Genomic DNA, 108,423 nt, shown 5'->3' with positions numbered 1-108,423 from the left:
CAAGTACGTCCAGTACGAGGACGACTCGGGCGCACGCCCAGCCGGGCGCCCAACGCCGCGGGCTCATCCGAAAAGATCCGCCGTACAGGCCCTAGAGCTGCGCGGCCGGTTGGCGGACCCCGCGCTTCGCCAGCTCGGCCCGCCAGGCCTCGGCCGGCGCGGGGTCGCCGAGTCGCGGGTTCCACAGTCGCACCACGGTGTCGTCGGTCAGTTCGTGCACCCGGCCCGCCAGGTCCCGCAGCACCCAGTGCTCGGACCGGGCGGGCCGCACGGGCAGTCCCCGCACCGGGCCTGACACGGTGTCGATCTCCCAGACCAGGGTGCAGGTGAGCGGTGCGAGGCCGGGGGCGTCCAGGAAGGCGGCGCGCCAGCGGGCCGCCGTCGTGCCCGGGTCGGTCTCCAGCCGCTCGGCCAACGCGCCCCGGTAGACGTCCAGTTGCCCGCGCAGCTCGGCGAGCCGGGCGCGCAGCGCGGCGTACCGGGCCGGGTACCGCTCGCGGACCTGGGACGGCACCCGGGTCAGCAGCTTTCCGTGCTGGTTGCGGAAGCCCAGCTCCACCGAGCCGGCCGGGTCGTAGGTGAAGACCGCCGTGTACGGGCCCACCGGCACCTTGAGGCCGCTCAGGTCGGCGCCGCCGGGCAGGCCGCGGATCGCGACCAGCTCCTCGCGTGCCTGCCGGGCGGACGTCGGCGAGGTGGCGGCCAGCAGCCGGCGGTGCTGGCCCGCACCCGGCTCCCCGGCCAGCGCTGCCAGGGCGGCCAGGCCGGCGCGGACGAAGTGGGCGGCGCCCGGCCGGAGTTCGTCCGGTGCCTGGCCCGCGTGGCGGCTCAGCGCCCGGCCCAGGTGGTGGATCGCCTTGGCGTCCTCGCTGACCACCGCCACCCAGGCGAGCGTGCCCAGCAGCGCTCCGCCGGGCTCGCTCGGCGGGCCGTCGTGCCGCTCCCTGGCCGGGCAGCCGGTCGGGTCCCCGGATCCGGCGGCCAGCAGCGTCCGCAGCGGCTGCCGGACGGCCGGTTCGAGCTGGACCAACTCCCGGACCCGGCCGAGCCATTCGTAGGCGGGCCGGACGCCGGTCGGGCGCGCGCACAGCTCGAGCAGGCGCACCGCCGGGTCCTCGTAGAGAGTGGCGCCGAGGCCGCAGCGGGCCGCGACCGCGAACGGTTCGTCGACCGGCAGCAGCGGGTCCGGGTCGAAGCGGGTGGGCAGCAGGGCGCGCAGTCGCGCGGCGAAGGCGGCCTGCTCGGGGGTCGGCCGGCTGTCCGGGTCGTGGAAGTCGGTGTGGCAGCCGAACCGTGCCGCGAGCACCGTGCGCAGGTAGGGGTGGAACGGCTCGCGCTCGGCCGGGTCCAACTCCTCGTAGGCGGCCAGCGGCAGTTCCAGGCAGCTCTCGGCAGTCGCCCAGTGCCTGGTCGGGTGCACCGGATCGACGTCCTCCAGTGCCCACCCGAAGAGCTGGTGGACCTCGGCGGCCGACCAGTCGCAGCGGGTGTCGCGCAGCGCGACGGTGGCCGCCCACTCGTAGTCGCCGGCGGTCAGGCCGGGTCGCTCCTGCTGCAGCGCCGTCGCGATCTCGCGGCGGGTGGCGGGCGGCAGGGTGTCGAGCAGCGCGGCGGTCTGCGGCGCGTGCTCGGCGCCGGTGCGCCGCTGCGCCAGCAGGTCGGCCCGGCCCGCCCGGATCAGCGCCCGGCCGAGCGGCCGCGGTCGCAGCGGCGGCCGCCGGCGCGGTCCCCAGAGCCGCGGGAACTCGCTGCCGAGCCGGAGAAGTCGTAGCCAGAGCACCGGTGCACACTCCCGTCGGACGTCCACTCGGACGCAGTACGTCCTATCGCACCGGGGGCCCGTGCGGGACACGGGGGTCCGGGCCGGTGACGAACGGGCCACGGCTGGACGGCGGGTGGCCGAACAGGCACCCACCCGGCTGGCGCGGGGCGGTGGAGCGGTGCTTGGATTTCCGCTACAGCCGCATGGCCTGACAGCACGTCGACGGGGGTTCGTCCATGGGTCGGTGGCACACGTATGCCCGGGGCCGGGGAGTGGGGGCCGCGCTCCTCGCTGCGGCGCTCTGCGCCGGGACGCCGCTCGCGTTCGCGGATCCGGGCCCGGCGGTCTTCACCGTCGCGGCCGACGGCAGCGCGTTGCTGGCGCCGGGCGGCGGCTACCAGGCGCTGAGCATCGCCGTGCTGGCCGGGGACGGGCGCTCGACCCTGGCCGGCGTCCAGCTGACCGTCGACGCGTGGCAGTTGGCCGGGGTGGGCGAGCTGCGGCTGCCCGCGCAGTGCGCCTTCACCGCACCGCTGCGGGCCGACTGCGCGCTGGGCGACCTGGCGAACGGCGGCGGCGTGCTGCAACTGGGGGTGCGGGCGGCGGCCGGTGCGGTGGTCGGGGCGTCCGGCGGCCTGCGCTACACGGTCACGGCCGCGAACGCGCGCGAGAGCGGCGGCGGGAGCGATCGGACCACCGTCACCGTCGGGGACGGCCCCGACCTGTCCGTGGCCCGACTCCCGGCGCTGATCAGCGTCGGCGCCGGCTCCCCGACGCCGATCGGCGCGGCGGTCACCGACCAGGGCGACCGGGACGCGCGCGGGCTGGTGCTCTCCTTCCAGCCGCCGGCCGGCTACGCGCTGCGGGGCGACTACGGCAACTGCTCCTACCCCGTCACCCCGGGCGGGCCGGACGGCTGGGTGCTCTGCCGGTTCGACGACACCGTGCTGCACCCGGGCCAGGTGCTGCGGCCCGCGGTGCCGATCGCGGTCACGGTGCCGGGCGGCGGGGGCGACGCGCCGGCGGGCGGGCTCTTCTCCTACGCCGTGGACGTCACCGGCGGGCCGCTGGACCAGCGGCTCTCGAACGACCTCGGCGGGCACCGGCCCGGCGGCGGCGCGTCGCTCACCCTGGTGCCCGGGTCGGGCGGCGACTTCGGGAGCGCGAGCTCCAGCAGCGTCCTGCAGAGCGTGGAGAGCGGCCTGCTGGTGCCGATCGCGAGCGATGTCAGCGGCTCGGTGGGGGAGACCGTGTCGACGGCTTTCGCCGTGCGCGACACCGGTGACCGGGCGGCACCGGCGGACCCGGGCAGCGCCGGGTTGAACGTCCAACTCCCGGCCGGGGTACGGGTGGTCGCCGCTCCGGTGGCCTGCGCGGTGGTGACCGGGACCGACACCGGGCAGTACCTGTGCCAGGAGAGCAGGGTGCTGCGGCCCGGCGAGTCGGCGGGGTTCACCTTCCAGCTCCAGCTGACCGCGCCGCTGGACCACGCGGCCGGGCACCTGACGCTGCGCGGCGCCACCGGGTCGGCCGACTTCACGGTGACGGCGCTGGCCGTCGCACCCTCGGCGGGACCGACCGGCGGATCGCCCTCGGCCGTGCTCGCCGCGCCGGCGTCGTCGGCCGCCGCCGGGCCGGTCGACGACGCCGGCACCGGCCCCTCGTCCTCGGCCCTCGCACCGCCGCTCCTCTCGTTCCCGCCCACCGACAGCGGCATCTCGCCCGGCCGACTGATACCGGCGGACGCCAGGCCGAGCGCCGGGCGCACCACCGCGACACCGGCGGCGAGCGACCTGGCCGTCACCGGCGGGCGCAGCACGCTGCCGATGGCGCTGGGCGGCGCCGCGGTGGTCGCGGGCGGCATCGCGCTCACGGTGCTGGCCACCCGCCGGCCCCGAGCCGGGAACGGCCCGACCAGGCATCGCCAGGCCCGGTCCGAACCTGGCAAGTGGTAGAGACCTGTTTGAGCGTGGCTTGACCATTGGTGGACGAATTCGGACGTTTGGGCCGGTCGGAGGCACCGTCAGATTGCGGATTGGTACAGACCTGTTGACCGGAAGGGGCGGCAGGACATACGTTCTGCGCCAATCCGCGGAAGCAGGGTCGGGCCGGGTGCGCACCCGCCTCGGCTCAGGTACACCTCCCCCACACGGCGTCCGGAACCCCACTGCCGGGCGTGACTGACTGGAGCGACCATGCCCGAACGCGCCACCGCCACACGGCAGATCGAGCGGCCCCGACCCGCTCGACGGCCCTTCCGCAAGGCGACCGTCCTCGCCACCGCGACCGCGCTGCTCGCCGGTGCGGCCGGCCTCGCGACGCTGTCCGGCGGCTCGGCCTCCGCCGCGAGCGTCAACCTGCTGACCAACGGCGACTTCGAGACCGGCACGCTGGCCGGCTGGACCTGTTCGGGCGGGCTCGGCAGCATCACCAGCACCGCGCCGCACAGCGGCGGTTACGCGCTGGCGGGCGCCGCCTCCGCGTCGGACACCGCGCAGTGCTCGCAGACCGTGACGGTCACGCCGAACACCGCGTACAGCTTCTCCGGTTGGCTCAAGGGCGGTTACGCCTACCTCGGAGTGACCGGCACCGGGACCACCGACACCAGCACCTGGACCTCCAGCGGCAGTTGGGCCGACCTCAACACCAGCTTCAGCACCGGTGCCTCGACCACGTCGGTGACGGTCTGGGTGCACGGCTGGTACGGGCAGGGCACGTACTACGCGGACGACCTGGCGCTGACCGGGCCGAGCAGCGGGACCAGCAGCGCCTCGCCGACCCAGAGCGCTTCCAGCAGCCCGACCCGGAGCGCCAGCCCCTCGCAGAGCGCGTCACCGACCCAGAGCGCCTCGCCCACGCAGAGCGCCAGCCCGTCGCAGAGTGCCTCGCCCACGCAGAGTGCCTCGCCCACCGCCTCCCCGAGCGGCAGCGCCGCGCCCGGCGGCGACGGCCTGGTCAGCACCCCCACCGGTGTGACCGCCGGCGTCAGCAACAACACCGTCACGCTGAACTGGACCGCCGCCACCGACGGCGGCCAGAACGGCAACGTCCCGGCGTACTACGTCTATTCGGGCGGCAACCTGGTCGCCACCTCGATGGGCACCTCGGTCACCGTCAGCTCGCTGCTGCCGAACACCGCCTACACCTTCACCGTCCAGGGCTATGACGTCGCCGGGCACAGCAGCGCCCAGTCCGCCCCGGTCTCCGCGACCACCGGCGCGCTGCCCACCGGCGCGGTGAAGTCGGCCTACTTCTCGCAGTGGGGCATCTACGGCAACCAGTACTACCCGAGCAGCGTGGCGGCGAGCGGTGCGGCCTCCGGCCTGAACGTGATGACCTACGCGTTCGAGAACATCGACCCGACCAACCAGACCTGCTTCGAGACCATCAAGGCCGCCGACACCAACGACAGCAACCCGAACGCGGGTGACGGCGCCGGCGACGCCTTCGCGGACTACCAGAAGTCCTACACCTCGGCCACCAGCGTGGACGGCACCAACGACGCCTGGAGCCAGCCGATCAAGGGCAACTTCAACCAGCTGCGCGAGCTGAAGGCGAAGTACCCGAACCTGCGCTTCACCCTCTCGATCGGCGGCTGGACCTACTCGAAGTTCTTCTCCGACGTGGCAGCCAGCGACGCCTCGCGGAAGAAGTTCGTCTCCTCCTGCATCAACATGTTCATCAAGGGCAACCTGCCCACCGGCGTCTCCGGCGACGCCTCCGGCGGCACCGGCTCGGCCGCGGGCGTCTTCGACGGCATCGACATCGACTGGGAGTACCCGGCCTCGGCCGGCGGCCACACCGGCAACCACTACGCGGCCGCCGACACCGCCGACTACACCGCGCTGCTCGCCGAGTTCCGCAACGAGCTGGACGCCTACGGCAGCAGCGTCGGCAAGCACTTCCTGCTGACCGCCGCGCTGCCGAGCGGCCAGGACAAGATCGCCAACGTTCAGACCGACCAGATCGGCAAGTACCTGGACTACGGCAACATCATGAGCTACGACATGCACGGCGCCTGGGACGCGACCGGTCCCACCAACCTGCAGGACCCGCTCCAGGACAGCCCGAACGACCCGAGCACGCCGATCGCCCCCGGCACCCAGAAGTACACCGTCGACAACGCGGTCAACGCCTTCCTGAACGGCGCCCCCGCGTACGGGATCCCGGGCGGGTTCCCGGCGGCCAAGCTGGTGCTGGGCGTGCCGTTCTACTTCCGCGGCTGGACCGGCGTCCCGGCGGGGAGCAACAGCGGCCTCTACCAGAGCGCCACCGGCCCGTCCGCGGCGCAGGGCACCAGCCAGGCGGCCGGCGTGGCGTTCTGGAAGGAACTGGTGGCCGGCGGCAAGACGGGCGCCGCAGACGTGCACTGGGACCCGACCACGCAGAGTTCGTGGATCTACGACGGCACCAACTTCTTCACCGGTGACACCCCGCAGGCCATCGCGGCCCGCGGCACGTACGCCACCGGCAAGGGGCTGGGCGGAATCTTCGCCTACTCGCTGGAGGCTGACGACCCGTCGGGCACCCTCATCAAGGCGATGACCGGCAGCATGAAGTAGCGGTTCCCGGCGGGACCGGCTCGGCAAGGCCCCCGGCGCGTGCGACTCGGCGCCGGGGGCCTTGCCGCGTACGGTGCGCTGCGGGTTCTACCTGTCATCACCACCTGCTAATCTCAGCCGATTTCAGCGTGGCGCACTGCCGCGGCCAAGACGGGGTAACGAGGAAAAACCATGGCAATTCGCCGGGCCAAGCAGAAGGCTCAGGTCATCGAGAAGCTCTCCCAGGTGGCACCGCCCGGGGAGACGTTCATCGCGTGCGTGCACGTGGAGACCGGCCCGAGCCCGTGGCTCAACGCGGTCTTCGACGAGGTCCCGTTGCTGGGGCTGATCGTCGCGCTGACCCGCCGGTTCTACTTCCTCACCCTCACCAACAGCTCGGTCGTGGTCAACGTCGCGAGCCGCTGGACGAACCGCCCGGGCGACGTGGTCGGGGTCTTCCCGCGCCACGCCTTCCCGGTCAGCCGGGTCAAGCGGGCCACCATCTGGAGCTCGATGTACCTCCAGCTCCCCGGTGACGACAAGCCGCGCCGCCTGAACATCCACCGCTACTGGCGCAACGAGATGGACCAGCTCTCGGCCGCCTTCCCGCCCGGGGCGATGGCGGACGGCTCGATGCCGCCGGCCGTCGCGCAGGGGATGCCGCTGCCCGGTCAGCCGTACCCGCCGCAGGGCCTGCCGCAGGGTCAGCCGTTCCCGCAGCAGCAGCCGTTCCCGCCGCAGGCCGCCCCGCAGCCGTTCCCGCCGCAGCAGCAGCCGATGCCGCCGCAGGCCGCCCCGCAGCCGTTCCCGCCGCAGCAGCAGCCGATGCCGCCGCAGGGTCAGCCGTTCCCGCCGCAGGCCGCCCCGCAGCCGTTCCCGCAGCAGCAGCCGCCGGCACAGGGCCAGCCGCCCTACGGCGGGCAGAACCCGTACGGCGGCCAGCCGGGCCACCCGAGCTACGCGCCGCACCCGGACCAGCCCTGACCGTCGGCCCCGCACCGGCCGTACCCCGCCCACCCCGGCCCACCGGGGCGGGCGGGGTACGGTGGCCGGCGTGAACGATCTCGCCGTCCGCGAGCTGCGGATCCTGGTCGCCGTCGATCGCGCGCGCAGCTTCACCGCCGCCGCCGGAGCGCTGGGCCTGACCCAGTCGGCCGTCTCACACGCCGTCAGCGCGTGCGAGCGCAAGATCGGTGCCGTCCTCTTCGACCGCGGCCGGCACGGCGCCCGCCCCACCCCCGCCGGTGAGCGCGCGGCCGCCCACGCCCGGCGGATCCTGCGGCTGCTCGACGCCCTGCCCGACGAGGCGCGCGGCGCGAGCACCAAGGTGCTGACCGGTCCGTTGCGGATCGCCGCCTTCCGCAGCGCCGCCGTTCACCTGCTGCCCACCGCGCTGACCCGCCTCGCCGCCGTCCACCCGGGTCTGGCCCCCGAGGTGCGGATCGTGCCCGAGATCGGCCCCGGCACCGCCGGCGAGGTCCGGGCGGGGCGTGCCGACCTCGGCATCGCGACCCTCAGCGGCAACCATCCGCTGCCGGACGACGTGGTCGCCGGGGAGCTGTTCGAGGAGCGGTACTCGCTGGTCCACCCGGCCGGTCACCCCGATCCGCGCACCCTGCCGCTGATCGACTGGGCCGAGAACTGCTCCTCCTACGCGCGCGAGTGGTGGGCGCTGCAGGACTGGCTGCCCGCCGCCAGGCTGGACGCGGGCGAGGACAGCGTGGTGCTCTCGATGGTCGCGCGCGGGATGGGCATGGCGATCATGCCGCGGCTCGCCGTGCTGGACGCGCCAGCCACGGTGACGGTCGCCGACCTCGGGCCCGACCGGCCGACCCGGTCGGTCGGGTACGTGACCACGCCGGAGCTGGCCCGCACCCTCGGGGTCCGGGCGCTGATCCGCGAGCTGCGCGGGGCGGCCCTCGCCTCGGCGTCGGCCTGATTGGACTCGCGCTCCCACCTTCGGCTCTACTCGGAAGCCGCCGCCGCTGTTCGAGAGGACCACCGTGCCCGAGTCCACCCCCGCTGCCCTGACCGGCGACTGCGCCAACTGCTTCGGCCTGTGCTGCGTGGCGCTGCCCTTCACGGCCTCGGCGGACTTCGCGGTCACCAAGGACGCCGGCAAGCCCTGCCGCAACCTGGACACCGACTTCCGCTGCGGCATCCACACCCAGCTGCGGCCGAAGGGGTTCAGCGGCTGCACGGTCTACGACTGCTTCGGCGCCGGGCAGCAGGTCTCCCAGCTCACCTACGGCGGCACCAGCTGGCGGCAGGCTCCGGCCACGGCGCGCGAGATGTTCGACGTCTTCCCGCTGATGCGGCAGCTGCACGAGCTGCTCTGGTACCTGAACGAGGCGCTCACCCTGGCCCCCACGGCCGCCTTGCGCACGCTGCTCGCCGAGACCGAGGCCCTCACCACCGGCACGCCCGCCGAGCTGCTCGCCCTCGACGTCGCCGCCCACCGCGGGCGGGTCAACGTCCTCCTGCTGGAGACCAGCGAACGCGTCCGCGCCGGCGTCCCGGGCAAGAAGCGCGACCGCCGCGGCGCCGACCTGATCGGCGCCAAGCTGGCCGGCGCCACCCTGCGGGGCGCCGACCTGCGCGGCGCCTACCTCATCGCCGCCGACCTCAGCCGCGCCGACCTGCGCTGCGCCGACCTGATCGGCGCCGATCTGCGCGACGCCAGGCTGCACGGCGCCGACCTCACCGGCGCCTTCTTCCTCACCCAGCCCCAACTGAACGCCGCAAAGGGTGACGTGACCACCAAGCTCCCGGCGAGGCTGACCCGCCCGGGGCACTGGTAGGCACTGGGCTGTCGCGTCGGACGATCCGGGTCTGTCTGAAGTAGTTCAGATAGACATTCGGCATGGCTGTCCAGACCTTTGCGTACAGTGCCTTCCTGCGCGGCCCCTCCCAGGTGCTGCCCTCGCTCGACGACGCGGACGTGATACTCGAGCGCCGCGACGAGGAGAACCTCGTCCTGATGCGGGTCGAGCGCTTCGAGGCGACCGCATCGGGGCTGCGGATCGCCGCCCGCTCCCTGGCGATCCTGGCCGGCCGGCAGCCGGACCTCGCCGAGGAAGTGCTCGCCGAGGAACTCCCCTGGCTGCACTGGCTCCCGGAGACCGAACGCGGGACTTGTGTCCGAGAGCTGCTCGCCGACCTGGTCGCCGGAGCCGACACCGGCCTCCTGCTGCCCTTCGCCCGCAACCTCGCCTCCTGGCGCGCCACCGCCGAGGTGTGGTCCGACCCGAAGCCGGCCCGTGAACTCCAGGGCCCCTTCCCCGGCGACGGGCCGCAGGTGCACCGGCCGCTGCCGGAGGGCGCGAAGTGACCGACCGCGGTGAGGAGCTCCCGCGACCACGCCCGTGGAGCGTCCGTGCCGTCGACCGCCAGGCGCACCTGGGTTGGCAGCAACTGCTGAAGCAGGTGCCCGAGAACATCGACCGTGCCTGGGTCGCCGTCACGGGAGACCCGCGGCAGGTCGACCAGCGGCAGCACCCGCTGAAGGGAGCGCTCGGCGTGGTCAAGGTCGCCGGCGCGCTTCCGGAGCAGTGGCAGTACGAGGTGACCGGGGGCGGCCGGATCTGGTACGCCATCGACGATGAGCAGCGAACGCTGTGGATCACGCGCGCGGGAAGCGGTCACCCGAAGCAGACCGAGACTCGCGGGCACCGCTGAGCTCGTTCCGGCGGCGCAGAATGTCGGTGTGACAGCTGCGACGGATCATGACGCCCCCACCGCCCAGGCCTGGTCCGCGCTCGGTGGCCCACCGCAGCTGCTCGACGGCGTGACGTACCACCGCGCGCCGGGCGCGCTCCCCGCTCGGCTGCCCGTCCTGCGGCTGGCCCGGGCCACGGTCGGGGTCTGCTCGCTCGCGGCCGCCGAGTTGCTGGCGGTGCGCAACGGCGGTGCGGTGCCGGCGCTGGAGGTGGACGAGGCGGCGGTGGCCACGGCCTTCGTGAGCGAGCGTCAGCTGCGGATCGACGGACGGGCCCTGACCGCCTTCGCCCCGCTCTCCGGCTTCTGGCGCACCGCCGACGGGTGGGTGCGCACGCACGCCAACTACCCGCACCACCGGGAGCGGCTGTTGACCGCGCTCGGCACCACGCCCGAGCGGTTCGGTGCCGAGCTCGCGGGGCGGGCGGCGGTCGAGGTGCAGGAGACGGCGTACGCGGCGGGGGCGCTGGCGGTGGCGGTCCGCGAACCGCGGGCGGGGGACCAGCCGTTGGTGGAACGCGGCTCGAACGGTCCGACCGCCCAGCGGCTCGCCCCCGCCCCGCTCCCCGCCACTGGCGTGCGCGTCCTCGATCTCACCCGGGTGATCGCCGGCCCCGTCGCCACCCGCACCCTCGCGCTGCTCGGCGCGGACGTGCTGCGGATCGACTCCCCGCGCCTGCCCGAGAGCGAGGACGCGCACGCGGACACCGGCTTCGGCAAGCGCTCGGCGCTCCTTGACCTGGACCGCCCTGCCGACCTCGCCGTGCTGCGCGAGCTGATCGCCACCGCCGACGTGGTCGTCACCGGCTACCGCCCCGGCGCGCTGGAACGGTACGGGCTGCTGCCGGACGGCGTGATCGTGGCCCGACTGCGCGCCTGGGACCGGCGGGGGCCGTGGGCGGACCGGCGCGGCTTCGACAGCCTGGTGCAGGCAGGCTGCGGCATCGCCGCCATCGAGGCGAGCCCGGACGGGCACCCCGGCGCGCTCCCCGCGCAGGCGCTCGACCACGGCACCGGCTACCTGCTGGCAGCGGGAGTGCTGCGAGCGCTGACGGAGCGCCAGCAGAGCGGCCGAGCGACCCTGCTGCGCCACTCGCTGGCCGGCACCGCCCAGTGGCTGCTCGGGATGGACCGCGAGACGGCGGACGGCGAGCCGGGCACCCCCACACCCCGGCTCGCCGAGACCCCCTCCCCCTACGGCCTGCTCCGCCACGCCCGCCCCCCGATCGGCTACGCCGGCGCTCCCGCCACCTGGGCGTCCGGTCCGACCCGCTGGGGCAGCGACTACCCTGCCTGGACCACCGGCTCCTGAAGCTCCGTCACCCAGCAGGCCCGGTCCTCGGGGCACTCCAGGTAGAGCTCCCTGGTGTACCCCGTCGACCGCCAGCCGTTGGCGTCGATGGTCGGCTCGTAGTAGGCGATGCCCGGCCCGGCGGGGTCAGCCGGGAGTCCGCCACTCGCCGGCACAGCTCGTCGAAGAGCGGACCGGCCACCGGGCCGATCTGCTCGGGCTGGTAGCCGCCCGCCACCGCGCTCAGCTCGGCGACCCGGACTGCCGCGATCGGCACCACGAGCCCGCAGCCTCGATGTCTCAGCTGAGGCGGGGAGTTGTTACCTTCGATGACGATCTTCATGTGCGGGCTGGACCGTTGCCGGTCAGTGCGAGTCGGCGGGGACGGGCGAGAGCCGGTAGGCGCCCTCATGAGTGACGACACGGCCGGCGGTGGGCGGCGCGAAGTGGGTGCCCAGGACGAGGGTGTCCGTACTGGCGAGCGAACCGAGCAGCCTGCGGCGCGAGGCTTCGGACTGCTCGGGCTCGATGTCGACGCAGGCACCGATGGTGGGGTGGGCGAGCTGGACGGGGTGGTGGATGCAGTCGCCGGTGATCAGTGCCGTCTCTGCGCGGCTGGTCAACTCAAGGGCGATGTGGCCGGGGGTGTGCCCGGGGGTGGGGATCAGTCGCAGGCCCGCGACGACTTCGACACCGTCTGCGGGGACGTCGACGAGGTCGAGCAGTCCCGCCTCCTCCACCGGGATCACGGAGTCGCGGAACATCTGCTCGCGCGCCTCTTCCATGTCGTACCCGGCCCAGAACTCCCGCTCGACGCGCGAGGTGATGTAGCGGGCGTTGGGGAAGGTGGGAACCCAGTCTCCGTCCACCTCGTGCGTGTTCCAGCCGACGTGGTCGGCGTGCAGGTGGGTGAGGATCACCAGGTCGACGGAGTCTGGGGGGAATCCAGCCGCCGTGAGGCGCTGAAGGTAGTCGGTGTTCAGGTTGTGCCAGGCGGGGTTGGCCCGCTCCTTGCCGTTGCCGATGCCGGTGTCCACCAGGGTGCGCAGCCCGCCGACGGTGAACGCGAAGCTGTGGCTGTCGATGTGCAGGACGCCCTCGTCGTCGGCGAAGTGGGGGCGCAGCCAGTCCTGCCCGGCGACGACGTCCGGGGTGGCGTCGGGCAGCAGCCACGGTCCGGTGGCGGGCGGCAGGAGGACCTCGTCGATGCGGTGGACGGTGACGTCGCCCACGGTCCAGCAGGGGATGGCGGTCGGGTCGGTGGTCGGTGGAGTGCTCATGATCGGTTGTTTCCTCTGGTCTCGTTACGGAAGGTCGTTGTGTGCGCTATGGGCTGCCGTGCGTCTCGACATGGCGAGTGCAGCCAGGCCCGCGACGGCGAGCAGGGCGGCGGTTACGGCGTAGGCGTGGGCGGCGGTGTTAAGCCCGTAGTGCTGGGTGGCGGCGCCCGCGGCGATGGCGGGCAGGCTCATGGACAGGTAGCTGAGGACGTAGTAGGCGGCCAGGGTCGCGGCGCGGTCCTGCTCGTCGAGTGAGGCGAGCGTCATGCGCAGCGCCCCTTGGGAGACGGCCCCGAAGGCGACGCCCGCCAGGGCCGCGCCGCCGTAGACGGCGGGCAAGCCGGAGCCGTGCATACCGAGCAGGCTCAGGGCCGCGGACGCAATGACGGCCAGGCTTCCGCCGGCGGCGGCGGCGCGCGGCGCTGTGCACCGCAGTGTCCACACGGTGAGCGTGGCCGCGGCGGTGAGCACGAAGAAGACCATGCCGCCGGCCGCTTGTGAGGCACCGGGGGCCACGAGGTGCACGAGCGCCGGTCCGAGGGAGGAGTAGAAGCCCCCCAGGGCCCAGACGGCGACGACAGCGGTGCCGACCGCCAGCAGGGCGCTGCGCGCCGACGACGGCACCGCGAGGTGAGGGCGCAGCGACCGCAGGGCACCGGCGTGTGCGCGGGCCGTCTCCGCGGTGAACGTGACCGCGATCGCTTGGGCAGCGAAGAGGACCGCCAGCAGGACGTACACGGTGACCGTGGGCGCGGGGGCGAAGCGGACGAGGACGGTGGAGGCCAGGACGCCGGCGGCCATGCCCGCCACCGGGGCGATGCTGTTGGTCAGGGCGGACCGGCCCGGGCGCAGGGGGTCCTGCAGGTCGAGGAGGGCCGCTCCCGCGGCGCTGGTGGCCGCGCCGGTGGCCGCTCCCTGCAGGATCCGGGCGGTGATCAACGCTCCGGCGCCGTCCGCCGAGGCCAGCAGCACCATGGAGGTGGCCTCCAGCAGCAGGGCGCCCACTAGGACGGGGTGCCGCCCGAGGTGGTCGGAGAGCGCACCTGTGATGAGCAGCGCCAGCAGCAGCGTCAGGGAGTAGGCGCTGAAGACCATGGTGATGGTGAGCGCGGACAGGTCCCAGGCGTGTTGGTAGTGGGGGTACAGCGGCGTCGGCGCACTGGATGCCGCGAGGAGGGCCGCCAGGATCGAGGCGTCCAGGACGAAGGACGCCGCGTGCTTGGCGGTCTGGGTGCGGGCTCCCGGGTGGCTGGATTGCGCAGGTGCGCGGGGTGTGACGGTGGGCATGAGATTCCTCGGCGCTAAACGCAATGAGTTTGCTTTAAGCCACCGTAGGCTCTACCGTCGACTAACGCAAACATTTAGCTTTTGGTCGGGGATTGCTCCGCCCCTCCAGCCCTGAGGAGAGAGAAGTCCATGTCCTGCGCTGAACTCACCCCGCCGGAAGCGGCCCGCTGGGCCGCCCGCACCGGGCTCCCGCTGCCGGCCGACCGCCACGCTGCGGTCGCAGCCACCGCCAACCACATCCACTCCGTCGTCGCGGTCCTGCGGGAGCTGGACTTCGGGGACACCCCGCCCGCCCCCGCCTACCGCGCGGAACAGGAGATGCACGATGCAGCCGTATGAACTGTCCCTGAACGCAGCCGCCGAGGCGATCCGGGCTCGGCAGCTATCCCCCGTCGAGCTGGCTGACTCCGTCCTGGAGCGCGTCGAACAGGTGGACCCGCACCTTCAGGCCTACGTCACCGTCACCGCCGAGCACGCCCGCCGGGCCGCGCGCGAAGCCGAGAACGACATCGCGGCCGGCCACTACCGTGGTCCGCTGCACGGCATCCCGATGGGCCTCAAGGACCTGATCGACGTCGCCGGCGCGGCGACGTCGGCCAGCTCCCGTGTCCGAGCCGACCACCGCGCGCAGGCCGACAGCACCGTCGCCGCACGCCTGTCGGCGGCCGGAGCCATCCTGGTCGGCAAGACCCACACCCACGAGTTCGCCTACGGGCTGACCACCCCGCAGACCAACAACGCCTGGGACACCGGCCGGATCGCCGGCGGCTCCAGCGGCGGATCCTCCGTCGCCGTCGCCGCGGGCACCGCCACCTTCACCCTGGGCACCGACACCGGCGGATCGATCCGGGTGCCCGCCGCGCTGAACGGGGTGGTCGGCTTCAAGCCGACGTACGGCCTCGTCTCCCGCCACGGCATCACGTCCCTGTCCTGGTCACTGGACCACGTAGGCCCGATCACCCGCACCGTTGAGGACGCGGCCCTGGTCCTGACGGCGCTGGTCGGACACGACCCCCGCGATCCCGCCTCCCTGCCCGCACCCGGCACGGACTACCGGCCGGTCGCGGACGCGGACCTGACGGGCCTGCGCGTGGGCGTGCCGCGTACCTACTTCTTCGACCACGTCGATGCGGAGGTGGAAGCCGCCGTACGGCGCGCGATCAACCAGCTCCGGACCCTTGGCGCACGCCTCGTCGACGTCGAGATCCCCATGACCCGCTACATCCAAGCCACTCAGTGGGGCCTGATGGTGCCCGAGGCAACCGCTTACCACGAGCGCACCCTGCGCACGGTCCCCGAGCTGTACCAGGCCGACGTCCGCATCCTCCTCGAGGCCGGCGAACTGATGCCCGCCGGGGACTACCTTCGCGCCCAGCGCGCCCGCACCCTCATGCGGCAGGAATGGGCGCGCATGCTGCAGGACGTCGACCTGGTCGCCGCCCCCACCGTCCCGGCAACCGCGGTCAAGGCCGGCCAGGAGACGATCACCTGGGCCGACGGCACGGTCGAGGGTGTCTCCGACGCCTACGTACGCCTTTCATCCCCTGCCAACATCACCGGGTTGCCGTCCCTGTCGGTACCGGTCGGCCACGATGCGGCGGGTCTGCCGATCGGCATGCAGCTGCTCGGGCGACCGCTTGGAGAGAGCGTGCTCATGCGAGTCGGCCACGCCTACGAGCAGACCCAGCCCGCCCGCGAGCTCGCGCGCGCAGCCTGAACGAGTGCTGCCGGCCCGGCCGAACCATTCCATCCGGGCCGAAGGCGCCGCTCCTCGCAGGCATGCACGAGGTGGCGGTGCGTACACGGCTCGTGGCGAGAAGGTCGTCGAACGAGTGGCCGGTTCGTCGCCCGGAGGTTGGGTTCGCTAGACGCAATGATTTTGCTTTAAGGTGGGTTCTATGAGCAGGCAGATGGTGCGCCCTGGTGGGCGCAGCGCCCGGGTCCAGGCGTCGGTCCACGCCGCCGTACACGAACTCGCGTCGGAGGTGGGCCGGGACGCCCTGACGGTGCCGCTGGTCGCCCAGCGTGCGGGTGTGACGCCGTCGACGGTCTACCGCCGCTGGGGGGACCTGCAGGAGCTGTTGTCGGACGTAGCGGTCAAGCGTCTGCGGCCCGATACCGCGCCGGGGGACCACGGTGCCCTGGCATCCGACCTGACGGCCTGGGCCGAGCAGTTCCTCGACGAGATGGCCCATCCCGCCGGTCGCTCCTACATCCGCGATGCCCTGCTCGGCGACCCGGACGGCAGCAACGCCGGCCAGTGCTCGGCCTACGCCGCCGACCAGATCGACTTCATCCTCACCCGAGCAGCTGAACGTGGGGAGAAGACGCCCGACGTCGAGACGGTCATCGACCGCGTCGTCGGGCCCATGATGTACCGCATCCTCTTCCGTCCGGACGGACTCGACGCCGCGTACGCGCGCCGACTCGTGGCGGAGATCCTCGGCTCGACCGGCCCGTGACCAAGGGGTCGCACCGGCGTGCCCCTCTGGCAGTGCCTCCGATGACCCTGACACGGTGTGAGGGTCAAGCGCCGGCGACACTACGCGAAACGGCCTGACCCCGGCAGGTCGGCCGCGCCGCGCCGGGCCTACGCTCCGAGGATGACCGAGATCACCGAGATCACCGAACCGCTGCGCACCGTCCGCACCGAGCGGCTCGAACTGCGGGCCGTCGGCCTCGACGACCTGGAGCCGCTCTTCGCGATCAACTCCGACCCCGAGGTCTGGCGGCACCGGCCGCAGGGGCGGCACACCGAGATCGGGCAGACCCGGGAGTGGATCGAGCGGGCGGTGGAGGGCTGGGCCGACGGGCTCAGCTACTGGACGGTGCGGCTGCGCGGCCCGGGCGGCGCCGGCGGTGAGAGCGACGGCGGCTCGGGTCCGGTGGTCGGCATCGGCGGCGTGCAGACCCAGGTGGCGCGCGCCCACTGGAACCTCTACTACCGGCTGGCGCCCGCCCACCAGGGCAAGGGCTACGCGACCGAGCTGAGCCGGGCGGCGCTCGCCGCCGCCCGGCAGCACACCCCGCAGCTGCCGGTCTTCGCCTGGATCCACCCCGACAACCCCGGATCCCGCTCGGTGGCCGGGCGGCTCGGGCTGATCGACCACGGGCTGCGGCTGGACCCGATCTACCACGACCTGCTCCACCTCTACGCGGACCGCCCGCAGTCCGAGTGGCCGGCCAGGGCCGTCTTCGCGAACAGCTGAGAATCAGTCAGCCGCCGGCGACCCTTCGCCAGTTCACTACGACTTCACCATCGGACAGCTCCTGCCTCCTGTTGCGTTCAGGGCCGCTGTGGCAGCCTGTGGCACGCACGACGGGGGGCACCGCTGTGCTCCCCGGACGGCGATCTACGCGCGTTCCGTCGCGGGCGCGCGATCGCGCCCAGAGAGGGAGCAGGATGCGCAAGAGCAAGGTGCTGGCCCTGTCGCTCGCGGCCGGGCTGGGGCTCGGGATGATGTCCGCGGGAGCGGCGTCCGCCGCGCCCGACCACCATCGCCCCGGCCAGAGCAGCTGCCAGATCTCGTCCGACGGACGCGATGTGCAGCACGTGATCTACCTGCAGTTCGACAACGTGCACTTCAGCCGGGACAACCCCAACGTGCCCTCCGACCTCGAGCAGATGCCCCACCTGCTCGACTTCCTGGAGAGCAACGGCACGGTGGACGACAACCACCACACGCCGCTGATCGCCCACACCGGGGACGACATCCTGACCTCGATCACCGGTCTGTACGGCGACCGGCAGGGCCAGGCGGTCTCCAACTCGTACCGCTACTACAACCCGAACGGCACCACCAACTCGGCCAGCAGCTTCGCCTACTGGACCGACGGCGTGGCCGACTCCTCGGTGCCGACGCCGGGCGACTCCGCGCCCACCATGGTCGGCCAGGACGGCAAGATGGCGCCGGCGCCATGGGCCGCGTACACCAAGGCCGGCTGCGACTTCGGCTCGGTCTCGATGGCCAACACCGTCCTGGAGAACACCAACGTCGACATCAACAAGGTGTTCGGCGCGAACTCCCCGCAGGCCGCCGAGGCGAAGGCCGACCCGGCCAAGGCGCAGGCGGACTACGTCGGCATCGGCATCCACTGCGCGCAGCAGTCGGCGCTCTGCGCCAAGGGCGGCGCCAGCGCCGACCCGCTGCCGGACGAGCCGGGCGGCTACCAGAACTACCAGGCGCTGTTCGGCGCCAAGAGCGTGGACCCGGCGATCAGCGCGAACGGCGTGGTGAAGAGCACCGCGGGCAAGCCGATCACCGACCCGAACGGCAACCCGGGCTTCCCCGGTTTCGACGCGATGACGGCCGACAACTCGCTCGGCTACGTGGCCCAGATGCAGGAGTCCGGCGTCCCGGTCACCTACGGCTACATCTCCGACGCGCACGACCAGCACGGCGCCGGCGCCGGCGCGTTCGGCCCGGGGGACCCCGGCTACACGGCGCAGTTGAAGTCCTATGACACCGCCTTCGCCAACTTCTTCCAGCGGATCCACCAGGACGGCCTCAACGCGGACAACACCCTCTTCGTGGTGACCGCGGACGAGAACGACCACTTCGTGGGCGGCCGGCCCACCCCGGCGAACTGCGACGGGGTCGAGATCCCGTGCAGCTACAGCCAGATCGGCGAGGTCAACGCCAACGCCCGTGGCCTGCTGGCCACCCAGCAGGGCGTCACCACCCCGTTCCAGGTGCACGCGGACTCCGCGCCGAACTTCTACCTGAACGGCAATCCGAGCCCGAACGCCCCGGTCACCCGGCAGTTCGAGCAGGCCTGGTCCAAGGTGACGGCGGTCAACCCGATCACCGGCAAGACCGACACCGTCTCCAACTACCTGGCCGACCAGGCGGAGCAGAAGATCCTGCACATGCAGACCGGTGACCCGCTGCGGACACCGACCTTCACCTCTTTCGCCAACCCGGACTACTACGTCTACGCGGGCGGCAGCAGCTGCGCCACCGCCGCCTCCTGCGTCGCGCTCGGCCCGGCGTACGCCTGGAACCACGGTGACTTCTCGCCGGACATCAACACCACCTGGCTGGGCCTGGTCGGTCCCGGCGTGCGCAACCTCGGAGTGACCGACGCGGTCTGGTCCGACCACACCGACATCCGGCCCACCATGCTGGCGCTGCTCGGACTCTCCGACCCGTACACCCACGACGGGCGGGTGCTGACCGAGTTCCTCAACCGCTGGGCGCTGCCGCACAACCTGGTCAAGGCCGGTCAGGACTACCAGCGGCTGGCCGCGGCCTACAAGCAACTGGACGCGGGTGTCGGCCGGTTCGCCACCGCCACGCTGCAGGCTTCGACCAAGGGCATCGAGTCCACCAGCCCGGGTGACAGCCGGTACCAGGCGAGCAGCGCGAAGCTGGCCGCGCTGGGCGACCAGCGGGACAAGCTGGCCGGGCAGATCGCCCAGTTGCTGGACCAGGTGGCCTTCGGTCACCAGCGGCTCGGCCACGACCAGGCGCGTGACCTGACGGCGCAGGCCGACCGGCTGGTGAAGCAGGCGCAGGCGCTGGCCTCCTGATCAAGCGTCAGATTCAGATCTCCCGCCCCGGGTTCGCCAGGACCCGGGGCGGAAGGTTCGGGGGAGACTGGTGGTGGGCATGACACATGAGCGTCGCCCAGCGGCCGCCCGGGAGTCATCTCGGCGCGAGACCGTCAGGGTCTGCCCGCGCATCCTGGAGGGGGATTGGGCATGCCGAGACCGCCGTCAACCACCGCGCCCGCCGCACGGCTGGGGGAGCGTGCCCTGGCCTGGGCCTTCCTGCTGCCCTCGCTCGCCGTCTTCGCCGTCTTCCTCGGCTACCCGCTCTACCGCACGTTCTACCTGAGTGCCCACGCCAACGACCTCTTCGGCGCCCCCTCGCGCTATGTCGGACTGCGGCACTACACCGATCTCCTCGGCTCCGCCGAGTTCGGCCGCACGCTGGCCACCACCGCCCTGTTCGTCCTGCTCACCGTGGTCCCCGGGGTGATCGGCGCGCTGCTGCTGGTGCTGCTGCTGGAGAGCCGGATCCGGGGGGTGCGGGTGCTCCGCTCGGCCTTCGCGCTGCCCTTCGCCTTCTCGGTGGCGAGCGCCGCGGTGGTCTTCGGCGTCTTCTACAATCCGGCCACCGGCGTGCTCAACGGCCTGCTGTCGCACCTGGGTTCGGGCCCGGTGCCGTGGCTGACCGACCGGCACCACGCGCTGCTCTCGGTGGCCCTGGCCACCATCTGGCTGAACCTCGGCTACAACGTGCTGGTGCTCTCGGCCGGGATCGGCTCGATCGCTCCCGAGATCACCGAGGCGGCCCGGCTGGACGGCGCGAGCGGCTGGCGGCTGGCCCGCTCGGTGACGGTGCCGCTGCTCGGGCCGCACCTCTTCTTCCTGGTGGTGGTCTCCACCATCAACGCGCTGCAGAGCTTCGGCCAGATCAACATCCTGACCCAGGGCGGCCCGGACGGCGCCACCCGCACCCTCGTCTACTCGGTCTACGAGAAGGCCTTCGCCTACGGCTCCAGCGACTTCGGCGCGGCCAGCGCGCAGGCCGTGGTGCTGCTGGTGGTCGTGCTCGCCTGCACCGCCGTGCAGTTCGGGCTGGTCGAGCGGAGGGTGCACTACTCGTGAGGCGAACCCTCGGCCGGCTGGCCGTCCACCTGCTGCTCGCCCTGGCCGCCGGCACCGTGCTCTTCCCGGTCTACTACGCGGTGGTGGGTGCCTTCATGACACCCGCCGACCTGGCCACGTATCCGCCGGCGCTGATCCCGCACCACCTGACGACGGCGAACTTCGGCGCCGCGGCCCGCTCGGTGCCGCTGCTGCGGCAGTACCTCAACTCGGCGGTGGTGGCGGGCGTGATCACCGCCGCCCAGCTGCTCACCTCGATCCTGGCGGCCTACGCGCTGGTCTTCCTGCCGCTGCGCCGGCCGGCGGCCGTGTTCGGGATCTTCCTGGCCACCCTGATGGTGCCGTGGGAGGCCGTGATCATCCCCAACTACCTGACCATCTCGGGGTGGGGGCTCGGCAACACCTACTTCGGGCTGGTCCTGCCCTTCCTGGCCTCCGGCTTCGGCACCTTCATGCTGCGGCAGTCCTTCCGCCAGTTCCCGGCCGAGCTGCGCGACGCCGCCCGGATCGACGGGGCCGGGCACTGGCGGTTCCTGTGGCGGATCCTGGTGCCGCTCAACAAGCCCTCGCTCGCGGCGATCGCCGTCTACGTCTTCCTGTCGGCCTGGAACCAGTACTTCTGGCCGCTGATCATCACCCGCACCGCGCAGATGCAGACCCTGCAGATCGGGCTGAGCAGCCTGCGCGTCGCGGACTCGGCCGCCCCCGGGCTGATCCTGGCCGGCGTGCTGCTCTCGCTGCTGCCGACGCTGGCCCTGGTGGTCTTCGGGCAGCGCTTCATCGTCCGTGGGCTGACCGCGGGCGCGGTCCGCTGAACGATCGTCAGAACGTCCGTCAGAAGGAGAAGCGACGTGCGCAAGCTGCTGGTAGCGACCGTGGTGGCGGGCCTGGCCCTGACCGCGTGCAGTTCCTCGGGCTCGGCCGGCTCCGCTGGCTCCGGGGGCGGCGGCTCGGCCGCGGCGCCGGGGGCGCAGGCCCTCCAGGACGCCAAAGGCGTCACCACGGTGACCTTCTGGCACTCGATGACCGGCCAGAACGCCGCCGTGCTGAACAGCCTGATCGCCGCCTTCAACCAGGCGCACCAGGGCAAGATCGAGGTCACGGCGCTGTTCCAGGGCACCTATGACGACGCGATCGCCAAGTACAAGGCCGCGGTGCAGCAGAAGGCCACCCCCTCGCTGATGCAGGTCTACGACATCGGCACCCGGTTCATGATCGACTCTCAGCAGACCATCCCGACCCAGGCCTTCGCCGACAAGGACGGCTACTCGCTCGCCGACCTCGAACCGGGGATCCGCAACTACTACACGGCCGGCGGCAAACTCGTCTCGATGCCGTTCAACTCCTCGATGCCCCTGCTCTACCTCAACGCGGACGCCTTCAAGGCGGCCGGGCTCGACCCGAGCCGGACGCCCCGGACGCTGGCCGAACTCGCGGACGACGCGCGGAAACTGACCGTCAAGAACGCGAGTGGCCAGACCACCCAGTACGGTTTCGGCGCCGCGATCTACGGCTGGTTCGTCGAGGAGCTGCTCGCCGAGTCCGGCACCCTCTACTGCGACCAGGGCAACGGGCGGGACGGCAAGGCCGGCAAGGTGGTCTACGACGACGCGCAGGGCGCGCAGGTGTTGCAGTGGTGGGCGGACCTGGTCAAGGGTGGCTACGCGGTGGACCTCGGACCGGTCACGGCGGACGCGCAGGCCGCGTTCAAGTCGGGCCGGATCGCGATGAACCTGGAGTCGACCGGCGTGCTGGGCGCCTACACCCAGGCGGCCAAGTTCAGCGTGGCCACCGCGCCCTACCCGAAGATCGACGCGAGCGACCCGGGCGGTCCGGCGATCGGCGGTGCCTCGCTCTGGATCGACGGTCCCGGGCACTCGGCCGCCGAGCAGCGTGCGGCCTGGGAGTTCGTCAAGTTCCTCAGCGACCCGGCGCAGCAGGCCACTTGGCACGCGGGTACCGGCTACTTCCCGGTCAACAGCAAGGCCCTGGCCGAGCCGGCCGACCAGGCCTGGGTGGCGAAGAACCCGCAGTTCCGGACCGCGATCGACGAGTTGAACGCGACCAGGCCGAGCGCGGCCAACGCGGGCTGCCTGCTGGGTGTGATGCCGCAGGCCCGCAAGGGCGTGGAGACGGCGCTGGAGCAGACGATCAGCGGCTCGAAGTCGGCGCAGCAGGCGCTGGCCGACGCGGCGAAGGCGATCCAGCCGGCCATCGACAGCTACAACAGCTCGGTGGGGTGAGGGTGGAGTCGAGCGGGCAGCCGGCTGAACGTTCGGGGTGAATGCGGGGCGCAGCTCGGGAATTCTGCACTGGGAGCCGAACCCTGGGCCCACGCTTGCGAGTTCGTCCGGTATTCTCCGTCGGACTTCCCCGCGGGCCCAGGGATCTCCATGGGCGCGGCTCTTGATGATGAGGTGCGTACGCCCATGCATCGTTCTCTCGCCCTGGCCGCGATCGGCGCGCTGGCCTGCTCGGCCGTGCTGGCCGGAGCCCCCGCCGTGTTCGCGGCGCCCGGCACGCCGGTGACCAGCCCGGTGCCCGCGGTCTCGGCCGGCGCGTCCGGGGCGCGGCAGGTACAGCTCGACCAGGCGGTGCCGGACGCGGTCCGGCCCGGGCTGCGGGTCGAGGGGCTGCCGAACGAGATCACCGCCGGCGGGCAGCCGACCACCTTCAGCGTCGAGCTGACCAACCGCTCGGCCGGTGACCTGGTCTTCTACCCGGCGGTCAAGGTGAACGACCAGGCAGGCAAGCTCGACAACACCACGCTGCTGCTGGACTACCAGAAGAGTCGCCAGGACTGGGCCGAGAGCACCATCCCGACCTTCATGAACGACGTCCGGCTGCTCGGTCCGGTGGACGGGACCGGGGTGCCGGCGCCGAGCGCGCTGATCTTCGTCAAGGCGGGCAAGTCGGTCTCGATCAAGGTGCGGCTCGGGCTGCCGGACGGCAGCCCGACCGGGCCGGCCTTCGCGCAGTTCATCGCGTACTGGTTGCCGGTGGACGCCGCACCCGACCAGCCCGGTGTGCTGTCCGCGAGCACGCCGTCCTACTTCTGCGTGCTGCCGCCCGGGGACGGCCACCCGACCGGCAGCCCGTCGGCGAGCTCCTCGGCCGCCACGGGCTCGCCGAGCCCGAGCGGCAGCCCGTCGGGCAGCTCGACCGGCAGCCCGTCCAGCTCGGCGTCCGCCGGGGGCGGCACCCCGTCCGCCTCGCACTCGTCGCCCTCCTCCTCGTCGGCCGCGTCCTCCGCGTCCTCCTCGTCGGCCTCGGGCAACACGGTCACCCCGTTCCCGGTGCAGTCGCCGCAGGCCGCCGCCGTGCCGATCGCGGCCGCCGGGGTGCAGCAGGCCAAGGCCGTCGAGGCGGCGGACGAGAAGAGCCTGGCCTTCACCGGCGGTGGCGGCGATGCCACGCCGATCGCCGTCGCGGGTGCTTCGGTGCTCGCCGCCGGGGTCGGCACCCTGGTTCTGCTGCGTCGCCGCAGGGGTGGCGCACGGCACGCCTGACCTGCTGAGTCCGTTGAACGGACCCGTCGTGAGCGCCCCCGGACCCGGTCGAGCGGCCGCTCCGGCCGGTTCGGGGCTCGCTGTGGGTGATGTCACAGCCAACGGGCTGTTCCATCTGATCGCATAGGATGTCCGGCCGAGGGGGCCGGTGCGGGGAAGAGGAACAGAGGTGCGCGGAGCGAGCGCGGACAACAGTGCGAGCGACTACGGGTCGGATACCGGCCGAATCGCAAGCCTGCCTGTCCGCAGACACCACGTGCTCCTGGTCGCTTGGACGGTCATCTGGTTCCTGATGGTCGAGCCCAGTGGCGGGTTCTCCTGGCATTACCTGCGCCAGGGCGAGCAACTGCTCTTCAGCGGCGGCGAGGGCGGCGGTCTCGCCCTGTACGCGCACCACCCGGAGCTCCAGATCGGCCCGGTGAGCCTGGCAGCCGCCCGGCTCTTCGCGCCGTTCCCGGCCCACATCGGCCAGGTGCTGGCCGAGGGGACGATGTCCGTCCTCGGCCTGATCATGCTGGTCCTGGTCGGCCGCACCGCCGCCTGGTACTACCGGGGCACCGGCACCAACCACCGTCGGCTCCAGCAGCGGATCCTGATCGCGGGCCTGGCCTTCATCCCGATGTGGGTGGAGGTCTCGGTCCGCTTCGCGCACATGGACGACGTGCTGGCGCTCTTCTTCACCATGCTCGCCGTGCACGCGCTGGTCCGGAACAAACCCGCCGCCGTGGGCATCTACCTGGCGCTGGCGGTGGACTCCAAGCCGTGGGCGATCTCCTTCCTCCCGCTGATCCTGGCGCTGCCCCGGCCGGACTGGAAGCGCTCCTTCCTCTGGTGCGTCGGGCTGATCGCGATCGCCTGGCTGCCGTTCTACCTGAGCAACCTGGGCTCGCTGTCGGCCGCCAAGTTCACCATCCCCAACCAGCCGGCCTCCTCGCTGCGCTGGCTGGGCGTCTCCGACCCGTCCACTCCCTGGTGGGACCGCCCCGCGCAGTTCGCCGTCGGGATGGGCCTGGGCACCCTGGCGGTGCGGCGCGGGCGCTGGCCGGCCGTGGTGCTGGTCGGCGCGAACGCCCGGATCCTGCTGGACCCGAGCGTGTACACGTACTACACGGCCTCGATCCTGCTCGGCACCCTGCTCTGGGACGCGGTCGGCCAGCGCCGCCTGGTGCCCTGGTGGAGCTGGATCGCGCTGGCTTCGCTGTACGGCGGCACGCTGCTGATCCCCTCGGACTCGACCAAGGGCATGATCCGGCTGGCCTTCGTGGTGATCTCCACCGCCTACGTGCTGCTCTGGCCGACCAAGAAGCCGCGCCGGGGCCGTGGCAGTGCCCGCGGCGGCGGGAGCCGGGGCAGCGGTGGGCGCCGGGCCAAGAGCCGGGGCACCATCCCGCGGCAGACCGGCGGCGAGGTCCGTACCCCCGCCACCATGGGTGGCTGAACCGAGCCGTACCCGCGCGGGGTACTGAGGCGACCGACGGCACTGGCGGGATCTTGGCGGTCGTAGTCGTCCGCGCCACTGTCGGTGGCCGGGGCCCGGGGCGGAGGATCTTCCCACAGCCCGGTAATCCCCCACCGCCAAGGAGTCGACGATGACCGCCGCCGCCACGACCACGGCCGCCACCTCGCCCGCCACCTCGCCCGTCACCGAGATCCCGGCCCTCGCGCCGGAGCGCGCCTTCGCCTTCTTCGCCGAGCGCCTCGGCTGCCAGGCCGACCCGGCCGACGTCTGGTACGCGCTGCGCGACGGCAGGCAGGACTTCACCATCGTCGACGTCCGGATCGAGGGCGCCCACCGCAGGACCCACCTGCCCGGCGCGATCAGCCTCCCGCTGGCCGAGATCACCCCCGAGCGGGTCGCCGAGCTGCCCCCGGGCCTGCTGGTGGTCTACTGCTGGGGCCCGGCCTGCAACGGCTCCACCAAAGGCGCGATGAAGCTCGCCGCGCTCGGTCGCGAGGTCAAGGAGATGATCGGCGGCCTGGAGTACTGGATCCGCGAGGGCTGGCCGACCGAGGGCCGCCGCCCCGTCGACCCGAAGACCGCCACCCCCGCCGACCTCGGCCTGGTCTGCTGAGGCCCGGATCCCGAGCCGCGCCCTAGGCCGCCCCGGTGCCGAAGGAGCGCCGGTAGGCGGTCGGCGAGGTGCGCATGGTGCGGCTGAAGTGGTGCCGGTAGGTCGCCGCGCTCTCGAAGCCGACCGCCGCGGCGATCTCCTCCACCCTCCCGTCCAGCGACTCCAGCAGCGGCAGGCTGGCCGCGATGCGCTGGGTGATCACCCAGCGCATCGGGCTGCTCCCGTTGCGCGCGGTGAAGTGCCGCAGGTACGAACGGTCGGACATCCGGGCCGCCCGGGCCAGCAGCGAGACGGTCAGCGGTGAGCCGAGGTGGTCCAGCGCCCACCGCATGCTGCGCGCGATCCCGTCCTCCTGCTCGGCCACCGGCTGGACCGCGGCCTCGATGAACTGCGCCTGCCCGCCGTCCCGGTGCGGCGACACCACGAACCGCCGGGCCACCGTGTTGGCCACCTTGGCGCCGTGGTCGGTGCGCACCAGGTGCAGGCAGAGGTCGATGCCGGCCGCGCTGCCGGCGCTGGTCAGCAGGTCGCCGTGGTCCACGTAGAGCACGTCCGGCTTGACCCGCACCGCCGGGTACCGCTGCTGCAGCAGCTCGGCGTACCGCCAGTGGGTGGTGGCCTCCCGGCCGTCCAACAGCCCGGCGGCGGCCAGCGCGAAGGCACCCGAGCAGATCGAGACGATCCGGGCCCCGCGCTCGTGCGCCGTGCGCACCGCGGCGACCAGCTCCGGTGAGACCTCCCCGCTGAACGCGTTGGCCACCCCGATCACGATCACCGTGTCGGCCGCCGCCAGCTCCGCCAGCCCGTGCCGCGCCGTCAGCGAGAACCCGCCGACCGCCTCGAGCGGCGTCCCGGGCCGGTCCGCGCACACCTTGAGCCCGTACCAGGGCGCGGCCAGCAGCCCCGCCAGCTCGGGCCGGGCCAGCCCGAAGACCTCCACCACCACCCCGAGCTCGAACGGCGCCATCCCGTCGAAGACGTACACCCCCACGGTGTGCACCGGCTCGGGGCGCCGCCCGATCGCCACGTCCACCGGCCGCGATGTCCCTCGCTCGGTCATGGACCCCCCTGTGCACGTGGCGAAACCGCTTGCGAGTGTAGTGCGCGGCCGGCTGACGGAGGATCATCTCCGGGCCCGGCCGAGCGCCGCCGACCGATCGGTGACCGACGCTGCAAGAAGCGGCTCGACCCTGGCGCGCGGCTGACCCGGAGCTGCCGTTTCACCCCGGACCCGGTCGACCCCGGCGAGATACGCGTGGGGCCCGCACCGGTCGGCCGGTGCGGGCCCCACGCAGGTCGTTCCCGGCCGGATCAGCCGCTCAGCGAAGCCATCCAGGCCTCCACCGCGTCCGCCGTGCGCGGCAGCGCGGCGGAGAGGTTCTCGTTGCCGTCGGCGGTCACCAGGATGTCGTCCTCGATCCGCACCCCGATGCCCCGGTACTCCTGCGGCACCGTCAGGTCGTCCTGCTGGAAGTACAGGCCGGGCTCCACGGTCAGGCAGACGCCCGGCTCCAGCAGCGCCTCCACGTAGGACTCGCGGCGTGCGTGGGCGCAGTCGTGCACGTCCAGGCCGAGCATGTGGCCGGTGCCGTGCAGGGTCCAGCGGCGCTGCAGGCCCAGTTCCAGGACCTTCTCGACGTCGTAGAGCGAGGCGTCCAGCAGGCCCCAGGCGAGCAGGTGCTCGGCCAGCACGCGCTGGGCGGCGTCGTGGAAGTCACGGAACCGGGCGCCCGGCTTGACGGCCGCGATGCCGGCCTCCTGGGCCTCGTACACGGCGTCGTAGATCTTGCGCTGCAGCGGCGAGAAGGTCCCGCTGATCGGCAGCGTGCGGGTGACGTCGGCGGTGTAGAGGGTGGTGGTCTCCACGCCGGCGTCCAGCAGCAGCAGTTCGCCGGGGCGGACCTCGCCGTCGTTGCGGACCCAGTGCAGGGTGGTGGCGTGCGGGCCGGCGGCGGCGATCGAGCCGTAGCCGACGTCGTTGCCCTCGACCCGGGCGCGGCGCCAGAAGGTGCCCTCGATCCAGCGCTCGGAGGTGGCCACGGCCTGGCTCAACTCCCGCACCACGTCGGTGAATCCGTTGACCGTGGCGGTGCAGGCGGCGCGCAGCTGTCCGATCTCCCAGTCGTCCTTGACCACCCGCAGGCCGCTGAGGAAGACCCTCAGCTCCTCGTCGCCCTCCTCGGTGCTGGTGACCGCGGCCTCCAGGGTCGCGTCGTAGCCGCGCACGATCCGGGTGGGGACCGAGGCGTCGGCCGCAGCGAGCTCCTCGGCGACCTTGCGCACGTCCCGGGTGGGCAGGCCGAGCAGCTGCGCGGCCTCGGTCAGGCTGTTGCGGCGGCCGACCCAGAGCTCGCCCTGGCCGTCCAGCCAGAACTCGCCGTTCTCCCGGTTGGAGCGCGGCAGCAGGTAGAGGGCCTGGTCGTGGCCGCCCTCGGCACGCGGCTCGAGGACCAGCACGGCGTCCTCGCTCTGGTCGCCGGTCAGGTGCACGTACTCGCTGGCGGCGCGGAAGGAGTACTCGGTGTCGTTGGCGCGGGTCCGCAGGTTGCCGGCCGGGATCACCAGGCGCTGACCGGGGAAGGCGGCCGAGAGCGCGGCGCGCCGGGCGGCGGTCCGGGAGGCCTGCTCGATCGGGGCGAGCCCGCGCAGCTCGGTGTCGGCCCAGCCGGACTTCATCGACTCGGCCAGCTCGTCGGAGACCTCGCCGTACAGGCCGTTCTTCCGACCCTTGATCGGCTGCTCCACCGACTCCTCCTCGGTGCCGGCCCCCTCGGGGTTGTCCGCCGTTGCCGGGGTGCGGTCCTCGGTCACGCTCGTCGCCTCCTCGCAAGTCACTCCGCCCCGGCGTGTCGGATCGCGACACGTGCCGGGCGGCTGTGGCTCCCATGGTACGGATGACCTGCCGCGCCACCCCCCCCGGTGGCTCCGCCCGCCCCGCTACTCGAAGCGCGCCGCGAGCAGCACCAGGTCGTCGGTGGCCTCGCCGGGGCCGTCGGCGCAGCAGTCCAGCAGGTGCGCGCAGAGCCGCTCCGGGTCGTGCCGCACCTCGCGCGGGGCGTCGGCGGCGGCCTTGCGCAGCCGCGCCTGGCCGGCGTGCAGGGTGGCGCCGCAGCGGCGGGCCAGGCCCTCGGTGTAGAGCAGCAGCAGGTCGCCGCGCTCGGCGTTCAGCTCCACGCCGGGGGCCTCCCAGCAGCTGAGCATGCCGAGCGGGGCGGAGAGCGAGGTCTCGACGAAGTTGGCGCCGTAGCGGGTGACCAGCAGCGGCGGGCAGTGGCCCGCGCCGGCCAGGGTGATCCGGCGTTCCACGGGGTCGAGGCAGGCGTAGACGGCGGTGGCGGTGCGAGCCGGCTCGCAGGCCTTGAGCAGCAGCTCCAGGTCGCCGAGCACGGCCACCGGGTCCTCGCCCTCCAGCACGGCGTAGGCGCGCAGCGCGGCCCGCAGCCGGCCCATCGCGCTGGCCGCGCCGGTGGCGGAGGCGGGACCGGCGCCCGGCCCGTCACCGGAGACCGAGCCGACGGTCAGTCCGATCGAGCCGTCCGGCAGCGCGATCGCGTCGTACCAGTCGCTGCCGGACGCGTGCTCCAGGCCGGCCGGCAGCCAGCGGGCGGCCAGTCGCAGCCCGGGCAGGTAGGGCAGGTGGTCGGGCAGCAGGCCGCGGCGCAGTGCCTCGGTGGCCCGTCGGCCGCGCTCGGCGGCCAGCCGGCCGGCCAGCAGCGGGGCCGCGAAGGCGAGGTAGCTGCGGGCCAACTCCTGTTGCAGCTCGGTGGGTTGGCCGGCGGTCGGGTAGAACCAGACGGCGGCGGCGAGCGGGCCGTCCTGTTCGGTGGCGACCGGCAGCGCGAAGCAGGCGCCGAGGCCGAGGTCGGCGGCCACCTCGCGGAACCGGGGGGCCACCTCGGGGACCGTGGCGGTCAGGTCGCGGTGCAGCAGCTGGCGCGGGCGGCCGGTGGTGCGCAGCAGGCCGGCGAACGGGCCGTGGTCGACCGGGACGGTCTCCAACGCGCCGATCGCGCAGTGGTCCAGCGCCAGGCCCACCATCGGGCCGTGGCCCGCGTGGTCCTGCCAGGCGGCTCCGGCCGGGCCGCGAACAGCGGCTGGGCTCAGCGAGTCGGCGGCTGGGGTCGGCCGGTCGGCGGGCGGCCGGCTCTCGCCGCCCTCCCTGGCCACCGGGACGAGCAGCGCGCGGCGGGCGCCGAGCAGGTCGCCGCCGGAGTCGAGCAGGGTGGCCAGCGTGGCGGCCAGTCCGCGGGCCCTGGCCAGCCGCTCGGTGTGCCGGTGCAGCTGCTCCAGCGCCGCGAGCCGTTCCGGGGGCGGCAGTTGGTCCAGCAGGCTGCCCGGCTCGCCGGGCACCTCACCGGCCGGCACGCCGAGCGCGCGGCCGGCCGGTGGGTCGGGCAGCTCGCCGGATGCGTCGCCGGACGATCCGCCCGGCGCCTCGGCGGCCCGGCTGGACTGGGCTCCGGGGACGGCGGGTTGCGGCAGGTCGAGCAGCGTGGCGAGGCTGCCGAGCGAGGGTGGCGGCCCGTCTCCGCCCCCCGGGCTCTCGGCCGGGTCCGACGATCCACCGCTCGTGCCGCCACTCGTGCCGGCCGCGCCGGACGGACGCTTGTCACTCATGTCGCGACTCCCAGCGCTGTGGCCATACCGCACAAAGGCCTGCCAAACCACTCCAATGCCCCACTTCTACACAGGACGTTCTACACAGGACGATCGGGCGTGTCCAGGATCGGGGCCCGTCGGATGGCTGGTTCTACGCCGTGCGTGGACGGCACCGTCAGCGGGCAGAAGCTGTCCAGAGGTTGCCGGACCCTGCCCGGAGCGTAGGGATCCCCCCGCCCGGTAACCGGTCTGACCAGATGTCACTCACTCGTACGGTGGAACCAGAGGCCGCCGAAGGGCGTCCATCTGGTCGCATGAGGGATTCTCGTTCCAGGGACGCACCCGAGGCCTGCCCGGGTCGGCGTCCCGTCGCGCATGACGCCGAGCACATCCTGCGGCTCCCCGGCCGCGCCAGCTGTTCAGCCGGTTCGGTGGCTGCCGAGCAAGTAGCCGTCGAACCAGTCGGTCGTGAGCCGGTCCGCCGGCGGTCCACCCGGTCTTGATCCACCCGGTCGCGGAGAGGAACGAGTGCCCATGCGTGACTCGCGGGAGTTGTCCAGCAGGCACCGCAGGACCCGGCAGGCGCTGCTCCAGGCGGCGCTGACCTGCGCGGAGCGGTGGCGCTGGCCGGTGGTGCCCGGCGCGGTGCTGGTCGAACGGGTCGGCGGCCTGGGGGACCTGGGCGTTCCCGGTGAGCCGGGCCCGGGCGAACCGGTGGCGGGTGAGCCGATGGTGATCTGCTCCTGCGGTGACGCGCGCTGCGCGGTGCCCGCCGCGCACCCGCACGACCAGTCCCTGCTGGCGGCCACCACCGATGCCCGGATGGTGCGTTGGTGGTGGGAGCGGCACAGCCCGCAGGCGCCGGTGATCGTGGCGACCGGCGGGGCGGTGGCGGCGGTCAGCCTGCCGGCGGTGGCGGGCGGGCGGCTGCTGGAGTACCTGGCGGCGCTGCGGCTGCCCACCGGCCCGGTGCTGGCCGGCCCGACCCGTTGGGCGCTGCTCGTCGCGCCGTACTCCTACCCGGAGTTGGCGGAGCTGTTGGTGGACCAGGAGCGGACCCTGTGCTCGGGCGGGGCGCCCGGCGAGGTGCCGAGCTCGGTGCGCTACCACGGGCCCGGCGGCTTCCTGGTGCTGCCGCCCTCGCGGGTCGGCGACGGGGGCACCCCCGGCCGAAGGCTGCGGGAGGGCGCCGGGGTGCGCTGGGTGCGGCGACCGGTACCGGGGCCGGGCGGCGGGGTGTGGCTGCCGCCGGTGGCGAGCCTGCTGGAGGCGCTGGTGGCGGCGGGATCCGCGGCACCGGACGGGAGTCGACTGGCCTACTGACGGCCCACTCGAAGACCTGCTGAGACCCTGTTGGGGCCCTGTTGAGACCCTGTTGAGATCCACTGACAGGCCGTCGGGAACGACACGACGGCCGATATGGAAGATCCGGCCGCTGGCGACGGGGGATGCACCAGCGGCCGGACTGTTTTAGACAGTAACAAGGATTCGCGCCGCCGCCAATTTCCTGACGCGACCCGACCCCGATAATCGGCACTTCCGAGGGTGAATGTGACTGGAGTCACATTCATGTGATCAGAAGCGATCACAATACGCCATGTCCGGTCAGTTCAGGGTGACCTGACGACTCACCAGATTGGCGCGGGCCCGGCGCTCGTCCGCCGTCAGGGGCGCGGTGACGCTCAGCGCGCCGGTCAGCCGCTCGGCGAAGGCCGCGGCCGGCTTCTCGCAGTCGGCCGCCGACATCGCCACCGGCAGGTCCCAGACCGGCACGGTCAGCCCGTGCGCGCGGAACGAGCCGACCAGCCGGGTGCCCTCACCGATCGAGGCCTCGCCGGTGGCGGAGAGCCGGGCCAGCGCGTCCAGCAGCTGCTCCTCGGGCACGGTCATCACCCAGCGCAGGTGGTTCTTGTCCGGCGTGCCGCACCAGTAGGCGCTGTCCACGCTGCCCAGCTTCTCGGTCGGGATCGCCGAGGCGTTGGCCCGCTCCAGCGAGGCGGCGACCTCGCCGGTGGCGGCCTCGGCGTCCTCCAGCCAGAACTCGAAGCCGGTGTGCACGGCCGGGACGAACGGCGCGGTGGGGTCGAGCAGGTCCTGCAGCCGCGGGCCCTCGGCGGCGGCCCGGCGGGTCGGCACCGGGTTGCCCGGCTCGGTGACCAGAGCCTCGGTCAGCGCGTCCGCCAGGTCGCGGCTCAGGTCGCCGGAGGAGGACTGGGTCTGCAGCCCGAGCAGGATCGAGCCGTCCGGACGGCGCAGGGCCGGCCAGGCCAGCGGCAGCACGGTGGCCAGGGTGACCGACGGGACCTCGCCCGACGCGCCGTCGGTCACGCCGGCGGCCAGCGTCAGCGGCACCGTGGCGGCGGGCACCAGCTCGCGCAGCGCCACCCAGTCGGCCTCACCCGGCAGTCCCTCGAACGGGCGGTGCACCAGCTCCTGGACGGCGTGCGCGGCCTGCCGGCCGTGGCAGGCCTTGTAGCGGCGGCCCGAGCCGCACGGGCAGTCCTCGCGGGCGCCGACGGCGGGGACGGTGCCGCCCGGCGCGGCGGTGCGGCTCGGCTGGGACGACTTCTTGGCGGCCTTCTTGGCCATGGTGCGGCTCTCCCGGGAGTGATGGGCACTGTTCTCCGGGGCAGCCTACTGAGATTTCCGGCCCGGCCCGCCGCGGCGCCGGGCCGGTGACGGCAGGCGCGCGTGCGCTCGCGCGCGGAGCACGGAGCACGGACAGGCAGCGCGTGACGAGCCTGCCCGGCGGGTTCCGCCCCGGGTGTCAGGCCGAACGGCGGGCCGGCTCGTCGTCCCAGGCCGCCAGCGCGGCCCAGACCGTCACCTCGCCCGGCGCGTCCCGCACGCCCCACTCCACGGCCAGCTGCCCGACGATGCTCAGGCCGCGCCCGCCCTTGGCGGTGAGCGAGGGGCTGGCCGGCAGCGGCCTGGTGCTGGCGCCGCCGTCCGTGACCTCCAGGGTCAGCAGGCCGTCGCCGTGCACGTGCCAGCGCACCAGCACCCCGCCGGGCTGCTCGGCCGGTCCGGCCGCCTCGCGCACCTCGTGCGCCGGGGCCTGGCGCCGGTGGGCACCGGCGCCGACCAGCAGCGCGTCGAGCGCGGCGGCTTCCTCGACCGCGATGTCGACCTCGATCTCCACCTCGACGTCGGCCGTCCCGGCGGTGGAGTCCGTCCGGTCCGCCGGCTTCGCCGAATCGGTGGGATGCAGCGGGAATTCCTCGGTCGCCCCCCCGGCGAGTTCCAGCAAAGGCGCGAGCGGCCGCGCATAGCGGCAGGAATTGCTGAGCAGTTCGGAAAGGATCAGAACCGCGTCATCGATGACCGTATCGGGCACCTCGCGCGCACCCAGATCACGCCGCAGCCGGCGCCGTGCGGCCCCCACACTGGCTGGGCCGTGCGGCACCGCCATGGTCGATGAAGTCGGCACTTCACGCGCCACCATCAACGCCACCCCCGGACCTCCTTCAGCGTTTGCCGAGGGATGGATGCCCCGAGGTAATGCGCCGGAAACGGGTTGACTCGCTCGTGGTCCGTCAATTGTGAAGTCGCCGATGGTGCCGCAACGCGCTGTGCGCAAAAGGTGATTAACTGCTTACGCTGCGTCAATCGAGGGAGTGGATTCCGTCCGCCGGGGCCCACCACGTCACCCGGTTTCGCGCCCGCGTACGCCAACTCGGCCACCCCGCGCGGGCGGTCAGCGGCCCAGCTGGCTCAGCACGTCCCGGGGCCGGTTGGTGATGATCGCCGACACTCCGAGCTCCAGGCAGAGCGCGACGTCCTCGGGGCGGTCCACCGTCCAGACGTGCACCCGGTGCCCGGCGGCGCGCAGCCTGGTGACCAGTTCCGGCCTGCGGCGGACCAGTTCGATGCCGGGGCCGGCGATCACCGCGCCGGCCGGCAGGCCCGCGCCCGGCCACGCCCGCAGCAGCGCCGGGTGCTCGAAGAGGTACACCCGGGGGAACTCCGGCGCAGCCGTCCGCAGCCGCCCGAGCGCCAGTCCGGAGAAGCTCATCAGCCGCGCGTGCGGCCGGTCGGGGTCGCCCTCGCCGCCCATCGCCCCGCTGATCCCGAACCGGCGCAGCATCCGCACCAGCTCGGCCTCCACCGCGCCCCGGTAGCGCACCGGGTGCTTGGTCTCGATCGCCAGGTCCACCCGCCGGCCGCAGTCGGCGACCAGCTCGAGCAGGCTCTCCAGGGTCAGCACCGACCGCCGCTCGGGGTCCGCCGCCGCGCCGCTCGCGCTCCCGTCCGCCGTCGCGTCGGCGTCCGGCTTCCAGGAGCCGAAGTCGTACGCCTGGAGCTGCGCCAGAGTGCGGGTGGAGACCACCTTGCTGCCGCCGTCCGAGACCCGCGCGATGGTCCGGTCGTGCACGCAGACCAGCTGCCGGTCCCGGGTCAGCCGCACGTCGCACTCGACCGCGTCGGCCCCCTCGGCCAGCGCCCGCCGGTACGCCGCCAGGGTGTGCTCGGGCAGTGCGGCGGAGGAGCCGCGGTGGGCGACCACCTGGACCGCCGGCGCGGTGTGGGCGGGGTCGGCGGTCCAGAGATCGGGAGTCGTCACAGGCTCACCCTAGAACGAGCCGGTGACGCGGACGCGACGACCGCCCGAACACCGGGTTCCGCAGGTCAGCCGGGTCGGGCGGCACGGCTCGACCCGGTCAGGCGGCACGGCTCAGCCGGGTCAGGCCCAGCGTCGCCAGCCCGGCCACCAGGAAGGAGAAGAGCGAGGCCGAGGTCCACTCCTGCGGGGTGAAGTGCAGCCAGCCCTGCAGGTCCGTCCAGAAGTGCGTCCACTTCCCCGCGTTCTGGGTCGGGGCCAGGAACTGGTAGGTGCAGAAGCCCAGCGCCCAGGGCAGCAGCATCAGCGGCCGGGCCGGCGCCTGCTGGGAGAGGTCCCAGCCGTGCCGTCCGCGCCCGAGGAAGTAGTCGGCGGCCAGCACCGCCAGCAGCGGCACGAAGACCGAGCCGATCAGCCCGAGGAAGGCGTAGTACGCGTTGGTGTACGAGGTGATCTGCAGCGCCAGCACCGTCACCAGCACGCCGAGCCCGCCGGTCAGCAGCCGCCGGTCGACCCGCGGGAACAGGTTGTGCACCGACATCGCGGTCGAGTAGACGTTGGCGAACGACTGGTCCGCCTCGCGCAGCACCAGGACCAGCAGGAAGGCCCAGCCGGCCGTCACCCCGGTGAAGGAGTTCAGCAGGTTGTCGGCGTTGCCGTGCGACTGGAGCAGCGCGATCAGGCCGAGCGCGTAGCACCAGACCTGGGCGATGGTGTAGCCCGAGAAGGTCCCCAGGAAGGCGGCGCGCCCGGTGCGCGAGTGCCGGGTGTAGTCGGCGGCCAGCGGCACGAACGAGATCGAGACCGCGATGATCGCGTCGGTCGCACTGAGGAAGCCGGTCCAGTTGCCGGCCCCCGGGTTCGGCCAGCCCTGCCGGCCCAACTGCACGGTGAAGTAGACCATCGCGACGCCCACCGCGATCGCCACGTACTTGCGCAGCGCGGTGATCGAGCCGAGCGGCCAGATGGTCAGCACGGTGGTCAGCGCCCCGGCCAGCACCACGAAGAGCCAGCGCCAGCCCTGGGTGCCGGCCACCGTCTGGGCGCCGCTGGAGATCACGATCAGCTCGTAGACGCCCCAGCCCACGCACTGCAGGATGTTCAGCACGGTCGGCAGGTACGACAGCCGGGTGCCGAAGAGCCCGCGCAGCACGGCCATGGCCGGTGCGCCGGTCCGAGCGCCGATCAGCGAGGCCACGCTCAGCATCGCGGTGCCGATCACGGTGCCGGCCACGATCGCGGTCATCGCCGCGGTGAACGAGAGCTCGCTGCCGGGCTGCCCGAGCACCGTGGCGGCGCTGGTGAACCCGATCAGGCTGATCCCCAGGTTCGCCCAGAGCGCGAACTGGTCCTTGAAGCCGAGGGTGCGCGGCGGCGCGGTGTCCAGCACCAGCGGCGCCTCGGCGCGGCCGCCGTCCGCGGGCCGATCGAGCAGAGCGGTCGAAGCAGGGGAAGGCGAATCAGCCGTCATGGCACAGACTCCCTACGCCGGCATTACCCGGACAGGTTCCGGCGGTCTGCGCTCCCTCGGCCGCACCGGCGTCATCGCCATGGCGTACGGTCGACCAGCGCACTCTCAGCCTGGTGGGTCCAAGCTCCCGCGTGTCGATGTTAAGAAGCGACAGGGTAGCCCGGGGCTCGGCTCACGCCAAGGCGGGACAGCGCACCGTCCGGATCGCGGGACGCCGTCGGGGAGGCCGTCCGGGTGTCGCGAGTAGGGCGAACGGGGGCTGTTCGGTCTGTCTAAGGATTCTTACCAGTTCTTCAGGCGGCCCCTTACGGCAACCAGATCGGGCATAGGAAAAACTAGGGGCCAACGTCCCTGTCAGCTATGGAGGTCGTCCGTGAGCACCGAGCACGAGAGTGGTTCCACCGGTCCGCAGGGGGAGCAGCTCTCCACCGGGCACGGCGAGCCGGGGGGGACTTCGACGGTCGGTGACACTCCGACAGCGAGCGAGCCGACGGCGCAGCTTCCCGTGGTGAGCGACAGCGCGAGCGAGCCCGCGGGCCGCCAGCCGGTGGCGCCGGCCCAGCCGACCCTGGCGCTGCACAAGGTGCCCGCGCCGGAGGAGGCCCCCGCGGCCGCACCCGCCGCCGAGCCCACCGTCATCGACGCGCCGCCGGCCCCGTCCTACCTGGACGCGCCGCCGCCGGTGCTCTCGACCCCCGCGGTCGAGCCGCCCCGCAACCCGTACGCGGCCCCGGCCGCCCCGCCCGTCGCCCCCCTCACCGCTCCCGTGGCGGGCGCAGCGCCGATCACCCCCGGCGGGCCGGCCGCCGCCCCGCAGGGCGAGCCGCACCCGTTCGGTACCGGCACCCCGCACGGCGACAGCTGGTCGGCCCCCCAGCAGGGCTACCCCGCAGGTCCGGACTACACCGCAGGTCAGGACTACTCGGGCGGTGCCGGCTACCCGGGTGGCCCCGGCTACCCCGGCGAGTACCCCGGCGGCTTCGCGCCGGCGCCCGCGCCGCGCAAGAAGGGCAAGGGCAGCCTGGTCGCGCTGATCGCCGCCGTCGCCCTGGTGGCGGGCATCGCGGGCGGCGTGACCGGTGCCGCGCTCAAGGGCGGCAACTCGGGTTCGGCCGTCACCAGCGGCAACAGCCGCAACAGCACCACGACCACCACCGCCGACAACACCGCCGCGATCAACCGGGCCCCCGACTCGGTGGCCGGCATCGCGAACGCGGCGCTGCCGAGCACCGTCACCATCAAGGCCGAGGGCAGCACCGAGTCCGGTACCGGCACCGGGTTCATCTTCGACACCCAGGGCCACATCCTGACCAACAACCACGTGGTCGCCCCGGCGGCCAACGGTGGCAAGCTGACCGTCAAGTTCTCGGACGGCAACAGCTACCCGGCCTCGGTGGTCGGCAAGGCCTCGGGCTACGACCTCGCGGTGATCAAGCTGGACGCCCAGCCGAGCGAGAAGCTGACCCCGCTCCCGCTGGGCGACTCCGACAAGGTCGCGGTCGGCGACGCGGCGATCGCCATCGGCGCGCCGTACGACCTGGAGAGCACCGTCACCTCCGGCATCATCAGCGCCAAGAACCGCCCGGTCGCCTCCGGCGACCAGGCCAGCACCCAGACCTCCTACATGAACGCGCTGCAGACCGACGCCTCGATCAACCCGGGCAACTCCGGCGGCCCGCTGCTCAACGCGAGCGGCCAGGTGGTCGGGATCGACTCGGCGATCCAGTCCAACTCCAGCGGCAGCGGTCAGGCCGGCAGCATCGGACTGGGCTTCGCGATCCCGATCAACCAGGCCAAGCGGGTGGCCCAGATGCTGATCACCACCGGCACCCCGGTCTACGCGACCCTCGGCGTGCTGCGCAACGACGACTACAGCGGCGACGGCGCGCAGATCATGACCTCCCCGGTCCAGGGCACCGCACCGGTCACCGCGGGCGGCCCGGCCGACCAGGCCGGCCTCAAGCCCGGCGACGTGATCACCAAGCTCGGCGGCGAGATCATCGACAACGGCCCGGCCCTGGTCAGCGCCATCTGGACGCACGCCCCCGGCGACAAGGTCGACGTCGACTACACCCGCAACGGCACTCCCGGCCACACCACCGTCACCCTGGGCAGCCGCTCCGGCGACCAGAACTCCTGACCCACCCGCACCACGAACCGGTGCACCGAACCCTCGTGGACCCGTTAGGCTGACCTCCGCTTGGAGAACTGCCCGAGCGGCCTAAGGGAACAGTCTTGAAAACTGTCGTGCGGTGACCCCGCACCGTGGGTTCGAATCCCACGTTCTCCGCCACGGACCGGCCCCTGACCAGCGAAAGCGGTCGGGGGCCGAGGTCTTTCCAGATCTTCAGCTGGTCTTCAGCTTGGCCTGGCAGGGTAGGGCGCATGACGACTGCTCAACTGCGGCCGAGCGAGCCGGTCGCCACCGCCGGGCGCCTGCTGAGCAAGGTGCCCGAGGTCACGGCGCTGTTCTGGGTCACCAAGGTGCTCACCACCGGCATGGGCGAGGACGCTTCGGACTACCTGGTCCGCACGCTGAATCCGATCCCGGCCGTCGGGCTGGGCGGGGTGCTGCTGCTGGCGGCGCTGGCCGTGCAGTTCCGGGCGAAGCGGTACGTCCCGTGGGTGTACTGGCTGGCGGTCACCATGGTGAGCGTCTTCGGGACGATGGCGGCCGATGTGCTGCACGTCGGGTTCGGGGTGCCGTACCTCGTCTCGGCGCCCGGCTTCCTGGTCGCGCTGCTGGTGATCTTCGCCTGGTGGCGCAAGAGCGAGGGGACGCTGTCGATCCACAGCGTGCGCACGCCCAAGCGCGAGTTCTTCTACTGGGCGGCCGTGCTGGCCACCTTCGCGCTGGGCACGGCGGTGGGTGACCTGACGGCCTCCACCGGCGGGTTCGGCTACTTCTCCTCCGGCGTGGTCTTCGCCGTCGCGATCACGCTGCCCGCGCTGGCGCACTGGAAGCTGCGGCTCAACGCGGTGCTCGCCTTCTGGCTCGCCTACATCCTGACCCGGCCGCTGGGCGCCTCGTTCGCCGACTGGATGGGCGCCGACCGCAGCCACCACGGTCTGGGCTGGGGCTTCGGACCGGTGAGCCTGGTGCTCACCGCGCTGATCGCGGTGCTGGTGGGTGTGCTGACGGTGCAGGGACGGCAGAGCGGGCGCCGGCGCCACGCCGGCTGACGGTACGTCACACTGGCCTCCTCCGAGGACGAGGAGAGGGCCAGTGATGAGCGAGCTGATGGACCGCCTGCGGGCGGGGCTGCCCGAGGCGGCGGTGGTCGTCGATCCGGCGGTGACCGCCGCCTACCGGCATGACATGGCCGGCTTCTGCGAGGCCGGCGAGCCGGCCGTGCTGGTCTTCCCGAGCACGGTCGAACAGGTCCAGCACGTCCTGCGCACCGCGACCGAGCTGCGCGTCCCGGTGGTCCCGCAGGGGGCCAGGACGGGGTTGTCCGGCGGGGCGAACGCGGTGGCGGGCTGCATCCTGCTGTCGCTGCTGAAGATGGACCGGATCCTGGAGCTGGACCCGGTCGACCGGATCGCGGTGGTCGAGCCCGGGGTGGTCAACGCCGCGCTCTCCCGGGCCGCCGAGGAGCTCGGCCTGGCCTACCCGCCGGACCCGTCCAGCTGGGAGTCCTGCACCATCGGCGGCAACATCGGCACCGGCGCGGGCGGCCTGTGCTGCGTCAAGTACGGGGTGACCAGCGAGTACGTGCTCGGTCTCGACGTGGTGCTGGCCGACGGCCGGCTGCTGCGCACCGGGCGGCGCACCGCCAAGGGCGTGGCCGGCTACGACCTGACCCGGCTCTTCGTCGGGTCGGAGGGCACCCTGGGCGTGGTGGTCGGCGCGGTGCTGGCGCTCAAGCCCGCGCCCGCGCCGCAGTTGGCGCTGGTGGCGGAGTTCGGCGGCGCGACGGCGGCCTGCGCGGCGGTCAACGCGATCACCCAGGCCGGCTTCACGCCCTCGCTGATGGAGCTGATGGACGCGGTGGTGGTCAGGGCGGTCAACAGTTACGGGCGGATGGGGCTGCCGGAGCACACCGAGGCGCTGCTGCTGGTGGCCTTCGACGGTCCGGAACGGACCCGGGAGCTGACGGCGGTCGCCGAGCTGTGCCGGGCCGCGGGGGCCACCGAGGTGGTGCCGGCCGAGGACCAGGCCGAGTCGGAACTGCTGCTGCAGGCCCGGCGCCTGGCGCTGACCGCGATGGACACCCTGGGCACCACGATGGTGGACGACGTGGCGGTGCCGCGTTCCCGGATGGCCGAGATGCTGACCGGCGTGGCCGAGATCGGCGAGCGCTGCGGGCTGACCATCGGCGTCTGCTGCCACGCGGGCGACGGCAACACCCACCCGATCGTCGCCTTCGACGCGAAGGATCCGGACCAGGTGGCCCGGGCCATGGAGTCCTTCGAGGCGATCATGGCGCTCGGTCTGGAGCTGGGCGGCACGATCACCGGCGAGCACGGGGTCGGACTGCTCAAGCGGGAATGGCTGGTACGGGAGCTGGGGCCGGTCGGACTTGAGCTGCAAAAGCAGATGAAAGGATTGTTTGACCCGCTGGGAATCCTCAATCCGGGCAAGCTGTTCTGAGCCATTCCGGGGTGGCGCGGGTGGGGTGGCGCGGCCTGCCGCCGTGCTGGGACCAGGCTGGTCACGGGTGGCCTTGGCCGAAGAACGGCCTATGGATATCGGCATTTCGGGGCCGCGGGTTTAGCGTTCCGACTTCACGCGATCGAGCTAATTGTCGAGTGGGGGCTGGCGGATCGGCGGGTGGCCGCTGAATGCTGATCTCGGCGTCGCAGCCCGCAGGAGTTCGTCTGGCCGCGAACTCCCGCAGCAATCAGTCCACTTCCGGATTTCTGGAGGATTCCATGGCACGCAACCGCACCGCTCGGGTGATCGTCGCACTGGCCGCCGCTCCGCTCGCCGCAGGCCTGCTGCTGGCCGGCGCCGGAGCGGCCTTCGCCGACAACGTGGGCGGGGCCAACGACGGGTCCAACAGCAGCGTCGTGTCCAACGTGGGCAGCGGCAACATCTTCGGCTCCGTCGACGGCAACTACAACGCCACCCAGCAGACGGCGACCGGCAGCGGCGCCTCCAACCAGAACAACACCGTTGGGGTGAAGGACAACTCGGGCTGGGTCTACGCGGACCAGTCGAACAAGGACGTCAAGATCGACTTCGCGCCGATCATCAAGTGAGTCGGTGACGGGCGGCGGAAAGGGTCACCGCGCCCCGAGCCGGTGGGCGGTGTCGGCAACGGCACCGCCCACCGGCATGTCCGGCGTCGGCCCGGTCCGGCGCTGCGCCGCCCGGGTGATCCTGGAGCGCGCGGGCGGCGCGTCCGCCCCCGGATCGCCCGACGAGCCGTCAGGCGCGGCCAGTATCGAGGGATGGTCCGCTACCTGCGTTCGGCGGCGCTGTCGGCCGCCGCCCTCGTTCTGCTGCTGGCCACCGACGGAAGTGCGGTGCGGGGCTTCCCGCTCGCGTACGCCGAGACGGCCAGCCGGACCCCGGCGTCGGGGCACCCGGGATCCCCAGGGCACCCGGGACACCCAGCACACCCGGGACACTCCGCGCATCCGGCGTCCAACGCCCCCGTGCCGCCGCCGGATTCAGCCCCGGACGCCCCGTCAGCTCCAGCCGCCCCGGCCGCGCCGCCGACCGTGCTGCCGGATCCAGGTGCGGCCGCGCTGGCCGCCGGCCCGCAGACCGTCTTCACCGGCAGCGCCTTCGACACCTGCACCGCCCCGTCGCTGGACGCCATGCGCGCCTGGCGCGGCGCCTCCCCGTACGGCGCGGTCGGCGTCTACACCAGCGGCCGGCAGCGCGGCTGCACCCAGCCCCGGCTGACCGCCGACTGGGTGCGCCAGGTCCGGACGCTGGGCTGGCGGCTGATCCCGACCCACGTCGGACGGCAGGCGCCGTGCAACGACACCCCGAACAAGCCCCAGCGGATCGACCCGGCGCAGGCCGTCGACCAGGGCCGGCAGGAGGCGGCCGAGGCGGTCCACGGCGCCCAGCGGATCGGCATCGGCCCCGGCAGCCCGGTCTACCTGGACATGGAGGACTACCGCGGCGGCGACCCGGGCTGCGCGAAGGCGGTGGTGGACTTCACCCTCGGCTGGACCCAGGCGCTGCACAACGCCGGCTACTTCGCGGGGTTCTACTCCAATCTCGACAGCGGCGTCGCCGACCTGGCCGCCGCCGCCCGGGCCGGCGCCGCCCCGCTGCCCGACGCTGTCTGGTACGCCCGCTGGGACAGCCGCACCAGCCTGGACGGCGGCGGCGTCCTGACGGACGACCAGTGGTCGGCGCACCGTCGGGCCCACCAGCTGCGCGGCGAGGTCACCGAGTCCTACGGTGGCCTCAAACTCACGCTCGACCGCGACCAGTTGGACGCCCTGGTGGCCCGCTAGGGCCTGTACGGCGGATCTTTCCGGGCCCGCGACGCCGGGCATCCCGGCTGGACGCACGCCCGAATCGCCCAAGTACGTCCAGTACGAGGACGACTCGGGCGCACGCCCAGCCGGGCGCCCAACGCCGCGGGCTCATCCGAAAAGATCCGCCGTACAGGCCCTAGGCCGCACGTCACTCACGCGTCTGGGAAGAGCACCTTGGCGACGTGCTGGGTGTCCGCGTACTCGCGCACCGTCGCGATCCGGCCCGCGCGGACGGTGAACACCCCCAGACACTGGTTGTCGTACCGCGCACCGGCCACCGTCACTCCCTCGGAGCGCCACTCGGCGACCACCTGGTCGCCGTCCGCCAGCACGTTCGTCAGGGTCACCGTCGGCGCCCCGTCCGGGGCGAAGAGCGCGCCCGCGCCGACCAGGAAGTCGTTGACGATCGCATCGCGGCCGGTCCACACCCGGGTCAGCGGGACGTCGCCGGGGTAGCACCAGGTGGCGTCCTCGGTGAAGCTGTCCACGATGGTCGCCAGGTCTCCCGCGGCGACGGCGTTGACGTAGCGGACCACCACGGCCTTCGGGGTGAGTTCCTCGCTCATGACTCTTCCTCTCCCAATGCTCGTGAATTGCACGTCAGTTGACGGTCAGTACGGCGTTGCCGCGGATCCGCCGCCCGCGCAGCTCGGCCAGCACCTCGCCGGTCCGCGTCCAGTCCCGGACCGTGCCGATTTCCGGGTGCAGCCGCCCGTCGGCGGTCAGGCGTACCAGGGTGGCCAGGTCGGGCCCGTCCGGCCCGTCCACGTCGGCGTAGCTGAACTGCCGGATGGTGGCGCTGACCGGCCCGTTCAGGATGGCGAAGAAGTCCAGCGTCACCGGCTGCCGGCTGGCCTGCCCGAACCAGAGCAGCAGCCCGCGCGGCGCCAGCCGGTCCAGTGCGAGCGGCAGGTCGGCGCCGCCGGTGGACTCCAGCACCAGGTCGAACGGCCCCTCGGCCTGCTCGACCTGCCGCACCACCTCGGCCGCGCCCAGCTCGCCCAGCCGCCCGCCGCGCTCCGCCGAGGCACTGACGGCGGTCACCCGCGCGCCGGCCGCGGCGGCGAGTTCGGTGACGTAGTGCCCGACCCCGCCGGAGGCGCCGGTGAGCAGGATCCGCCGGCCCGCCAGGTGTCCGGTGTGCCGGGCGGCGGTGCGCAGCAGGCGCAGCGCGGTCAGCCCGGCCAGCGGGAGCGCGGCGGCCTGGGCGGTGCTCAGCCGATCGGGGATCGGGGCCAGCGCGGTGGTCGGCACCGCGACGTACTCGGCCCAGCCGAGGGCCGGCGGGTGGGCCACCACGCGGCGCCCCACCGGCGGCCCGGAGCCGTCCGGCGCGGCCTGGACCACCAGCCCGGCCACGTCCTTGCCGGGCCGCCAGCCGGCCGGCGGGCGCTCCAGCACGAAGGTCTCGCCGCGGTTCACCGAGTACGCCTCGACCTTGACCAGCGCCTGGTCGGGCCGCTGCACCGGCTCCTCGACCTCGGCCAGGCGCACGGTGGGGCCGAGCTCGTGCGGTGTGCCGGTGGGCACGAACGCCTTCATCCGCCTGCTCCTTCTCGAGTTCTCGAGTTCTCCGACTGCTCCGAAGCTCCGTGCTGCCGTGCTGCCGTGCTGCCGTGCTCACAGCCAACCGCCGCCGCCCGGGGCCGGGCCAACAACCCGCCCGAGGCCCCGACAACCGACGGTTGTCGGTCAAGATGAGGGGCATGGACCTCGACCTCGCCCAGGTGCGCGCCTTCGTCGCGACCACCGAGCACCGCCACTTCCGGCACGCCGCCGAGGAGCTGTCGATCACTCAGCAGGCGCTCTCCAAGCGGATCGCGCGACTGGAGGAGGCGCTGGGGGAGCGGCTGCTGGAGCGGGACGGGCGGGGCGGACGCGGGGTGGAGCTGACGGCGGCGGGCGAGCGCTTCCTGGAGCCGGCCCGCGCACTGCTGTCGGCCGGGGAGGCGGCTGTGACGGCCGTGCGCGGGACGGTCCGGCCGCTGCGGCTGGACGTCTGGGGGCACCTGTTCGCACCGCTGCGGACGGTGCGTCAGGTGCTCGACGCGCAAACGCCGTCGGCCGTCGAGATCGGGCACGGACGCGACCTGCCCTCGGTGGCCGGTGCGTTGCTGCGCGGGGAGGTGGACGCCGGGTTCGGCCGCTACCACGCGCTGGGGGACCGGCGGGACCAGGAGCTGGCGCACCGCCTGGTCCGGCTCGAACCGGTGGACGTGATCCTCGGGCCCGGCCACCCGCTGGCCGGAGCCGACGCGCTGCGGCCGGCCGAACTGCGCGGCGGGCGGCTGCTGCTGCCGGCCGCGCTGGAGCGGTTGGACTTCCTGCAGCGGTTCGCCGAGCGCTTCGAGCTGGGCGCGGCGCTGGTGCCGGAGGCCAACCTCGGCGCCGAGCACTTCCTGGCCCAGCTGCGGGAGCACCCGGACGCTTTCGCCCTGCTCCCGGCCGACGTCCCGCTGCCCGAGGGGACGACCCCGGCGGGGCTGCGCGCCGTGCCGCTGGTCGACCCGACCCCGCTCTACGCCTGGTCGCTCAGCTGGCCGCGCCACGCCGCCCACCCGGCCGTCGCCGCCCTGCTGCGCGGCTTCGCCGAGGTCGGGCGCCGCAACCGCTGGCTGGAGTACCGCCCGGAGCGGGACTGGCTCCCGGAGGCGGAGCGGGCGGAGCTGACCGACCTGACCGACCTGCGCTGAGCCTGCCGGCCGCATGATCGACTGGCACCCGCCGACCTGCGCGGTGCCGCCGAGTCCGGGCCGGATCCGGCCCCGAGCCACCCCGCGACCAGCGGCTTTTGAGCCGATCGTCTCATTCGCCCCGGAGCTACTGACATCCGCTTCCGCCAGGGCCAGAATCGGCAGCGGGCCACCCCTGCTACCTGCCGGTAGCCGGCGCGGTGGCCGAAGGCAGGCAGCCCGGTCAAGGAGGACCCGCGTGTTCAGCACCATGCAGGACGTACCGCTCACCGTCGCCCGCATCCTGGGGCACGGCGCGACCATCCACGGGCGCTCCACCGTGACCACCTGGACCGAGAACGGCCCCGAGGTGCGCAGCTTCGCCGAGGTCGGCGCCCGCGCCGCGCAACTCGCCTACGCCCTGCGCGACGAGTTGGACGCCACGCCCGACACCGTCATCGGGACCTTGATGTGGAACAACGCCGACCACCTGGAGGCCTACCTCGCGGTGCCGGCCATGGGTTCGGTGCTGCACACCCTCAACCTGCGCCTGCCGGCTGCGCAGTTGGCATTCATCATCGACCACGCGGCCGACCACGCGATCATCGTCAACGGCAGCGTGCTCCCGCTGCTGGCCGCCGTGCTGCCGCGGTTGGCGCCGACCCTCAAGCACATCGTGGTCAGCGGCCCGGGCGACCGCTCGCTGCTGGCCGGCTTCGCCGGCACCGTGCACGACTACGAGGAACTGCTGGCCGGCCGCCCCACCGACTACCCGTGGCAGGAGGAGCTGGACGAGCGCCGCCCGGCGATGATCTGCTACACCTCCGGCACCACGGGCGACCCCAAGGGCGTGGTCTACAGCCACCGTTCGCTCTACCTGCACTGCCTGCAGGTCAACTCGGCCGCCACCTTCGCCCTCACCCAGCAGGACATCGCGCTGCCCGTGGTCCCGATGTTCCACGTCGGCGCCTGGGGCATCCCGCACGCCGCCTTCATGTCCGGCGCGAGCCTGCTGATGCCCGACCGCTTCCTGCAGCCGCAGCCGCTGGCCACCATGATCGAGCGGATCCGACCCACCGTCAGCGCGGCCGTGCCGACCATCTGGAACGGATTGCTGGACGAGCTCGATCACCCGACGGACCGTCAGCAGTCCTACGACACCTCCTCGTTGCGCCAGGTGGTGATCGGCGGCTCGGCCTGCCCGCCCGCGCTGATGCGCGGCTTCGAGGAGCGCCACGGTATCCGGGTGGTGCACGCCTGGGGCATGACCGAGACCTCCCCGCTGGGCACCTTCGGCCTGCCCCCGGCCGGCCTGACCGAGGACGAGGAGTGGGCCTACCGGATCACCCAGGGCGTCTTCCCGGCCTCGGTCCAGGCCCGGCTGACCGGCCCGGGCGGCGAGCGGGTGCCGCACGACGGCGTCTCGGCCGGTGAGCTGGAGGTGCGCGGCCCGTGGATCGCCGGCGCCTACTACGGCGGCCCGGACCGCGAACCCGAGCGCCCCGAGGACAAGTTCACCGAGGACGGCTGGCTGCGCACCGGCGACGTGGGCACCATCACCCCCGACGGCTTCCTCACCCTCACCGACCGGGCCAAGGACGTGATCAAGTCCGGCGGCGAGTGGATCTCCTCGGTCGAGCTGGAGAACCACCTGATGGCTCACCCGGAGATCGCCGAGGCCGCGGTGGTCGCCGTTCCCGACGAGAAGTGGGGCGAGCGGCCGCTGGCCACCGTGGTGCTGCGCCCCGGCGCCACCGTCGACCTGCGCGGCCTGCGGACCTTCCTGGCCGGGCGGATCGCCTCCTGGCAGCTGCCCGAGCGCTGGGCGCTGGTGCCCGCGGTGCCGAAGACCTCGGTCGGCAAGTTCGACAAGAAGGTGATCCGCGCCTCCTACGCCGCGAAGGAGCTGGACGTCACGGTGCTCGGCAAGGAGTGACGCCGCGTCGGCGCCGGACCCCGCGACGGGGCCCGGCGCCGACCCGTCAGCCGACCTGTCAGCCGGCCGCAGTCACCTCGCCGAGCGAGCCGATCCGTCCCAGCAGGTCCACGATCCGCGCCTGCACGTCGGCGCTGGTGGAACGCTCGGCCAGGAAGAGCACGGTCTCGCCGGTGCGCAGCCGCGGCAGCTCGGCGGGGTCGAGGTCGACCGAGGTGTAGACGACCAGCGGGGTGCGGTGCAGGCGGTCGTTGGCGCGCAGCCAGTCGAGCAGGCCCATCCGGCGGCGGCGGATCTGCAGCAGGTCCATCACCACCAGGTTGGGCTGCACGCTGCTCGCCTTGGAGACGGCGTCGTTCTCCGAGACGGCGTGCTCGACGTGCATGCCGCGCCGCTCCAGGCTGCTGGTCAGTGCGGCGGCGATGTCCGGGTCGCTCTCCACCAGCAGCACCCGGGCGGCGTGGTTCTCACTGTCCCTGGGCGCCAGCGCCCGCAGCAGCACGGCCGGGTCGGCCCCGTACGCGGCGTCCCTGGTGGCCTGGCCGAGACCGGCGGTGACCAGCACCGGCACCCGGCTGTTGAGCGCGGCGGTGCGCAGCGACTGCAGCGCGGTACGGGTGATCGGGCCGGTCAGCGGGTCGACGAAGAGGGCCGCCGGGTACGCGGCGACCTGGGCGTCCACCTCCTCGCGGGAGCGGACTATCACCGGGCGGTAGCCGCGGTCCTGGAGCGCCTGCTTGGTCGACGGGTCCGGCTCCGGCCAGACCAGCAGCCGGCGCGGGCGGCCGTCGGCGGCCGGGTTGACCATCGTCGGGTAGTCCGGGTACTCGGGCACCCGTGGCGTGGCGTCGGCGGTGGCGGCGACCGGATCGTCCTCGCCGGAGAGCCGGGGCAGCCCGCTGTCGCTGTCGCCGGGGCCTGACGGCGTGCCGGTCGCGGCCGGGGCCAGCTCGGCGATCGGGCGCGGCGGCGTGCGCGGCTCGCCGGGGCCGGGCACGTGCGGGGGGCTCGGGACGGCGATGGCCGGCGTCGGGAACGCGGCCGGGAAGGCGCTGGCGAACCCGGCCGGGCGCGGCGGCGCCAGCTCGCCCAGCCCGCTGCCCACCGGCACCTGCTGCGGCAGCGGCGGGGTGCTCTGCGGCGGCACGGCGGGCAGCGACGGCGCCGGCTCGGGCAGCGCGAGCGCGCTGGACGGGCCGGCGGACGGCGCGTCGGGCGCGGGCCGGGCCGCTTCCAGTGCGGGCTGGGCCTGCTCCAAGGCAGGCTGTGCCGCGCCAGGGATGCCGAGCCGGCGGCGCCGCCCGGTGGGCTGCTGCTGTTCGGGAGCCGCGGCGGCCTCGACGATCGCCGGCTCGCTCGGCACGGGCGGCAGCGCGTGCTCGAGACCCGGGTAGAGCGGGGTGCCGGGCCCCGGCACCCCGGGCAGCGCGAGCGCCGCGGCCGGCGGCTCGGGCTCGGTCGGCTGTGCGGGCAGCGCCCGCCGCCGCCGGGCCGACTGGGTCGGCTGCTGTTCGGTGGGGTTCGGGCCGGGGCCGAGCGCGATCGGACCGCGCCCCGCCGATTCGCTCGGGCCGCTGGAACCGTCCGGGCCGCTGGGACCGTCCGGGCCGCTGGGACCGGGGCCAAGGGCGAGCGGTCCACGCTCGGCACGGCTGCCGGCCGCGCCACCGACCGCTGCCGGGGCGCCCTCGGTCGAGCCGGTCTCGCCGTCCGACCTGTCCGCCCCGTTCGCCCCGTTCGTCGCCGGGCTCTCGGCCGGCGCGGTGGGTCCGCCCGCCAGGCCCGGCAGATCGGGCAGCACCGCCGTGTCGGTCTCCCGGGGCACCAGCCGCCCGCCGTTCGCCGCCGCCCGGGCGGCCGCGGCCTTGGCCGTCGCCGGGTCCAGCGGCAGCTCCACCACATAGGTGGTGCCCGCGTGATTGGGCAGCTCGTGCGGCTGGAGCACGCCGCCGTGGCGCTCCACCAGGCCGCGCGCGATCGGCACGTGCACCCGGCTGCCGCCCCGCCCGGGGCCGCGCACCTCGATCCGGGCCACCTCGCCGCGCTGCGCCGCCGCCAGCACCACCGTCGGCGGCTGGCCGCCGCCGGTGCCGGGGCCGCCGGTCAGCTCGGCGCCGCTCACATCGGCCACCAGGTGGGCGAGTGCCTGGGCGAGCTTCTCGTGGTCGGCGTTCACCTCGACGGGGGCGGCGTGCACCGAGAAGCGCAGCCGGCCCGGGCCGACCAGCTGCCCGGCGAACTCCACCGCCCGCGCGACCAGCTTGTCCAGCGAGGTCTGCGTGCGGTCGAGCGCGTCGCCGCCCTCGCGTCCCTCCGCGCCGGCGGCCGGTTCGTGCTCGTGGCGCTGGTGCGCCAGTACGCCGTCGATCAGCAGGCCGAACCGCCGGCAGTCGTCGGCGAGCGCGCGCAGCGTCCAGTTGGCCTCCGGCCACAACTGTCCGGCCGGGTCGCCGGCCAGCGTGTCGATCCGCTGCCGCAGCGCCTCCAGGGCGCCGCTGACCTCGGTCTCCAGCACGGCGGTCAGGTGCTCGGCGCGGGCGGTCAGGGCCAGCTCCCTGGTCCGGTCGGTGAAGGTCATCACCGCGCCGACCAGCTGGTCGCCGTCGCGCACCGGAGCCGTCGTCAGGTCGACGGTGACCGCTCTGCCGTCCTTGCGCCACAGCGTGGCCCCGCGCACCCGGTGCTTGCGGCCCGAGGTGAGGGTGTCGAGCAGCGCGGACTCCTCGGCGGCCAGCGGCGTGCCGTCCGCGCGGGAGTGCTGGACCAGCGGGTGCAGCTCGCGCCCGCCCAGCTCGCTGGCCCGGAAGTCCAGGATGTGCGCGGCCGCCGGATTGACCAGGACGACCCGGCCTTCCAGGTCGACGCCGAGCACGCCCTCGGCCGCCGCCCGCAGGATCATCTCGGTCTGCTTGTGCTGGCGGCGCAGCTCCGCCTCGACGCCGAGCCGGCTGGTGAGGTCGCGGACCAGGAGCAGCAGCAGGTCGCCCGCGTTCGAGCCGCGTGCGCCGCCGTCCCGGTAGGAGTCATAGGAGGTGTGAGAGGAGAACGCGTAGCCGCGGCCCTCGCTGCCGTGCTCGTCGGCGAAGTCGTTGCCGGAGACCTCGACCGGGAAGGTGCTGCCGTCGGTGCGCCGTGCGGTCATCCGGACCGGCTTGTCGACCTCGTCACGGTCACGGGGCGCGGGACGCATCGAGCCGGGAATCCGGCTCGGGTCGAACTCGGGCAGCAGGTCGAGCACGCCCATCCCCACCAGCGAGGTGCCGGGGGTCTGCATGCTGCGGACGGCGGCCTGGTTGGCGTCCACCACCGTGCCGTTGCTGTTGACCAACAGCAGTGCGTCGGGCAGTGCGTCGAGTATCGCGGCGAGGCGAGCAGCGCCTCGGATCGGCCTGCTGCTCACGTCGACAGGTCTCCTCACGACTTACGACTTGCGGTTCGCGCTCGCGGACCGGGCTGCCTCCGGGGGTTGGAGTATCCCATTGTTTTTGCCGAGAGGACGACCCGCCTAGTAACGTAAGCGGTGGTTGGTGCCGGAGCCCCGAGCTGTGGCATCATCGCATGCACGCGGTCCGCACCGGAGACGGTGATGGGCCGAGTGGATGGAGGCTTCGCCTAGTCCGGTCTATGGCGCCGCACTGCTAATGCGGTTTGGGTCTTAAAGCCCATCGAGGGTTCAAATCCCTCAGCCTCCGCCCGATGAGAGCCCCGCCGACCTCGGTCGGCGGGGCTCTCGCCATCGGTGGCACCGGTCGACCTGCCCGGAACTTATCGATTTCACCCCAGGTCGACGGTCATGTAATGTTGTCCCCGCACCGCCCCGGAGGCCAAGTCACCAGGGCGAGCGCTCATAGCTCAACGGATAGAGCACTTGACTACGGATCAAGAGGTTGCAGGTTCGAATCCTGCTGAGCGCACCAACCCACCGCTCGCGGTCGCCTTTTCGGGGCCGTCCGAGCGCTCATAGCTCAACGGATAGAGCACTTGACTACGGATCAAGAGGTTGCAGGTTCGAATCCTGCTGAGCGCACCACCTGTCGAAGGCCCCTCAGTCGAGGGGCCTTCGGCGTTTCCGGCTCCGGCCCGGCGGGCCCGTCCGGGTGATTCGCAGGCTGTTCGATCGGGTGGCGTGCGTGACGGACCGTTAGATCGTGATTCCTTCTTGTCACATCGTGTGCACAGGAGGGTCTCATGCCCGCGGGAACCACCCGTCGAACGGTCGTGGTCGCGGCGGCGCTGGCCGTCGGGCTCACGGTCGGCTGGCTTCCATCCGTCTCGCAGGCGCAGCAGTCGCCGGACGCGTGGTCGGACAATCAGCGAGCGGTGCTGCGCTCCGGGCTCGACGTCGACCTCGACTTCGCCGCCGTCCCCGGGATCACCGCCCGACCCGCGCCCGGCACGCTGGACGCCACCGGTGCGGCCGGCTACGTCGACGGGGTCCGCCCCGGGGCGCCCGCCGAGACCTTCCAGCTCGGCGAGGACCGCCCGCAGGTGGACGGCAGCTGGCGCACCCTGGGCACCCTGCGGCTCAGCTTCTCCCGCCCGGTCCGCAACCCCCGGCTGCACGTCAGCGGCCTGGCCGGAGCGGCGGACGGCCCCGGCGGCCGGGTCAGCTCGGCCGTCCGACTGAGCGTCACCGGCGGCAGCCCGGGCGGTCCGGCGCTCACCACCCGCTCGCCCTGGCGGGGCTGGACGGCGGACGGCGGCACGCTCACCCCGAGCAGCACCGACGGCTCGGGCGACGCGACCGCGGACCCGGCCGGCAGCCTCGAACTCGACGGCACCTTCGACACCGCGACCTTCCGGGTCGAGCGGCGGGACACCGCGGCGCCCGGCACCACCACCGCACCCCCGGCGCTGCGGCAGGCGTTCACCGTCACGCTGGACGAGACGCTGGGCAGCGCGCCGCTCGGGTACGGGAACGCCTCGCACGTGATCTCCGACCTCTTCCTCGGCAGCGACGCGGGCAGCGCGGTGCCGACCGCCGGACTCGGCCACCGGGGCAGCGGGCCGCAGCCCGCGCCGCCGGAACTCCAGCCGGGCCGGGTCGAGCACACCGCCAACGACCCGACCCTGGTGTTCCCGGCGACCGCCGCGATCGGCGGCTACTACGACGTCACCGTGCCGATCAACCCGGGCCAGAGCGCTGCGACGCTGGCGGGCTGGATCGATTTCGACCGCGACGGCCGCTTCGAGCCGACCGAGCGGGCCCAGGTCGATGTCCCGCCCGGGGCGAGCAGCGCGACGTTGGAGTGGATCGTGCCGCCGAGCGTCGCCGCCGGCGACACCTGGGCGCGGCTGCGGATCGCCCGCGACCCCGCCCAGGTGGTCGCGGCCGATGGTTTCGCGGACGCCGGTGAGGTGGAGGACCAGGCGATCCGGCTCGGCGTCGGCGCGGCCGAACCGGAGTTCACCAGCCCCGTGTCGGGCACCGAGATCGGCGAAGCGCGGCCGCAGTTCGCCGGCGACAACGGCGTGCCGGGCGCGATCGTGGCGGTTCAGGAAGGCACGGTGACCCTCTGTCAGGCCACGGTGGCGCGGGACGGCAGCTGGAGCTGCCGGCCCGAGGCGGCGCTCACCCAGGGCGAGCACACGGTACGGCCGGCCGAGACCACCAGCGGGGGCGTGGCGCAGGCCGGGGAACCGGTCCGGATCACGGTCAGCACGACGCCGCCGGTCGTGCCGGTCCTCACGCTGCCCGAGTACACCAACGACCCCGGGCTGCTGCTCACCGGCACGGGCGGACCCGGGAGCACGGTCTCGGTGACGGACGGGGGCGGCAGTGGCAGCGGCAACGAGCTGTGCCGGACGGCGGTGAAGGCGGACCGGTCCTGGTCCTGCCTGCCGGTCGAGGAACTGGCCGAGGGGCCGCACGTGCTGACCGCGACCGCCGTGGACGAGGCGGGCAACCACGCGGTCGGGCGCCCCACCACGCTGGTGGTGGACACCGTGCCGCCCGCGAAGCCGGTGCTCACGGTGCCCGGGCCCGGTGAGGAACTGCGCGTGCTGCGCCCGCGCCTGGCGGGCAAGGGCGAGCCTGGAACCACGGTGACGGTGGTGGCCGGCGGGGACGGGGCGCTGTGCGCGGCGGTCGCGGCGGTGGACGGCAGCTGGCGGTGCAACGCGATGCGGGACCTGGCGGCGGGGGAGCAGCTGCTGACCCCGACGGCGACCGACCGGGCCGGCAACACCACGGCGGGCGACCCGGTGCGGGTGCGCGTGGTGGCGGGGGGCGCCAGTGCGAGTGTGCCGCCGACGTCGACGCCGAGCCCGACTCCAAGCCCGAGCCCGAGCCCGACTCCGAGCCCGAGCCCGAGCCCGACTCCGAGCCCGACTCCGAGCCCGACCCCGACTCCGACTCCGAGCCAGACTCCGACTTCGAGTCCGAGTTCGAGCGCACGCCCCAGCCCGAGCGGCAGCCCGAGTCCGAGTGTCGGCATGGGTCTGAGCCCGGGTGCCAGTGCGAGCGCCCGCCCGAGTGCCGGCGCGAGCGCCACCCCAAGGCCGAGCGCGACCCTCCGCCCGAGCGTCAGCAGCAGCCCGAGCGTGAGCCGCAGCCCGGGTGCTGGTGCCGGCGCGATCTCGAGCAGCAGCGTGCCCAGCGCCGCACCGACACCCTCCCCGTCCACCTCCACCTCCACCTCACCTTCCCCAGCGCTGGTGGCCCCGCCGGCTTCCCCCTCCGTCCTTCTGCTCGGGCCGCCGCCGGTGGCGGACAGCTTCCCGCTGCACCGGAGCACGCTCGGAGGCTGGCGGGCGGCGAGTTGTGGGGTGCTGCTGATCCTCACGGGGCTGACCTTGATCACCAGGCGGCTCCTCGCCCGTGGTCCGGGTGCTCGACGCCGCTGAGTCGGGTCGGGCCCGACGCCACCTCGGTGAACCGACACACCATCAGCCAAATGTCGCATTTGCTGACTTATGTCCTTAACCTGACTGCGCGTAACAAACCGACTCTGAGGATCCCGCATGGACGTCCCCCGCGATTTCCCCCGCGATCTCGCCCGCCGCTCCCTCGCCGGCGCGACCCCGCTCCCGAAGGGGTCGATCGGCACCGGTCCCGGTCCCGATCCCGTCGCGCTCCTGGCCCCGGCTGCTCATCCACAACGTGTGGACACCCGTGCCGAGGTCGCCGCCCGCCGCCCCCCGAAGGTGGACCCGGAACTGCGTGAGCGGGCGGCGTTCGCGCTCCCCGGATGGGTGGCCCTGCTCGCGCTGCTGCTCTCGTTCGGCTCGGTCGGCCTGGTGCTGGCCCGGGTCGGGCTGATCCCGCAGCTCGCCGACCCACTGCCCGACCTGCGCGGCAGCGCTGCCCGGCTGGCGGGTGGGCCGGTGGTGACCGGGTGGGCACTGGCGGCGGCGACCGTGGGCGCGCTGGTCGGCCTGGTCGTGCTGGCAGGGCTGCTGGCCAACGCGGGCGGTGAGACCCGGGTGCTCAGCCGCTGGGGGCGCTACCGGGGGACGGTGCGTCGGGCGGGGCTGCTCTGGGTGAACCCGCTGGTGCGCCGGCGCCGGGTGGACGTCCGGCTGCGGCACTGGCGCAGCGACCCGGTCCAGGTCACCGACCGGTCCGGGACGCCGATCGTGGTCCGGTTGCTGGTGGTCTGGCGGATCAAGGACAGCGCCCGCGCGGTCTTCTCGGTGGGCGACCACGAGGAGTACCTGCGCGAGCAGATCCACGCCGTGCTGACCCGCACCGCGAGCACCCTGCCCTGCGACAGCAACGCGGCCCCGGGCCCCGCGCTGCGCGACGGGCAGTGGTTCGCCGACGAGTTGACCCGCGCGTTGGCGGCCGAGGCGGCTCCGGCCGGGCTGGAGGTGTTCTCCGTGCAGCCGCTGGCGCTGGAGTACGCGCCGGAGGTGGCCGAGTCGATGCGCCGCCGCCGGCTGGCCGACCTGGACGCGGGGCTGCGCACGGTGCTGGTGGACGACGCGGTGGAGGCCGCCGCGCTCGCGGTGCGCCGGCTGGAGCGGGCCACCACCCACGAGCTGGACCAGGCCGCCCGCAGCGCACTGATGGAGCAGCTGCTGGTCGCCTTCGTCGCACCCGCCGGGGTGCCGAGCGCGCTGCCGGGCACCGTCCCGGCACCTGCCGCCGGGCATTCCGTTGGGCGCGCCGCGAAGAAGTAGGAAGGGAACCGCACATGAAGATAGCCACCGACCCCGCCCTGATCGGATTCGAGGAGTGGCACGGCGAGTCACCGGTGCCGCAGGCGTGCAGGTGCCCGCACTGTGTGGCCCGGGCCGGTTCGCGGGCCTGGCCGGCTACTCGGCCCGGCCGAATACCGCGGCTCAACCGCACGGTCCGGGGCGCCTGCCTGGCCACCACCGTCCTCGCGGGGGCCGGCGTGCTGGGCCTGGGCCTCGATGCCGGGACCGCCGCCGCCGAGTCGGCCCCGAGCGGCCCGGGCTGGGACGGTTCGCGCTACTGGTTCAAGAACGAGTCGGGGGAGTGGCGCTACACCAGCCACTACGACGTCTATCTGAGCCGGACCACTGCCACCACCAGCAGCACCAGCACCACCAGCGAGAACGGCATCCAGCAGGGCTGGGACGGCTCGCGCTACTGGTTCAAGAACGCGGCGGGCGAGTGGCGGTACACCAGCCACTACGACGTCTACCTCAGCCGCATCGGCGCCCCGTCCCCCGCCGCCCCCACCAGCAGCAGCACCGAGCCGGCCATCGCCTTCGCGCTCGCGCAGCTCGGCAAGCCCTACGTCTGGGGCGGCAACGGGCCCAGCGGCTACGACTGCTCGGGCCTGGTGCAGCAGGCGTACCGCCGGGCTGGGATCGACCTGCCCCGGGTGGCGGACGACCAGTACGCGGCCACCACGCCGATCAGCGCGGACCAGCTGCGCCGCGGCGACCTGCTCTTCTGGTCGGACAGCGGCCGCGCCTCCGGCATCCACCACGTGGCCATCTACCTGGGCGACGACCAGTACGTCGAGGCCCCGCGCCCGGGTCGCGGCGTCCGCATCTCGACGCTCAACGCCGGCTACTTCCCGACTCAGCTGGGGCGGCCCTAGCCCCTGTCAGCTCCTCGCAGGCCCCGCGTCGATCCCTGTCCACAGGCTGTGGACAGGGATCGACGCGCTCCGCCGTCACGCCGAGGCGGCGTCCAGCAGTGCCAGCTCCTCGCCGGTGAGCCGCAGCGTGGTGGCGGCCAGCAGCGGGGCGAGTTGCTCGACGGTGCGGGCGCTGGCGATGGGGGCGGTGACCGTGGGCTGGGCGATCAGCCAGGCGAGCGCCACGGCGGCGGGTTCGACCTGTTGGGCGGCGGCGACGGTGTCCAGCGCGGCGAGCACCCGCGGGCCGCGCGGGTCGGCCAGGTGGCGGAGCGCGCCTTCCGCGCGGCGGCTGTCCACCTGCGGGCCGTCCACCCGGTACTTGCCGGTGAGGAAGCCGGCGGCGAGCGCGTAGTAGGGGACGGCGGCCAGCCCGTGCTCGGCCACCACGGCGGCCAGCTCGCCCTCGTAGGTGGCGCGCGAGACCAGGTTGTAGTGCGGCTGCAGGGCGACGTACTTGGCCAGGCCCTCGCGGTCGGAGAAGTCGAGCGACTCGGTCAGCCGTTCGGCGCTGATGTTGGAGGCGGCGATCTCGCGGACCTTGCCCTCCTTCACCAGCTCGTCCAGCGCGCCGATGATCTCGGCCACCGGGACCTCGGGGTCGTCGAAGTGGGTGTAGAGCAGATCGATCGTCTCGATGCCGAGCCGGCGCAGCGAGGCCTCGGTGGCGGTGCGGATGTTCGCTGCGCGCAGGCCCATGGCCTGCGGGTGCCGGCTGATCTTGGTGGCCACCACGATCCGGTCGCGGTTGCCGCGCGAGCGCAGCCAGTTGCCCAGGACGGTCTCCGACTCGCCGCCCTGGTGGCCCGGGACCCAGGCGGAGTAGCTGTCGGCGGTGTCGACGAAGTTGCCACCGGCGGCGGCGTAGGCGTCCAGGACCGCGAACGACTGGGCCTCGTCGGCGGTCCAGCCGAAGACGTTGCCGCCGAGCGCGAACGGGTGGACGGAGAGTTGGGAGGGGCCGAGGGGGACGCGGGCGACGTCGGTGGTGGTCATGGTGTGAACAACCAGCGCCGTCCGATGGCCATTCCGGGGCGAGGGGTGAGCGGTCGGGCCATCTCTCGCTCTTTTGGATCAGCCGCTCACCCCGGGCTGTCCCGGGCAGGCCCGGATTGGTTAGAGTCCCATGCCATGGCTGAGAACAACTATGAAGACCCCGCCGGCAGCACCCAGATGTTCCGGGCCTTTGTGGAGACGCCGGCGGCCCAGGCCCCGAGCAACGTCTCCGTTCACCGCAGCAACGGCGGCGGCCGCGGCGGCCTGATCGCGGTCGTGGCGATCGTCGCGGTCGTCGTGGTGGTCGCGGTGGTCTGGCTCGCCGCGAGCTGACCGCTGGTCAGGACAGGCCGACCCGGGCGCGGGTCGTGATCAGCACGGCTCGCGCCAGGCGTCCAGGTTCAGGTGCTTCTCCATCGAGCTGAGCTGGAGCTGCTTGGACTGCGCGCAGTACTGGCTGTTCGGCACGTTGTACTCGACGTGCAGCACCGCCTTGCCCTCCTTGATGAAGGGCGTCAACCCGTTGCACTCCTGGAACTCGGCGCACTGCTCGTCGACCGAGAAGTCGAAGTAGTCGACCAGCTGCGGGACCTGGTTCACGTCGTTCTTCAGGGCCACGCCGAGGCCGCGCTGGTGGGCCAATCCGGCGATCATCTTGTTGAAGGCGAGTTGGTCGTCGGCGGTGACCGGGAAGCCGGAGTTGTTGGAGTAGGCCTCCAGCAGGTCGGGCTCGACCGCGTCGAAGCCCTTCTCCTTGCACATGTCGAAGCGCTTGGCCAGCAGCGGCTCCAGCACGTTGAGCTGCCGGATGTCGAACCACTTCTCGCCCTTCCAACCGTCGGCCGAGCCGAGCGCCGAGCCCGGGAAGGCCGAGGCGTCGGGGCGGAAGCTCTCCCAGGCGCCGACGTTGAGGTAGCAGATCACCTTGCGGCCCTTGGCATGCAGCGCGGCGACCACCGAGGCGTCGTTCTCGAAGCCGTCGATGTCGTAGACCGGGACGTCGACGGACTGGTCGACGGTGCCGCTGAGTTGCCACTGCCAGGCGGTGCCCGGCGCGGGGTGCCAGTAGGCCGGGGCCGCACCGCTCGGCGACCCGGACGCCGCCCCCGACCCGGACGCGGATGGGCTCGCAGGCCGGCTCGGCGGCGCGGAACTCGGCTGTCCGGTCGCCGAGTTCGCCGCGCTGCCGGTCGGGATCGGCTCGGGCGAGTCCGAGTCGTCGCCGCCCCCGTCGCTGGAGCAGGCGCTCGCCAGCAGCGCGGTGGTCAGGCTCAGGGCGGCCAGCAGGGCAGCGGTACGACGGCTCACTGCGGACACTCCAGATGCCTCGGATCCGGTGGTGGCGGGGCAGGGTTTCCCACGGTGTCCGACGGTACGTCAGTTGTGCCCAGCCCGTGCGGCGAGGTGGCCCAGGGGTTGTCGCCGCCCCCGGGTACCGCGCAGCCGAAGCCGGCCCGGCGGGAGGTGATCAGCGCGGCCGCCGCCTCGGCCCGCTCGGCCGGGACCTGGTAGACCAGGTGGCAGAACCGCTCGGCCGGATGATGAGCCGTCCAGAGTGGCAGCACCAAGGCGCCGTACTCGGTCCAGCTGCCCTCGAAGGTGACCAGCAGATCACCGAACTCCGGCTCCGCGTACGACGGTTCAGGATGCAGACCGTGGCCGAGCACGACCAGGTCGCAGCCGGCCGCGCGGGCCGCGGTGGCCAGCCGGCGGTAGTGCGCGAGGGCCGCCGGGTGGGCCGCGACCTGGTCGAAGTAGACCCCGGTGGTGCCGTACCACTGACGGTGGTTCAGCAGCTCGGCGATCACGCAGGCGTGCGGGCGCCGGCCGTAGCCGGTGTCCACGTAGCCGAGCAACGGGATGCCGGCCTTGGCCAGTTCGGCCGCGGCCTGCACGAAGACCGGTTCCGGCTCCGCGCCGGGGCCGTCGGCGATGTTGAGCACGACCGCCCGCACCCGCTCGGGGCCGGCGGCCGCGACCGCCTGCCAGGCCGCCGGGTCCACCGCGGGGTGGACGTACAGCGGCACCAGCAGGCGGATCGGGGAGGTGCTGGTCATCGGGTGCCGGCCGCCTGTGGGCCGGCACTCGACGCGGTGTTCGGTGGGCCGCTCGCCGCGCTGCTCACGCTGGTCCAGAGGTCGCGCAGGCTCTGGTCCAGCGCGATCCGGGGCCGCCAGCCGAGCGAGAGCTCGGCCGCCGAGATGTCCCCCTGGTGCCAGGAGACGTCGGCCGAGCGGTCCGAGCCGGTCCCGGTCTCCTCGATCCGGCCGGTGAAACCGGCCGCCGCCGCCAGTCCCTCGGCGATCGCCCGGACGGGCTGGGCGCGCCCCCCGGCGACGTTGAGGATCCGCGGCAGCGGTGCGGCGGCCAGCGCGGCGGCGACCACCGCCGCGCCGACGTCGCGGGCGTCCACGAAGTCGCGGTAGGCGGACAGGTCGCCGACCGTCACCACCCCGCCGGGGCGGGCGGCCAGTTCGGCGGCCAGCCGCCCCGGCAGTGAGGCGGCCGAGGCGCCGGGGCCGACCGGGTTGAAGACCCGCAGCGAGACCGCGTCCAGTGCGGACTCGGCCACCGCCAGGGTCCCGGCCAGCTTGGTCGCCCCGTAGATGCCGGTCGGGCGCGGCAGGTCCCGTTCGCTCAGCGAGCTGCCGGGATCGGCCGGGCCGTACTCGCCGGCCGACCCGAGGTGGATCAACCGTGCCTTGGGGCAGGCGAGTTCGAGCGCCTCGACGAGTACGGCCGGGCCCCGGGCGTTGACCTCGCTCTGGTGCCGGGCGCTGCCGGCCACCGCTCCGGCGCAGTTGACCACCAGCTCCGGTGCCAGCCGCCCCAGGCCGACGGCCAGCGACTCGACCTGACAGTTCGTCAGATCGACCTGCAGGTCGTGGGCCGCGCGCCGACCAGCGGTCGCCAGTTCGGCTCCCGGCAGTTCCCGCAGGGCGGTGGCGACGTGCCGGCCCAGGAAGCCGTCCGCGCCGAGCAGCAGGATCCTCACGCGGCCCGCCCGTCTGCCGCGCCGACCGGGGTGGGTTCGTCCAGTTCCAGCTCGACGGCCTCCTCGACCTGGGCGCCGGTCCGGCTGAGCTCGTTCAGCGCGCGCTCGGTGCGGTCGTCCCGCAGCAGCATCGAACGGCGGCCGGCGAACTCGGCGTTGGCCCGGTCGTAGTCGTCGGGACGGCCGATGTCCAGCCAGTAGCCGTCGAACTCGTAGGCGGCCGGCGGGGTGTCGGCGCCCAGCAGGTCCAGGACCAACTCGTCGAACCCGAGCGGAAGTCCGGGGGTGTAGCCGGCCAGGGCCGCCCTCGAGACGCCGTAGACGCCCATCGAGACGCGGTAGTCCATGCTCGGCTTCTCGCGGAAGGCGGTGATGCTGCCCGCCACGGCGGTCAGCACCCCGAAGTCGATCTTGACCTCGCGGGCATAGGTCGCGATGGTCAGCGGCGCCCCGGAACCCTCGTGGTGCTTCAGCACCCCGGCGAAATCCAGGTCGGTGAGGATGTCGCCGTTCATCACCAGGAAGTTCTCGGGCAGCCGGTCGAGCATGGTCAGCAGCGGGCCCATGGTGCCCAGTGGCGTGTCCTCGACGGCGTAGCCGACCCGCAGCCCCCACTGCGAACCGTTGCCGACGTAGGCGCGGATGATGTGGCCGAGGTGCCCGATGGCGAGCGTGACGGTCTTGAAGCCGGCGGCGGACAGCTGGCGCATCACGATCTCCAGGATCGCGTGCTGGTCGCCGATCGGAACCAGCGGCTTGGGCAGGGCGGTGGTGTAGGGCCGGAGCCGAACGCCTTTGCCCCCGGCCAGGATCACTGCGTGCATGGTGGTCTCCCCCACGATGAGGTGGACGTGCTCAGACGAAGTTGACGTGGACGGGCTCAGACGTTGTACAGGTCGGTCTTGTAGCGGGCCAGGTTGGCCGGGTCGCGGAAGAAGGCGATGGTCTTCTCCAGGCCCGCCTCCAGCGAGTACGCGGGCGCCCAGCCGGTGGCCGCGCGCAGCCGGCCGGCGTCGCAGACCAGCCGCATCACCTCGGAGCCGGCCGGGCGCAGCCGCTGGCTGTCCTCCTTCACCGTCAGCTCGACCTCCATCAGCTTGCCGACCAGGGTGACCAGGTCGCCGACCGAGATCTCGCCGCCGGTACCGGCGTTGAAGGTGCGGCCGACCACGGTCGCGGCCGGCGCGGTGCCCACCGTGTGGAAGGCCGCGGCGGTGTCCTTGACGAACATGAAGTCCCGGGTGGGTCGCAGGTCGCCCAGGGTGATCTCGCGGGCCCCGGCGGCGATCTGCGCGATCACGGTCGGGATCACCGCGCGCATCGACTGGCGCGGGCCGAAGGTGTTGAACGGCCGCAGGGTGACCACCTGGGTGTCGAAGCTGGCGTGGTAGGAGTCCGCCAGCCGGTCCCCGCCCGCCTTGGAGGCCGAGTACGGGGACTGGGTGTTGATCGGGTGGTCCTCGGTGATCGGGACGGTCTGCGCGGTGCCGTAGGTCTCGCTGGTGGAGGTGTGCACCAGCCGCGGGATGTCCTGGTGGCGCACCGCCTCCAGCACGTTGAGGGTGCCGCTGACATTGGTGTCGATGTAGGAGTGCGGTGCCTGGTAGGAGTACGGGATGGCGATCAGCGCCGCCAGGTGGTACACCGCCTCCGCGCCCTTGACCAGGCCGTTCACCGAACCGGGGTCGCGGACGTCGCCGAGCACGATCTCCACCGAGTCGAGCGTGTGCGCGTCCAGCGTCTCCAGCCAGCCGAACGAGGAGAAGGAGTTGTACTGGACCATGGCTCGTACCCGGTGCCCGTGGGCGACCAGATGCTCGGTCAGGTGGGAGCCGATGAAACCTTCGGCTCCGGTGACTGCGACAGTGCTCATGTCAGTGAACTGCCTTCGCTGTGTGGTGTGGTGACAGACCATCAGTGTGGAGGTCCGGAGTGCGTCGCGGCGCCATACTGGAGATTTCCCAGCGCTTGTTCAGCGGTTGTTCAGCAATGGTGAAAGTTGTACGCCGGTCTTTCAGCGGTGCCGGGTGGTGCGCCCGAGGACGACCACGGCCAGCGGTACCAGCAGTGCGGCGGCTGCTCCGCAGCCGTACAACTGGACGCTGCTCGGGTCGCCGCCGGTCAGGGCGGCGGTGATCTCGAACCCGGCCGCCGCGAGACAGAGGCCCGAGGTTCGCCAGGCGACCGACAGGGCCTGCAGCAGCAGCGCCGTCCACAAGGTGGCGGCGAGCAGCAGCAGCGCGGTCAGCCGGGTCGGACCGATCAACGGGGCCCGTGCCCACACGGCGGTGGCCGCGTAGTCCAGTGCGGTGACCGCGAGCAGGTAGCCGAGCAGGCAGCCGGCCAGCGCCAGGGCGGTGCGGCGGCGGAAGTCGGCCGAGCTGGTGCTGCTGCGCAGCGCCCGGGTGGCCAGGCTCCGGTAGCGGTAGAGCAGCCATTCGGCCAGGCCCAGACTCAGCGTGAGCGCGACCAGGGCGGGCCCGGTGGCGCCCGCGCCGGGTACGGCGGGCGCGGTGGGGCGCACCGCGTGGTGCAGGGCCGGACCGAGCCCGGCGATCATGGTCAGGGTGCCGACGGCCAGGCCGAAGAGCCCGGACGCGGTGGTCGCGGACCAACTCGGCCCGCTGGCCCGGGCTCCGCCGCCGCTGAGGCGACGGCCCAGCTGCCAGGCCGCGAGGCCCACCGCGGCGACCAGGGTGGCCAGCAGGATCGCCGCCTTGGCCCAGGCGGGCAGCCGCACCGCCAGCACCAGCGCGGCACCGGTGGCGGACGGCGCCAGCGCCGCGAGCAGCAGCTTCTCCTGGCCGAGCACCAGCAGCGCGGTGGCCGCACCCAGGTAGAGCGACTGCCCGATGATGAAGAGCAGCGCGGCCAGCGGACCGCCCAGGAGCCAGCCGGTGCCCGCGGCCAGCAGCGCGCCGAGCGGTGCGCCCAGCGCCAGCGTGCGGGCCGCCGAGCGGCGGTCGGCCAGGCTCAGCCAGCCGTACGCGCGGTGCGCGAGCGCCTGGTTGAAGGCCCAGCTGAGCAGGGTCGCGGCGGCCAGCGCGGCCATCCCCGAGGGCAGGCCGAAGCGCTGCCGGTGGGCGCTGAACAGGTCGGCGCCGAGCAGGTAGGCGAGCCCGGGCAGCGCGAAGACCAGCCCGCGCAGCAGGCAGCGCCACGGGTCGGCCCGCCAGGGATCGGCGTCGGCCGGGGCCGGCCCCGGGTAGCGGCGGGCGACCTTGGCGAACAGGTCCTCGGCCAGCGTGAAGGCGTCCGCCCGCCCGTAGACCAGCGCGGCCTGCTCGTCGGTCAGGCCGTCCGACTCCAGGAACGCCGCGATCTCGTAGGGGTGGACCGCGTCCGCGCACAACTCGGCGAGCCGGTCGGCGAGTTCGTCCAGCGGGTCGGGCGAGAGCTCGGGGTGGGCGGCGGCCGGCACCGGCCGCTGGCGGCGGCGCGGCAGGGTGCGCAGCCGCATCGTCTCCTCGGCCCACCCCGGCGTGCCCTCGTCCGGGACGAGCCTGAGCGGCCCGCTCATGCGGCGCCCTCGGCGGCGAGCAGTCTGGTCGACTCCGGCCGCTGTCCGAGCAATTCGGCGTAGATGCCGCGGAAGGCGTCGATCGTCTGGCGCAGGGTGAACTGTTCGACCACCCGGATCCGGGCGCCCGCGCCCATCACGGCCCGGCGCTCGGGGTCGCGCAGCAGCTCCAGGGCGGCCCGCGCCATCGGCTCCGGCTCGCGCGGCGGCACCACCAGACCGGTGTCGCCCACCGCCTCGCGCACCCCGCCGACATCGGTCGACACGGTCGCCCGCCCGGAACTCATCGCCTCGATCAGGGTGAACGGGAAGCCCTCGCTGATGCTGCTGAGCATCACGATGCTGCCGGCCGCGTACGCGTCCTTGATGTCCTCGACCCGGCCCTCGAAGGCCACCGAGTCGGCCAGCCCCAGCTCGGCGGCGAGCGCGATGCAGCCGTCCCGGTAGCCCTCGGCGCCCCGCGCGGTGCCGCCGAACAGGCGCAGCCTGGCGTCGGGCAACTCGGCCTTGACGATCGCGAAAGCCCGGATCAGCGTCTCCAGGTCCTTGATCGGGTCGACCCGGCCCGCCCAACTCATGGTCGGCAGCTCGGGCTCGGGCCCGGCGGCCGGGAAGAGCTCGGGGTCCACCCCGTTGTAGACGGTGCGGATGTTGGCCGAGGGCGTGCCCCCGCGCTCCTCCCAGCGCCGGTTGTACCGGTTGCCGGGGGTGACCAGCGCCGCCCGCGCGTAGCTCTCCTCGGCGAGCATCCGGTAGAAGCCGAGCAGCAGCGCCTTGACCGGCCAGCGGTACGGTCCGGTCCGGTAGCCGAGGTAACGTTCCCTCAGGTAGATGCCGTGCTCGGTGAGCAGGAACGGCACGTTGTGCTGCTGGGCCGCGATCAGCCCGGGCAGTGCGGCCAGGCCTCCGCTGACCGCGTGGGTCACTCCGTCGCTGGGCGCCTCGACGACCAGCGGGCGCAGCGCGTGCTCCAGCAGGTCGGTGGCGTGCAGCGCGTCGTGCAGGGTGGGTTCGGCGGCGGCGGTGGGCAGGTAGGGGCGGGTCCAGACCTCCTGGAGGGTGCGCAGCGCCGCTTCGCCGCGCAGTGCCGGACCGAGCAGGCCGCGCCGGGCGAAGTCGGCGAAGCCGTACAGCTCGGTGCCGAAGTGCGTGGCGTAGACCGGGTCCAGGACGGAGTGCAGGAAGCGCTCGTAAGCGTCCAGGAAACGGCGCAGCTCGCGGCCGCGCGGCGGCTTGCCGGGTGCGGCCGGGCCCCAGAGCGGGGCGGTGGTGACCTTGCGGACCCAGCCGGGCAGTTGCCAGGCGAGTTCCTCGTTGCCGGTGCCGGTCACCGCGATGACGTCGAACTCGACGTCGGGCATGCCCTGGACGAGCTGGTCGCACCAGACGCTGACGCCGCCGTGCGCGTGCGGGTACGTCCCCTCGGTGAGCAAGGTGACACGCATCTTGCTTCCCTTCCCCCCAAATCGGTTGCGCCCGCTGGCGATCGGGCGCGCTGCGGCAGCTCCGGGCCGCGCGGGGTCGCCGCGCGGCCCGGACCGGTCGCGTCCTGGTGCTCGTTGGTGCTGGCGGTGCTGTGCTGTCGTGCGGCTGGTGCCCGAGTTGCCTCTGGCCGGCGCTACTTCTGGTCGCCGGTCGGCACCAGCGAGCCGGCCCTGGTCCGCTGGGTGTCACCGGGGCCGACGGCGACCGGCTTGGCGGCGCCGGCCGGGACGGTGGTCCTCGGTGCCTTGACGACCTTCTTCGCGGCGCCCGCGGCCGCGTTGACCGTGCTCGACGAGGCCTTGGCCGCGCTCGGCGTGGCCGCCGACGCGAGCCGCAGGTTCACCGTGCCCTGGAACGGACCGGGAGCCACCCAGCCGGACAGCTCACCGGCGTAGCCGGTGCCGAACTGCGAGCCGCCCAGCAGGAACTGCTGGATGGTGCCGGTCGGCATGGTGGCCTCGACCCGTACGCCCGACGGCGCCTGCACGGTGACCGTGCCGCCGATCCGGTAGCCGGTCACCTGACCGGCCGCGACCGCCGCGTTCCAGGCGGAGCGCTGCTGCAGCTCGGTGCCGATCTGGCTCTCCCGCAGGTTCACGATCGGGGTGTTGGCCGCGTACAGGTTCTTGTAGGTGCCGAGGATCGAGTCGAGCACCGGGTAGGCGATCTGGTCCTCGGCGAAGTTGGACTGGTGGATGAAGTTCGGCCGCGGATCGTTGTCCAGCACGTAGCCGAGGTCGATCCTGGTCTGCGTCGGCACGATGTACGAGGCGTAGCCGGTGCTAGTGTTCAGCGGCGCGGGCAGGCAGGTGGAGTTGGCCGAGCTCTCGCAGATCCCGCTGCCGCCCTGGGCCTTGCTGGTGTAGATCCAGTTGTACTCGTCCACCTCCTCGTTGGTGTGACCCGCGTTGTAGAAGACGTTCATCGGGTAGCGCGGGACGGTCAGCGTGCTGCTGCCCACCGCGCGCTGGTTCGGCTCCCGGGAGGCGTCCGAGCCGGTCCACTTGATCCCCTCGGCGGTCAGCGCGGGCGCCAGGTTCGGGTTGTCGACCGGCTGCTGGGGCAGCGTCAGCAGGCCCGAGTGCTCACCGGTGATCAGCTCGGTCGGGTCGATCGGCAGGCCCTGCTGCCCGGCCCAGGTGAGGTTCTGCTGGATCTCGCTCTGGATGGTGGCCTGGTCGACCCACGCGGTGTTGCCACCGGCGTCCGTCGTGCACTGCCACGGCACCACGGTGACGTTCTGCACGCAGCCGAGGAACGGGTGGTCCCAGGTGTGGTTGATGAACCGGAACGAGCCGGCGTCGGCCTTGAAGGCGGTCAGCAGCGGGTCGGTGGTGGTGTTGTTGTCGGACTCCCAGTCGCCGCTGCCGCCGCCGTTGAAGGCGAAGTCGAGGGTGAAGCCGTTGGCCTTCTCCCACTGCGCCAGCGTGTTGACGTCGGCCGGCGTCATCCGGATCGGGTTGTTGTCGGTGTTGCCGCTGCCCGGCGGGCAGGTGACGTCACCGGGGGTGCACTTGAGCGTGGTGTCCCAGCGGTCGTCGGAGAGGAACAGGTCGTCCACGTGGACCGCGAAGTAGTTGCGGTCGTAGCCGAGGTGGATGCCCTGGGTCAGCCAGTCCACGAAGCCGCGGGCGAGCAGGCGGTACTGCTGCTGGTACTGGTTGTAGACGAAGGTGACCACCAACTCCTTGCGGCTGTCGTGGTCGTACTCGCCGACCAGCGAACCGCGCGAGCCGCTGCCCGGGATCGGGGCGTCCACCAGCGGCGTGAAGGAGGCGCCGGCCGGCAGCGTGGTCAGCGGGGTGGCCAGGTAGCCGTAGCTGGTGCTGACACCCGGTTCGGGCTGCTCGAACGGGACGCTGCCGTTGAGGTAGTCGAACGGCCCGGCCAGGCCGGCGGTGGTGACCGCGCCCCGGGTGCCGTCCAGCGAGCCGATGTAGCCGGGGTTCTGCGCCCAGTTCAGGCCGACGCCGGGACTGGCGTAGGTGTACGCGTCGATCTGCCGGATCCCGAACGTCGCCTCGTAGGCGGCGAGCGCGGTCATCTCGGCGGAGCCGGTGCCGAAGGGGTTCTCGTTGGGCAGCACGACGCCCTGGAACTTGGCCCGGGGGGCGCCGTTCAGGGTGTCGCTGAGGAAGGCGGGGGTGATCGTCGGCCGGTTCGGGTCCGACAGCTTCACCACGGTGTACGGAGTTCCCTCACTGGCCAGTTCGGCGGTGATCGCGGCGGTGGCGGGGCCGCCGTCGTCCACCACGAGCACGGTGAGGTCGATACGGTTCTGGACCGCCGCGAAGGCGGTCGAGGTCTGCAGTCCGGCAGCCAGCAGTCCGGCAGCCGCGCAGGCGGCAGCACGACGGGTCGCTCGACCCATGGTCGGTGTTCCTCCCCTGAAAAAGGACGGACTGCCCCCGCATCCGCCCTTTGATGTTCCTGCTCATCCCCCGCGTCGCACGGTCCGCCGTGCGAGGCACTGCGGACCATCGTGGGGCAGAACTGCCTGCTTTTTGGGCCGAATGAGTGAGAGTGCAGCGAATCTGTCATAGACGTTCACTCGTGAGTCATGTTCGGCACCTAGTAGTCGTTAAGGCGCCCTTAAGGGAACAGAAATCGGTCGGATCATGACAACTTTCGCTTTATGAACGTGTCTCGCATGTCGAAACATGTCGTACACGGTCGCTGGACCGGGTGCGGCCGAGCCGCCGCCGCTTCGTACCCTGGTCGGACCGAACGATCGTGAGCTGACCTGGAGGCCCCAGTGACCGAGCAGTCCGAGGCACCCACCGTGGCGACCACTGCGGCGCCCACCGCGGCCGCCGCCGAGGAGCTGGCCGCCCGCAGCCTGGGCCTGGCGGGCGCGGTCAACGCCCGCGACCTCGGCGGCTACCGGACCGCCGACGGGCGGGTGCTGCGCACCGGCGTGGCGCTGCGCAGCGACGGCCTGCACCGGCTGACCGAGCCCGACCTGGCGGTCTTCGCCACCCTCGGGGTGCGCCATGTGGTCGACCTGCGCAGCCTGGACGAGGTGCGCGAGGCCGGCCCCGACCGGGTGCCCGGGCTGCCGGTGGCCGACATCTCGGCCGTGGAGCTGTCCGACCGGCCGTTGCGGGTCAGCGCCGCAGGACCGGACGGGATCACCCTGCACCACCTGCCGGTCTTCGCCGCCGACTACGACATCTACGTGGCGCTGCGCGACGCGCTGGCCGAACGCGACCCGGCCAGGCAGCACGCGCTGCTCGGTGAGGGCCGGGCCGGGCAGATCATGATGGGCCTCTACCGCTGGTTCGTCACCGACCCGCTCGCCCGCGACCGGTTCGCCACCGTGCTGCGCCTGCTGGCGAGCTCCGACGGGCCGCCGGTGCTCTTCCACTGCACCGCGGGCAAGGACCGCACCGGCTGGACCGCCGCGCTGCTGCTCACCGCGCTCGGGGTGGACCGGACCACGGTCTACGAGGACTACCTGCTCACCAACGTGCGCTCCGCCGCGATCATCGAGCACATCGTGGACAGCTTCGGCACCCGCGGCCTGATGGAGGACCCGTCGCTGCTGCTGCCGCTGTTCCGTGCCGACCGCGACTACCTGGCTGCCGCCTTCGCCGAGGTCGAGGCCGGCTGGGGCAGCTTCGCGGCGTTCTGGCAGGACGGCCTTGGCCTGGACGACGCGGTGCTGACCGGCCTGCGCAAGAACCTGCTGGGTGACGCCGGACGCTGATGGGGGCCGGGCGGGTCACCCCTCGCTGGTCAGGCCCTCCCGCAGCTGGGTGAGGGTCCTGGTCAGCAGCCGCGAGACGTGCATCTGCGAGATGCCGATCTCCTCGCCGATCTGCGACTGGGTCAGGTTGCCGAAGAACCGCAGCATGATGATCCGCCGCTCCCGGGGCGGCAGCTTGGCCAGCAGCGGCTTGAGCGACTCGCGGTACTCCACGCCCTCCAGCGCCAGGTCCTCGTAGCCCAGCCGCTCGGCCAGCGGCCCGTCGCCGTCCTCCTCGCCGGGAGTCGAGTCCAGCGAAGTGGCGGTGTAGGCGTTGCCGACGGCCAGGCCCTCGACCACGTCCTCCTCGCTGACCCCGAGGCAGGTGGCCAGCTCCGCCACGGTGGGGGAGCGGTCGAGGCGCTGGGCGAGCTCGTCGCCCGCCTTGGTCAGCGCCAGACGCAGCTCCTGCAGTCGTCTGGGCACCCGGACCGACCAACTGGTGTCCCGGAAGAAGCGTTTGATCTCGCCGACCACGGTGGGCATCGCGAAGGTGGGGAACTCCACCCCGCGATCCGGGTCGAACCGGTCGATCGCCTTGATCAGGCCGATGGTGCCGACCTGGACGATGTCCTCCATCGGCTCGTTGCGGCTGCGGAACCGGGCCGAGGCGTAGCGCACCAGCGGCAGGTTCAGCTCGATCAGGGTGTCCCTGACGTAGGTGTGCTCGGCGCTGCCGGCCTCCAGCGTGGCCAGCCGGCGGAAGAGCGAGCGGGAGAGGGTGCGGGTGTCCAGGCCGGGTGCCGACGTCGGCTGCGGGACGGGCTGCTCGGCGACGGGCTGCCCCGGGACGGCCGGCTGGGCGACGCTCGGCTGCGGGCCGACCGGCGCCGCCGCGGCCTGGACGGCCACCGACTGCTGCGGAGCGTGCTCGGCCACCGCCGTACCACCGTGGATCTCTGCGCTGCCCAGCTCTGCGGACATGCACCCACCCCCTCGTGACTGGTCCAACGGGAGCCCCCGCTCGACGGTTCCCCGGTGCGCGCCGAGTGATCGGCGTCCCCCAACCGGTTGCTTACCGGAACCGCGAGCGCGGCAAACCCGAACATCGCGAGTTGTCACGCGGCGGTAACGCGCAGCGATGTCCTCTCGCGGTTCACTCGTCCCAGCTGTTGCCGGTGCGAAGCCTGGTGAGGATGCGCGTCAGGAGACGGGAGACGTGCATCTGTGACATGCCCAGCTCGTTGGAGATCTGGGACTGCGTCAGGTTGGCGAAGAAGCGGAGCATGACGATCCGGCGCTCCCGCTCGGGCAGTTGCACCAGCAGATGGCGCACCATGTCGCGGTGCTCCACGTCGGTCAGCGCCGAGTCCTCGTAGCCCAGCCGGTCGAGCAGGGCCAGGCCGCCCTCGTGCTCCTGGGCGGCCTCCAGCGAGGCGGCGTTGTAGGCGCGTCCGGCGTCCAGGCAGGCCCGCACGTCCTCCTCGGGGATCCGCAGGTTGGCGGCGATCTCCGGGACCTTGGGGGTGCGGCCGTGAGTGACCGTCAACTCCTCCATCGCGCCGCTCACCTGGACCCACAGCTCCTGCAGCCGGCGCGGGACGTGCATGGTGCGCACGTTGTCGCGGAAGTAGCGCTTGATCTCGCCCAGGATGGTGGGCAGCGCGTAGGTCGGGAACTGCACGCCACGGCTGGGGTCGAACCGGTCGATCGCGTTGATCAAGCCGATGGTGCCGACCTGGACCACGTCCTCCATCGGCTCGTTGCGGCTGCGGAAGCGGGTGGCGGCGTAGCGGACCAGCGGGATGTTGACCTCGATCAGGGCGGCCCTGACCTGCTCGCGCTCGGGTGCCTCGGCGGGCAGCTCGGCGAGGCGCTCGAAGAGCACCCGGGTGAGGGTGCGCACGTCGATCGGGCCGGGGGCGCCGAAGTCCACGGCGGCCTCGGGCCGCGGGGCGGGGTTCGGGGTGGCACTGGGGCTGGTGCTCGGCGCGGCGTCCGGTTCGGCGTCCGGGTCCGGGTCCGGCTCGGAGTCGGGCCCCGCGCCGGGGCCGCCCGTGCCGGTATCCGGCGTGTCGTCCTGGATCCGCACGGACGCGTCACCCTCCCTCGGTTCACCACCTTGTCCTGCCCGGCAAAATCGGTCATAGCATCACAAGCTGGACGCCATCCGTTCAAGTACCGGTCAGAGGCGTGTTGCTGACCTGACGTCAACAAGACGACGACCCCCCGCCTGCGATCAGGGCTCGTCTCGAGCCGTCGCGGTGCGGGGGGCCGTTGGATCGTGCGAATACGATCGAATTGCTCGGGAGCGGATCAGACCACGAAGTCGGCGACCACCAGGGTGGCGATCTCGCGCCACAGCTGTGCGGCCGCAACATGCGCCGGATGGGTGGCGTAGGCCTGCAGCGCGTCCTGGTCGGCGACCAGGCTGTTGATCGCGAAGTCGTAGGCGACCTCGCGCGGGCTGATGTTGAAGCCGTGCTGCCACTCCAGCAGCTCGGGGACCTGCTGGTCGAGCCCCTCGAACGCCTTGGCGGCGGCGAGCGCGCGCTCGTCGTCCTTCGCGATGCCTTCGTTGAGCTTGAACAGGACCAGGTGGCGGATCACGGGTGCTCCTTGCGGGGCCGAGGGTGGACCCCGACAAAGTAACCCGGGTGGCCCCGCCGCCGAGCCCCGGTCCTATTTGATGAGACCGGTCATGAACGCTCCGACCGACTTGGCCGCGTCCGAGATCCCGACGAAGCCCGACTGGACCAGCTCCGCAGCGCGCGCCGGCGAGTGGATGATCGTGTACGCCACGAAGATCAGCAGTAGGTACATGCCGATCCGTCTTGCCTGTGCCATCGGAACCGCCCGCCTCCGCCTGTCCGCTCCCAGCCCCGTGCCCGCGCCCGAGATGCTCGCGAGGCCCAGCGTGCAGCTTATCCACCAGATGGCCGAATCAGGTGTGCGACGCGTTCACTCCGCAGGACGAAGGTCCCCGGGAGTCGGGCCCTTGTACGGATGTTCCGGGCCGCTCGCGACGGCAGGATGGTTGTCGTACCGAGGATCTGGCAGGAATCGACGGTACGTGGATCCGGAGTTCCCCGCTGTGGGACCGGTCGTCGTGCTTCCCCCTGATGCGGCGCCGGTTGTGGGACCTCCGCCGGGGGAGCGGTCCCTTCCCCCGGGATCGCTCCCCCCACCTCCTCGCTGACGCTCGATCAGCTAGGGCCGCGCTTCAGGTCTGCCGGGCATCAGGTCTGCTGGGCGAACTCGCTCTGCCGGAACACGTGAGTGGCGGTGTCACGGTCCAGCCGGTAGGCCGCGGCGACCAGGTCGAGGGCGGCCAGGCCACCGTCGCGGCGGCTGCCGGGAGCGTCGATCGCGGCGCCGAAAGCGGTCAGCACCTTCTGGTACTCGGGCCGGAGCGCGGTGTCCGAGCCCGGGTGCCCGGCCGGCAGGTCGGCCCGCAGGAGCCGTCCGTCGGCCAACGTGACCTCGACGTCCCGCACCTCTCCCGGGTGGCGCCGGTCCAGCTCGACCTTGGCCCGGCGCGGTGTCGGCCCGGCCGTGACCAGGTCGATCACCGCCCGCCGGTCCACCCCCGTCGGATCGCGCTCGATCGCGGCCCGCACCACGCTCAGCTCCGCCTCGCCGAAGAGCAGCCGGACCAGGTCGAAGGCGGCCGGCCCGCGATCGGCCAGACAGCCGCCGCTGCCGTCACGCTGCTCCTCGAAGTGGCGCACCTTGACCCTGGCGATCGGCGCTCCCGCGCAGGCCGCGACCAGCTCCAGCAGCGCGGCGTCGTGGCGACGGGGGAAGGCGGCGAAGAGCACCAGCGAACGCTCGGCGGCGATCGCGGCCAGCGCCCGGGCATCGGAGACCTCGGTGGCCGGCGGGTGCTCCACGCAGACCGGCAGCCCGGCGGCCAGCAGGTCCCGGCAGAGCCCCGCCCGCCCGCCGCCGGGGCCGGTGACGATCGCGCCGCCCAGGTCGTGGTGGGCGGCCAGCAGCGCGCGGTGGTCGCGGTACACGGGGACGCCGACGGCGCGCGGATCGATCGGCGTGGCCTCGCCGAGGTCGCAGGCAGCGGCGAGGGCGAACGCCGGGTCGGCCTCGGCCGCGGCCAGGTAGCGCACGCCGATCAGGCCGAGGCCGATGACAGCCAGCTTGCGAGGGGCCGCAGCGGGGGCGAACGGGGACGTCGGCGGCATACGGGGTGGGCCTCCTCGCTCGCGGTCCAACAGTCGGCGGGTGTCGTCCAGGGATCCGTGCCAGCCTGCCGATCGGGCTGAGGGCAAGTCAATTCGCTCTGGCGTGTTCTTTCACGAAAGGGTGGCCGGCTCCCGATCGCCACCCGTTGGACGCCATGACCCCCTTGCACCGTTGACGTCGGACGGCGAGTGGGACCAGAACCGGGACCACGACGACGAAGGGCCCCGACCGCTACGGTCGGGGCCCTTCGTCGTTCCTGCTCTGGCGGTAGCGGTGGGATTCGAACCCACGGTGAAGTTGCCCCCACACACGCTTTCGAGGCGTGCTCCTTTGGCCGCTCGGACACGCTACCGAGAGAGACTCTACCGGACGCCTCGGGCGGGGACGAAATCCTTTGGCGGCGCTGGGCGGGGCCGGGTCAGCGGTGGGTGTCGAAGAAGGCGCGGAGCTGGGCGGCGCAGTCGGGGGCGAGCACGTCGGGGACGACCTCGGGGCGGTGGTTGAGGCGGCGGTCGCGCATCACGTCGAAGAGGGAGCCGGCGGCGCCCGCCTTCTCGTCGCGGGCGCCGTAGACGACGCGGTCGATCCGGGACAGGACGATGGCGCCCGCGCACATGGTGCAGGGCTCCAGGGTGACGATCATGGTGCAGCCGGTCAGGCGCCACTCGCCGACGGCCCGGGCGGCCTCGCGGATGGCCTGGACCTCGGCGTGTGCGGTGGGGTCGCCGATCGCCTCGCGCTCGTTGTGGCCGCGGCCCAGGACGGTGCCGTCGGGGCCGAGGACGAGCGCGCCGACCGGGACGTCGCCGGTGGCGGTGGCGAGCGCGGCCTCGGCGATCGCCAGGCGCATCGGAGCGGCCCACCGGTCGCGGACCGGGTCGGGGCGCACCGGGGCCGGCAGGGGTGCGAGGTCGAGGTGGGGCTGCATCCCACCAGTGTCCGGCACCCGCGGCCGCACCCCGACCCTTACCCCGGCCCGCCGCCGGTCAGCGCACCGCCTCCAGCACTTCGGCGCAGCCGAGCGCGTCGGCGATCTCGGAGAGCGCCTCGCCGGGCTCGGAGCCCTCGGCGCTGAGGGCGAGCAGGTCCTTCTCGCTGACACCCAGGTCGCTCAGCAGCGTGGCGTCGCCGAGCGGGCCGACCGGGACACCGCCGGGGCCGGTGAGCGGGAGCTCCTCGTCCTCGTCCCCGTCGGAGTCGGACAGCTCGGCGTCCTCGCTGTCCTCCAGCTCGGTCACCAGGCTGTCGATGTCGTCGAACTCGTTGTCGCCGGCGCGGCCGACCAGTTCGTCGGTGAGGACCACGTCCCCGTAGGAGCTGCGCTTGGCCGCCGCGGCGTCGGAGACGAAGATCCGCGGATCCTCCTCGCCGTCCACCCGGACGACGGCGAACCACGCGTCCTCCTGTTCGATGAACACCAGCACGGTGTCGTCGTCCTCTGCCGCTTCGCGTGCCAGGTCGGCAAGATCGGCAAGTGTTTCGACGTTGTCCAACTCGGTCTCGCTCACATCCCACCCGTCCTCGGTGCGAGCAAGCACTGCAGCGAAGTACGCCACCAGGGACACTCCCAAATGGTCTCGGCCGTAGGCGATCTCGGGCGAACGCGGTCTGGCCGCCCCCGCACCAGAGGCGGTCCGCTGTTCGGACCGTCCCACGGCATCGTGACAGAAAGCCGGGCCTCTCGGGGAGTGTTCGGCAGCGCGTCTTCGCAGGTCGTGTCGGAAACCGGAGATCGCCGGGCCAATGGCCGGGGAACGGCTGGGGAACGGTCGGGTGGCAGGTGTCCGGTGGGCGGAGCCCGGGCGTCGGCGCGTCGCCGGATCCGGGCCTACGGGGCGTCAGATCCGGAAGGTGCGCATGCGGAGCGCTTCGCGCATCCGGCGCTCCTTGGTCTTGCGGGGCTGTACCCGGGCGCGCAGCTCGCGGGCCTCGGCCAGCTCGCGCAGGAAGACCGCGCGCCGCCGCCGGCGGGCGGCCTCGGTCTCTCCTGGGGCCTGCTCGCCGCCTGCGTCGGAGACCGCGCGGGCAGCGGTGTTCGGATCCGCTGCGGGCTCCTCTGGGGGCCCGGCGACCGGGCCCGGCTTCCTTCTCATACGGTCTGACCTTCCCAGAAGTCCTGAATTGATACCACAGCAGTCTCAAACCGTCCCATGCATCCGCCGGTGCCACGGCGGGCACGGCGGCCGTCGTCCACGGCGGTCGTCCGCGGCCACGGGTCGCCGTTAAGGTCGGAATATGCGGATCCACGTCGTCGACCACCCTCTGGTGGCCCACAAGCTCTCCACGCTGCGCGATGAGCGCACCGACTCCCCGACCTTCCGTCGCCTGACCGACGAGTTGGTCACGCTGCTGGCCTACGAGGCCACCCGGGACGTGCGGACCGACGAGGTCGAGATCACCACCCCCGTCGCGGTCACCACCGGCACCCGGCTCAGCTACCCGCGCCCGCTGGTGGTGCCGATCCTGCGGGCCGGGCTGGGCATGCTGGACGGGATGACCCGGCTGCTGCCGACCGCCGAGGTGGGATTCCTCGGCATGGTCCGCAACGAGGAGACACTGGAGGCCTCGACCTACGCGACCCGGATGCCCGACGACCTGTCGGGCCGCCAGGTCTATGTGCTCGACCCGATGCTGGCCACCGGCGGCACCCTGGTCGCGGCGATCCGGCTGCTGATCGAGCGGGGCGCCACCGATGTGACGGCCGTGGTGCTGCTGGCCGCGCCGGAGGGTGTCGCGGTGCTGGAGAAGGAGCTGGCCGGGCTGCCGGTCACCGTGGTCACCGCCGCGCTGGACGAGCGGCTCAACGAGCACGGCTACATCGTCCCGGGCCTCGGCGACGCGGGGGACCGGCTGTACGGCACCGCCGGCTGACGGACGGCGGAAACGCGAAGGGTGGTGCTCCGGGCTCGGAGCACCACCCTTCCGGTCTGACCCGTCAGCAGCTGCCGGGCAGCGGCGAGGCGCTCGGCGCCGGCTTCAGGGCCGCGGCGAGCGCGGTCGCAGCGGCGTTCGGGTCGAGCAGTGCGGAGTAGCCGTCGCCGATCACGAAGTCGACGCTGCCGTCGGTGCGGGCGTCGGCCATCGTGGTCGCGCCGGTGACCTGGGCGCCGAGCAGGGCGGCCGCGCCGGCGCCGGTCTGGCCGGCCACCAGCTCGGCGGCACCGGGCACGTGGCCCTCCAGCGCGGACGGGGCGTTGCCCACCTTGCCCACGGTGAAGCCGCGCTGCTTGAGCTCGTCGGCCGTCTTGGCGGCCAGCCCGGCCTTGCCGGTGGCGTTCAGCACGTTGACCGTGACGGTCTGCGGCTGCGGCGCGGTGGTGACGGCCGGCAGCGGTGTGCTGGAGACGGCCGCCGGGGCCCCGGACGCGGCGGGTGAGCCGGGTGAGCCGGGCGCGGCCGAGCCGGCGGCGGGCGAGCCGCTCGGGGAGGCCGCCGTCGAGGTCGCGGCGACGGGGGCCGCCAGCGGTTTGCCGGAGGCCCGCGCGCTGGCACAGGCTTGGGCGGCGCTGTGCTTGGCCCTGCCGGTGAAGATGTCGACCAGCTGCACGCCGCCCAGCGCGATCAGTGAGAGGGCGAGCAGGGAGCCGATCAACATCAGCCAGCGACGGCCGCGCCGGGGTGGCGGTCCCAGCCGTGGATAGCTGGTGCCGGTGATCCGGAACTGCTTCCCCTTCAATCCCTGGGGAGTCAACATGCTCACAGTCTGTCTCCCCTGGGAGGAAGGGCAGCCTTGCCGACGGGCGACGGGTCTGACCGGTGGGGCGGCGGGACGCGGGGTCCGCGACGCGCTGCGGCCGTGCTCAGCAGCCTAGTCCCGTTCCTGAGATGGAGGTAATAAATGATCATCATTTGCCACCCCCGAGCACTCGAAAGGGTGTACTGACGATCATTCGGCCCCTCAGCACGGTGGGTCCGCCGCCTGCTGAACCGTCGTCAGCCGGGCGCCGGCCTCAGTCCATTTCCAGCACCCGCGCGTGCAGCACCTGGCGCTGCTGCAGGGCCGCGCGCACGGCGCGGTGCAGGCCGTCCTCCAGGTAGAGGTCGCCGTGCCACTTGACCACGTGGGCGAAGAGGTCGCCGTAGAAGGTGGAGTCCTCGGCCAGCAGGGTTTCCAGGTCCAACTGGCCCTTGGTGGTGACCAGCTGGTCCAGTCGCACCGGGCGGGGGGCGACGTCCGCCCACTGCCGGGTGCTGGTCCGGCCGTGATCCGGGTACGGCCGGGTGCTGCCGATGCGCTTGAAGATCACACGGAAAGCCTACCGTTTGGGCGGCGCGTGGCGCAGCAAGCACGCTACTGAGGAACGCGGTGCTGACGATATGTCTACGGATGAACCGGGAATGCGGCGGAATCGGGCTCAGCTCCGCAGGGCCGCGCCGATCCGGTCCATCGAGGAGAGCCGCATCAGCCCGTAGTTGTAGAACTCGACCTCCGGGACGCCGAGCCCGCGCAGTACCGCGATCTTCTCGGCCAGGTTCGCCGGCCCGTCGCAGTCCTCGGCCATCGGCCGCAGGATCACGGCCAGCGTCTGCGGCCGGACGCCGTGCAGCGCGAACGCGGCGACCTTCTCGCGCACCGCCGAGGCCGTCCTGGCGTAGCCCAGGGTCTGCACGCTCACCCCGGCGGCGGCCAGCGCGGGCAGGTCGATGCCCGCGAGCCAGCCGGTGCCGGGGCCGCCGCCGTCCATGAAGCTCAGCCGCATCCCGTGCTGCCGGGCCCGCTCGGCCAGTTCGGCGGCCAGCGAGGTCACGGTGGCCGCGCTCGCGTCCAGGTAGCCGGCCAGCGCGCCGTCGGCCAGCTCGTCCAGCGCACCCGGCTCCTCGGCGGCCCACTCGTCGGCCAGCCGGCGGCGGATCTCGGCGGCCACCACCTGGCGCACCCGCTCGGCCGGTACGCCCCGCTCGTTCGCGGCGGCCAGGCAGTGCGGGCAGAAGCAGAGGCCGAGCAGGGCCTCGGCCAGCGGGCCGATCCGCTCGAAATAGCGTTCGTGGTGGTAGCCGTGCCGCAGGCCGTGGAAGTGCAGCGACTCGGCGCGGATCGCGTCCACGCCGTACCGGGCCAGCTCGTCCACCAGGGTGTGCGCGTACTCGCGGACCTCGGGGTGGGCGGGGCAGAGCTCGGTGAGGTGCCGGTCGCCGAAGGCGTTGGCGGGGGCGCAGTCGGGGTGCTGGAAGCCGAGCCGGTCGTTGTGGCAGAAGACGGTCCAGGCGTGCAGCTTCAGTCCGCGTCGGCGGGTCTGCTCGGCCGCCTCCGCGAACGGGTCGCGCTCGCCGATCGCACCGGACGCCGTCGGGGCCAGCCGCCGCCCGGCCCAGCGTGCCGGGTCGGGGCGGAAGTACGCCGCGCCCGGCTCCAGGTAGCGCAGCACCCGGGTCGGGTGGTGCGGGAAGACGTCGCGGGCTTCGTGGTAGACCGAGGCGAGGGTGACCCCGCCGACCCCGCAGCGGTCGGTGAGGTTGCCGAAGAAGGCGTCCGCACCCTCGTCGATCAGGTCGGTGGCGAAGGCGAGGACGGACGACTGCACGGCGCGGCTCCGGGACGGGAGGTACGGGGGAGGCCCACGCTAGCCGCTCGGCGGAGAGATGGTCTAGACCTGAGAGAGGCGGGGTCGGCTGCGGCTCAGAAGCCGAGGTCGTCCAACTCCTTGAGCAGGTCGGAGCGCGTGCTCGGGCTCGCACTCGTGCTCGTGCTCGGCGCGGCGGCGCCCGCGCCCGCGTCGCTCGCCGCCCGGACGGGCCTGGCTCCCCGGTCGCGCAGCAGCCAGGCGCCCGCGATCCCGCCGACCAGCCCGCCGAGGTGCGCCTGCCAGCTGATCCCGCTCGGCGCCCCCGGGATGGCCACGGAGAGCTCGTAGGAGAAGGAGGCGGCCATCACCAGCCCGATCAGGCTGTCGATCAGGTGGCGGTCGAAGAGCCCGCGCAGCACCACGTAGCCGAGGTAGCCGAAGACCAGCCCGCTGGCGCCGACCGTGACCGCGTCGCCCGGCCCGAAGATCCAGACCGCCAGGCCGCTGGTGACGGTGATCAGCAGGGTCAGCAGCAGGAACTTCCGTACCCCGCGGTAGGCCGCCAGGAAGCCGAAGATGAACAGCGGGCCCGAGTTGCTCTGCAGGTGCTCCCAGCTGACGTGCAGCAGCGGTGCGGTGAAGAAGTCCGGCAGCCGGGTCAGGTCGTGCGGGCGGATCCCGTAGTCGCGGACCAGCGCCTCGCCGTCCGCCCAGTTCCCGAGCTGGATCAACCAGAGTGCGCAGAGGAAGCCGAAGATGACGAAGAAGGCCCTGCGGGCCTCCGCGATCAGCAGGCTCTCGGTGCCAGGTCGATCGTGCTCCGTCATGTCCCGCTCCCCCGGCCGAAGGTCTGCTGGCTTCCGATGGTAAGCCGTTGGGGGGACACCGGGTCTGTCGCGACCGTCGTGGCTCGGAGTGAGCCCCACGATGATCAGATGAGCGTCCGTCAGATGATCACCGCGGCGCTGGCCCTGACCCTGCTGACCGGCGTGAGCAGCGCCCCAGCAGTCGCCACGGCCGCGACCGCCAAGCACCGCGTCACGGTCAGCGATCCCGCGCAGTACGTCAACCCGTTCGTCGGCACCAAGCAGGCCGCACCCGACTTCGGCAACGGCGGCGGCGCGGGCAACACCTTCCCCGGCGCCACGGTGCCGTTCGGGATGGTGCAGTGGAGCCCCGACACCGTCACCTATCAGCACGGCGGTTACTTCTACGACGACCAGCGGATCCGCGGCTTCAGCCTGACCCACATCTCGGGTGCGGGCTGCGGCGACTACGGGAACATCCCGTTCCTGCCGATGCTCGGCGACACCCCGGTGGGCCACGAGTCCTTCTCGCACGCCCAGGAGTCGGCGGTCCCCGGCGGGTACGCGGTCACCTTCGACAACGGCCTGCGCACCGAGCTCTCCAGCACCCAGCGCACCGGCATCGCCCGGTTCAGCTACCCGGCGGGGGAGACCGCCTCACTCACCGTGGACGCGGGCCGGGCCTTCAACAACGCCAGCGGCACGCTGACGATCGGCAGCGACAGCATCTCCGGCTACACCGACGGCGGCGGGTTCTGCGGGACGCAGAACCACTACCGGATCTACTTCACCGCCGTCTTCGACCACCCGTTCACCCAGGCCGGCATCGTGCAGGACGGCCACCTCGACCCCACCCGCCGCAGCGCCAGCGGCGACAGTCGGGGCATCGCCCCGCAGCCACCGCGCACCGCCGCCGCGCAGGCGGCGCTGGCCGGCCACCGGGCGCCGCAGCTGCCGACCCACCCCGACGCGCCGGACACCGGCTCGGACGCGCAGGCACTGGTCTCCTTCGACACCAGCTCCGGCGCCCCGGTCACGGCCCGGGTCGGCATCTCCTTCACCAGCGCCGAGGGCGCCCGGGCCAACCTCGACGCGGAACAGCCGGGCGGACCCGACCTCGACCGGGTCCGGGACAGCGCTCGGGCCACCTGGAACGACCTGCTGGGCCGGATCGCGGTGGCCGGCGGCACCGGCACCCAACTGCGCACCTTCTACACCGCGCTCTACCACTCGCTGCTGCACCCGAGCGTGCTCAGCGATGTGGACGGCCAGTACCCGGGCTTCGACGAGAGGGTGCACCGCACCGAGCCCGGAAAAGTCCAGTACGCCGACTTCTCCGGCTGGGACATCTACCGGTCCGAGATCCAGCTGATCAGCCTGCTGGCTCCCCGGGAGGCGGCGGACATCGCCCAGTCGGTGCTGAACCAGGGCGTCCAGGGCGGCTACTTCGACCGCTGGACGCTGGCCAACGGTGGCACCGGGGTGATGATCGGCGACCCGATGCCGATGATCGCCGCCACCGTGCACGCGTTCGGCGGCACCGACTTCGATGCGGCCGGGCTGCTCAGGCAGGCACTGGCCGGCCGCCAGGACGGCCGGGAACGCCCGGGACACGCGGCCGAAGAGACCCAGGGCTACCTGCCAGTGGGCACCTCGGGCGAGTGGGGCACCGTCTCCGGCACCCTGGAGTACGCCGCCGCCGACTTCGCGCTCTCGCAACTCGCCGCCCGCCTCGGCGACCAGGGCACCCACGACACCCTGCTGCGCGCCACGGCGAACTGGCGCAACCTGTTCAACATCGACAGCGGCTACCTGCAGCCGCGCAACGCCGACCACAGCTGGCCCGACTTCAAGCCCACCCAGCAGGACGGCTACGCCGAGGGCGACGGCGCGCAGTACGCCTGGATGGTCCCGTTCAACCACCGCGGGCTCTTCGACGCGATGGGCGGCGACCAGGCCGTGGTGGGGCGGCTGGACGACTTCACCCAGCAGCTCAACGCCGGCCCCGGCGCGCCCTACGCCTACCTGGGCAACGAGCCCTCGCTCAACACCCCGTGGGCGTACGACTACGCGGGCCGCCCCGACCGCGCCGCCGACGTGGTGCGCCGCGCGGTGACCACGTTGTTCGGCGACGGGCCCGACGGGGAGTCGGGCAACGACGACCTGGGCGAGATGTCCTCCTGGGCGGTCTGGGCCTCGCTCGGCCTCTACCCGCAGGTCCCCGGCCGGGCCGAACTGGTGCTGGCCAGCCCGCTCTTCCCGCAGGCCACGATCACCCGGGGCAACGGCGCCGTGATCGACATCAGCGCACCTGGCGCCTCCGCCGACGTGCGCTACGTGCACGGGCTGCACGTCGACGGGCGCGCCTCCACCCGGCCCTGGGTGGGCGCCGACCTGGTCGCTCAGGGCGGCAGCCTGGAGTACCAACTGGCCGCCGACCCCGACCCCGGCTGGGGCCGTGACCCGCGCGACGCGCCGCCCTCCTTCGACGTCGGCCCGGCACAGCCGGTGACCGGCGCGGTGACCGGCGTGGCGGGCAAGTGCCTGGACGTCGACCAAGGCGCCGGCACGGACGGCACGCCGGTCCAGCTCGGGGACTGCAACGGGACCGACGCGCAGCGCTGGACGGTGGCGGGCGACGGCACGGTGCGGGCCCTCGGCCACTGCCTGGACGTCGACCACAGCGGCACCGCCAACGGCACCACGGTCCAGCTGTGGACCTGCAACGGCACCGGGGCGCAGCAGTGGTGGCCGCGCCCGGACGGCTCGCTCTACAACCCGCCGGCCGGTCGCTGCCTGGACGTCCCGGCCGGCCGGACCGACAACGGGACGGGGCTGCGGATCTGGGACTGCCAGGGCGGCGCCGGACAGCGCTGGACGCTGCCGAGCTGATGTCCGATCAGGCCGCCGGGCCGGTGGAACACTTCACCGGCCCGGCGGCCTACTTCGTCTTCTTCGCCTTGGCCTCCTGCTTGGCCTGCTGCTTGTAGGCGCGGACCTGGCCCAGCGACTCGGGGCCGGTGATGTCCGCCACCGAGCGGTGGCTGCCGTCCTCCCCGTACGGTCCGGCGGCCTCGCGCCAGCCGGGCGGGCGGACGCCGAACTGCTTGCCCAGCAGCGCGAGGAAGATCTGCGACTTCTGGGCGCCGAAACCGGGCAACGCCTTCAGCCGGGCCAGCAGGTCCATGCCGTCGGCCGCGTCCTGCCAGACGGCCGCCGCGGCGCCGTCGTAGTGCTCGACCAGGTACTGGCAGAGCTGCTGGATCCGCTTGGCCATCGAGCCGGGGTAGCGGTGCACGGCGGGTTTCTCGGAGAGCAGGGCGGCGAACGCGTCGGGGTCGTACCCGGCGATCCGCCGGGCGTCCAGGTCGTCGGTGCCGAGCCGTTGGGCGATCGTCAGCGGGCCGGTGAACGCCCACTCCATCGGCACTTGTTGATCCAGGAGCATGCCCACCAGGGCGGCCAGGGGGCTGCGGCCGAGCAGTTCGTCGGCGTCGGGTTGCTGGGCGAGATGCAGGGAGACGGGCATGGACCCATGGTCGAGGGTGCGGCCGGGCCAGTCGCGCAACACGCCGCCGGGCTCTCGCTCCGGGCACCAGCCGGTAATCCGGAATTCTGATGACCGGTCAGTAGGTTCGATAATCCTCAGATCATCCTCAAATAATAGGTAAGAAAGGCTGCAGAGGGTTACCAGAATTTCCGTCGCGGGTTACCTTTCCTGGCATTGCGCGGATTCTCCCCACCGCGCAGGAGAGGTAGCGAAACCACCCATGAGTACGGAAACGACCAAGCCCTCGACCCCGCAACGGGAAGCCGGCGGTCAGCTCCAGGCCGGCCTGAAGAACCGTCACCTGTCCATGATCGCGATCGGCGGCGTGATCGGGGCCGGCCTGTTCGTCGGCTCCGGAGCGGGTATCGCGGCCACCGGCCCGGGCATCCTGCTGTCCTACGCGCTGGCCGGCGTGCTGGTGGTGATGGTGATGCGGATGCTGGGCGAGATGGCCGCCGCCGACCCGCAGAGCGGCTCGTTCTCGGCCTACGCGGACAAGGCGCTCGGGCGCTGGGCGGGCTTCACGATCGGGTGGCTGTACTGGTTCTTCTGGGTCGTCGTGCTGGCCGTGGAGGCCACCGCGGGTGCGAAGATCCTCAACGGGTGGCTGCCGTCGGTGCCGCAGTGGGCGTTCGCCCTGCTGGTGATGGCGGTGCTGACCGCGACCAACCTCTTCTCGGTGGCCTCCTACGGCGAGTTCGAATTCTGGTTCGCCGGGATCAAGGTGGTCGCGATCGTCGCGTTCATCGTGATCGGACTGCTCGCCGTCTTCGGCCTGCTGCCGAGCACCCACGCGGTCGGCACCAGCAATCTGTTCGGGCACGGCGGTTTCCTGCCGCACGGCGTCGGCGCGGTCTTCACCGGCATGCTGACGGTGGTCTTCGCCTTCATGGGCAGCGAGATCGTCACCTTGGCGGCGGGCGAGTCGGCCGACCCGCAGCGGGCGGTCAGCAAGGCGACCAACAGCGTGATCTGGCGGATCGGCGTCTTCTACCTCGGCTCGATCGCCATCGTGGTCACCCTGCTGCCGTGGAACTCGGCCAAGGTCCTGGGCAGCCCGTACGTCGCGGTGCTGGAGCACGTCGGGATCCCCGGGGCGGGCCAGGTGATGAACGTGATCGTGCTCACCGCCGTGCTCTCCTGCCTCAACTCCGGGATGTACACCGCCTCCCGGATGGCCTTCTCGCTCGGGCAGCGCGGTGACGCGCCGGCCGCCTTCGCCAAGGTGACCGAGCGCGGGGTGCCGCGCACCGCGATCCTCGCCTCGGTGGTCTTCGGCTTCGTCGCGGTCTTCTTCAACTACACCTCGCCGAACACCGTCTTCCAGTTCCTGCTGAACTCCTCGGGCGCGGTGGCGCTCTTCGTCTGGCTGGTGATCTGCTGCACCCAGCTGCGGATGCGCGGGATCATCGAGCGCGAGGCGCCGGAGCGGCTGACCGTGCGGATGTGGCTCTTCCCGTACCTGACCTGGGCGACGATCGGGCTGATCGTCTTCGTGGTCGGCTACATGTTCACCACGCACGACGGGCGGATCCAGATGGTCCTCTCGTTGGTGGCCGCCGCCGTGGTGCTGGTGGCGGCCCGGGTGGTGGAGGTCCGGCGGCGCGCGGTGGGCCGGCGCGCCTGACGCCCGGTCAGGCCGGCTGGACGTCCTGGATCCGGGCCAGGGCGTACTCCTCCCGTCCGTCGGCGGCGTAGAGGAACGGCGGGTCGAACTCCAGGCCGCTGAGCGTGCGCACGGTCCGGTCACCGTCCACGGTCAGGTAGGTGATGGTGACCGACCGGTCGGCCTGCAGTGCGCGGGCCAGCCGGCGGATCGCCGAGGGCGTCAGCAGCAGGGCGCGGTCGGCCAGCGCCTGCTCGGTCCGCGAGTCCACCGCGGGCTCGTCCGGGTCCGGAGCGTCGGTCGCCGCCAGCAGCCGGCCGGCGAGCGCGCGCAGGTCGGCCGCGGACGGCGGGGTCCGGGCGGGTCGGGCCGGTGGCCGGCGCTGGGCCGGGACGCGCTCGGCGCGGTCGGCGCCGGTGCGCTCGACCCGGACCGTGCCGTCGACCGCCTCCGCCACCGGGGCGTAGCCCTCGGCGCGCAGCGCGTCCAGCGTCTGCTCCGGATCCGCCGCGCTGACCAGCACGGTCGGAGCCAGCAGCCGCAGCCGCAGGGCGGCCAGTCTGCGGTGCGCGGCCAGCTCGGTGAGCAGGGCGGGATCGGCGCCGTGCAGCACGCAGCCGGGCGCGGTGACCCGGATCCGACCGTGCCGGCGGGCGGTGTCGTTGATCAGGTAGACCAGCGGCTGCGGGAGTCGGCGCGCCGCGCCGGTGTCCACGCGGACGGCGGTCAGCTCGGCGATCAGCCGCTGCGGGCTCTGCCCCGAGTCCAGCGCGCGGCGAACGCTGGCGGGGGTGAACCGCCAGACCGACGCGGTGCCGCGGGTCTCCCGGTCGGCGACCGCGTCCAGCAGGGCGGCCAGCCGGCCGGTCGGCGGGCCGGTCACCACGGCCGTCAGGTCGGTGCCCAGCCTGGCCTGCGCGGTCGCGGCCGGCAGCAGGCCGACGGCGCGGTCCAGCAGCGCCGTCGGCTGCTCCGCGGACTGCGCGGCGAGCGCGGCGCCCAGCGGGGACAGCGTCCCGCGCGCCACCAGGCCGAGCGCCTCGGCCTCCTGGAGCACGGTGGCGAACGGCGTGCCGTCCTGGGCCGGTTGCTCGGCCAGCGGGCGGTGCCAGGCGGCCAGCCGACCCAGCCCCGCGGCACTCGCCGCGCCCCGCCCGGCCGGCAGCCGACCGGCCGCGGTGAGCACCCCGCGCCGGGCGTGCCGGCAACTCGGGTTCGGCGAACGGCTGATCAGCGCCGGCCAGGCCTTGCCGTCGCGGTCCTGGGTCGCGGTCGGCGTGAACGGCAGCGCCCACCAGGCCAGTACCAGTTCGACCAGTTGCCGGGCCGGATCCAGCTCGGCCCACGCGTCGTACGCCGGGGTGACCCGCAGCTGCCCGCCGCCCGCCTCCGGATCCGGCGACGGCCGCTTGCTCGGGGCGACCACCCGGCGGGTGATGCCCTTGCCGGTCGGCCGGCTCGTCTCCGGGTCGGCGGCACCGGTCAGCAGCCCGGCCGCGGAGGCACTCTCCAGGACCAGCCGCACCAGCGGCTCGGCGCACTGGGTCTGCCGCCCGAGCCGGCCCAGCTCGCGCGGTCCGACCCCGCCGGTCTTCAACAGCGCCGGTGGGCGGGCCGCGCACTCGGCGAGCACCGAGGCGGCCTGGGAACCGAAGGCGGTCGCGGCCGAGACCGCCTCCCGCTCCACCTCCGCCACGCCGACCTCGACCAGGTCCGGCTCGGGCGGGCACGGGTCGAACGGGGCGTGCCAGGCCGGGCCGCGCAGCGCCAGCGTCACCTCGGCGGGCATCCGGGTCGGCCCGTACCCGTGGTGGGCCCGGACCAGCAGCCCGCGCTCGCGCGCCCAGCGCGCGGCCCGACCCGCCTCGCCGGAGGCGGAGGCCACCAGCGCCTGCCGGGTCACGGTGGACCGCGCGCTCTCCTCCAGCAGCCCGGCGATCCCCGGCGGGGCACCGGCCACCACGGTGGCCAGCCAGGCGGGGTCGGCGAAGTGCTCGGCGAGGGTGTCCAGGCGTTGCTGCTTGGTCACCGGCACCCGCAGCCGCAGCAGGGCCAGCACGGCGCGCAGTTCCTCGGAGGTGGTGTCGGCCAGCAGCTCGCTCAGCGGGGCGTCCAGGCCGAGCGCGTGGGGCCAGACCTGGCGCAGCGCCGGCACGCAGGTCAGCCGGCCGCGCGGGTCCGGCCAGACCAGGGCCTGGCCGGCCAGTGCCTGCAGCGCGGTGTCCAGTCCGGCGGCCCGCTCGCCGTCCAGGGCGTCGAGCAGCCGGGCCAGCTCGGCCCGGTCGGCCGGCGGGCCGAGGGCGACCAGCGCCTCGGCGGTCTGCAGGCAGGGCAGCGGCAGGCGGCGCAGCACCGCGGTGACCGCGCCGGGGCGGGCCAGCCGCTCGGCCAGCTCGGCCGGCAGCGCGGGCTCGGGCACGCCCGCGGCGTCCGGCCTGGCCCGGAGCAGGCGGTAGAGCCGGTCCTCGTCGAGGCCGCGCAACCAGGCGGTCAGTTCGGCGTGGGGTGACTCGGTGATGACGGCTCACCTCGCTCGGTGCAGGTGGCCCGCGCCCCGTGGCGCTCCGGCGCTACTCGCGGGCTGCGACGACAGTGTGACTGTGCGTCAGTCTAGTGCGTGGTGCGCCTGCTGGGGCCGGTTCGCCGAGATCCGCCGGGGGTGTTCGCGGGCTCGGGGTGGGCCCGAGGGCGGTCGCCGGCGCCGCGCTCCGGCTTGCGCGCCTCGATCGGGAAGCGCGCGGTGTGCCACGAACGGGCCCTGACGGCAGATCAGTTCGGCCGGCTCGCGCCGGGGAGGTCGGCCGTGGCCGGGTCATCCCGGTCGGCGGTTCAGGTAGCCGAGCACCGCCCGCACCCGGTGGTTCGACGCTGGTCTCCAACCAGGCCATCACGCCGGACGGCCATCGGTTCACCGCCTCCGTGTGGTCCGGCTGGTCCGCCCGTGGGCGTACGCCTGTAAGGGGACGACCGGTCGGGGTGGCGGTGGCTACGATCGGCCCGTGGATCACGTCATGCCGTGGCCGCCGCTGCTCGGGCGGGTGCCACCTCGCCTCTGGTCGGCGCTCAGTTGGAGCGCGGCGGCCTTCTTCGGGCTGCTGCTCTTGGTGGCGCAGCTGCTCCCCGTCGGGGGGCGAGGCATGGTGGATCGGGAGGTCGTCGAGTGCGCCGGGCTGGCCCTGGTCTCGGCGCTGCCGATCGGGCTCGGCCGGCGGTGGCCGTTGCCGATGCTCGGGGTGCTGGTGGTCGCCTCGTCGCTGTCGTTGGTGTGCCGGCAGCCGGTCTGGGTGCTCTACCTGCCGGTGTTCGATCTGCTGGTCTGCCTGCTGGCGGCCGAGCCGGGGCTGGGATCGGCCACCGAGCGTGCCCGGTACCGGGTCTCCGGGGCGGCAGGGCTCGTGGTGCTGGCCGTCGAGCTCGGCGAGTGGCGGATCGCGAACGGGCAGTGGGGCGCCGGCTTCCGCGATGTCGCGGTGCCGATCACCGCGGCCACCGTCCTGGCCTGGCTGATCGGCGCCTCGATCCGCCAGCGGCGAAGACACGCCGAGCGGCTGCGCGCCGAGGTCGCCGAGCAGGCGGTGGCGGCCGAACGGCTCCGGATCGCCCGCGAGTTGCACGACATGGTGGCGCACAGCATCGGCGTGATCGCGATCCAGGCCGGCGCGGCCGGCCGGATCATCGAGAGCCGGCCGGCCAGGGCCCGCGAGGCGTTGGGCGCCGTCGAGGCCACCAGCCGGGAGACCCTGGCCGGGCTGCGCCGGATGCTGGTCGCGCTGCGCCAGGCCGACGGGCAGGCACCGGAGTTCGCCCCGGTGTCGGGTCTGGCCGACCTGGAGCGGCTGGCCGCCGACACGGCGCGGGCCGGGGTCGGGGTCGAGGTACGGCGACAGGGGCGGCCGCGCCCGCTGCCGCCGGAGATCGAGCTGGCCGCTTTCCGGATCGTGCAGGAGTCGGTGGCCAATGTGGTGCGGCATGCGGACAGCCCGCACTGCCAGGTCTCGTTGGCGTACGAGGACGAGGAGCTGGCCATCGAGGTGGTCGACCACGGGCGTGGTGACGCGGCGCGGCGGCCGGTGCCCGAGGGCGCCGGCTGGGGGATCGCCGGGATGCGCGAGCGGGTGGCCTTGCTGAACGGCCGGTTCAGCGCCGGGCCCGGGTCCACGGGCGGTTTCCGGGTGATGGCGAGGTTGCCGCTGTGACGATCCGTCTGCTGCTCGTCGACGACCAGCCGCTGGTGCGGGCCGGGCTCGGCATGGTGATCACCGACTGCCCGGATCTGGAGATCGTGGGGGAGGCCGGCGACGGGGCCGAAGCCGTCGAGCTGGCCGCGGAGTTGCGGCCCGACGTGGTGGTGATGGACATCCGGATGCCCGGCATGGACGGCATCGAAGCCACCCGGCGGATCACCGCCGCCTCCGCCGCGGCCCGGGTCATCATGCTCACCACCTTCGACGACGATGACCACGTCTACGCCGCGCTACGGGCCGGGGCCAGCGGCTTCCTGGTCAAGGACATGGCGCTGGACGACATCCTGGCCGCGGTGCGGGTGGTCGCCGCCGGGGACGCGTTGATCGCGCCGAGCGTGACCCGGCGGCTGATCGCGGAGTTCGCCCACCGGCCCGAGCCGGCGCGGGCTGCTGTTCCGGCGGGGGTGTCGGGGCGCTCGCTCTCGCTGGAGGGGGTCACCGAGCGGGAGCGGGAGGTGCTCACCCTGGTCGGGCGCGGCCTGTCCAACAGCGAGATCGCGGCTGAGCTCTTCATCGGCCCCGCCACCGCGAAGACCCATGTGGCGCGCCTGCTCACCAAGCTGGGCGCGCGCGACCGCGTGCAACTGGTGATCATCGCCTACCGGGCGGGGCTGGTCTCCGCGACGGCGTAACGGCTCGGCCCAGCCCGAGCCCATTCCCGAGCCCGATGGCCGGGACGGGCGGGCTCGGCCAGGCTGGAGGGGTGGAACGCGTCCCGGTGGAGTCCAGCTGCCTGGCGGCGGTCGGGTACGACCCTGCCGACGGGGCGCTGGAGCTGGAGTTCACCAGCGGGTCGGTCTACCGGTACCTGGCGGTGCCCGAGGACGTCCACCGGGGGTTGCTGGCTGCCGAGAGCCTCGGCCGGTACTTCCACGCGTGGATCAGGGACCGCTACGAGTACCGCCGGATCGGGTAGCCAGCCCGGCTGCTCGATCCGGCGGCCCCGCCTCAGTGCTGCCGCGCCGTGGCCCCCCGCTGTTCTACGGCGCTGCGGTCGAGCAGGAGCAGCGCGAGGTCGTCGGCCTGGCAGCGGATTTCGGGGATCGCGGTGGACTCCAGGAGGTTGCCGCGGCGCAGGGTCCCGAGGGTCCACAGCGGAGCGGGGGCGTGGTCGGCCGCCGGACGGAGCCGACCGGCCGAGGTGGTGTCGAAGCCGCCGCCGACGGGTGCCGGATAGCCGAGGCCGCCCGCGAGCAGGTCGGCGACCAGCGGGTCCTCGACGCGGGTCAGGTCGGTCTGCGAGCCGGTGCAGTTCAGCACCGCGGCCACCCGCAACCGGCGGCCGTTGTCCAGCCGGACCTGGAGCCGGTCCGCGGTGGTCTCCGCGCTCTTGCCGCTCTCGGTGGCCTCGGCGGTTTCGGCGCCGACCACGGTTCCCCGGCCGATGCTGACCAGCCCGGCGTCCACGGCGCCGCGCAGTGCCGCGGCGCTGGTTGGTGGGATCCGGTGGCGGTGGGTCTCCCAGAGCCGCAGGTCCTGGTCGAGGAGCCGGGCCTGGTCGGCCGGCGAAAGCCGCTGCCAGAGTGCGGAGGTGAGCGGGCGCAGGCTGTCGACGCCCGCCCGCCAGTCGCCGTGGCTGCGGCGGCAGCGGGAGATCTGCCGCAGTACCGCGCGACGCAGCTCGGCCAGCCCCGACACCCCGTCAAGGTCGGGCGTCGGCGCGACGACCACCGGTGTGCCGGCGTGCGGTTGGGGTACCAGCCCGTGCCGGGAGAGCGCGTGCACGACGCGGCCGGGGCGCTGCAGGGTGAGCGCCATGTCCACCATGGTCAGGCCGGTGCCGACGAGCAGGACGTCGCGGTCGTCGGCGACGCGCTCCAGCGCGCCGGGCGCCCACGGGTCGGGCAGGTAGCCGGGCGCCGAGCGCAGCGCGGGCGGGGCCCAGCCCTGGCCCGGTGCGAAGTTGCCCAGTGCCAGCACCGCGGCGTCGAAGTCGAGCCACTGCCCGCTGGCCAGCCGCAGGCGCAGCGGTGAGGCGGCCGGATCCGGCTGGTGGGTGATGCCGACGACGCGGTCGTGCAGGCGGACCAGGTCCGGGGCGCCGTCGAGCCGGCTCGCGGCGTCGAGGCTGTCGGCCAGGTAGCGGCCGTACCGGCCCCGGGCGATGAAGTCGTGCTCCCGGCCCGGCTCCCCGTGCTCGGCGAGCCAGCGGACGAAGTGGTCCGGGTCGTCCCGGTGCGCGCTCATCCGCCCGGCCGGGACGTTCAGCAGGTGGTGCGGCGCCTCGGTGCCGAAGGCCAGGCCCCGGCCGGCCGGTTCGGGGTCGATCAGCCAGATCCGCAACGCGGCCCGGCGGTCCGCGGCGGCGTGCTGGAGCAGTCGCATCGCCGTCAGGGTGCCCGCGGCTCCGGCGCCCACCACGGCGATGTGCCGGACGCCACCGCTTTCGCTCACCAGGTGGCCGTCCTGTTCCGGGTGGCGGCCCGCCGCCGAGGTGGCGCTCACTGCTCGCCCTCGGGGTCGCGGTAGGTCCGACGGATGCTGGTCCCCAGCCGCGAGATGTCCGCGCCGTAGACGTGGATCGAGATCGCCTTGGTCGCGCAGGCGTTGCGCACCCGGTGGATGTCGCCGGGCGGGGCGAAGGCGGCGATCGCGCCGGTGGGGTTGGTCACGTCCTCGGTCGGGATCAGCCGGGAGGTCCGCCCGTCGGTCATCAACCGGTAGCGGCGTTCGCTCTCCTGCCCCTGGTGGACACCGGTGACGCACCAGGAGACGTGGTCATGGATGGTGGTCCGCTGGCCTGGCAGCCAGACCAGCGCGACGATCGAGAAGCTGCCGTCGGTCTCGGCGTGCAGCACGTGCTGGCGGTAGCGGTCGGGGTGGCCCTCGCACTGCTCGGCGGTGAGCAGGTCGGGGGTGCCGAGCAGCGGGACGATCAGCTCGCCGACCAGATGGGCCGTCAGCTCCGGTGGCAGGCCGCGCTGGATGACCTCGCGGGCTGTGACGACGAGGTCGTCGATCGCCGGAGTGACCCGCGCGACGACCGCGCCGGACACAAGGGAAGACGTCATGCTGCCAACTTCGACCCGGTCGTACCCTCGCGTCCAACGACAGTAATCGGCTCTTGGCAAAGCGGAGCTTATGGATCCCGGCGGCGATGCCGGACCGGCCGTCGCCGACCGAGGTCGTCGGCTGACGCAGCGTCAGCAGGCCTGAAACATAAGCAGAAATTGGGGGCGCGCATGGCGGCGCGCGGCCGGCAGGATTCGTTCGGGAGGTGCTGGGGCCCTACAGGCCCTAGCCTCCGGCCCGGTTCTCGCCCGCGCTGACCAGCCCGGTCTCGTAGGCGATCACCACCGCCTGGGCCCGGTCGCGGAGCCCGAGCTTGCCGAGGATCCGGGCCACGTGGGTCTTCACGGTCGCCTCGGACAGCTGGAGCCTGGCGGCGAGTTCGGCGTTGCTCAGCCCCCGCGCCAGCAGGCCCATCACCTCCAGCTCCCGCGGCGTCAGCGCGGCCAGGTCGCGGTGGATCGCGGTGGCGGCGGCGTCGCGGCGGGCGAAGCGCTCGACCAGCCGGCGGGTGATCGCCGGGGCCAGCAGCGCGTCGCCGCCGCGCACCATCCGGACGGCGCCGGCCAGATGCTCGGGGCTGACGTCCTTGAGCAGGAAGCCGCTGGCCCCGGCCGACAGCGCGGCGTAGACGTACTGGTCGAGGTCGAAGGTGGTCAGGATGATCACCCGCGGGCCGTTCGGGTCGTCGCCGACGATCCGCCGGGTCGCCTCCAGGCCGTCCAGCTCCGGCATCCGGATGTCCATCAGGACCACGTCGGGCCGGGTGCGGCGGACCGCGTCGACGGCCTCGGCGCCGTTGCCGGCCTCGGCGACCACCTCGATGCCCTCGGATTCCAGGATCATCCGGAACCCGGTGCGCACCAGCGCCTGATCATCGGCGACCACGACATGCAGCGGCTCGGTCACGACGTCTCCAGCGGTATCAGGGCTCTGACCCGGTACCCTCCGCGCGGGCGGGGTCCGGTCTCGACGGTGCCGCCGTAGACGGCCAGGCGTTCGCGCAGGCCGATCAAGCCGCGGCCGTTGCCGGTGGCCGCGGAGGGGCTCGGCCGGCCGCCGGTGTCGGCGACCTCCACTCGCAGCCGGTCGACAGCGTATTCGACGATCACCTCGGCGCTCGCGCCGCTCGCGTGCTTCACCGTGTTGGTCAGCGCCTCCTGTACCACCCGGTAGGCGGCGAGTTCGACGCCGGGCGGCACCGCGCGCCGCCGGCCCAGCACGGTCAGCTCGATCGGCATCCCGGCCTGCCGCACCCCGGTGACCAGGGCCTCCAGCCGGTTCAGGCCCGGTTGCGGGGCGAGTTGCGCCGTCCCGGCCGGATCGTCGCCGTCGGTGTCGCTGTCCATCGTCAGCAGCCCCATGACCTGGCGCAGTTCGGCCATCGCCGCCCGGCCGCCGGTCTCCACCGCGAGGAGCGCCTCGCGGGCCCGCTCCGGGGAGCTGTCCATGATCTTGCGGGCGGCACCGGTCTGAATCACCATCACGCTGACGTTGTGGGTCACCACGTCGTGCAACTCGCGGGCGATGCGTGCCCGTTCGTGCTCGACCGCGCGCTCCAGCGCCTCGACCTGCTCGCGCGCCAGGTCGGACATCCGCTGGTGGCCCTCCTCGACCCGGCGCCGCCACATCCTGATCTCGTAGGCCACCGCGAGCACCGGGATCAGCACCAGCAGCGCGACCACCCCGTTGGGGAAGCTGGGCAGTTGCGCGCTGCTGAACAGCAGGACCAGCACCACGGCGGCCGCCGGGAGGCTGAGCAGCGTGGCACGCCGCCGCGGTCCGTGGACGGCGGCCGTGTAGACGGCGATGACGCACGGGACCGAGGACCAGTAGGCGATGTCCGGGGAGTCGCCCCTGACCGGCAGCGCCAGCGCTGACACGGCCCAGAGCGCCGCCAGCGGGAGCCGGCGGCGCAGCGCCAGCGGCAGCGGGACGAGCGGCACCAGGAGCAGCCGGCCGGTCCAGTCCACGCCGCCGGTCAGCGGGACCAGCCTCGCGTAGTGGACGGCGCCCGCCGCGAGGCCCAGCGCCAGCGCGAGGTCGAACACCCGGCCGCGCGCGGCCACGGCCGGTACGCGTCGGGTCTCCGGGCCTGGCCGGAGCCCGAGTTGACGGGCCGTCCGATCGGCCAGTTCGCGCAGTCGATCCACTGCGGGCGGGTTCGTCACGTGATCATTGTGGCCGACACCCCCGGCTCGGTACATCCGTCCGGGACGGTAGTCCTGCTGCATCCCTCGCCTACCTCGCAAGGATGACGCCGGCCGGCATGCGCCTCTCGCGGTAGCGCAGATGCCTCGCCCGAGCGACGCGCCAGGTCAACCCCTGCTCCTACCTTCGGATCAGCCGGTCGGGCAGCCCGCCGGAAGCAGGCTCGGCAGATCGAGGGAGACGATGATGAGCACGCCGGTGATCGAGTTGAGCGGCGTCAGCCGCCGCTACCAGGAGGGCCCCGCGGCGCTGGACCAGGTGTCGCTGACGGTGCGGGCCGGCGAGTCGGTGGCGATCGTCGGACCGTCGGGCAGCGGCAAGTCCACGATGCTCAACCTGATCGCCGGCCTGGACCGGCCGAGCGCTGGCACCGTCACGGTGGACGGCACGCGGGTGGACGCGCTGAGCGAGGCCGGATCGGCGCGCTTCCGGCGGGCGAAGATCGGCATGGTCTTCCAGTTCTTCAACCTGCTCGACGACCTGACGGTGGCCGACAACGTGATGCTCCCGGCGGAGATGGCCGGCACCGGACGCGGCGCGGCGCGCCGGCGGGCCGGCGAGCTGCTGGCGGCGCTGGGCATCGAGCGGCACGCCCGGGCCTACCCGGGGCGGCTGTCCGGCGGCGAGCGTCAGCGGGTCGCGGTGGCCAGGTCTCTGATGAACCGTCCGCCACTGCTGCTCGCCGACGAGCCGACCGGTGCGCTGGACTCCGCCTCCGGCGAGGACGTCAAGGCGCTGCTCAACGAGCTGCACGCGGACGGCCAGACGATCGTCACGGTCACCCACGACCTGACCCTGGCACAGGCCTGCGCGACCCGGACCGTCACCATCGCCGACGGCCGGATCGCCGCCGACGTCCGCACCGAGGCCGTCCGATGAGCGGCCTGGGCAGGGTGGTGCGATCGGGCGTGCGCCGCCGCCGGGTGCAGACCCTGGTGACCGGGCTGGCCACGATGCTGGCGGTGACCGTGTCCGTCCTCGGCGGGTCGTTGCTGGTGGCCTCCGACGGGCCGTTCGACCGGGCCTTCGCCGGTCAGCACGGCGCGCACCTGACCGCGCGGTTCGATGCGAGCCGGACCACGGCCGAGCAGCTGACGTCCTCCGCGCACGCCGCCGCAGTCACCGCCGCCGCCGGGCCGTTCGGCACCGCGACCCTCGACCCGCACACCGGCGCCGACCTGGGCCTGCCCGCGAACGCGAGCCTGCCGCCGATGACCGTGGTCGGCCGCACCGACCCCGGCGGGCCCGTCGACGACGTCACGCTGCTGCGCGGCGGCTGGGCGAGCGGCCCCGGCCAGATCGTGCTCGCCGACAGCTATGGGAGCCCGGTCCAGGACCTCGGCACGGTGCTGGACTACCCCGAGCTGCCCGGTGATCCGAAGCTGACCGTGGTCGGCTTCGCCCGTTCGGTCAGCCGGACGGCGGACGCCTGGGTGTCCCCGGCCGAGCTCGCCTCGCTCGGCGCGCCCGGCACCGCCGGCGGCTACCAGATGCTCTACCGCTTCGCCTCGGCCGGCAGCACCGCGCAGGTCGCGGCCGACCGCGCCGCCGTGGCCTCCGCGACCCCGCCCGGCGCCCTGGTCGGCGCGCAGTCCTGGCTCGTCACGGCGCAGGGCACCAACCGGAACACCGCGCTCTTCGTGCCCTTCCTGGTCGCCTTCGGCCTGCTCGGCGTGCTGATGTCGGTGCTCATCGTCGGCATCGTGGTCTCCGGCGCGGTCGGCACCGGGACCCGGCGGATCGGCATCCTCAAGTCGCTCGGGTTCACCCCTGCCCAGGTGGTGCGCTCGTACATGGGGCAGGCCCTGGTGCCGGCGGCGGTCGGCACCGCGATCGGTGCGCTGGCCGGCAACGCGCTGGCGATCCCGGTGCTGTCCGCCACCGCCGACGTCTACGGCACCACCACCTCGGGCGTCGCGCCCTGGGTCGACGTGGTGGTGATCGGCGGCGCGCTCGGTCTGGTGACCGCCACCGCCTGGGTGGCCGCGCTGCGGGCCGGGCGGCTGCGCACCGTCGACGCGCTCGCCGTCGGCCGCACCCCGCGGGCCGGCAGTGGCCGGCGCGCCGCCCGGCTGGCGGCCCGGCTGCCGCTGCCCCGGCCGGTCAGCCTGGGCCTGGCCCAGCCCTTCGCCCGCCCCGCCCGGATGGCCGGGATGGTCGCGGCGATCGTCTTCGGCACCGCCGCCGCCACCTTCGCGGTGGGCATGGGCTCCTCGCTGAACTGGGTGCAGGCCGCCAAGAACCACGACACCGCCGATGTGGTGGTCAACGCCTTCGGCCCGCCGACCGGGTCGGCCGTGGCAGGACCTGGCGCGCCGTCGAACGTCACGCCGCACCGGACGCGGGCCACGGCCGATCCCGCCGCGATCACCGCGGCCGTCAACGCCCAGGCCGGCACCGAGAAGTACTTCGGCACCGCCGGCACGGAGGTGACCGTGCCGGGGGTGGCCGGGACCACCAGCGTCTTCGCCTTCAGCGGCGACTCCTCCTGGGCCGGCTTCACGATGGTCTCCGGACGCTGGTTCACCGCCCCCGGCGAGGCCGTGGTGCCGTCCACCTTCCTGACCGCCAGCGGCACCCGGCTCGGTGACACCGTCACCCTGCAGGACCACGGCAAGGCGATCGGGGTCCGGCTCGTCGGCGAGGTCTTCGACCCGCACACCCAGACCGACGAGGTCCTCACCGAGGCCGCCACCCTGGCTCCGGCCGAGCCCGACCTGCACCCCGAGACCTACTCGATCAAGCTGAAGCCCGGCACGGACGCGGCCGGCTACGCCACCGCCTTGAACGGCACGCTGGCGCCGCTGGGCGTCACCGCCGGCAGCGGCCGGAGCCACGGCGAGAGCGGCACCATCGTCGCCCTCGACGCGCTGACCGCGCTGCTCACGCTGATCCTGGTCGCCACCGCCGGCCTGGGCGTGCTCAACACCGTGGTGCTGGAGACCCGCGAGCGGGTCCGCGAGATCGGCGTGGCCAAGGCGCTGGGCATGACTCCCCGGCAGACCGTCACCATGGTGCTCGCCTCGGTCACCGTGGTCGGCCTGATCGGCGGCGCCGTCGGCCTGCCGCTCGGCCTGGCCCTGCACGCGGTGACCGTGCCCGCGATGGGCCACAGCGCCGGCCTCGACTTCCCCGCCGTGGCCATCGACGTCTACCCCGACTCGGAACTCGCGCTACTGGGCCTGGGCGGGGTGCTGATCGCCGTCCTCGGCGCCCTGCTGCCCGCCGGCTGGGCCGCGCGGACCCGCACCGTCACGGCGCTGCGCACCGAGTAGGGCCACGCCGCGGAGCGTCGGCCTGGTCGCGTCAGGCCCTCAGGCCGTGTCAGGCCCCGTGTCAGGTCGTGTCAGCGAGCTGTCAGCGATGCCTCCAGGGGCTATCAGCGGGTCCGGCCATGGTGAGCACGTCAGCAGGAAGCGACCAGGAAACAGGCGGACAAGATGACCACCTCAGACCAGCCGGCGATCGTGGCCACCGGGCTACGCAAGTCGTACGGCGCGAAGACCGTCCTCGACGGTGTCGATCTGCACGTCCCGGCGGGCACGATCTTCTCGCTGCTCGGGCCGAACGGGGCCGGCAAGACCACCACGGTGCAGATCCTCTCCACCCTGGTCCGGCCGGACGGCGGCCAGGTGCGGATCGCCGGGCACGACCTGGCGGGTGAGCCGGACGCGGTGCGGGCGGCGATCGGGGTCACCGGGCAGTTCTCGGCGGTGGACAAGCTGCTGACCGCCGAGGAGAACCTGCGCCTGATGGCCGACCTGCGCCATCTGGGCAAGGCCGAGGGCCGCCGGCGGGCGGCCGAACTCCTGGCGGGATTCGACCTGGTGGACGTGGCCAGGAAGCCGGCGGCCACCTTCTCCGGCGGGATGCTGCGGCGGCTGGACCTGGCGATGACCCTGGTCGGCGGCCCGCGGGTGATCTTCCTGGACGAGCCGACCACCGGCCTCGACCCGCGCAGCCGGCGCGCGATGTGGCAGATCATCAGGGACCTGGTGGCCGGCGGCACGACCATCTTCCTGACCACCCAGTACCTCGAGGAGGCCGACCAACTCGCCGACCGGATCGCGGTGTTGGACGGCGGGCGGCTGGTCGCCGAGGGCACCGCGCACGAGCTCAAGCGGCTGGTCCCGGGCGGGCACGTCAGCCTGCGGTTCACCGACCCCGACGGCTTCGAACGGGCGGCCCGCGCGTTCGGCGAGGTGACCTGCGATCAGGACGCGCTCACCCTCCAAGTGCCCAGCGACGGCGGCGTGGAGTCGCTGCGCTCGCTGCTCGACCGGCTCGACGCCGAGGCGATCGAGGTCGGCGGCCTGACCGTGCACACCCCCGACCTCGACGACGTGTTCCTCGCCCTCACCGGCCGGTCGACCGCGACCAACCGGCCCGCCACCACCGAACTGGAGACCACCCGATGAGCACCAGCACCGCCGCCTACGCCCTGCGCGACTCGTCGACCATGCTGCGGCGCAAGATGACGCACGCGCTGCGCTACCCCGGACTCTCGCTGGGCGCCGTCATGGTCCCGGTCGTCTTCCTGCTGCTCTTCGTCTACGTGCTCGGCGGCGCCCTGGCCACCGGCGTCGGCCACGGCAGCGCCTACATCAACTACCTGGCCCCCGGCATCATCCTGATGACCGTGACCGCCGCCGCCACGTCCACGGCGGTCTCCGTCTGCACCGACCTGACCGAGGGCATCATCGCCCGGTTCCGGACCATGGCCATCTCCCGGGCCTCGATCCTGGTCGGCCACGTGCTGGGCAGCGTGATCCAGACCATGGTCAGCGTCGGGATCGTCATCGGACTCGCGCTGGCGATGGGCTTCCGGCCGTCCGCCGACCCGGTGCACTGGCTCGCGGCGATCGGACTCATCACCCTGCTGACCTTCGCGGTGACCTGGCTGGCCGTCGCGCTCGGCACGCTCAGCAAGACCCCGGAGGGAGCCAGCAACATCGTCCTGCCGCTGGCGCTCCTGCCGTTCATCGGCAGCGCGTTCGTCCCCACCGGCTCCATGTCGGGCTGGCTGCGCTGGTTCGCCCAGCACCAGCCCTTCACCCCGATCATCGAGACCATCCGGGGCCTGCTGATGGGTGGCCCGATCGGCGACAACGGCATCATCGCCGTCGCCTGGTGCCTCGTCATCGCCGTGGCGGCCTCGCTCTGGGCCACCAGGCTGTTCAACCGCCAAGCGTGACGGCGGCCAGCTCCCGCACCGCCCCCACCGTCCCCAGCGACAACCCGGCACCGCTCCGCGCCGCCTCGGTGAACTCCTCGCCGAGCGCGGCGCGCGCCGCGTTCTCCACCCGTGCGGGGTCGGGACGGGACAGGTCGGGGCCGCCCCGCACCGCCCGGCTCGCGGCCAGTAGGCAGGCCGCCTGGCGCGGGCTGCCCTGGCGCAGCGCCTGGTCCGCGACACCGACCAGGATCTGGCCGAGGGTGGGCGCGTGCATGGACTCCAGCGCCAGCGCGAGCGCCTCGCTCCGGTGTGCCCGGGCCGAGGCCAAGTCGCCTTCGGCGGCGTCGAGATGACCCAGCGAGTCGAGCAGCATGGCGCGGAACACCGGGTGCACGGCGATGCCCTGGACGAGCTCCGCCGCCTGCGCCAGTTCGGCCCGGGCGGCGCTCGGCCGGTCGGCCCAGCGGGCGAGTTCGGCCCGCGAGTGGGCCAGCCCGGCCAGCGCGTCGGACCACGGGACCTGCCGGGCCTCCCGCTCGGCCCGCGCCATGACCGAGGCACTGCCCACCCGGTCGCCGAGCAGCCAGCGCCACTCGGCCTGCTTGCCCCGCGCGTACAGCCGGTCCTCCAGCACTCCGAGCTCGATGACCACGGCATCGGCCTGTTCGAGCAGGTCCAGCGCGCCGGTGTAGTCGCCGCGCCGGGCGACCAGGTCGGCCAGCACGCTGAGCGCGAAGGAAGTGCCCCAGCGCTCCCCGATCGCGCGGAACCCGGCCAGCGCCTGCCGGATCCGGGTCTCCGCCTCGGCCGGCGGGCCGCCGACGTTGACCAGCGCGCGGGCGCCTTCGAGCCGGGCGGAGGCCCGCACCCACGGATCCGGGTCGTCGAGCAGCTCCGCCCAGGCCCGGGCCGGTCCTTCGAGGTCGTCGGCGCCCGCCCGCACCCGGTCCATCGGCGCCAGGAAGCGCACCAGCGGGTGGCTGTCGCCGGTCCGCCGGCCGAGATCCCTGGCCGTCGCCAGCAGGTCCCCGATCCGGCGCTCGTCGCCCAGCCCGGCGGTGGCCAGCAGGACGGATATCGCGCAGGCCACGGCCCGCGCCCCGTCGTCGGCCGGGCCCGGCAGGGCCATCGCCCGCGCGGTCAGTTCGGCGCCCTCGGCCTGGTGACCGCCGAGCCACCAGTACCAGCCGGACGCCGCCGCGAGCCGGACCGCGGTCGCGGCGTCGCCCGCCGCGAGCGCGCCGCGCAGCGCGGCGGTCAGGTTGTCGTGCTCGGCGGCGAGCCGGCCCAGCCAGGTCAACTGCTCGGCCCGGCGCAGGTACGGCTCGGCCCGCTCGGCCAGCTCGGTGAAGTAGCCGGCGTGGGCCCGGCGGATCGACTCCAGCTCGTCGGCCTCGGCCAGCCGCTCCAGCCCGTACGCCTTGATGGTCTCCAGCATCCGGTAGCGGCCGTCCTCGGTCGACACCAGCAGCGACTTGTCGACCAGTGAGGCGAGCAGGTCGAGCACCTGGTCCCGGTCGACGGGGCCGGCGCCGGGCTCGTCGGCGCACACCTGCTCGGCCGCGTCCAGGGTGGCGCCGCCGGGGAACGCGGCGAGCCGGCGCAGCAGGGCCCGCTCCGGTTCGTCGAGCAGCTCCCAGCTCCAGTCGACCACCGCCCGCAGCGTCCGGTGCTGGCGCGGTGCGGTCCGCGAACCGCCGGTGAGCAGCCGGAACCGGTCATCGAGGCGGGCGGCCAGCTGCTCGACGGTCATCGTGCGCAGCCGGGCTGCGGCCAGCTCGATCGCCAGCGGCATGCCGTCCACCGCGTGGCAGATCCGGCTCACGGCCGGCAGGGTCCGCTCGCTCACCGTGAAGCCTGATCTGGCCGTGGCCGCCCGGTCGCCGAGCAGCCGGACGGCGGGGGAGGTGAGTGCCTCGGCCACCGCCGCGTCGTGCGACGGCAGGCCGAGCGGCAGCACCGGCCACAGCGCCTCGCCGGTGAGACCGAGCGGTTCCCGGCTGGTGGCCAGCACCTTGACCTCGGGGCAGTCGCCGAGCACCCGGTCGACCAGCGCCGCGGCCGCCTCGATCAGGTGCTCGCAGTTGTCCAGCAGCAGCAGGAGCCGGCGGGTGCGCAGCCCCGCGACCAGCCGGTCCAGCGGCTCGGCGGCGGCTTGGGGCTGCTCCCGCAGACCCGACGCGGCCAGCACGGCCTGCGGCAGGTCGGCGCCGTCGGTGACCGGGGCGAGCTCCACCAGCCAGACACCGTCCGGGAACCGGTCGAGCAGCGGGCGGGCGGCCTCGATCGACAGGCGGGTCTTCCCGGCGCCGCCAGGACCGGTCAGCATGGTCAGCCGGTGCTCGTCGACCAGCCGCCCCACCTGGCCGACGTCCTCGTCGCGGCCGACGAAACTGGCCAGCCCCGCCCGCAGGTTGGTCGGCGGCCGGTGCTCGACGGCGGGCGGGGCCGGGTGTTCGGCGGGCGGTTCGGCCAGTGGCTCGGCCGGGTCTTCCGCCAGGTGTGCGGGGTGGGCGCGGGTCGCCGCGGCCGGCTCGGGGATCGCCGCCAACTCGCCGCGCAGCACGGCGGTGTGCAGCGCGGACAGCTCCGGCGACGGGTCGGTGCCCAGCTCCTCGGCGAGCACCTCGCGCGCCTGCTCGTAGACCGTCAGCGCCTCCGCCGGCCGGCCGGCCGCGACCAGCGCCCGCATCAACGACCCGACCAGCCGCTCCCGCAGCGGATACTCGGCCACCAGCGAGGTCAACTCGCCGGTCAGCTCCCGGCCGTGACCGATCCGCAGATCCGCCTCGATCCGGTCCTCCAGCGCGGCCATCCGCAGCTCCGCCAGCCGCACCACCGGCCCGCGGAAGAAGTCCACGCTCGCCACGTCCAGCAGGGCCGGCCCGCGCCACAGCTCCAGGGCCGCACGCAGCAGCCCGGCCGCCGTCGCGGCGTCCCCGGGCAGCGCGGACCGCCCGGCCGCGGTCAGCCGCTCGAACCGCACCACATCGACCGCGTCCGGCTCGATCACCAGCCGGTACCCGGCCGGGTGGGACTCCACCGTCACCCCCGGCAGCCCCCGCCGCAGCCGCGACACCAGCGCCTGCAGGGCGTTCGGCGCCCCCATCGGCGGGTCCTGCTCCCAGATCCCGTCGATCAGCAGGTCCGCGGAGACCACCCGGCCCGGTTCCAGGGCCAGCAGGATCAGCAGCGTCCGCAGCCGCGCACCCCCCACCGTGACCCGGGCACCGTCTGCGGCTCTGACCTCCAGCGGCCCCAACAACGCGATCTGCATGAGCGCATTGTGCTACCAGGGCGACGGCGGCGGGGACCGGATTCCGTGCCCGTCCTGCCATGGCCGTCCCGGCTGCGGACGCCGGAGCGTACGCGGCAGCCGGGCGAACGGCCGTTGACGATCCGCACGCTGGGCGGTCCCGGCGCCGCCCGCCCGGTCAGCGGACCGGCTCCCGGAGCCGCGCGGCGAGCCAGTCCGCGGTGGCCGGGAGCCACTGCGCGCGGGCGTTGCCGAGCAGGTGGTCGCCGTGCGCGACGAGCAGGTACTCGCCGCGCGGGGCGGCCGCGGCCAGTGGCGCGCCGTTGGTCACGCCCGGGATCCGGTCCAGGCCCCCGTCGACGACCAGCAGCGGCTCGGAAATGCTGCCCGCGACCGGCGTCAGGTCCAGGAGGCGTGCGAACTCCCTTGCGGCGTCCTCGGATCCGCAGCGCTGGGTGAGCGTCTCGGTGACGAACGGGGGCAGCTCCGCCCAGTCCAGCGCGGTCGGACCGCTCACCGTCGCGGTGGCCCGCACCCGCGGCTCGCGCGCGGCGGTCAGCGCGGCGTAGTAGCCGCCCATGCTCAGCCCGATCACGCCGATCCGCTCGTGGTCCAGGTCGGAGTGGGCGTCGAGGACGTCCAGGACCGCGCCCACCACCTTGTCGTAGTCCGGTTCGGGGGCCGAACTCGCGGCGAGCAGGCCCTGCCCCGGCCCGTCGACGGCGGCGACGGCCAGGCCCCGGTCGAGCAAGGCGTCGGCCACGTCGTGGAACTCCTCCTTGCTCGAGTCCATCCCGGGCACGAGCACCACCAGCGGCGGGCGCGCGACGCCGGCCGGGCGCCGGAGCCGCCCGATGAACCCCGGCCCCTCGATCCGCACGGCCGCCGGCTCCAGCAGGGCCAGCGAGCGGTGCATCGCCTGGTCGGCGGCAGCCTCGGCCCCCGCGAGCGCCGCCCGGTCGGGGTGCGGCAGCACCGTCGCGCAGTGCAGCCACCCCGCGGCGGTCCGGTAGGCGGCGGCCGCCGACACGGTGTTCCCGGCCGCCTCGGCACGCTCCCCGGCGCCGAGATGGGCCCGACCGGCCTGCACCAGGGCGGCGGGCCAGTCGTACAGCGAGGTCAGCGCGGCGGTCACCCGGTCGTACTCGAACGGGTCCGCCCCGCCGCCGACCACCCGCGAGCGGTTGGCGGCGACGAAGGCGGGCAGCAGGTCGGGGCTGTCGAAGAACGAGGTCATGGGAACCACTCGACCCGACCCGGTGGGTGACGGTCCAACAGCCGATCCGCCACTTCGACAGCTGCCGGTTGTCAGCCGAGGTCGGGGCCTCGCCGGCATCCTCGACGATGTCCAGCTGGGGTGCCTTCGGGGGCTGCCGGCTCCTCCTGGTCTGAGCCGACGTCCGGCAGGTCCGCGAAGAGGTCGCCGGATGCTTGATCGGGCTGTCTGACCGTCATGCCCGCCCCGCCAGCGTAGGGTTGGCGGGTGGCTGAGGAGACGTACAACAGCGTTGACGGGCAAGCCCACGTGGGGGCGGTGTTTCAGGCCCGGCACATCGGCGAGCTGCATCATCATGTGCACGCCCCAGTCCCTCCCGAGCAGCCGGCTCCGTTCCAACTCCCGCCTGAGTTGCCGTACTTCGAGGACCGCAAGGCCGAGCAGGAACGCATCCTGCGGGCTGCGCGGAGCCATCCTGGCCATGGCGGGCCGCTGGTTGTCGCGCTGACCGGGATCGGCGGGATCGGCAAGACCGCCATGGGGTTCAACGTCGCACGCCGGCTCAGTGATCGGTTTCCCGACGGGGTGCTGTACCTCGACCTCGACGACCTGCGCCGCGATGGAGTGGTGGAGCCCGCGGACGCGGTCGGGGAGCTGCTGACCGGTCTGGGCGTCGCTCCCGACTGGCTGGAGAGGTCCTTCGCGGGCCGCTCGAAGCAGTACTGGACCCGGACCCACAGCAAGCGCCTGCTCGTGGTCGTCGACAACGCCCGCTACGGCAGCGAGGCTCTGCCGCTGCTGCCGTCGTCCGCGGGGAGCCTGGCGATCGTGACCAGTCAAGGCCAGCTCCACGACCTCGACGGGGTGGCCACCGTGGAGGTGCTGATGACCCCGCTGGAGCTGGACGACGCGGCGCGGCTGCTGCGGCACATCGTGAACGACCCGCGTCTGACGGCGGAGCCTGACGCCGTGACGGAGTTGGCCCTGGGCTGTGCTGGGCTGCCCGCGGCACTCCAGGTCGCGGGCCAGTGGATTCGCAAGTACCGCCGGCGCAGCCTGACCCGGCTGGTTGCCGACCTCACCGCGGAGCTGCACGAGAGGGGCATCCCCATGGTGGAGGCGGTGTGGGACGCGGCGTACTCCGGACTGGGACCGGAGGCCGCACGGACGTACTGCCTGCTGTCGCAGTTCCCTGCTCCAGTCGTCACGGCCCTGCCCGTCGCCGCGCTTCTGGGTGGCGGGCTGGTGCAAGCCGAGGACGCCCTCGAGGAGTTGGAGGCGGCCGGCTTGTTGGAAGGCAGGCCCGATGGCTTCCGCATGCATGACCTGCTGCGCGGACACGCCGACCGCCGCTCCCGCCTGGCCGACGCTGACGCAGTGCAGTCGGCGCAGGCGCGTCTAAGGGTGATTCGCTGGTACCGCAGGCAGGCTGCCAGAGCCGACCTGTTGGCGGCCGGCCCGCGGATGACCTTCGCCGCGGTCGAACCGCCGGTCGGTGACACCCCCGATGTCGAGTTCGCCGGCAAGGTGGAAGCCCTGCGGTGGATGGAGTCGCACAGGCTCGCCCTGTACGGCTCTGTCCGGATGGCCTTCGAGTTCGGCCTGTACGAGCACGCGTGGGCGCTCTGCGAACCACTGTGGACGCACTTCCTCGACCATCCGCACTACGCGGATGTCATGGATGCGTTCCAGGCCGGCGTTGCCGCCGCCGACCGGTCGGAGCACCTGCAAGCGATGGTCCGGATGCGGTGCCAGCTGGCCCGACCGTTGTGGGAGCAGGAGCGGTACGAGGAGGCGGCGGAGCAGCTCCAGCAGGCGTTGAGCGCGGCCGAGGCCATGGGCGACTCGTCGCAGGAGCGCAAGCTCAAGGCCTCGGCGGTGGAGTTCCGCGGAAAGCTGAAGTCCGTCCAGGGCGAATGGCACGCTGCGGCCGTGGACTTCGAGCTTGCCAGGCAGGAGCATGCGGCGATCGGGAACGCCTACGGAGTGCTGCTCCAGACCTATCTGCTCGGCCAGGCCGCCCTGGGCACGGCCGAGCCCGAACGGGCGGTCGAACTGCTGAGGGAAGCACATCGAATGGCCCGCGAGCAGGAGCGAGCCCGGATGACCGCACGGACCGGCTTCGAACTGGGCCGTGCGATGCGGCGCTTGGGACGTGCAGCAGAGGCGGCCGCGCTGTCCCAGCAGGCATTGGCACACGCCCGCGAGCGGGGCGCGACCACCGATGAGGTTCGCGTCCTGAAAGAACTCGCCGGTCTCGCGGAGGAGACCGGGGCGAGCGCTGAGGCGGCGGAGTACCGGGAGGCGGCACGGATGCTCGTCGAACGCCTGGGTGGCGCTCTCGACACGGATCAGAGTTCGTAGTCGAGATCGGCCTCGTCGGGTTGCGTCACCCTGACTTCGACGGTGATCGGGCCGACCGTGCAGGTCAGCGTGGCTTGAGCCGTCGGACCGGTGGCGTCGGCCAGCCACGCGTGAACTGCCGAGAGCGCAGCGGCCGGGTCCACCCGGAGAACCCGGCCGTCCGCGTTGCGGACCCCGATGTGGACGCTGAGCAGCCCGGCCGAGCGGTGCCTGACCAGGCACCGCTCGGGCGTGAGGATCGCGGCGGCGGTCCGGCACCCGGGAAGTTCGGCCAGAGTTCGGGCTGTCCAGCCGGCCGCCGTCCACCTGTTGGTCGAGACGGCGTCAGGTGCGTCGTGCGGAGCCGGCCCGCTGCGGCGCCAGAGCAGCGACGCGCTCTGCAGATGCCGGGGGCCCGCCACAGGGTGTTCGGCTGCCAGGTGGTGCGCTGCCACGGAGGTGAACGCGGGAAAGCGCTGGACGTTGACCCGGAGGTCGGACACTTCGGCCCGTACCGCGTAGGCCGGGGGCCGACCCGCAGCCGGATTCGGATGGGGAAGTGGGGGCGCCTCGATCGGAACGCTCCGCGGTCGCAGCCGCAGCAGCCGGTACAGCTCACGGCGAAGCCGAACCAGCGACCTGCCCTGCAGTGAGAAGGCGGTGTCCGCGAATCTGCGGGTGCCGGCAGCGGCAGCGGCCTGCAGCGCGTCCGGCAGGGCTGCGGCCTCGGGCAGCGACGGCACCGTGGCCAGCAGGTCCGACATGGGGCTGCCGGGTATCAGCTCGCTCCCGCCGTCGTAGGCGCCTACGACGGTTCGGTCGAGCGCGGCGGCGTAGAGCGCGGTGGAACCGTGGTCGGTGATCACCGCGTCGGCAGCGACCAGGAGCGCGGCCCACTCCTCGTGGGGCCTGGCCAGGACGAGGCCTGCCCCCAGAGCGGGCGCGAGCTGCCGGGAGAGGTCGAAGGTTCCGGTTCTGCTGTACTCGTTGGGGTGCAGGACCAGCGCGAACTGGTAGCTGTCATGGGGGAGTCCGCCGACGAGGGCGGCCGGCAGCTGTGGTCTCCTGGCCAGCAGCGACTCCGGGCCCCAGGTGGACGTGAGTACGACGAGGCGACGCTCGCCGGTGCCCAGCGAGGATCGGTACTCCTCCCGAAGGCTGACCGAGCGCAGAATCCGGTCCAGCGTCGGATCCCCCACCACGGTTGCCTTGGCGGCGGCCGGCGCACAGCGCTCGGCGAGACGGTCCAACTGGCTGGCGTGGGCCAGCGCGTGGAGGGCGGCCCGGGGATTGCCGCCGTCGAGCAGGAAGCGAGGGTCGAGGCCCGACGGGAGGTCCCAGGAACCCTCATGGCTGATGGTCTTGTTGAAGCCCGCGCCGTGCGGGAACAGCACGAGCGGCCCGGACAGAACCCGGAGCGGTCCCTTCGGACTTGCGGTCAGGATCAGGTCATGCGGACGGCGGCGGGCGTCCTCCCACGCGACGCTGCGGGCACCGGAGCGCTCCAAGGCCGCGAGGGCGTCCACATCGAAGTCAGAGCCCGGCACCAGCGTGAAACGGGTGCTGATGCGCTCGTCCCCGGCGAAGACCGGCAGGACGTCCAGGAGCCGGTGCAATGCGCCCGCCGAACGAACGGCGAGAAGTACTGCCCGCTGCCCGCTGCCCGCTGCCCGCTGCCCGCTGCCCGCTGCCCGCTGCCCGCTGCCCGCTGCCCGCTGCCCGCTGCCCGCTGCCCGCTGCCCGCTGAATCTTTCAACCCTAGCAGGAGGATTCGGGTGATCGGAAACGCGCTCGCTCT

General features: G+C 73.2%; 86 protein-coding genes, 5 tRNA genes, 2 pseudogenes and 1 riboswitch. Of the genes and pseudogenes, 48 read left to right on the top strand and 45 right to left on the bottom strand.

Translation table 11 applies throughout. The annotated features are described in order from the left end of the window. Positions 1 to 91: 91 nt before the first annotated feature. Positions 92 to 1,807 carry a DUF4132 domain-containing protein gene (locus ABH937_RS17390; protein ID WP_280691112.1) on the bottom strand — a complete coding sequence of 572 codons (1,716 nt, stop codon included), beginning with the start codon at positions 1,805 to 1,807 and terminating at the stop codon, positions 92 to 94. 227 nt (positions 1,808 to 2,034) lie between these two features. Between ABH937_RS17390 and ABH937_RS17385 the strand changes: the two genes are divergently transcribed. The 8 genes from ABH937_RS17385 (at position 2,035) to ABH937_RS17350 (ending at position 11,332) form a co-directional block, all read left to right on the top strand. Further along, positions 2,035 to 3,717, top strand: a complete 1,683-nt coding sequence (locus ABH937_RS17385) for a hypothetical protein (RefSeq protein ID WP_370218704.1) — start codon at positions 2,035 to 2,037, stop codon at positions 3,715 to 3,717. 240 nt (positions 3,718 to 3,957) lie between these two features. After that, on the top strand, positions 3,958 to 6,324 hold the full coding sequence (locus ABH937_RS17380; RefSeq protein WP_370218702.1) for a glycosyl hydrolase family 18 protein: 2,367 nt from the start codon (positions 3,958 to 3,960) through the stop codon (positions 6,322 to 6,324). Between the two features lie 171 nt (positions 6,325 to 6,495). After that, a complete protein-coding gene (locus ABH937_RS17375) occupies positions 6,496 to 7,287 on the top strand; it encodes a hypothetical protein (RefSeq protein WP_370218701.1) in 792 nt (263 codons plus the stop codon). Positions 7,288 to 7,357: 70 nt separating this feature from the next. Then, positions 7,358 to 8,242, top strand: a complete 885-nt coding sequence (locus ABH937_RS17370; protein ID WP_370218700.1) for a LysR family transcriptional regulator — start codon at positions 7,358 to 7,360, stop codon at positions 8,240 to 8,242. A gap of 64 nt (positions 8,243 to 8,306) precedes the next feature. Beyond that, a complete protein-coding gene (locus ABH937_RS17365; protein WP_370218699.1) occupies positions 8,307 to 9,104 on the top strand; it encodes a pentapeptide repeat-containing protein in 798 nt (265 codons plus the stop codon). A gap of 62 nt (positions 9,105 to 9,166) precedes the next feature. Continuing rightward, complete coding sequence (locus tag ABH937_RS17360) at positions 9,167 to 9,634, top strand: hypothetical protein (protein WP_370218698.1); 468 nt, start codon at positions 9,167 to 9,169, stop codon at positions 9,632 to 9,634. After that, the gene (locus tag ABH937_RS17355; RefSeq protein WP_370218697.1) at positions 9,631 to 9,981 is read left to right on the top strand and encodes a hypothetical protein; all 351 of its coding nucleotides are present in this window, start codon (positions 9,631 to 9,633) and stop codon (positions 9,979 to 9,981) included. Before ABH937_RS17360 ends, ABH937_RS17355 begins: the two co-directional genes overlap by 4 nt. Before the next feature lie 28 nt (positions 9,982 to 10,009). Then, positions 10,010 to 11,332, top strand: a complete 1,323-nt coding sequence (locus ABH937_RS17350; protein ID WP_370218696.1) for a CoA transferase — start codon at positions 10,010 to 10,012, stop codon at positions 11,330 to 11,332. Here ABH937_RS17350 and ABH937_RS17345 read toward each other — a convergent pair. The 3 genes and pseudogenes from ABH937_RS17345 to ABH937_RS17335 all read right to left on the bottom strand — a co-directional run. Further along, positions 11,305 to 11,594, bottom strand: a pseudogene (locus ABH937_RS17345) (MerR family transcriptional regulator); the annotation flags it as partial. The gene ABH937_RS17350 and the pseudogene ABH937_RS17345 sit on opposite strands and share 28 nt — an antisense overlap. 82 nt (positions 11,595 to 11,676) lie before the next feature. Then, on the bottom strand, positions 11,677 to 12,591 hold the full coding sequence (locus ABH937_RS17340; protein ID WP_280691104.1) for an MBL fold metallo-hydrolase: 915 nt from the start codon (positions 12,589 to 12,591) through the stop codon (positions 11,677 to 11,679). A gap of 24 nt (positions 12,592 to 12,615) precedes the next feature. Beyond that, complete coding sequence (locus ABH937_RS17335; protein WP_370218695.1) at positions 12,616 to 13,878, bottom strand: MFS transporter; 1,263 nt, start codon at positions 13,876 to 13,878, stop codon at positions 12,616 to 12,618. 129 nt (positions 13,879 to 14,007) lie between these two features. Here ABH937_RS17335 and ABH937_RS17330 point away from each other — a divergent pair, with 129 nt between their 5' ends. From ABH937_RS17330 to ABH937_RS17280, 11 genes are all read left to right on the top strand, one after another. Next, positions 14,008 to 14,217 (top strand): hypothetical protein, encoded by a 210-nt coding sequence (locus ABH937_RS17330; protein WP_280691100.1) that lies wholly within the window; start codon positions 14,008 to 14,010, stop codon positions 14,215 to 14,217. Then, the gene (locus ABH937_RS17325) at positions 14,204 to 15,595 is read left to right on the top strand and encodes an amidase (RefSeq protein WP_280691098.1); all 1,392 of its coding nucleotides are present in this window, start codon (positions 14,204 to 14,206) and stop codon (positions 15,593 to 15,595) included. Before ABH937_RS17330 ends, ABH937_RS17325 begins: the two co-directional genes overlap by 14 nt. Positions 15,596 to 15,776: 181 nt before the next feature. Next, a complete protein-coding gene (locus tag ABH937_RS17320) occupies positions 15,777 to 16,340 on the top strand; it encodes a TetR/AcrR family transcriptional regulator (protein ID WP_280691097.1) in 564 nt (187 codons plus the stop codon). Between the two features lie 141 nt (positions 16,341 to 16,481). Further along, positions 16,482 to 17,087 carry a GNAT family N-acetyltransferase gene (locus tag ABH937_RS17315; protein WP_370218694.1) on the top strand — a complete coding sequence of 202 codons (606 nt, stop codon included), beginning with the start codon at positions 16,482 to 16,484 and terminating at the stop codon, positions 17,085 to 17,087. 194 nt (positions 17,088 to 17,281) lie between these two features. Then, positions 17,282 to 19,411 (top strand): hypothetical protein, encoded by a 2,130-nt coding sequence (locus ABH937_RS17310; RefSeq protein WP_370218693.1) that lies wholly within the window; start codon positions 17,282 to 17,284, stop codon positions 19,409 to 19,411. Between the two features lie 171 nt (positions 19,412 to 19,582). After that, a complete protein-coding gene (locus tag ABH937_RS17305; protein ID WP_280691093.1) occupies positions 19,583 to 20,494 on the top strand; it encodes a sugar ABC transporter permease in 912 nt (303 codons plus the stop codon). Next, on the top strand, positions 20,491 to 21,309 hold the full coding sequence (locus tag ABH937_RS17300) for a carbohydrate ABC transporter permease (RefSeq protein ID WP_370218692.1): 819 nt from the start codon (positions 20,491 to 20,493) through the stop codon (positions 21,307 to 21,309). Before ABH937_RS17305 ends, ABH937_RS17300 begins: the two co-directional genes overlap by 4 nt. A 36-nt stretch (positions 21,310 to 21,345) precedes the next feature. Next, positions 21,346 to 22,737 carry an ABC transporter substrate-binding protein gene (locus ABH937_RS17295; protein ID WP_370218691.1) on the top strand — a complete coding sequence of 464 codons (1,392 nt, stop codon included), beginning with the start codon at positions 21,346 to 21,348 and terminating at the stop codon, positions 22,735 to 22,737. A gap of 186 nt (positions 22,738 to 22,923) precedes the next feature. After that, positions 22,924 to 24,003 (top strand): hypothetical protein, encoded by a 1,080-nt coding sequence (locus ABH937_RS17290; RefSeq protein ID WP_280691089.1) that lies wholly within the window; start codon positions 22,924 to 22,926, stop codon positions 24,001 to 24,003. A 256-nt stretch (positions 24,004 to 24,259) separates the two neighbouring features. Continuing rightward, complete coding sequence (locus ABH937_RS17285; protein WP_370145950.1) at positions 24,260 to 25,441, top strand: hypothetical protein; 1,182 nt, start codon at positions 24,260 to 24,262, stop codon at positions 25,439 to 25,441. Positions 25,442 to 25,592: 151 nt separating this feature from the next. Continuing rightward, positions 25,593 to 26,075, top strand: a complete 483-nt coding sequence (locus tag ABH937_RS17280; protein WP_280691088.1) for a rhodanese-like domain-containing protein — start codon at positions 25,593 to 25,595, stop codon at positions 26,073 to 26,075. 22 nt (positions 26,076 to 26,097) lie between these two features. On the opposite strand, the gene ABH937_RS17275 is transcribed toward ABH937_RS17280, so the two are convergent. From ABH937_RS17275 to ABH937_RS17265, 3 genes are all read right to left on the bottom strand, one after another. After that, a complete protein-coding gene (locus ABH937_RS17275; RefSeq protein ID WP_280691087.1) occupies positions 26,098 to 27,135 on the bottom strand; it encodes a DJ-1/PfpI family protein in 1,038 nt (345 codons plus the stop codon). A gap of 251 nt (positions 27,136 to 27,386) precedes the next feature. Then, positions 27,387 to 28,886, bottom strand: a complete 1,500-nt coding sequence (locus ABH937_RS17270; protein ID WP_280691086.1) for an aminopeptidase P family protein — start codon at positions 28,884 to 28,886, stop codon at positions 27,387 to 27,389. Positions 28,887 to 29,012: 126 nt separating this feature from the next. After that, positions 29,013 to 30,692 carry a PP2C family protein-serine/threonine phosphatase gene (locus ABH937_RS17265; RefSeq protein ID WP_280691085.1) on the bottom strand — a complete coding sequence of 560 codons (1,680 nt, stop codon included), beginning with the start codon at positions 30,690 to 30,692 and terminating at the stop codon, positions 29,013 to 29,015. Positions 30,693 to 31,208: 516 nt separating this feature from the next. Here ABH937_RS17265 and ABH937_RS17260 point away from each other — a divergent pair. After that, positions 31,209 to 31,997: a bifunctional DNA primase/polymerase gene (locus ABH937_RS17260; RefSeq protein ID WP_280691084.1), complete on the top strand. Its 789-nt coding sequence runs from the start codon at positions 31,209 to 31,211 to the stop codon at positions 31,995 to 31,997. A gap of 282 nt (positions 31,998 to 32,279) precedes the next feature. Here ABH937_RS17260 and ABH937_RS17255 read toward each other — a convergent pair whose 3' ends face one another. From ABH937_RS17255 to ABH937_RS17240, 4 genes are all read right to left on the bottom strand, one after another. After that, positions 32,280 to 33,263, bottom strand: a complete 984-nt coding sequence (locus tag ABH937_RS17255) for a DUF5926 family protein (RefSeq protein ID WP_370218690.1) — start codon at positions 33,261 to 33,263, stop codon at positions 32,280 to 32,282. Between the two features lie 178 nt (positions 33,264 to 33,441). Beyond that, positions 33,442 to 34,119 carry an ATP-binding protein gene (locus tag ABH937_RS17250; RefSeq protein WP_370145960.1) on the bottom strand — a complete coding sequence of 226 codons (678 nt, stop codon included), beginning with the start codon at positions 34,117 to 34,119 and terminating at the stop codon, positions 33,442 to 33,444. A 252-nt stretch (positions 34,120 to 34,371) separates the two neighbouring features. Next, positions 34,372 to 35,238, bottom strand: coding sequence for a glycerophosphodiester phosphodiesterase family protein (locus tag ABH937_RS17245; protein WP_280691080.1), 867 nt, complete (start codon positions 35,236 to 35,238; stop codon positions 34,372 to 34,374). A 97-nt stretch (positions 35,239 to 35,335) separates the two neighbouring features. After that, positions 35,336 to 36,706 (bottom strand): cytosine permease, encoded by a 1,371-nt coding sequence (locus ABH937_RS17240; protein ID WP_280691079.1) that lies wholly within the window; start codon positions 36,704 to 36,706, stop codon positions 35,336 to 35,338. Further along, positions 36,701 to 36,847: riboswitch (TPP riboswitch) on the bottom strand. Its footprint overlaps the gene before it by 6 nt. Positions 36,848 to 37,079: 232 nt before the next feature. Here ABH937_RS17240 and ABH937_RS17235 point away from each other — a divergent pair. From ABH937_RS17235 to ABH937_RS17210, 6 genes are all read left to right on the top strand, one after another. Next, a complete protein-coding gene (locus tag ABH937_RS17235) occupies positions 37,080 to 38,846 on the top strand; it encodes a trypsin-like peptidase domain-containing protein (RefSeq protein ID WP_348533670.1) in 1,767 nt (588 codons plus the stop codon). Positions 38,847 to 38,908: 62 nt separating this feature from the next. Then, positions 38,909 to 38,999, top strand: a tRNA-Ser gene (locus ABH937_RS17230). Positions 39,000 to 39,091: 92 nt separating this feature from the next. Beyond that, positions 39,092 to 39,889 (top strand): hypothetical protein, encoded by a 798-nt coding sequence (locus ABH937_RS17225; protein WP_370218689.1) that lies wholly within the window; start codon positions 39,092 to 39,094, stop codon positions 39,887 to 39,889. 46 nt (positions 39,890 to 39,935) lie between these two features. Then, positions 39,936 to 41,300 carry an FAD-binding oxidoreductase gene (locus tag ABH937_RS17220; protein WP_370218688.1) on the top strand — a complete coding sequence of 455 codons (1,365 nt, stop codon included), beginning with the start codon at positions 39,936 to 39,938 and terminating at the stop codon, positions 41,298 to 41,300. 281 nt (positions 41,301 to 41,581) lie between these two features. After that, entirely contained in the window at positions 41,582 to 41,911 is a 330-nt protein-coding gene (locus tag ABH937_RS17215; RefSeq protein ID WP_280691075.1) for a hypothetical protein, read from the top strand. A 192-nt stretch (positions 41,912 to 42,103) separates the two neighbouring features. Next, on the top strand, positions 42,104 to 43,129 hold the full coding sequence (locus ABH937_RS17210) for a DUF1906 domain-containing protein (protein ID WP_280691074.1): 1,026 nt from the start codon (positions 42,104 to 42,106) through the stop codon (positions 43,127 to 43,129). Between the two features lie 176 nt (positions 43,130 to 43,305). Here ABH937_RS17210 and ABH937_RS17205 read toward each other — a convergent pair whose 3' ends face one another. Next, the gene (locus ABH937_RS17205) at positions 43,306 to 43,719 is read right to left on the bottom strand and encodes a nuclear transport factor 2 family protein (protein ID WP_280691071.1); all 414 of its coding nucleotides are present in this window, start codon (positions 43,717 to 43,719) and stop codon (positions 43,306 to 43,308) included. Positions 43,720 to 43,753: 34 nt separating this feature from the next. Next, complete coding sequence (locus ABH937_RS17200; RefSeq protein ID WP_280691070.1) at positions 43,754 to 44,695, bottom strand: zinc-binding dehydrogenase; 942 nt, start codon at positions 44,693 to 44,695, stop codon at positions 43,754 to 43,756. Between the two features lie 164 nt (positions 44,696 to 44,859). On the opposite strand from ABH937_RS17200, the gene ABH937_RS17195 reads away from it, so the two are divergent. Both ABH937_RS17195 and ABH937_RS17190 read left to right on the top strand, forming a co-directional pair. Further along, positions 44,860 to 45,846 (top strand): LysR family transcriptional regulator, encoded by a 987-nt coding sequence (locus ABH937_RS17195; protein ID WP_280691069.1) that lies wholly within the window; start codon positions 44,860 to 44,862, stop codon positions 45,844 to 45,846. A 238-nt stretch (positions 45,847 to 46,084) separates the two neighbouring features. Beyond that, positions 46,085 to 47,761 (top strand): long-chain fatty acid--CoA ligase, encoded by a 1,677-nt coding sequence (locus ABH937_RS17190; RefSeq protein ID WP_280691068.1) that lies wholly within the window; start codon positions 46,085 to 46,087, stop codon positions 47,759 to 47,761. 58 nt (positions 47,762 to 47,819) lie between these two features. Here ABH937_RS17190 and ABH937_RS17185 read toward each other — a convergent pair whose 3' ends face one another. Continuing rightward, positions 47,820 to 51,161 (bottom strand): PAS domain-containing protein, encoded by a 3,342-nt coding sequence (locus tag ABH937_RS17185; protein ID WP_280691067.1) that lies wholly within the window; start codon positions 51,159 to 51,161, stop codon positions 47,820 to 47,822. A 201-nt stretch (positions 51,162 to 51,362) separates the two neighbouring features. Between ABH937_RS17185 and ABH937_RS17180 the strand changes: the two genes are divergently transcribed. The 6 genes from ABH937_RS17180 (at position 51,363) to ABH937_RS17155 (ending at position 56,781) form a co-directional block, all read left to right on the top strand. After that, positions 51,363 to 51,453 (top strand) — tRNA-Ser (locus tag ABH937_RS17180). Between the two features lie 149 nt (positions 51,454 to 51,602). Then, a tRNA-Arg gene (locus ABH937_RS17175) sits at positions 51,603 to 51,678 on the top strand. 37 nt (positions 51,679 to 51,715) lie between these two features. Next, positions 51,716 to 51,791: transfer RNA gene (locus ABH937_RS17170), tRNA-Arg, on the top strand. 158 nt (positions 51,792 to 51,949) lie between these two features. Beyond that, positions 51,950 to 54,607 (top strand): Ig-like domain-containing protein, encoded by a 2,658-nt coding sequence (locus ABH937_RS17165; protein WP_370218687.1) that lies wholly within the window; start codon positions 51,950 to 51,952, stop codon positions 54,605 to 54,607. A 117-nt stretch (positions 54,608 to 54,724) separates the two neighbouring features. After that, positions 54,725 to 55,885, top strand: coding sequence for an SPFH domain-containing protein (locus tag ABH937_RS17160; RefSeq protein WP_280691065.1), 1,161 nt, complete (start codon positions 54,725 to 54,727; stop codon positions 55,883 to 55,885). Positions 55,886 to 55,899: 14 nt separating this feature from the next. Next, entirely contained in the window at positions 55,900 to 56,781 is an 882-nt protein-coding gene (locus ABH937_RS17155) for a C40 family peptidase (protein WP_370218686.1), read from the top strand. Between the two features lie 75 nt (positions 56,782 to 56,856). Here ABH937_RS17155 and ABH937_RS17150 read toward each other — a convergent pair whose 3' ends face one another. After that, positions 56,857 to 57,816, bottom strand: coding sequence for an aldo/keto reductase (locus ABH937_RS17150; protein WP_370218685.1), 960 nt, complete (start codon positions 57,814 to 57,816; stop codon positions 56,857 to 56,859). A 135-nt stretch (positions 57,817 to 57,951) separates the two neighbouring features. On the opposite strand from ABH937_RS17150, the gene ABH937_RS17145 reads away from it, so the two are divergent. After that, on the top strand, positions 57,952 to 58,149 hold the full coding sequence (locus ABH937_RS17145; protein WP_280691062.1) for a hypothetical protein: 198 nt from the start codon (positions 57,952 to 57,954) through the stop codon (positions 58,147 to 58,149). A gap of 39 nt (positions 58,150 to 58,188) precedes the next feature. Here the strand turns inward: ABH937_RS17145 and ABH937_RS17140 are convergent, their stop codons facing one another. The 8 genes and pseudogenes from ABH937_RS17140 to ABH937_RS17105 all read right to left on the bottom strand — a co-directional run bounded on the left by ABH937_RS17140 (position 58,189) and on the right by ABH937_RS17105 (position 68,187). Continuing rightward, a complete protein-coding gene (locus tag ABH937_RS17140) occupies positions 58,189 to 59,124 on the bottom strand; it encodes an endo alpha-1,4 polygalactosaminidase (protein ID WP_370145947.1) in 936 nt (311 codons plus the stop codon). After that, a complete protein-coding gene (locus tag ABH937_RS17135) occupies positions 59,121 to 59,873 on the bottom strand; it encodes a spherulation-specific family 4 protein (RefSeq protein ID WP_370218684.1) in 753 nt (250 codons plus the stop codon). Before ABH937_RS17135 ends, ABH937_RS17140 begins: the two co-directional genes overlap by 4 nt. Continuing rightward, positions 59,870 to 60,811, bottom strand: a complete 942-nt coding sequence (locus ABH937_RS17130) for an NAD-dependent epimerase/dehydratase family protein (protein ID WP_370218682.1) — start codon at positions 60,809 to 60,811, stop codon at positions 59,870 to 59,872. The genes ABH937_RS17135 and ABH937_RS17130 overlap by 4 nt, the downstream gene beginning before the upstream one ends. A gap of 119 nt (positions 60,812 to 60,930) precedes the next feature. Continuing rightward, a pseudogene (locus ABH937_RS17125) lies at positions 60,931 to 61,635 on the bottom strand (NDP-sugar synthase); the annotation flags it as partial. A 56-nt stretch (positions 61,636 to 61,691) separates the two neighbouring features. Then, complete coding sequence (locus ABH937_RS17120; protein ID WP_280691058.1) at positions 61,692 to 62,684, bottom strand: SDR family NAD(P)-dependent oxidoreductase; 993 nt, start codon at positions 62,682 to 62,684, stop codon at positions 61,692 to 61,694. Positions 62,685 to 62,825: 141 nt separating this feature from the next. Beyond that, entirely contained in the window at positions 62,826 to 64,331 is a 1,506-nt protein-coding gene (locus ABH937_RS17115) for a hypothetical protein (RefSeq protein WP_370218681.1), read from the bottom strand. Next, on the bottom strand, positions 64,328 to 65,776 hold the full coding sequence (gene pelF, locus ABH937_RS17110) for a GT4 family glycosyltransferase PelF (RefSeq protein ID WP_280691056.1): 1,449 nt from the start codon (positions 65,774 to 65,776) through the stop codon (positions 64,328 to 64,330). The genes ABH937_RS17115 and pelF overlap by 4 nt, the downstream gene beginning before the upstream one ends. 173 nt (positions 65,777 to 65,949) lie before the next feature. Beyond that, positions 65,950 to 68,187 (bottom strand): hypothetical protein, encoded by a 2,238-nt coding sequence (locus ABH937_RS17105; protein ID WP_370218680.1) that lies wholly within the window; start codon positions 68,185 to 68,187, stop codon positions 65,950 to 65,952. Between the two features lie 384 nt (positions 68,188 to 68,571). Between ABH937_RS17105 and ABH937_RS17100 the strand changes: the two genes are divergently transcribed. Beyond that, on the top strand, positions 68,572 to 69,525 hold the full coding sequence (locus ABH937_RS17100) for a tyrosine-protein phosphatase (protein ID WP_370218679.1): 954 nt from the start codon (positions 68,572 to 68,574) through the stop codon (positions 69,523 to 69,525). Positions 69,526 to 69,540: 15 nt separating this feature from the next. Here the strand turns inward: ABH937_RS17100 and ABH937_RS17095 are convergent, their stop codons facing one another. The 9 genes from ABH937_RS17095 to ABH937_RS17055 all read right to left on the bottom strand — a co-directional run bounded on the left by ABH937_RS17095 (position 69,541) and on the right by ABH937_RS17055 (position 75,797). Next, on the bottom strand, positions 69,541 to 70,488 hold the full coding sequence (locus tag ABH937_RS17095; RefSeq protein ID WP_280691044.1) for an RNA polymerase sigma factor SigF: 948 nt from the start codon (positions 70,486 to 70,488) through the stop codon (positions 69,541 to 69,543). Positions 70,489 to 70,660: 172 nt separating this feature from the next. Further along, positions 70,661 to 71,596, bottom strand: coding sequence for an RNA polymerase sigma factor SigF (locus tag ABH937_RS17090; RefSeq protein WP_370145945.1), 936 nt, complete (start codon positions 71,594 to 71,596; stop codon positions 70,661 to 70,663). 224 nt (positions 71,597 to 71,820) lie between these two features. Next, a complete protein-coding gene (locus ABH937_RS17085) occupies positions 71,821 to 72,114 on the bottom strand; it encodes a Dabb family protein (protein WP_280691043.1) in 294 nt (97 codons plus the stop codon). 72 nt (positions 72,115 to 72,186) lie between these two features. Continuing rightward, complete coding sequence (locus tag ABH937_RS17080; protein WP_280691041.1) at positions 72,187 to 72,351, bottom strand: hypothetical protein; 165 nt, start codon at positions 72,349 to 72,351, stop codon at positions 72,187 to 72,189. Positions 72,352 to 72,743: 392 nt separating this feature from the next. After that, positions 72,744 to 73,703: a Gfo/Idh/MocA family oxidoreductase gene (locus tag ABH937_RS17075; RefSeq protein WP_370218678.1), complete on the bottom strand. Its 960-nt coding sequence runs from the start codon at positions 73,701 to 73,703 to the stop codon at positions 72,744 to 72,746. A gap of 263 nt (positions 73,704 to 73,966) precedes the next feature. Further along, positions 73,967 to 74,056: transfer RNA gene (locus ABH937_RS17070), tRNA-Ser, on the bottom strand. A 66-nt stretch (positions 74,057 to 74,122) separates the two neighbouring features. Then, positions 74,123 to 74,632: a tRNA adenosine(34) deaminase TadA gene (tadA, locus tag ABH937_RS17065; protein ID WP_280691037.1), complete on the bottom strand. Its 510-nt coding sequence runs from the start codon at positions 74,630 to 74,632 to the stop codon at positions 74,123 to 74,125. Positions 74,633 to 74,690: 58 nt separating this feature from the next. After that, positions 74,691 to 75,212: a hypothetical protein gene (locus ABH937_RS17060; protein ID WP_370145943.1), complete on the bottom strand. Its 522-nt coding sequence runs from the start codon at positions 75,210 to 75,212 to the stop codon at positions 74,691 to 74,693. Between the two features lie 330 nt (positions 75,213 to 75,542). Beyond that, a complete protein-coding gene (locus tag ABH937_RS17055; protein WP_280691034.1) occupies positions 75,543 to 75,797 on the bottom strand; it encodes a hypothetical protein in 255 nt (84 codons plus the stop codon). Positions 75,798 to 75,939: 142 nt separating this feature from the next. Between ABH937_RS17055 and upp the strand changes: the two genes are divergently transcribed. After that, the gene (upp, locus tag ABH937_RS17050) at positions 75,940 to 76,575 is read left to right on the top strand and encodes a uracil phosphoribosyltransferase (protein WP_280691032.1); all 636 of its coding nucleotides are present in this window, start codon (positions 75,940 to 75,942) and stop codon (positions 76,573 to 76,575) included. A gap of 64 nt (positions 76,576 to 76,639) precedes the next feature. Here upp and ABH937_RS17045 read toward each other — a convergent pair whose 3' ends face one another. The 4 genes from ABH937_RS17045 to ABH937_RS17030 all read right to left on the bottom strand — a co-directional run bounded on the left by ABH937_RS17045 (position 76,640) and on the right by ABH937_RS17030 (position 80,035). Then, the gene (locus tag ABH937_RS17045; protein WP_370218677.1) at positions 76,640 to 77,398 is read right to left on the bottom strand and encodes a LytR C-terminal domain-containing protein; all 759 of its coding nucleotides are present in this window, start codon (positions 77,396 to 77,398) and stop codon (positions 76,640 to 76,642) included. A gap of 256 nt (positions 77,399 to 77,654) precedes the next feature. After that, positions 77,655 to 77,951, bottom strand: coding sequence for a type II toxin-antitoxin system VapB family antitoxin (locus ABH937_RS17040; RefSeq protein ID WP_280691030.1), 297 nt, complete (start codon positions 77,949 to 77,951; stop codon positions 77,655 to 77,657). Positions 77,952 to 78,059: 108 nt separating this feature from the next. Next, positions 78,060 to 79,226: a hypothetical protein gene (locus ABH937_RS17035; protein ID WP_370218676.1), complete on the bottom strand. Its 1,167-nt coding sequence runs from the start codon at positions 79,224 to 79,226 to the stop codon at positions 78,060 to 78,062. 95 nt (positions 79,227 to 79,321) lie between these two features. Continuing rightward, the gene (locus ABH937_RS17030; RefSeq protein WP_280691027.1) at positions 79,322 to 80,035 is read right to left on the bottom strand and encodes a rhomboid family intramembrane serine protease; all 714 of its coding nucleotides are present in this window, start codon (positions 80,033 to 80,035) and stop codon (positions 79,322 to 79,324) included. A gap of 108 nt (positions 80,036 to 80,143) precedes the next feature. Here ABH937_RS17030 and ABH937_RS17025 point away from each other — a divergent pair, with 108 nt between their 5' ends. Beyond that, positions 80,144 to 82,906, top strand: coding sequence for a lectin (locus tag ABH937_RS17025; RefSeq protein ID WP_280691026.1), 2,763 nt, complete (start codon positions 80,144 to 80,146; stop codon positions 82,904 to 82,906). Between the two features lie 49 nt (positions 82,907 to 82,955). Here ABH937_RS17025 and ABH937_RS17020 read toward each other — a convergent pair whose 3' ends face one another. Then, a complete protein-coding gene (locus tag ABH937_RS17020; protein ID WP_280691025.1) occupies positions 82,956 to 83,543 on the bottom strand; it encodes an HhH-GPD-type base excision DNA repair protein in 588 nt (195 codons plus the stop codon). A 241-nt stretch (positions 83,544 to 83,784) separates the two neighbouring features. Here ABH937_RS17020 and ABH937_RS17015 point away from each other — a divergent pair, with 241 nt between their 5' ends. Beyond that, positions 83,785 to 85,191, top strand: a complete 1,407-nt coding sequence (locus ABH937_RS17015) for an amino acid permease (RefSeq protein ID WP_280691024.1) — start codon at positions 83,785 to 83,787, stop codon at positions 85,189 to 85,191. Between the two features lie 7 nt (positions 85,192 to 85,198). On the opposite strand, the gene ABH937_RS17010 is transcribed toward ABH937_RS17015, so the two are convergent. Further along, on the bottom strand, positions 85,199 to 87,652 hold the full coding sequence (locus tag ABH937_RS17010; RefSeq protein ID WP_280691022.1) for a helicase-associated domain-containing protein: 2,454 nt from the start codon (positions 87,650 to 87,652) through the stop codon (positions 85,199 to 85,201). Between the two features lie 517 nt (positions 87,653 to 88,169). Here ABH937_RS17010 and ABH937_RS17005 point away from each other — a divergent pair. The 3 genes from ABH937_RS17005 to ABH937_RS16995 all read left to right on the top strand — a co-directional run bounded on the left by ABH937_RS17005 (position 88,170) and on the right by ABH937_RS16995 (position 90,330). Then, positions 88,170 to 89,366: a sensor histidine kinase gene (locus ABH937_RS17005; protein ID WP_280691021.1), complete on the top strand. Its 1,197-nt coding sequence runs from the start codon at positions 88,170 to 88,172 to the stop codon at positions 89,364 to 89,366. After that, on the top strand, positions 89,363 to 90,046 hold the full coding sequence (locus tag ABH937_RS17000; protein WP_280691018.1) for a response regulator transcription factor: 684 nt from the start codon (positions 89,363 to 89,365) through the stop codon (positions 90,044 to 90,046). Before ABH937_RS17005 ends, ABH937_RS17000 begins: the two co-directional genes overlap by 4 nt. 71 nt (positions 90,047 to 90,117) lie before the next feature. After that, positions 90,118 to 90,330, top strand: a complete 213-nt coding sequence (locus tag ABH937_RS16995; RefSeq protein ID WP_280691017.1) for a KTSC domain-containing protein — start codon at positions 90,118 to 90,120, stop codon at positions 90,328 to 90,330. Positions 90,331 to 90,362: 32 nt separating this feature from the next. On the opposite strand, the gene ABH937_RS16990 is transcribed toward ABH937_RS16995, so the two are convergent. The 4 genes from ABH937_RS16990 to ABH937_RS16975 all read right to left on the bottom strand — a co-directional run bounded on the left by ABH937_RS16990 (position 90,363) and on the right by ABH937_RS16975 (position 94,594). Continuing rightward, the gene (locus tag ABH937_RS16990; protein WP_280691015.1) at positions 90,363 to 91,859 is read right to left on the bottom strand and encodes an FAD/NAD(P)-binding protein; all 1,497 of its coding nucleotides are present in this window, start codon (positions 91,857 to 91,859) and stop codon (positions 90,363 to 90,365) included. After that, positions 91,856 to 92,425, bottom strand: a complete 570-nt coding sequence (locus ABH937_RS16985; protein WP_280691013.1) for a cysteine dioxygenase family protein — start codon at positions 92,423 to 92,425, stop codon at positions 91,856 to 91,858. Before ABH937_RS16985 ends, ABH937_RS16990 begins: the two co-directional genes overlap by 4 nt. A 226-nt stretch (positions 92,426 to 92,651) precedes the next feature. Then, positions 92,652 to 93,332 carry a response regulator transcription factor gene (locus ABH937_RS16980; RefSeq protein ID WP_280691012.1) on the bottom strand — a complete coding sequence of 227 codons (681 nt, stop codon included), beginning with the start codon at positions 93,330 to 93,332 and terminating at the stop codon, positions 92,652 to 92,654. Next, positions 93,329 to 94,594 (bottom strand): sensor histidine kinase, encoded by a 1,266-nt coding sequence (locus ABH937_RS16975; RefSeq protein ID WP_370218675.1) that lies wholly within the window; start codon positions 94,592 to 94,594, stop codon positions 93,329 to 93,331. The genes ABH937_RS16980 and ABH937_RS16975 overlap by 4 nt, the downstream gene beginning before the upstream one ends. Positions 94,595 to 94,820: 226 nt before the next feature. Between ABH937_RS16975 and ABH937_RS16970 the strand changes: the two genes are divergently transcribed. The 4 genes from ABH937_RS16970 to ABH937_RS16955 all read left to right on the top strand — a co-directional run bounded on the left by ABH937_RS16970 (position 94,821) and on the right by ABH937_RS16955 (position 99,828). Beyond that, on the top strand, positions 94,821 to 95,513 hold the full coding sequence (locus ABH937_RS16970) for an ABC transporter ATP-binding protein (protein ID WP_280691009.1): 693 nt from the start codon (positions 94,821 to 94,823) through the stop codon (positions 95,511 to 95,513). Next, on the top strand, positions 95,510 to 97,909 hold the full coding sequence (locus tag ABH937_RS16965) for an ABC transporter permease (protein WP_370218674.1): 2,400 nt from the start codon (positions 95,510 to 95,512) through the stop codon (positions 97,907 to 97,909). Before ABH937_RS16970 ends, ABH937_RS16965 begins: the two co-directional genes overlap by 4 nt. Positions 97,910 to 98,074: 165 nt before the next feature. Further along, complete coding sequence (locus ABH937_RS16960; RefSeq protein WP_280691007.1) at positions 98,075 to 99,052, top strand: ATP-binding cassette domain-containing protein; 978 nt, start codon at positions 98,075 to 98,077, stop codon at positions 99,050 to 99,052. Continuing rightward, positions 99,049 to 99,828, top strand: coding sequence for an ABC transporter permease (locus tag ABH937_RS16955; RefSeq protein WP_280691005.1), 780 nt, complete (start codon positions 99,049 to 99,051; stop codon positions 99,826 to 99,828). The genes ABH937_RS16960 and ABH937_RS16955 overlap by 4 nt, the downstream gene beginning before the upstream one ends. Here the strand turns inward: ABH937_RS16955 and ABH937_RS16950 are convergent. Beyond that, complete coding sequence (locus ABH937_RS16950; RefSeq protein WP_280691004.1) at positions 99,812 to 103,087, bottom strand: BTAD domain-containing putative transcriptional regulator; 3,276 nt, start codon at positions 103,085 to 103,087, stop codon at positions 99,812 to 99,814. The genes ABH937_RS16955 and ABH937_RS16950 overlap by 17 nt on opposite strands. A gap of 157 nt (positions 103,088 to 103,244) precedes the next feature. Continuing rightward, positions 103,245 to 104,303 carry a S9 family peptidase gene (locus ABH937_RS16945; RefSeq protein ID WP_280691003.1) on the bottom strand — a complete coding sequence of 353 codons (1,059 nt, stop codon included), beginning with the start codon at positions 104,301 to 104,303 and terminating at the stop codon, positions 103,245 to 103,247. Positions 104,304 to 104,549: 246 nt separating this feature from the next. On the opposite strand from ABH937_RS16945, the gene ABH937_RS16940 reads away from it, so the two are divergent. Further along, a complete protein-coding gene (locus ABH937_RS16940) occupies positions 104,550 to 106,646 on the top strand; it encodes a hypothetical protein (protein WP_280691002.1) in 2,097 nt (698 codons plus the stop codon). Here ABH937_RS16940 and ABH937_RS16935 read toward each other — a convergent pair. Then, entirely contained in the window at positions 106,634 to 108,241 is a 1,608-nt protein-coding gene (locus tag ABH937_RS16935; protein ID WP_370218673.1) for a translation initiation factor 2, read from the bottom strand. The two genes, ABH937_RS16940 and ABH937_RS16935, sit on opposite strands and share 13 nt — an antisense overlap. Between ABH937_RS16935 and ABH937_RS16930 the strand changes: the two genes are divergently transcribed. Further along, positions 108,241 to 108,372 (top strand): hypothetical protein, encoded by a 132-nt coding sequence (locus ABH937_RS16930; RefSeq protein ID WP_370218672.1) that lies wholly within the window; start codon positions 108,241 to 108,243, stop codon positions 108,370 to 108,372. The genes ABH937_RS16935 and ABH937_RS16930 overlap by 1 nt on opposite strands. Positions 108,373 to 108,423: the final 51 nt, after the last annotated feature.

It is taken from the genome of Kitasatospora sp. GAS1066B (assembly GCF_041262605.1).
Classification (GTDB): Bacteria; Actinomycetota; Actinomycetes; order Streptomycetales; family Streptomycetaceae; genus Kitasatospora.
This window is presented reverse-complemented; position numbering and strand designations above follow the sequence as displayed.

What these genes read in the sequence shown, in the direction of transcription:
- ABH937_RS17205 (WP_280691071.1), bottom strand. Translation starts at nt 43,719, where the DNA reads ATGAGCGAGGAACTCACCCCGAAGGCCGTGGTGGTCCGCTACGTCAAC.
- ABH937_RS16960 (WP_280691007.1), top strand. Translation starts at nt 98,075, where the DNA reads ATGACCACCTCAGACCAGCCGGCGATCGTGGCCACCGGGCTACGCAAG.
- ABH937_RS17145 (WP_280691062.1), top strand. Translation starts at nt 57,952, where the DNA reads ATGGCTGAGAACAACTATGAAGACCCCGCCGGCAGCACCCAGATGTTC.
- ABH937_RS17255 (WP_370218690.1), bottom strand. Translation starts at nt 33,263, where the DNA reads ATGGCCAAGAAGGCCGCCAAGAAGTCGTCCCAGCCGAGCCGCACCGCC.
- ABH937_RS17025 (WP_280691026.1), top strand. Translation starts at nt 80,144, where the DNA reads ATGAGCGTCCGTCAGATGATCACCGCGGCGCTGGCCCTGACCCTGCTG.
- ABH937_RS17120 (WP_280691058.1), bottom strand. Translation starts at nt 62,684, where the DNA reads ATGAGCACTGTCGCAGTCACCGGAGCCGAAGGTTTCATCGGCTCCCAC.
- ABH937_RS17315 (WP_370218694.1), top strand. Translation starts at nt 16,482, where the DNA reads ATGACCGAGATCACCGAGATCACCGAACCGCTGCGCACCGTCCGCACC.
- ABH937_RS17115 (WP_370218681.1), bottom strand. Translation starts at nt 64,331, where the DNA reads ATGAGCGGGCCGCTCAGGCTCGTCCCGGACGAGGGCACGCCGGGGTGG.
- ABH937_RS16965 (WP_370218674.1), top strand. Translation starts at nt 95,510, where the DNA reads ATGAGCGGCCTGGGCAGGGTGGTGCGATCGGGCGTGCGCCGCCGCCGG.
- ABH937_RS16970 (WP_280691009.1), top strand. Translation starts at nt 94,821, where the DNA reads ATGAGCACGCCGGTGATCGAGTTGAGCGGCGTCAGCCGCCGCTACCAG.
- ABH937_RS16945 (WP_280691003.1), bottom strand. Translation starts at nt 104,303, where the DNA reads ATGACCTCGTTCTTCGACAGCCCCGACCTGCTGCCCGCCTTCGTCGCC.
- ABH937_RS17225 (WP_370218689.1), top strand. Translation starts at nt 39,092, where the DNA reads ATGACGACTGCTCAACTGCGGCCGAGCGAGCCGGTCGCCACCGCCGGG.
- ABH937_RS17250 (WP_370145960.1), bottom strand. Translation starts at nt 34,119, where the DNA reads ATGGTGGCGCGTGAAGTGCCGACTTCATCGACCATGGCGGTGCCGCAC.
- ABH937_RS17055 (WP_280691034.1), bottom strand. Translation starts at nt 75,797, where the DNA reads ATGAGAAGGAAGCCGGGCCCGGTCGCCGGGCCCCCAGAGGAGCCCGCA.
- ABH937_RS17020 (WP_280691025.1), bottom strand. Translation starts at nt 83,543, where the DNA reads ATGCCCGTCTCCCTGCATCTCGCCCAGCAACCCGACGCCGACGAACTG.
- ABH937_RS17335 (WP_370218695.1), bottom strand. Translation starts at nt 13,878, where the DNA reads ATGCCCACCGTCACACCCCGCGCACCTGCGCAATCCAGCCACCCGGGA.
- ABH937_RS17265 (WP_280691085.1), bottom strand. Translation starts at nt 30,692, where the DNA reads ATGAGTGACAAGCGTCCGTCCGGCGCGGCCGGCACGAGTGGCGGCACG.
- ABH937_RS17290 (WP_280691089.1), top strand. Translation starts at nt 22,924, where the DNA reads ATGCATCGTTCTCTCGCCCTGGCCGCGATCGGCGCGCTGGCCTGCTCG.
- ABH937_RS17030 (WP_280691027.1), bottom strand. Translation starts at nt 80,035, where the DNA reads ATGACGGAGCACGATCGACCTGGCACCGAGAGCCTGCTGATCGCGGAG.
- ABH937_RS16955 (WP_280691005.1), top strand. Translation starts at nt 99,049, where the DNA reads ATGAGCACCAGCACCGCCGCCTACGCCCTGCGCGACTCGTCGACCATG.
- ABH937_RS17080 (WP_280691041.1), bottom strand. Translation starts at nt 72,351, where the DNA reads ATGGCACAGGCAAGACGGATCGGCATGTACCTACTGCTGATCTTCGTG.
- ABH937_RS17340 (WP_280691104.1), bottom strand. Translation starts at nt 12,591, where the DNA reads ATGAGCACTCCACCGACCACCGACCCGACCGCCATCCCCTGCTGGACC.
- ABH937_RS17095 (WP_280691044.1), bottom strand. Translation starts at nt 70,488, where the DNA reads ATGTCCGCAGAGCTGGGCAGCGCAGAGATCCACGGTGGTACGGCGGTG.
- ABH937_RS17280 (WP_280691088.1), top strand. Translation starts at nt 25,593, where the DNA reads ATGACCGCCGCCGCCACGACCACGGCCGCCACCTCGCCCGCCACCTCG.
- ABH937_RS17310 (WP_370218693.1), top strand. Translation starts at nt 17,282, where the DNA reads ATGCGCAAGAGCAAGGTGCTGGCCCTGTCGCTCGCGGCCGGGCTGGGG.
- upp (WP_280691032.1), top strand. Translation starts at nt 75,940, where the DNA reads ATGCGGATCCACGTCGTCGACCACCCTCTGGTGGCCCACAAGCTCTCC.
- ABH937_RS17105 (WP_370218680.1), bottom strand. Translation starts at nt 68,187, where the DNA reads ATGGGTCGAGCGACCCGTCGTGCTGCCGCCTGCGCGGCTGCCGGACTG.
- ABH937_RS17210 (WP_280691074.1), top strand. Translation starts at nt 42,104, where the DNA reads ATGGTCCGCTACCTGCGTTCGGCGGCGCTGTCGGCCGCCGCCCTCGTT.
- ABH937_RS17240 (WP_280691079.1), bottom strand. Translation starts at nt 36,706, where the DNA reads ATGACGGCTGATTCGCCTTCCCCTGCTTCGACCGCTCTGCTCGATCGG.
- ABH937_RS17195 (WP_280691069.1), top strand. Translation starts at nt 44,860, where the DNA reads ATGGACCTCGACCTCGCCCAGGTGCGCGCCTTCGTCGCGACCACCGAG.
- ABH937_RS16985 (WP_280691013.1), bottom strand. Translation starts at nt 92,425, where the DNA reads ATGACGTCTTCCCTTGTGTCCGGCGCGGTCGTCGCGCGGGTCACTCCG.
- ABH937_RS17160 (WP_280691065.1), top strand. Translation starts at nt 54,725, where the DNA reads ATGGACGTCCCCCGCGATTTCCCCCGCGATCTCGCCCGCCGCTCCCTC.
- ABH937_RS17305 (WP_280691093.1), top strand. Translation starts at nt 19,583, where the DNA reads ATGCCGAGACCGCCGTCAACCACCGCGCCCGCCGCACGGCTGGGGGAG.
- ABH937_RS17150 (WP_370218685.1), bottom strand. Translation starts at nt 57,816, where the DNA reads ATGACCACCACCGACGTCGCCCGCGTCCCCCTCGGCCCCTCCCAACTC.
- tadA (WP_280691037.1), bottom strand. Translation starts at nt 74,632, where the DNA reads ATGCAGCCCCACCTCGACCTCGCACCCCTGCCGGCCCCGGTGCGCCCC.
- ABH937_RS17320 (WP_280691097.1), top strand. Translation starts at nt 15,777, where the DNA reads ATGAGCAGGCAGATGGTGCGCCCTGGTGGGCGCAGCGCCCGGGTCCAG.
- ABH937_RS17165 (WP_370218687.1), top strand. Translation starts at nt 51,950, where the DNA reads ATGCCCGCGGGAACCACCCGTCGAACGGTCGTGGTCGCGGCGGCGCTG.
- ABH937_RS17325 (WP_280691098.1), top strand. Translation starts at nt 14,204, where the DNA reads ATGCAGCCGTATGAACTGTCCCTGAACGCAGCCGCCGAGGCGATCCGG.
- ABH937_RS17360 (WP_370218698.1), top strand. Translation starts at nt 9,167, where the DNA reads ATGGCTGTCCAGACCTTTGCGTACAGTGCCTTCCTGCGCGGCCCCTCC.
- ABH937_RS16950 (WP_280691004.1), bottom strand. Translation starts at nt 103,087, where the DNA reads ATGCAGATCGCGTTGTTGGGGCCGCTGGAGGTCAGAGCCGCAGACGGT.
- ABH937_RS17220 (WP_370218688.1), top strand. Translation starts at nt 39,936, where the DNA reads ATGAGCGAGCTGATGGACCGCCTGCGGGCGGGGCTGCCCGAGGCGGCG.
- ABH937_RS16930 (WP_370218672.1), top strand. Translation starts at nt 108,241, where the DNA reads ATGCGCCCGCCGAACGAACGGCGAGAAGTACTGCCCGCTGCCCGCTGC.
- ABH937_RS17330 (WP_280691100.1), top strand. Translation starts at nt 14,008, where the DNA reads ATGTCCTGCGCTGAACTCACCCCGCCGGAAGCGGCCCGCTGGGCCGCC.
- ABH937_RS17075 (WP_370218678.1), bottom strand. Translation starts at nt 73,703, where the DNA reads ATGCCGCCGACGTCCCCGTTCGCCCCCGCTGCGGCCCCTCGCAAGCTG.
- ABH937_RS17155 (WP_370218686.1), top strand. Translation starts at nt 55,900, where the DNA reads ATGAAGATAGCCACCGACCCCGCCCTGATCGGATTCGAGGAGTGGCAC.
- ABH937_RS17200 (WP_280691070.1), bottom strand. Translation starts at nt 44,695, where the DNA reads ATGAAGGCGTTCGTGCCCACCGGCACACCGCACGAGCTCGGCCCCACC.
- ABH937_RS17375 (WP_370218701.1), top strand. Translation starts at nt 6,496, where the DNA reads ATGGCAATTCGCCGGGCCAAGCAGAAGGCTCAGGTCATCGAGAAGCTC.
- ABH937_RS17260 (WP_280691084.1), top strand. Translation starts at nt 31,209, where the DNA reads ATGCGTGACTCGCGGGAGTTGTCCAGCAGGCACCGCAGGACCCGGCAG.
- ABH937_RS17015 (WP_280691024.1), top strand. Translation starts at nt 83,785, where the DNA reads ATGAGTACGGAAACGACCAAGCCCTCGACCCCGCAACGGGAAGCCGGC.
- ABH937_RS17135 (WP_370218684.1), bottom strand. Translation starts at nt 59,873, where the DNA reads ATGACCAGCACCTCCCCGATCCGCCTGCTGGTGCCGCTGTACGTCCAC.
- ABH937_RS17215 (WP_280691075.1), top strand. Translation starts at nt 41,582, where the DNA reads ATGGCACGCAACCGCACCGCTCGGGTGATCGTCGCACTGGCCGCCGCT.
- ABH937_RS17380 (WP_370218702.1), top strand. Translation starts at nt 3,958, where the DNA reads ATGCCCGAACGCGCCACCGCCACACGGCAGATCGAGCGGCCCCGACCC.
- ABH937_RS17275 (WP_280691087.1), bottom strand. Translation starts at nt 27,135, where the DNA reads ATGACCGAGCGAGGGACATCGCGGCCGGTGGACGTGGCGATCGGGCGG.
- pelF (WP_280691056.1), bottom strand. Translation starts at nt 65,776, where the DNA reads ATGCGTGTCACCTTGCTCACCGAGGGGACGTACCCGCACGCGCACGGC.
- ABH937_RS17045 (WP_370218677.1), bottom strand. Translation starts at nt 77,398, where the DNA reads ATGTTGACTCCCCAGGGATTGAAGGGGAAGCAGTTCCGGATCACCGGC.